The following is a 93330-nucleotide window of genomic DNA, read 5'->3' as shown; positions in this document are numbered from 1 at the left end:
CAAGATTAAATTCCAGAACCCCTGTTTGCTTATGCAGACAGGGGTTTTGTTTTGGGCGGTCGGAAAGGGTCAAGTGGCTCGCCCCCCTCGGTACTCGATAAAATTGCGCAGTTATTTCTGAACCAGACCACTAGAATAGGTACCTAACCTTTTTTTAGCGTCCGAGCCCTATCTATGCCCGATCCGGTTGATGCCCCCAAGGTGTCGGATTTACCCCTGGACGACCTGGTGGCATGTCATGAGTGCGATTTATTGATGCGCAAACCTGTGCTCGCCCTCGGCGAAAAAGCCCAGTGCCCGCGCTGCGGTTACGAGCTGTACGCGCATCGCCACAACGTCGTCGAACGAAGCCTCGCCTTAGTCTTGGCAGCGCTATTGCTGTATATCCCCGCGAACTTTTTGCCCATCATGCAGCTCAATCTACTCGGGCAGTCCTCGGAGGACACCGTGTGGACCGGCGTCGTCGGCCTGTTCGACACCGGCATGCGTGGCGTCGCCGCCGTCGTGTTCCTGTGCAGCATGGGTATTCCCCTGCTCAAGTTGCTCTGCCAATTGGCGGTGTTGCTCAGCATCCGCTGGAACATCGGTCGCAGTTACGGGCTGCTGCTCTACCGCATTTACCATCACCTAAGAGATTGGGGGATGTTGGAGGTGTACCTGATGGGCGTCCTGGTGGCGATCGTAAAGCTCGCCGACATGGCCTCCATCACGATTGGCCTGGGTCTGGTCTGCTTCGTCAGCCTATTAATGGTTCAGGTTCTGCTTGAGGTGGTGATGTCGCCCCACCAGATCTGGCAAGCACTGTCAGGAGAGGATGATCATGCGGGCGATTGATGCAGGCATTCTGATTTGTACCGAATGCCACGAATTGAACAAGCAAGAACCGGACACCGACGAGCAAACCTGCACCCGTTGCGGTGCGCTGGTCCATGCCCGTCGCCCCAACAGCCTGACGCGCACCTGGGCCTTGCTGATCACCGCTGCGATTCTCTATATCCCGGCCAACCTGTTACCGATTATGACCATCAATTCCCTCGGCCAGGGCGATCCCAGTACCATCATGTCCGGCGTGATCCAACTGGTGCAGCACGGCATGTTCCCCATCGCCGCCGTGGTGTTCATCGCCAGCATCCTGGTGCCGACGTTCAAGCTTGTAGGTATTGGTCTGCTACTGTTCTCGGTGCAGCGTCACCAACCGCTGTCCGCGCAACAACGGATTATCATGTACCGCTTTATCGAATTCATTGGACGCTGGTCCATGCTGGATATCTTCGTGATCGCCATCCTGGTGGCGGTTGTAAACTTTGGACGGCTTGCCAGTGTCGAGGCCAACCTCGGCGCGGCGGCGTTCGCCAGTGTGGTGATCCTGACGATGCTTGCCGCAGTAACTTTTGATCCCCGACTGATTTGGGATAACACGGAGTCGGACGACGACCATGAGTGATTTGCCTAAAGCTAAAACCCGCCCGGCCTCCAACTGGTCGGCTATTTGGGTACTGCCCCTGATCGCTCTGATCATCGGCGGTTGGTTGGGCTGGCGTGCCTATTCTCAGCAAGGCATCGAGATCCAGGTACGCTTCGAAAGCGGCGAAGGCATCCAGGTCAACAAGACCGAAGTCGTCTACAAAGGCATGCCCGTGGGCAAGGTCAAGACCCTGGCCCTGGACGACGAAGGCAACAATCGCGGGGTGATTGCCACCATCGAGATGAACAAGGACGTCGAGCAATACCTCAAGACCAACACGCGCTTCTGGCTGGTCAAACCCAGCGTCAGCCTCGCCGGCATCACCGGCCTGGAGACCCTCGTGTCGGGGAATTACATCGCCGCCAGCCCCGGCGACGGTGAGCCCACGCGCAAATTCAAGGCGCTGTCCGAAGAACCGCCCTTGTCCGACGCCAAGCCAGGCCTGCACCTGACCATCAAGGCCGACCGCCTTGGCTCGCTCAACCGCGGCAGCCCGGTGTTCTACAAGCAGATCCAGGTCGGCCAGGTCAAAAGCTACCTGTTGTCCGAGGACCAGAGCACCGTCGAGATCAAGGTCTACATCGAACCGACCTACGCCAGCCTGGTGCGCAAACACACGCGTTTCTGGAACGCCAGCGGCATCAGCATCGACGCCAACCTCTCCGGCGTGAAGGTGCGCAGCGAATCGCTCTCCAGCATCGTCGCCGGCGGTATCGCCTTCGCCACCCCGGAGAATCGCAAGGACAGCCCGCCGACCGACCCGAGCCTGCCCTTTCGCCTGTATGAAGACTTCGACGCCGCCGCCGCCGGCATCAAGGTCAAGGTCAAACTCACCGACTTCGAAGGCCTGCAGGCCGGGCGCACCCCAGTGATGTACAAAGGCATCCAGGTCGGCAGCCTGAAAACCCTGAAGATCGACCCGGACCTGTCCAGCGCCAACGCCGAACTGACCCTCGACCCATTGGCCGAAGACTACCTGGTACAGGACACCCAGTTCTGGGTGGTCAAGCCGTCGATTTCCCTGGCCGGTATCACTGGGCTCGAGGCGTTGGTCAAAGGTAACTACATCGCGATTCGTCCCGGTGACAAAGGCACGCCACCTCAACGGGAATACGTGGCTCGGGCCAAGGCGCCGCCCTTGGACCTGCGTTCCCCTGGCCTGCACATGGTGCTGTTCACCGACAGCCTCGGCTCACTGGATGTCGGCAGCCCGATCCTCTACAAGCAGGTCAAGGTCGGCTCGGTGCAGAGCTACCAGTTCTCGCGCAAAAACAAGCAACTGGTGATCGGTGTCCATATCGAGAAGGAGTACGCCAACCTGGTCAATGGTTCGACGCGTTTCTGGAACGCCAGCGGCGTGACACTGACCGGCGGCCTCACCGGCGGTATCCAGGTGAAAAGCGAATCCCTGGCCAGCCTGATGTCCGGCGGTATCGCCTTTGAAACGCCGGAACCGAACGTGCCGCTGAAAAAACGTATCCCACGTTTCCGCCTGTTCGCCGATCGTGAAACGGCCAATCAGAGTGGCACCCTGGTGACTATCAAAGTCGACCGCGCCGACGGCCTGCGCCCCGGCACCCCGGTGCGTTTCAAAGGCCTGGACGTCGGTAAGATCGAGAGCGTCGACCTCAGCGCCGATCTGCAATCGGTGCTGCTCGGTGCGCGCATCACCCAGGTCGTGGATCGCATCGCACGCGTCGGCAGCCAGTTCTGGGTGGTCAAGCCGGAACTGGGCCTGATGAAAACCTCGAACCTGGAAACCCTGGTCACCGGCCAATACATCGAAGTGCTGCCCGCGCTGAAAAACGCCGGGCCGCAGAAGAGCTTCGTCGCGTTGGACCAGCCGCCCGAAGCCGTCCACCAGGAGGCTGGCCTGAGCCTGGTACTGAGTGCCGCACGCCGTGGTTCGCTCAAAGAAGGCGTGCCCGTCACTTACCGCGAAGTCACCGTGGGCAAAGTCACCGGCTACGAATTGGGCCAGACCGCCGACCGCGTGCTGATCCACATCCTGATCGAGCCCAAGTACGCGGCGTTGGTGCGCAGCGGCAGCCGCTTCTGGAACAGCAGCGGCTTCGGTCTCGACTTCGGCCTGTTCAAAGGTGCGACGGTACGCACCGAATCCCTGGAAACCCTGGTTGCCGGCGGCATCGCCTTCGCCACGCCCGATGGCGAACGCATGGGCAGCGCCGCGCGGCCGCAGCAAACCTTCCCGCTGTTCGACAAGTTTGAGGATGAGTGGCTGACCTGGGCGCCTAAGATTCCGCTGGGCAAGTAGGCCGAGGCGCGGCTATCGCGGGCAAGCCCCCTCCCACAAGTGACCGCGTTTATCCTGTAGGAATGCGCTCACCTGTGGGAGGGGGCTTGCCCGCGATGAGGCCCTCAAAAACACCACCAAACCCCAGCCCACAAAAAAGGCCGCGATCCATAAGATCGCGGCCTTTTGGCATTTCACCGCCGAACGTCAGACCTCATCCAACTCCGGCTCATCCGCCTGCACCGTCACCGTTGCCTTCACCGCATCATGGCGCCGGATGTACTTCCAGTCCGCCTCATCGATGTAGATCCCGTTCGGCCCGCTGCCGCCTTCCAGGTCGATCGCCACCTGGGCCGACACCTGCGGCTTCACGCTCGCCAGGATCGGCACGAAGCCCAGTTGCAGGCTGGTTTCCAACAGCGCCGCCTGGTTCTTCTCATCGATGTCGGCCGCTTCGTCGAGGTAGTACGGTAAGCGCACGCGCCCGGCCTGGTCGCGGTCCATCAAGTGCAGCAACAAATACATGTTGGTCAGCGCCTTGATGGTCATGGTGGTGCCGTTGGACGCCGCGCCATCGATGTCGGTGTGAATCACCGGCTGGCCATGCACCTTGGTGATCTCGAACGCCAGTTCGAACAAGTCCTTGAGGCCCAACTGGTTGTGGTTGGCCGCCACCAGGCGCGCCAGGTATTCCTTGGCCTCTTCGTTCTTGTTGTCCTGCTCGGCGCTCTGGCTCAAGTCGAACACCGACAGGGTTTCGCCTTCTTCGTACTGACCGGCGCTGTGGATGATCTGGTCGATATGCTTGAGCGCTTCCTTGTTCGGTGCCAGCACGATGCGGAAACTCTGCAGGTTCGACACCTGGCGCTTGTTGATCTCGCGGTTGAACAAGGCCAGTTGGTGTTCCAGGCTGTCGTAGTCGCTGCGGATATTGCGCAAGGTCCGCGCGATATCGGTGACCGCCGCACGCCGTGCCTTGCCCAGGGTCAGGGCTTCGTCGGTACGGTGAGCATAGGCGTTGATCAGCAGTTGCAGGCGCCGCTCCACGTCATCCTCGCTGTCGAACTTGGCCACGCCCTTGAGGCGAACCTGGGCGTACAGCGCTTCGATCTGGCCATCAGCGCGCAGCAAGCCTTGCCAGCTGTCCTGATAGTCATTGAGCAGCGGCAGCAGGTTGTCCATGGAGTCGTCGACCGGGTCCATGAACGGCGTGCCGAACGGCAAGTCCGCTGGCAGCAACTGGCGACGGCGCAAAGCGTCATCCAGGGTGCGTTGCTTGGCTTCCATATCGCCGATCTGGCGACCGACCAGTTGCAGCTTGGCCGACAGTTGCTGGACACGTTCGGTGAACGCATCGCTGGAGCGTTTCAATTCATCCTGGGCGGCTTCCATCTGCGCCAGCTGTTCCAGCTTCTCGCCTTCTTCGGCGCTCAGGGTTTGCGCACGGCGGAAATCTTCCAGGGCCTTTTGCGCATCCAGCACTTGCTGGTACAGCGCTTCGGTCTGGGTTTTGCTCGCGGCGCGGTCAGAGGCCACCGCCTGCTGCGTCTTGAGTTGCTTGAGTTCTTTTTCCAGACGCTCTTTCTGGTCGCGCAACGCCGCACGATCCGCCAAGGCCTGCAAGGCGGGCGGCTCGATGTGGGAGATGTCGATCGACAGCCCCGGCACTTCAAAGCGCTCACCCTTGAAACCATCGAGGATCAGCTCCAGGGATTTGACCCACTGGCCGTCCTCATCCAGCGTGATGCCATGTTCACCCAGCGGCAGGCTGAACAGCGAACTGTTGAACAGACGCATCAGACGCTCGACATCTTGCTGTGAGAATTCTTCGCGCAGCTTGGCGTAGCTGTTGTTGTCTGCGTGATCGAGCTGTTGCTTGACCGACTTCAGGCGTTTTTCCAGCTCGCGCAGGCGCTCGTCCAAGTCCTCGGCGCTGAACTGCCGCGACTGCGCCAGGGCGCCGGCGAGTTCATCGTGGGCATCCTTGGCTGCCAGCAGTTGCTGTTCCAGCACCCTGACATCATCGACCAGCGCAAAGCGATGCTTGAGCACCGACAGCTCGCCCAGCCAACGCTGGATACCGCTGATTTCGCGCTCCAGGCGCATCAGCTCCTGGGTACCGCCACGTTGGTCGTGCTGCAGCGCGTCCTGCTCGTTGCGGTAGTGCTCGGCCTGGATGGTCAGCTCTTCCTTGCGCGCACTGGCGTAGTCCGACCAGGTGCCCAGCAGCGAGTCCAACAGCGGCGACAGGCGATGCAATTTGCCGCGCAGGATGTCGCGTTGTTTCACGCCATTGGCCAGGGCCTCGACCAGCGGGCCGGCGGCGACCAGGGAGTTGTAGTCCTGCTCCATGCGTCGCACGTCGCGGAAGGCTTCTTCACACGCGGCGATGTAATCGACACTGCCGGAGCGCAGGCTGTGCTCGAACGCATCGAGGAACAATTGCTTGAGCTTGGCTGCGGTGATTTCGCGCATGTGCAGCAGGTTGATAAACAGCGCGCGGAAGGTCTTCAGGCTCTGTTCGCTGGTGGAACGCAGCGGGATCAGCGTCAGGTCCAGCGGGATCGACGTGTGGCCGCCGACCAGCAAACGACGTAGTTCATCGGGCTTGAGTTCGTAGGCTTTCAGGCCCTCGCGCTCCAGGTTGGTGAACAGCTCTTTCTGGCGCAGGCAGGTGTCGTTTTTCTGGTAGTGGGCCAGGTCGAGCTTGCCGGCGTAGGCAAAGAACTGGTGACCGAAACCACCGCCCGGGCCGCGCCCGACCACGCCGATCACATGCGGGCCGTGGGGCAGGGAGACTTCCACGAGGATGTAGCTGGTGTCGGTGGCGAAGTAGAAGCGCCGCGATTGTTCCAGCGTGTACTTGCCGAAACTCATGTCCGACATGCGCGCCAGGATCGGGAACTGCAAGGCGTTGATCGATGCGGATTTACCCAGGTTGTTCGCGCCGTACACCGACAGCGGCTCTTCGAGCGGGAACAAACCGAGGCTGTAGCCGGCGGTATTCAATAGGGCGAAGCGGCGGATGCCGTAGCGTTCCTTGCTCATGCGTCGGTCTCCTGTTCTTCGGCAATGGCGCGGGCCAGGGCGTCTTCTTCGCTTTCGTCGGCAAAGTCGCTCAAGTCCAGCGGGTCATCGGTCTTCAGCAGTTTTTCATCGCTGTCTTCGTCGATGATCACCGGTGTCGGCAATGGCAGCACGCTGTGGATGCTGGCCGCGAGGTCGCGGTCCTGTTGCACCGACAGGCACACATCGAGGAAGCGGTGCATCGGCGGCAGGAAGCGATAGATGCCGTTTTCTTCGCTGGCAAAACCCAGTTGGGTCATGCGGCGCATGATTTTCTCTTCGAGCTCTTCCTGGGTTTGCACTTCGGCCTGGATAAACAGGTCGCGGTATTTTTCCAGCAGCGACGGCAGTTCATCGCGGCCGAGGCTGCCGCCGTCGAGCACGGCAATCGGGTCGCGGCCCTGGTCGGCCAGGTGCTCGACGATGATAAAGGTGAACAGCGCCAGGCGCTGCGCGGTCTTGTTCACCTGCGCGCTGGCGATGGCCGAATCCGGCACGAAGTAATAGAAACCACGGGTATCGCACACCAGTTCAAAGCCCAGGGCCTTGAACAGCGTGCGGTACTGGTCCTGGAAATTCGACAGTTGCGCGTACAGCTCCGGGTCGCGGCGGCTGACGTGGTAACCCTTGAACAGCTCGCGAAAGATCGGCGCCAGCTGGGACAGTTCGGATAGATCAAGATGCATAAGGGGTGCTCGCAGAATTCTCGGCGGCGTCGGGCGTGGCCGGGAGCAGGGCGAATGAGCGCAGGCTGACCTGATGCTCGTGTGTGTGGTAATCGCGGCGTTCCAGGCGCTCGCGCTTGAAGCGTTTTTCGCGGGACAGGCGCGAGAACCAGTAGAGCAATTCGTCGGTGGCGCCGTCCGGTTCCTGTTCCAGCAGCCAGGTCATCAGGTCCGGCATCGGCAGCGCGTCTTCGCAGCGTTCGAGCATTTCCTTGACCGTGCGCGGTGCGCGCTGGGCTTCGCCTTTATGAGACTTGTGCGCCTTGGGGAAGCGCGCCGGTTTCGGCTCGAAGTTCGCCAGGGCGTACACGTAGGCCTCGACCTGGCTCGCACTGCCGAGGAAGGTGCTTTGCGGCCGGGTGAACATCGGCATCGCGGCCTGCGGCACCGCGTCCAGGCCTTTACGGCGAATGGCCGACAGCGCCAGCGCGGCGCCACGGGTCACGGCGTTGTGCCGACGCGCTTCTTCACGCAGCGGCAGCAGCAGCTCGCGGGCGTGACGCAGGGTCAACTGGGCGCTGGTCTGCATTTCGAGGATGCGCGCGTGGGTGCGCAACAGCATGTCGTCGTCGACCAGATGGCCGAGGCGCTGCTGCTCGGTGAGCAGGCGCAGCAGCACGTTTTCGACCTTGCGCACGCCTTGTTCGAAGGCGCCGTCGGCGTTCACCAGTTGGATCATCGGTTCGACGTATTCGTCCCAGGTCGCCAGCACTTCGGCGTAGCGCTGACGCAACGGGATCTGCCGGTCGCTGGTCTTGGCGCGGTCGGCCACGGCGGCGAGGGCTTGTTCGTCGTTGGCGAGTTTTTTCAGCACGTCGCGCACGCGCATGTCGAGCAGGCGCAGTTGCCGGGCCAGGTCGTGGCCGTCACGGATGTCGAAGGCGTCCTGGATATACCCGGCCAGGCGCTCGAGGTGGCGCAGGTAGGCTTCGATTTCCAGGCACAGGCCAAGCCGGTGCTCCTTGCGAAGATAGGCGAGGAAGTCGTGGATCTGCGCATTGAGCTCGAAACGGTTCGGGCTCTTGGCGACAGGCACCAGGATATCCAGGCGAATCCACACGTCCAGCAGGCTGGTGATGTCCTGGGGCGTGCTGTCCAGTTGTTGGGCGGCCAGTTGTGCGCGCAGCTCGCCGAGGCTCAGGGTGCCTTGGTCGAAGTGTTCGCACAGTGGCTCAAGTAAGGCCCAGTGTTCGGCGAGGGCGCGCAGGACGCGCTTGGGTTCGATCATGGGAATGGCCGGCTGGTTGGCGATTAAAAGTCGCGATTGTACTGCATCAGGCGCGGGATTTATCCACAGCCGGTCAGTGCGCAGTGGGCGATTGTTACCGAACAGCGGTAGAATCCCCGCTCTTTACTTATCCACAAGTGGCCGAGCTGTGCTTATCGAGTCCCGACGTCGCGCTTACTTGACCGCCATGCAGGTGGTCAACTGGCTGCCCCGCACCGAACTGCCGTTTGCCGCCCCGTCGCGGCCCGAGCTGCTGCAGGCGCTCGAGCCCGATGACGGATTGGAAACGTCGGGCGAGGAGGCGGCTGCGCCCGTGGCGGTGGTCAAGCCTGAGCCGCCGACGCGGCCGGTGGTCGAACGCGCCAAGGTCGAGGTGCCACGCCCGTCGCCGATGGCCAAGCCGGCGGTGGCTGAAGAGGCGGCCCCGGTGGTCAAGGCGCCTGTCGTCCCACCGCCGCGGTTTGCCCTGCAATTGCTGCGGGCCGGGCGTTGCCTGTTGCTGGTCGAACTGCCTACCGGCGAGCGCTTCCAGACCCGCGACCCGGCCTACATGCTGCTCAAGGACATGCTGCGCGCTGCCGGCCTGCCCGACAGCCCGCAAATCGTCGGCGACCCGGTGCGCTGGCCGTTGCTGGTGCGCGGCACCATGGACCAGGGCCCGGACGCCGCGCGGGATTTTGTGCAAGGTTTTGTGTCGGCACGCCTGGAAGACGAACCCTGCGTGTGCCTGTGGCTGATCGGCCTGCCCGCCGTGCGGTTTGCAGGCGAAGCCGATGCCGAAGTCTGGTACCGCGAGCTGCAGGTCGAAGGCCTGGGCTCGGTATGGGCCCTGCCGGGCCTGGAATTATTAATGGAAGAGCCACAGCGTAAGGCTGATGTCTGGCAAGCCATGCGCCGGCTGATGGCGCGCTGGAAAACAATCGATGAGTGAGGCTTTATCCTTCCGCCCGATGACCGAGGCCGACCTCGACGCCGTGCTGAAAATCGAATATGCGGCATACAGCCACCCCTGGACCCGCGGGATCTTTCTCGACGGGCTGGGCAAGTACCAGATCTGGCTGATGTTCGAAGGTGAGCAGCAAGTGGGCCACGGGGTGGTGCAGATCATCCTTGATGAAGCGCATTTGCTGAACATCACCGTCAAACCGGAAAACCAGGGCCGCGGCCTCGGCCTGGCGCTGCTCGAGCACCTGATGTCCCGCGCCTATGCCGCCAGCGCACGGGAATGTTTCCTCGAAGTGCGTGACAGCAACGCTGGCGCGTTCCGGCTGTATGAACGCTATGGCTTCAATGAAATCGGCCGTCGGCGCGATTACTACCCAGCCGTCGGCGGTCGCGAAGATGCGGTCGTGATGGCCTGCACCCTGGTCGACTGAACACGCAACCCATGTGGGAGGGGGCTTGCCCCCGATGGCAGTGTGTCAGTCAACACATGTATTGTTGACAGTGTGCTATCGGGGGCAAGCCCCCTCCCACATTTGGATCTACGGTGTGTCAGCGGTTGCCGTTGACAGGCTCGCGCTCGGCCAGTTCGGCTTCATCCAAGCCATTGCCGCCGCCAATTTCATCCTCGTCGACGATGCTCAGGTCCCAATCGGCCTGTTCGCCTTCGCCTTCTTCCTGTGCATCCCGTGCGCCGTCCTCGCGGATCAGGTTCTCCGGGCTCATCTCGTCATCGGTCGTCTCGGCCTCGCCCACCCGTTCGTCGCGCATCCGGCGTTTGCGCTCGACAAGCGGCAGTTCATCGCCGATTCCCGCCTTCGGCTCTTGATCGTCAAAGTCCAGCTCGCGCACCGAGCCCATGCGATCCTCATTGTCATCAATCGGTTCCGGCTGTGTAGCGCCGTATGGACGTCGTGATTCAGTCATGGCCAATCCTCATACTGTGGGGCTTATAGTGTGTGGACAGGCCTGGCGCACCAAGATTCAAGTCATCGCCTGCCGTCTATCTTTATTCCGGGCGTGACCCGGACGGGCGGTCGTCTGTCAAAGCTGCGCATCATTCCTGAGGCTTTCCCTGATGAACGAACTACAAGAGCTGCTTGATAACAACGAACGCTGGGCGGATGCGATCAAACAGGAAGATCCCGAATTCTTCGCCAAGCTGGCCCGCCAGCAAGCACCGGAATACCTGTGGATCGGCTGTTCCGACGCCCGCGTACCGGCCAACGAAATCGTCGGCATGCTGCCGGGTGATCTGTTCGTACACCGTAATGTGGCCAACGTGGTGCTGCACACCGACCTCAACTGCCTGTCGGTGATTCAGTACGCCGTCGATGTGCTCAAGGTCAAACATATCCTGGTCACCGGCCACTATGGCTGCGGCGGTGTGCGGGCGTCGATGCAGGACCGTCAGTTCGGCCTGATCGACGGCTGGCTGCGCACCATTCGCGACCTCTACTACGAAAACCGCGATCTGCTGGCCAAGTTGCCGACTGAGGAAGAGCGCGTCGACCGCCTCTGCGAATTGAACGTGGTTCAGCAGGTGGCCAACGTCGGTCATACCAGCATTGTGCAAAACGCCTGGCACCGGGGGCAGAGCCTGTCGATCCACGGTTGCATCTACGGCATCAAGGATGGCCGCTGGAAGAGCTTGAACACCACCATCACTGGTTTTGAGCAGTTGCCGCCGCAGTATCGCTTGCGCCCGCTGGGTGAAGCCTAAGGGCGCTTGCGCTCGCGCCACAGGGTCATGAACGTCTGCCCTTCGGCGTTCAGCGGCTCCTGGCTGCCGGTGATCCAGCCCCGGCAGTTCAGCTCGCCGCATTGGCACGCGAACTGCCGGAACAGCGCGTCCTCGGTGCTGGCGTAATCCAGGGTCAACAGGGCGCCGGCCGCGATGGGCTGCACGGTCCAGAGCTCCAGGTAGGTGGTGTCCAAAAATACATTCGGGTTGCAGGAGTGGCGCAGCAGGCCGCAGAACCAACAGTCGTACAAGTGGATGCGCGGCGACAGTTGCAAGGTGTGCGGGCGTCGCTCGTTCACCGCGTAGCCGGAGACCTTGGCAATGCGTATGCGACTCTCAAAGGCGATGCGCGCCTTGACCCTGGCCCCGGCGCCGTCCCTGGCGTGGCTGACCTGGAAGTGTTTGGACGAAGGGTAGCCCTGCCCGACGAACAGTGTCTTGAACGGGTAAAGGCAGTCATTCATAGGGTTTACAGCCTTATCCATGGCGCGAGTTTTCATAACTCTCCTGGGTTGGGCTGCATCGACTTGCGGGTGATGTCTGACTGGCAGTCTTGCAGCGGAAGGGCCCGGATCAAGACTCGCTGAACATAACGCCGATTTCTACTGTCAACTTTGACAGTAGAAATCGGCGTTTTTTTGCGCTTTTACAGCGCCGGGGCGCTGATCGTCGGGGTGGGCGCGGCGTCTTTCAGCTGTTTGAGCTGGGCTTTGATCGCGGACGTGGCGCATTTGGCGTTGGCCTGTTCCGGGGTCAGGTTGCGCACCGAGGTGTAGAACAATTCGCAGGTCTGTTCTTTACGCGTGACCTGCCAAGTGTTCATGCACGCCTTGAGCAGCACATTCGCATCGCTCGCCGGTTTCTGGCCCATTCCGGCTTGCCAGCAGGCGGCGCTCAAATCCTGGCCCATCACTTTCAAACCGGCCTCGTCGGCCTTCTGCTCGTTACCGTCATACGTGTCGGGGCTTGCCGCATACCAGATGTAACTGGGGTGGTTGGCGCCCAGGACCGAGACGGTTTTGCCGGGGATCGGGCTGATTTGCGCCAGGCCCAGCACACCCACGGTTTGCCCGTATTGTTGCTTGATCCAACTGCGCACCGGTGCGCCGAACGCGACCATCGGCAACGCACCTTTGGGCGGCAGGCTCAGTTCCTTGACCATGCGTGTCTGGTAGTCGGTGAAGTAGCTGTAGACGTTTTCCAGGTCTTTCCCGGCGTTGGACGGCGCGGCGATCGGGGCGATGTCGATGATGGTCTGGTAGGCCGGGGTTTCGCTGGCCGGAATGCCATTGTCGACGAGCAGGGCGGCCCAGCGGTCGGTGGTGGCCGATTCCAGGTAATCCTGGGCCTGGGTCAGCGAGTAATCCGGCGGAAAGTGCAGCAGCTCGATGCTTTTGCGGTTTTCCAGGGCCATGCCCAGCGGCAGGAACAAGTACCAGTTGTAAGCCCACTTGCCATCGCTATTGAGCCGGCTCGCGCCCTGGTAGGCCAGGTCGGCGGTAGCGAGCAAGCTCGTCAGCGGCTGGCCATAGTTGTCGGGCACGCCGCTGAAGGTCGCCGCGACCTGGCCGTCATGCTTTCTGACGCTGACCTTGGCGCGGCTGTAACCGTCGCGCTGCAGGCTCTGGTTGAGGTAGTGCTCGACGGTCTGCTCCAGCGTCCACGGCCGGAAGCAGATCACGTTGCAGTTATTGGGGTAAGCGAACAACTGGGTAACCCGTTGCGTGCTGCCCAGCGGTACGTCGATGTCGGCCTGTACGACCGCACTCGCGATCAGTGCGGCCAAGGTGAAGGACAACCTGGTCGGTTTAAACATAGATGATTCCTTGTCAGCGAGAGCCCGTCTGCGCGGGGTGAAAGCCCACCTCCACACAGTAGCGGCTGACCAGGAAAACCGCGTGCAAAATCGCCGGGCGTGTCGCTATTGGATAAGCCGTCCTACACCTCGAACTGCAACGCATTGCTCAAGTCGCCCATCGGTTTCTGGCCGCGGGCGATCATGGCGTCGTCGCGCCGCTTGAGCCCGTCCAGTGTCTCCAACTGGAAGACGCGGGTGATCAGGCGCAGGATCGACGCGGTGTCGTACACCGTATGGTCCACCGTGCCTTTGCGCGCGAACGGCGACACCACCAGGGTCGGAACCCGTGTGCCAGGGCCCCAGCGGTCGCCCTTGGGCGGTGCCACGTGGTCCCACCAGCCGCCGTTTTCATCGACGGTCACCACCACCACCATGTTTTTCCACTGCGGGCTTTCCTGCAGCACCTTCAGGGCGCGGGTGATATGGCGGTCACCCGAGGCCACGTCGGCATAACCGGCGTGCATGTTGAGGTTGCCCTGGGGTTTGTAGAAGGTTACGGCGGGCAGCTTGCCCGCCTGCGCGTCGGCAAAGAACTTGTTGGTGCTCGACTCATCGCCCAGGCCCGCGTCGCGCAGGCGCTTGTCACGCTCCGCGCGGTTTTCCGGGCCCTGTTGCTTGAAGTAGTTGAACGGCTGGTGGTGATACTGGAAGTTGGGGATCTTCGGAATGCCGCCCGAGTCCTTGAACTGTTCCAGCGTCGCTTGCCAGGCCCCGGCGTACCAGGCCCAGTCGATGTTCTTTTTCGACAGCTTGTCGCCGATGTGTTCGTGGGTTTGCGGCACCAGCACGTTGGGCAGGTCGGGCTTGGCGTAGTCCGGGTTTTGCGGGTCGCGAATCCAGGTCGGCCAGTAGGGCGGGGCCAGGGTGTTCACGGCGTAACCGTCCGGGGTCAGCGCGCTCGGGCCGAACTGCGGCGGGCCGCTCATGGCGCTGGCCGGGGATTTGTCCAGGGGCTTGAGGCGTGGGTCGGTGGGATCGTCGCTTTGCAGCGTGGCGATCTGCGCCTTGGCCACCGACTGCGCGGCGTTCGGATAAACCGGCGCGGTCGCGCTGATCAGGTATTGGTGGTTGAGGAACGAGCCGCCAAATGCGCCCTGGAAGAAGTTATCGCAGAGCACAAACTCCTTGGCCACGTCCCACAGGCGCAGGGAATAACGGCTCTGGGCATAATGCCCCATCACCAGGCCGCCGGAATCGGCCCAGGCGACGAAATTGTCGTTCTTGCCGCCGTTGATCTGCATCTGGTTCTGGTAGAACACGTGCCACAAATCCCGGGTGACCAGGCTCAAGGGCAGGTCTTCGGCGTTCGGGCCCTTGAGGGCGAACGGGGCGTTGGGCAGGTTTTCCTGGAATTGCACTTCGCTGGGGTAGGTCACCCCGTCGACGCTTTGCGAGCCGACTTGCAACACACCACCCCACACCGGGGGAAGGGTGGTCAATACGCTGGCGTCGCGGTCGCGCTGCTGATAGTCGGTGGGAGACAGCGCCGACAGCGGTTTCTCCAGCCCGGGGAAATCGGCAAACAGGTTGTTGAAGCTGCGGTTTTCGGCGTAGATCACCACAACGGTTTTCACTTGGTCGTGTAATGCCTTATCCAACTCTTGCGGCGTGAGCGGCCGAGGCAGCGGTTTGCCCGGCGCGTCGCCGGGATTGCCGCAGGCACTCAAGGTCGCGCCCACCCCCAGCACCGCTGCGCCGCCGAGGAAGCGCCGCCGGCTGGTGTCTACCGGCGGTTGATCGATGGAATCGGGGGCCGGGCGGTCTTCGTGCTCGTCACTCATTGCGGGAGTCCTTGCTGGCGGTTTGTTGCAAGATATTTCGCCAGGACGGTAGCAGTGGAATGTGACGCAGGGAAGACAGCTTGAAGTTACACGCTTTAAGCGGAAAGCCTGGAGCTACAAACCTCAAGCTTGCCGCTGCGTTTAAGGCATCACCGGCGGCAAATACTTCAACGTCGTCCCCAACGCCCACAACAAAAACAACACCAACGGCGCGTGTACCAGCAACTGCACGAACGAAAACCCGATCAGATCCCGCGCCTTCAGCCCCAACACGCCCAGCAACGGCAGCATATAAAACGGGTTGATCAAATTCGGCAGCGCCTCGGCCGCGTTGTAGATCTGCACGGCCCAGCCCAGGTGGTATTGCAGGTCAGTGGCCACTTGCATCACGTAGGGCGCTTCGATGATCCACTTGCCGCCGCCCGACGGGATGAAGAAACCCAGCACCGCCGAGTACACGCCCATCAACAGGGCATAGGTGTCGTGGGAGGCCATGGAGGTGAAGAAGGTCGAGATATGGTGAGCCAGGGTCTGGCCGTCGCCGCCCTTGACCACCGTCATCAGCGCGGCAATCGAGCCGTACAGCGGGAACTGGATCAGCACGCCGGTGGTGGTCGGCACCGCGCGGGCGACCGCGTCCAGAAAACTGCGCGGGCGCCAGTGCAGCAGCGCACCGACCATGATGAACAGGAAGTTATAGGTGTTCAGCCCGGAAATCGCGCTGATCGCCGGTTTGGTCGAGAACTCGTGGAACAACCAACCTGCCGCCAGCACCGCCAGCAGGATCGTCAGCACCGGGCTGTGTTCCAGCCATTCGCCCGGGCGTGTCGGGGCCTGCGGCGTGGGCAGGTTGAAGGCCGGGTCGACCCCGCAGGCCTTGGCGTCACGGGCGCTGTTCGGGCCGGGCGCGGTGGCGTAGGCGATGATCAGCGAGACCACGATCAGCGCCAGCAGCAGTACGCCGGATTGCCACAGGAAGATGGTGTCGGTGAACGGGATCACCCCGGTGATCGACAGGATCGACGGCGGCAGACTGGCCGGGTTGGCCTGCAACTGCGCGGCCGACGACGACAGCCCGAGCGCCCATACCGCGCCGAGCCCCAGGTAGGCCGCGGCACCGGCAGCGCGGTAGTCCATGCGCAAGTCCGTGCGCCGCGCCAATGCGCGCACCAGCAAACCGCCGAACACCAGGGACAGGCCCCAGTTGAGCAACGAGGCAACCATGGAAATCAACGCCACCCAGGCCACGGCCGAGCGGCCGTTCTTCGGGATGCGCGCCAGGCGGTCGATCAGTTTCACCGCTGGTGGCGAACTGGCGACCACGTAACCGCCGATCACCACGAAGGCCATCTGCATGGTGAACGGGATCAGGCTCCAGAACCCATCGCCAAACGCCTTGGCGGCTTCGGTCGGCGCGGCGCCCATGCCCAGGGTCGCCACGGCGACAATGATCACGGCGAGGGCGGCAAACACCCAGGAGTCGGGAAACCAGCGTTCGGCGAAATTGGAGCAGCGCAGGGCAAATCGGGCATAGCGGCTTTCTTCGATAGCATCGGCCACGAGTCATTCCTCTTGTAATTGTTATGGTTTTGGCAGTTTTACGGCATGTTCCGCTACGGCCATTGATATGGGAATGCAGTTATCTTCATCGATCATTGAGGAAAACAAATATATCCGCCGCGATTGCCATCATCCGGCGCAGCTCATAACCTGCACGCCATTTTGTTTGTCTGCCGAGCCTCAACATGACTGCCACCTCGCTTGCCCAGGCGCAGCGTTTTTCCCGCTCCGACTACAAAACCCTGGGTCTGGCCGCCCTCGGCGGTGCCCTGGAAATCTACGACTTCATCATTTTCGTGTTTTTCGCGCTGACCCTCAGCCAACTGTTCTTCCCGCCGGAAATGCCCGAGTGGCTGCGCCTGCTGCAAAGTTTCGGGATCTTCGTCACCGGCTACCTCGCGCGCCCGCTGGGCGGCATCCTGATGGCGCACTTCGCCGATCACCTAGGGCGCAAGCGCGTGTTCAGCCTGAGCATCCTGATGATGGCCTTGCCCTGCCTGCTGATCGGGATCATGCCGACCTACGCGCAAATCGGCTATTTCGCACCGCTGATCCTGCTGGTGCTGCGCGTGCTGCAAGGTGCGGCGGTGGGCGGTGAAGTGCCCAGCGCCTGGACCTTTGTTGCTGAGCACGCGCCGCCCCATCACCGCGGTTACGCCTTGGGCTTTTTGCAGGCCGGCCTGACCTTCGGCTACCTGCTCGGCGCACTGACCGCCACGCTGCTGGCGCAAATCTTCACCCCGGCGGAGATCCTCGACTACGCCTGGCGCTTCCCCTTCCTGCTCGGCGGCGTCTTCGGCGTGATCGGCGTGTGGCTGCGCCGCTGGCTCAACGAAACCCCGGTATTCCTCGACATGCAGGCGCGCCGCCAAGCCGCCGCCGAACTGCCGCTGCGCACCGTATTGCGCGACCATCGCCGCGTGTTGCTGCCGGCGATGATCCTCACCTGCGTGCTTACCTCCGCCGTGGTGGTGCTGGTGGTCATCACCCCGACCATGATGCAGAAAACCTTCGGCATGACGCCCAGCCACACCTTCGCCCTGAGCGCGCTGGGCATTGTGTTCCTGAACATCGGTTGCGTACTCGCCGGCCTGCTGGTGGACCGCATCGGCGCCTGGCGCGCGGTGCTGGTCTACAGCCTGTTGCTGCCACTGGGGATCGCGGTGTTATACGCCAGCCTGATCGCCGGTGGCGTCTGGCTCGGCGCGGCATATGCCGTGGCAGGCTTGAGCTGCGGCGTGGTCGGCGCAGTGCCGTCGGTGATGGTCGGACTGTTCCCGGCGCCGGTGCGGGTGTCAGGCATTTCCTTCACCTACAACATTGCCTACGCGCTGTGGGCGAGCACCACGCCCTTGATGCTGATCGCACTGATGCCGACCAGCCCGTGGATTTGCGTGGGTTATTGCGTGGTGATGGGCGCGGTGGGGGTGGTGAGCGTGGTGCTGTTCAGCAAGCGCCATACGTTGGCGGCCTGAGGAAGTGCCGACCCCATCCGAATCTTCTGCTAGGGCGCTATGATTCATCCAACCACACCCCACGAGGATGTTTCATGAGCGCAGGACACAACCACGCCCAGGTACGCGCCGGCCACGAACGGCAGTTGTGGATGGCCCTCGGGCTGACCAGCAGTTTCATGATTGCCGAGGTGATCGGTGCCTTTATCACCGGCAGCCTGGCGCTGTTGTCCGATGCCGCGCACATGATGACCGATGCCCTGGCCATGGCGATTTCCCTGGTGGCGATCCAGATCGCCAAGCGCCCCGCCGACCGCAAGCGCACGTTCGGCTATGCCCGCTTTGAAATCCTGGCGGCGGCGTTCAATGCCTTGCTGCTGTTTGCGGTGGCGTTCTACATCCTTTATGAGGCCTATCAACGCCTGCAGGCACCCGCCGAAATCCAGTCGACCGGCATGCTGGTGATCGCCGTGCTGGGGCTGCTCGTCAACCTGATCTCCATGCGCCTGCTCGGCGCCGGCAGCGGCGAAAGCCTGAATGTCAAAGGCGCGTACCTGGAGGTCTGGAGCGACATGCTCGGCTCTATCGGTGTGATCATCGCGGCCGTCGTGATCATGTTGACCGGCTGGGCTTGGGTCGACTCCGTGGTGGCGGCGGCGATTGGTTTCTGGGTGTTGCCGCGCACCTGGGTGCTGCTCAAGGACAGCATGAATGTGCTGCTGCAAGGCGTGCCCGACGGCGTCGATATCGACAGCGTGGAGCAGGCCATGCGTGGCGTGCCCGGCGTGAAGGACGTACACGACCTGCATATCTGGGCGCTCACCAGTGGCAAGAACGTGCTGAGCAGCCATCTGGTGGCGGATGCGATGCCGGGCACCGAACAGCAGGTCCTCGCTCAAGTGACGCAATTGCTGCATGAACAATTCGATATTTCCCACGTCACGCTGCAGGTCGAGGGCGAGGGTTTTCATCGTGACGGGCCCGAAGACGCCCATGCTTGAGCCTTGCTAACGGATTTGTAATGTTCGCCCCACCGCCCTGATAAGTACCGAAAGTTACAGTGCCCCGGCTTGGATTTATCCGCCATTTCATGGGCCTGGAACTCTCGTTATGCCAACTCGTGCAAGAACTCTACTGTGCTCGATCATCGTGTTGCTGGCGACAGCACAAGGGGTCGGCGCTCAAACCCTGACCCTCGACGCCGCCCTGCAAACCGCCTTCGCCAACAACCCCGACCTGGCCGCCGCGCAATGGGAGATCGACATCGCCAGCGGCGGCCGCCAGCAGGCGGGGCTGATCCCCAACCCGGTGGCCTCGTGGGATGCCGAAGACACCCGCCGCGACACCCGCACCACCACGCTCAAGTTAAGCCAGACCCTGGAACTGGGCGGCAAGCGCGGCGCGCGCATCGAGCTGGCCACGCGCGGCCAGGACGTCGCGGCGCTGACCCTCGAACAGCGCCGCAACGGCTTGCGCGCCGAGGTGATCGACAGTTATTACGGCGCCCTTCGCGCCCAGGAGCGCCTCGACCTGGCGCAACGCTCCCTGGCGTTGGCCGAGCGCGGCCTGGTGATCGCCAATGGCCGCGTCAACGCCGGTAAATCGTCGCCAGTGGAAGCCACCCGCGCCCAGGTGCAGTTGTCGGAAATCCGCCTGGAACTCAACCGCGCCCAGATGGGTGTCAGCGATGCCTATCGCCGCCTGGCTGCCAGCACCGGCAGCGCCGCGCCCGACTTCGCCGCCGTCGCCACGCCAAGCAGCGTCCCGGCGACGTTGCCGCCCGCCGCGCAACTGCTGGCGCGTCTTGAGCAGACCGCCGAGCTGCGCCTGGCCGAACTGCAAATCCTGCAGAACGAAGCCAGCGTGGGCCTGGAAAAAGCCCAGCGCATCCCCAACCTCGATGTGTCGATTGGCAGCCAGTACGACGCCAGCGTGCGCGAGCGCGTGAATCTGGTGGGCGTGTCGATGCCGATCCCGCTGTTCAACCGCAACCAGGGCAACGTGCTCGCGGCCACCCGCCGCGCCGACCAGGCCCGTGACCTGCGCAACGCCGCCGAACTGCGCCTGCGCACCGAAACCCGCCAGGCCCTGGACCTGTGGCAAACCGCGAACACCGAAGTGCGCGCGTTCAACCAGCAGATCCTGCCCGCCGCGCAGAGCGCGGTGGACAGCGCCACCCGTGGCTTCGAAATGGGCAAGTTCAACTTCCTCGACGTCCTCGACGCCCAGCGCACCTTGATCGCGGCCCGCAGCCAATACCTCACGGCGACCGCCCAGGCCACCGACGCCTGGGTACGCATCGAACGGATCTACGGCGACCTCGCCCGTTTCTGATTTTTTTTGGAGTCCTCTATGCAGACTAAACATGGCGTGGCGCTAGCCCTCGTCCTGGGCCTGATGCTGTCCGGCCTGGCAAACGCCGAGGAAGAAGAAGGCACACTCGAACTCACCGAGCAGCAGATCGAGGCCGCCGGTATTCAACTGGCCCAGGCCCAGCCGCGGCCGATCAGCACGGTGCTGTCGTTGCCGGGTGAAGTGCGCTTCGATGAAGACCGCACGTCGCACATCGTGCCGCGTGCGGCGGGGGTGGTGGAGGCAGTGAAGGTCAACCTCGGCCAGGCGGTCAAGCAAGGCGAGTTGCTGGCGGTGATCGCCAGCCAGCAGATTTCCGATCAGCGCAGCGAGCTGGCCGCCAGCCAGCGCCGCCTCGAACTGGCGCGCACCACCTTCCAGCGCGAGCGCCAACTGTGGCAGGACAAGATCTCCGCCGAGCAGGATTACCTGCTGGCGCGCCAGGCCTTGCAGGAAGCCGAAATCGCCCTGAACAACGCCCGCCAGAAGATGACCGCCCTCAGCGGCAGCGCCGTGCCGGCCGGCGGCAATCGCTATGAATTGCGCGCACCGTTCGCCGGCGTGGTGGTGGAGAAACACCTGGGCGTCGGCGAGGTGGTCAGCGAGACCAGCAACGCCTTCACCTTGTCGGACCTGTCGCAGGTGTGGGTCACGTTCGGCGTCTTTCCCAAGGACTTGAACAAGGTCCGCGTCGGCAAGCCGGTGAAAGTCAGCTCCACCGAAATGGGCACCGAAGTACTCGGTACCGTGGCCTATGTGGGCAACTTGCTGGGCGAGCAGACGCGCACCGCCACCGTGCGCGTGACCGTGCCCAACCCCGATGACGCCTGGCGCCCGGGGTTGTTCGTCGCCGTACAGATCGCCACCGACACCTACCAGGCCAAGGTCACCGTGCCCGAGGCCGCGATCCAGACCGTCGAGGACAAGCCCTCGGTGTTCGTTCGCACGGCGGACGGGTTCGTCACCCGCCATCTGGAACTGGGCGTCAGCGAAAACGGCTACGTCGAAGTGCGCCGGGGCCTCGACGCCGGGGCACAGGTGGCCACGGTCGGCAGCTTCATCCTCAAGTCCGAACTGGGCAAAGGCTCGGCCGAACACGCCCATTGATCCAGCGAGTGATTTCCCATGTTTGAGCGCCTTATCCAATTCGCCATCGAGCAGCGCATCATCGTGCTGTTGGCGGTGCTGTTGATGGCCGGTGTCGGCGTCGCCAGCTATCAGAAACTGCCCATCGACGCGGTGCCCGACATCACCAATGTGCAGGTGCAGATCAACTCGGCGGCGCCCGGTTTTTCGCCGCTGGAAACCGAACAGCGCATCACCTTTCCCATTGAAACCGCGATGGCCGGGTTGCCGGGGTTGCAGCAGACCCGTTCGCTGTCGCGCTCCGGTTTGTCCCAGGTCACGGTGATCTTCAAGGACGGCACCGACCTGTTCTTTGCCCGCCAATTGGTCAACGAACGCCTGCAAGTCGCCCGTGAACAACTGCCCGTCGGCATCGAAACGGCGATGGGGCCGATTTCCACCGGTCTTGGGGAAATTTTCCTATGGACCGTGGAAGCCGAAGAGGGCGCGCGCAAGGACGACGGCACGCCCTACACGCCGACCGACCTGCGCGTGATCCAGGACTGGATCATCAAGCCGCAACTGCGCAACGTGCCCGGCGTGGCCGAGATCAACACCATCGGTGGTTTTGCCAAGGAATACCAGATCGCCCCCGACCCCAAGCGCCTGGCGGCCTATAACCTGACCTTGAGCGATCTGGTCACCGCGCTGGAACGCAACAACGCCAACGTCGGTGCCGGCTACATCGAGCGCAGCGGCGAGCAATTGCTGATCCGCGCACCGGGGCAAGTGGCGTCGATCGACGATATCGCCAACATCGTCATCACCACCTCGGACGGCACGCCGATCCGCGTGCGCAATGTGGCCCAGGTCGAGATCGGCCGTGAGCTGCGTACCGGCGCCGCCACCGAAAACGGCCGTGAAGTGGTGCTGGGCACGGTGTTCATGTTGATCGGCGAAAACAGCCGCACCGTGTCCCAGGCCGTGGCTGCGCGACTCGAACAGATCAACCGCTCGCTGCCCGAGGGCGTGGTCGCCGTTACCGTCTACGACCGCACCAACCTCGTCGAAAAAGCCATCTCCACGGTGAAGAAAAACCTCTTCGAAGGCGCGCTACTGGTGGTCGCGGTGTTGTTCCTGTTCCTCGGCAACATCCGCGCGGCGCTGATCACCGCGATGGTGATCCCGCTGGCGATGCTGTTCACCTTTACCGGCATGTTCACCAACAAAGTCAGCGCCAACCTGATGAGCCTCGGCGCGCTGGACTTCGGCATCATCGTCGACGGCGCGGTGGTGATCGTCGAGAACGCGATCCGTCGCCTGGCCCATGCGCAACAGCGACACGGCCGCCTGTTGACCCGCAGCGAGCGCCTGCACGAAGTGTTCGCGGCGGCCAAGGAGGCGCGGCGCGCGCTGATCTTCGGGCAACTGATCATCATGGTGGTGTACCTGCCGATCTTCGCCCTCACCGGCGTGGCCGGGAAAATGTTCCACCCCATGGCCTTCACCGTGGTGATCGCCCTGTTCGGCGCGATGATCCTCTCGGTGACCTTTGTGCCGGCGGCGATTGCGCTGTTTGTCACCGGCAAGGTCAAGGAAGAAGAAAACCTGGTGATGCGCAGTGCGCGCCGGGTCTATGCGCCGGTGCTCGATGGGGTGATGGCGCGGCGCCCGCTGGTGTTCGGTTTGGCGCTGTTGACCATCGTCGCCTCGGGGCTGGTGGCCAGCCGCATGGGCAGCGAATTCATCCCCAGCCTCAGCGAAGGCGACTTCGCCCAGCAAGCCCTGCGCGTGCCCGGCACCAGCCTGACGCAGTCGGTGCAGATGCAACAGCAGTTGGAAAAAACCTTGATGGCCCAGGTGCCGGAAATCGAACGGGTCTTCGCCCGCACCGGCACCGCGGAGATCGCCTCCGACCCGATGCCACCGAACATTTCCGACAGCTACGTGATGCTCAAGCCCAAGGATCAGTGGCCTGATCCGCAGAAGTCCCGCGAAACGCTGATCGCCGATATCCAGCGCGCCAGTGCGATTGTGCCGGGCAGTGCGTATGAACTATCGCAACCGATCCAGCTGCGCTTCAACGAGCTGATTTCCGGGGTGCGCAGCGACGTGGCAGTGAAGGTATTCGGCGACGACATGGCGGTGCTCAACGCCACCGCCGGGGAAATTGCCGAGACCTTGCAAGGCCTGAACGGCGCCTCGGAAGTGAAGGTCGAACAGACCTCCGGCCTGCCGGTACTGACCATCAATATCGACCGCGACAAGGCCGCGCGGTTTGGCCTGAACGTCGGCGATGTGCAGGACACGATTGCCGTCGCAGTCGGTGGGCGCCAGGCCGGAACGTTGTACGAAGGTGACCGACGTTTCGACATGGTCGTGCGTTTGTCCGACGCATTGCGCACCGATATCGACGGCTTGTCGCGGCTGCTGATCCCGGTGCCGGCGCTGACCGGTAACGCCTCCGGGCAACTGGGTTTTATCGCCTTGTCCCAGGTCGCCAGCCTCGACCTGGTGCTGGGCCCGAACCAGATCAGCCGCGAGAACGGCAAGCGCCTGGTGATTGTCAGCGCCAACGTGCGGGGGCGCGATATCGGCTCGTTTGTCCAAGAGGCCGAAGCCGCCATCGGCGCCCAGGTCAAAGTGCCGGTTGGCTACTGGACTACCTGGGGCGGGCAGTTCGAACAGTTGAAGGAGGCCTCCGACCGCCTGCGCATCGTGGTGCCGGTGGCGCTGCTGCTGGTGTTCGGGCTGTTGTTCATGATGTTCAACAACCTCAAGGACGGGCTGTTGGTGTTCACCGGGATTCCGTTCGCCTTGACCGGTGGGATCATGGCGCTGTGGCTGCGCGATATTCCGTTGTCGATCTCGGCCGGGGTGGGCTTTATCGCCTTGTCCGGCGTGGCGGTGCTCAACGGCCTGGTGATGATCGCGTTTATCCGCAACCTGCGCGAGGAAGGGCGCTCGCTGTCGATGGCCATCAACGAAGGCGCGCTGACCCGGCTGCGCCCGGTGTTGATGACGGCGCTGGTGGCCTCCCTCGGGTTTATCCCCATGGCCCTGGCCACCGGCACCGGCGCCGAGGTGCAGCGGCCGCTGGCGACGGTGGTGATCGGCGGGATCATTTCCTCTACGTTGCTGACCTTGCTGGTGCTGCCGGCGTTGTATCACTGGGCGCATCGCAAGGACGAGGAAACACCAGGCTGAAGCGCGTAAAACGCCCCGGCTGGCTGCTGACATCGGCGTGACCCTGATGCAGGTGCATGATCGACTGCACGATGGCCAGCCCCAGGCCGGTGCCGCCCTCGGCGCGGGTACGGCTGCTGTCGGCGCGGTAGAAGCGTTCGAACAAGTGCGGCAGGTGGTGCGCTTCGATGCCGCGCCCGGTGTTGCCGACCGACAGCGATACACGCTGGCCGTAGGTTTCCACCAGCAACAACACGGTAGACGCGGTTGGCGTGTGGCGGATGGCATTGGACAGCAAGTTGGAGATGGCCCGCTGGATCATCAGGCGATCGCCCATCACCCAGGCGTCGCCGCGCAGGTTCAGGGTCACCTGTTTGTCCTCGGCGCTCAAGGCAAACAGCTCCATCACCCGCTGCGCTTCGTCACCCAACGACACCCGGGCAAACCCGGCCCGCGCCGCCGGATGGCTGACCTGGGCCAGAAACAGCATGTCGGAGACGATGCGCGACAGGCGTTCCATTTCCTCGACGCAGGATTCCAGGCCCGCTTGGTATTCCTGCGAAGGCCGCTCGCGGGACAATGTCACCTGCGCCTTGCCCATCAGGTTGGTCAACGGCGCGCGCAGTTCGTGGGCCAGGTCATCGGAGAACTGCGACAGTTGCCGCACACCGTCGTCCAGGCGGTGCAGCATGAAGTTGATGCCCTGGGCCAACTCGCCCAGCTCCTTGGGCAGGTTGTCCAGCGCCAGGCGATGGGTCAGGTCCTGGGTGCTGACCTGCGCCGCCACACGGCTGAACTGCTGCAACGGCGCCAGCCCGCGCTGCACCAGCCACCAGGCGCCCATGCCGATCAGGATCAGCAGCAGCGGCAGGGCGATCACCGTGGAGCGCAGGTAGGCACTGAGCAACGCTTCATCGTCGGAGCGGTCCAGCGACAGCAGCACGCGCACGTTCTCGCCATTGCGCAGCGCCACCATGCGCGAGGCGCTGAGGATGCGGTTGCCGTGCCCGTCCACCCAGTTCAGGTAGGCCAGGGTCTTGCCGGCCGGTACGTCGAGCAACAACGGCTGCTGGGGTTTTGCGCCCACGCTGAGGAGCACCGGCGTATCGGCCTGGGTGCTCATGATGGTCAGGTAGATATTGTCGTGGCCCATCACCAGGTCCAGCAGCGAGTGGGGGCGGCTGCTGATGTCGCGGGGGGCGAGGCTCTGGCTCAGGCTGTGTTCCAACTGCTCCAGCTTGTTTTCCAGGCCCTTGCGCGCGAGTTTGTCCAGCTCGTGGGTCAAGGCCAGGTAAGCCAGGGTCGCCAGCAGCACGACCAGTCCGGCGCCCATCAGGCTGACCGTCAGGCCCAGGCGCATCGACAGGCTGCTGGTCCTCATTGACGCGCCTCCAGCACGTAACCGACGCCGCGAATGGTGTGGATCAGCTTGACCTCGCTCTGGTCGTCGACCTTGCCGCGCAGGCGGCTGATGGAGACTTCGACGACGTTGGTGTCGCAGTCGAAGTTCATGTCCCACACCAGCGAGATGATTTGCGTGCGGGTCATCACCTCGCCGGCCTGGCGCATTAATACGTGCAGCAGGGCGAACTCCTTGGTGGTCAGGTCGATGCGTCGTGTGCCGCGGTAGGCGCGGTGGCGGCGTGGGTCCAGCTCCAGGTCGGCGACGCGCAACACGTCCGGCAACGGAATGTGCTCGCTGCGGCGCAACAGCGTGCGCACGCGAGCCAGCAGTTCGGGGAATTCGAAGGGTTTGACCAGGTAATCATCGGCGCCCATGTCCAGGCCCTTGATCTTGTCGGTCAGCCGGCCGCGGGCGGTCAGCATCATCACCCGCTGGTTGCCGTCGCGGCGCAGGTGTTCCAGCACTTCCCAACCGTCGGTGTTGGGCAGGTTCACATCGAGGATCACCAGTTCATAGGTGTGTTGCCGGGCCAGGTGCAGGCCGTCGACGCCACTGGCGGCGCAATCGACGACATAGCCGCTTTCGGTCAGGCCCTGCTGCAAGTAATCGGCGGTTTTCTGCTCGTCCTCAACCACAAGGATACGCATGGGGATTTACCTTCAAAGGAAACGGAGAGGGGGCATGGCCTCATAGAGGCGCTGAATTTGGCTGTAGGAAAACTCTGAGCCGTGAAGTCGCTATAGGGTCAAGCCACGTCAGGTAGCTGCGACGATTCGCCGCTGTGCGAGTGAACAAAAAAACGCCCCAAGCGGGGCGTAAAAAGTTCATCTCCGTTCCAAAGGAGCTACACAAAAGCCGCAGAGATGAATAGTGCTCGATGCGCAGTATAAAAACTGCAACTTAACGCGAAGGTGAGGCCGATATTACAGTTCTGACAGATTTGAACCTGTGAAGAGATGTACTTCATCGACAAGTAAATGTAAGCGTTGCTTAGAGCACCGCCAGTGGATATTCGATAATGACCCTTACTTCTTCCAGGTCCGACTCAAATGCACTTGAGCGCACGCTCGCCTGGCGCAGGCGCAGGGATAAGTCCTTCAGCGTGCCGGCCTGCACCACGTACTTGGCTTCGATATTGCGTTCCCAGCGGCGCTGATCGGTGAGCGGATTACCGGCGGCATCGCGGCGCATATACACCGCGTTGGCGTTGCTGTAGTCGGCCCCGCTGCCTTTGGCGTAGCGGGTCATGAACGTCAGGCCGGGAATGCCGAAGGCCTGCATGTCCAGGTCGTAGCGCACCATCCATGAGCGTTCCTTGGGCGAGTTGAAGTCGCTGTACTGGATCGAGTTGTTGAGGAAGATCGAGTCCGACTGGCGCAGGTAATCGAAGTCGTCGTCGCCATTGTTGCGCTGGTGCGACACGGCAACGCTGTGGGCGCCGACTTTTACCCCGAGCCGGGCGCTCCAGATGTTGTTGTCGAATGTGCCCAGGCGCTTTTTGCCCTCGTCCACGGCCTTGTAGTAATTGACGTCGCCGAACAGCGAAACGTCTTCGGTGAGCGGGTAACTGGCGGTGCTGCCGACGTAGTATTGGTCCCAGGCGTCTTTCAGGCGGCTGCTGTACAGGCTGAAACCGAGGTGCTTGTTGAGTTGATAGTCACCGCCGAAATAGCCGATCCAGGGCGAGTCGACCGGGCCCGCATAAAACGTCGCGAAGCCTTTGTTCATGCCGCTTTCATTGGGCTGGCTCATGCCGCTCAAGCGTCCGCCCTGCAGGCTCAGGCCGGCGAGGCTGGTGTTTTGCACGGTGACGCCACGGAAACTTTCCGGCAATACACGGGAGTCGCCGTAGGCCACCACCGGCGTCAGCGGGAACACGTCGCCGGCCTTGATCACTGTGTCCAGCACGCGCAATTTTGCGGCGCCGCCGACCTTGCTGTAGCTGTCTTCGGGGCGGTTGTCGCGGTCCACCGGCAACATGCCGAACGAGCCCTTGCCGCCGCTGCGGCCGGTGCCCGAATCGAGTTTCACGCCGACCATGGCAAACGCATCCAGGCCAAAACCCACGGTGCCCTGGGTGAAGCCGGATTCGAACTTGCCGATCAACCCCTGCGCCCAGGCTTCTGAATAGCCGTTGCCGGTCGGGCTGGATTGGCCTTTGCGATCATCGCGGTTGAAGTAAAAATTACGTGCCAGCACGTTCAGGCGGCTGCCTTCGATAAAACCGTCGGACTGGTCTTCCACGGCCAGCGCTGCCAGGGGCAAAGCGGCGATGAGTGAGAGGGGGAGGGTGTAATAACGGATATGCATGTTTCGCTCCTCGGTATTGGCAGTGATCAGCTTCTTATGGAAGCGGGCGTTCTTATTGATTTGGCCCGGGCTGATAGTTGCAAACCGTGGATAACGGCTGTGTTGCGTGAACATTACAATTCTGGAACCTTAGTGCCACCTAACAAATACGTAATCTTCTGGTGAACATCGCGTCAGGGTTGTTTGGTTAGTCTCGACACTGAACTTTCAGTCGAGGAATGAACAATGAACTTTTATAAAACCAGCCTGGGTATATTGACGGCCATCCTGTCCTTCGGCGCATTGGCCGAAGGCGGCGGCGATCGCACGTTTGCGCTGACGATGGAGCGCAATGAACAAGCCATGACCGAGTACGCGGCCAGAGAGGGCAAAGCGGCCCCGGTGGTGCAGACCTATCGCTATGGCATGACCCTGGACATCGCCAAGGTGGTCAACGTGACACCACCGATCCGCTCATGCAGCCCCGTGCCCTCGCGCATGACCTACGAAGACACCAGCGGCAAGCTCAATACCCTGGAATATCAAGTGATGGGTATCTGCCGGAACAATGGCAGCTGACCGCTGTAAAAAGAGTGACGCCGGGCATTGAAGCGCTCTTCAGAAAACGCCGGCCACACCGATGAAGGCCGGGTGGAATGGTCGAATGCCAACTTCCTGCAGGAGCTGGCTTACTCGATGTCGCAACTGCAGGCGCGCGGCGAACACGTTGCCGATGCGGTGCGCCTGATGAGCGACGGCCGCCAGCAAGCCGAGCAGGGCCTGGCCCTGGCGGCCGAAGCCGGCACGGTGATCGTGGACATCCAGGACGGCGCACAAAAGGTCGTCAGCGCAGTCGGGCAGTTCGCCAACCAGCTCTCGAGCTGACCCGTAGGGCTTGTGCTTGAGGTATCGTAGGTTTTTTCACGATTGAAGAGCCGATCCTCCATGAGCCCCGACCACTGCCGCCCCGTTCCGCTGTCCAAGGCCTACCGCTTGCTCAACCACGGCCCGACCGTGCTGGTCAGCGCCGCGCATGACGGTCAGCGCAATATCATGGCTGCCGCCTGGGCCATGCCGTTGGATTTCGAACCGCCGAAAGTCGCCGTCGTGCTGGACAAGGCCACCTGGACCCGGCAACTGCTGGAACGCGCCGGCACCTTCGTGCTGCAGGTGCCCTGCGCGGCCCAGGCCGATCTCGTCCAGACGGTGGGCACTACCAGCGGCGCGGAACTCGACAAATTCGCCGCCTATGGCCTGCGCACCTTCAACGGTGAACACACTGAGGCGCCTTTGCTCGAAGGCTGCGTCGCCTGGTTGGAATGCCGCCTGTTGCCTGAGCCGCACACCCAGCAGACCTACGACCTGTTCCTCGGCGAAGTGGTCGCGGCGTATGCCGACGAGCGCGTGTTCAGCGAAGGGCACTGGCACTTCGAAGGCTTTGATCAACTGCGCACCTTGCACCATGTGGCGGGCGGGCATTTCCTCACGATCGGCCAGCCGATTGACGGGCAGCAGCTGACGCCCGCCGGTTGAGCGCGTTCAGCGCCCGAGCATCTTCACCCAGCGCGCCGGCGGCATGCCGTAGGTGCTGTGAAATTGCCGGGTCATGTGGCTCTGGTCGGTGAAGCCGGCGATCATCGCTGCGTCCACCAGCGTTTTGCCCTGGGCCAGCAGGCTGCGTACCAGATCCAGCCGGCGCATGGTCAGGTAGCGGTAAGGGCTGGTGCCGAACAACAAACGAAAATCCCGCGACAAGGCCCAGCGGTCGCGGCCGGCGTGTTCGGCGATTTCATCCAGGGTGATGCTGCGGCCCAGGGCGCTGTGGATAAATTCCCGGGCGCGTTCGGCGGCGACGTAATCGAAGGTCTTGCGGGTGGTGATCGCTCCCGAGGCGTTGTTCAAGGCTTGGGCCAGGTCGAACAGGGCGTCCTGCTCCTGCAGCCGGTCGATCGGGCAGTCCAGGCTTTGCAGCAACACTTCGCTGGCGCGAAACAGCCACGGGTCGGTGGACACCCCGCCGGGGATAAACGGCAACGGCTTGCCGCCGAGGATCTGTTGGACCAGCGCCGGCTCCACATAGATCATGCGGTACTTGAAGCCTTCCTCGCTGCCAGCGCGGCCGTCATGGGTCTCGTCGGGATGAATCACCATGGTGGTGCCGGGCAGGCCATGGGTCATGCCGCCGCGATAATGAAAACTCTGCACGCCGAACAAGGTGCGACCGATGGCATAGGTGTCATGGCGATGCAGGTCGAACGCGATGCCGGCGAAGTACGCCTCGATACGGTCCAGGCCACTGGCATGCGGCGCGCGGTGGACCCAGTCGAGGGTGGGGGTGGGTTTACCCATGGTGACTTGTCACAAGAAGAGGTGGAAACACGTTAACCGAGTCTGAGGCCCTTGTCTGCCGGGGTCTTGTACGATTGTGCAGGGAGGCAGGCGAGGCCTATGATCGCTGTTCGTGCCCTGTGCTGATGGAGTTGCCCGCCATGGATTTGCTCAACCCCGCCTACGTGACGCCCCTGATCTCGCTGGCCCTGCTGTGGACGGTGGCGGTGGTCACGCCCGGGCCCAATTTCTTCAACACCGCGCAACTGGCCGCCAGCTGTTCGCGCCGCCATGGCGTGGTGGCCTCGGCGGGTGTCGCGACTGGGACGATCCTGTGGGGGCTGGCCGGTGGGCTGGGCATAAAGTCGCTGTTTACCGCCGCTCCCATGCTGTACCTGGCGTTCAAGATCATCGGTGGCTGCTACCTGATCTACCTGGGGTTGAAGCTGTTCAAACGCTCGGCGCCGGCGATGGGGCAGAGCCGCTTGCCGGGCGGGCCCCGGCGCTCGTTGTTTTCCGCCTGGCGCCTGGGGTTGCTGGGCAATCTGTCCAATCCCAAGGCCGCGCTGTTCGTCGCCACCATCTTCGCGTCCACCATGCCGCCGTCGCCATCGCCGATGCTGTTGACCCTGGCGGTGATCATCATGGCCACCTTGTCGTTCAGCTGGTATTCCAGCGTGGCCCTGGTGTTTTCCAGTGCGCGCATGGCCGACCTCTACAGCCGCTCGCGTAAGTGGCTCGACCGTTTTGCCGGGAGTTGCTACATGCTGTTCGGTGTACATCTGGTAGCGAATCGCTGACCGCTCATGGTAAGAAGCCTTACTTTCAACAGTGAGGTCGGGTCATGAGCAAGGTGCGCGTAGGGATTATTTTTGGTGGCCGTTCGGCCGAGCACGAAGTCTCGCTGCAATCGGCGCGCAATATTGTCGATGCCCTCGACCGCTCGCGCTTCGAGCCGGTGCTGATCGGCATCGACAAGGCCGGTCACTGGCACCTTAACGACACCTCGAACTTCCTGATCAACCAGGAAAACCCGGCGCTGATCGCCCTCAACCAGTCCAACCGCGAACTGGCGGTGGTGCCGGGCAAGGCCAGCCAGCAAGTGGTGGAAACCGCCGGCAGCGGCCTGCTCGCGCACATCGATGTGATCTTCCCCATCGTCCACGGCACCCTCGGCGAGGACGGTTGCCTGCAAGGCCTGCTGCGCATGGCCGACCTGCCTTTCGTCGGCTCCGACGTGCTCGGCTCGGCGGTGTGCATGGACAAAGACATCAGCAAACGCTTGCTGCGCGACGCCGGCATTGCCGTCACGCCGTTTATCACCCTCAACCGCAACAACGCCGCGCGCACGTCGTTCGACATGGCGGTGGGCAAGCTCGGCCTGCCGATGTTCGTCAAACCCGCCAACCAAGGCTCTTCGGTGGGCGTGAGCAAAGTGAACGACGAGGCCGAATACCACGCCGCCGTCGAACTGGCCCTGGGCTTTGACGAGAAAGTGCTGGTGGAGTCCGCCGTCCACGGCCGCGAAATCGAATGCGCCGTGCTGGGCAACGAACATCCCATCGCCAGCGGTTGCGGCGAGATCGTGGTGAGCAGCGGCTTCTATTCCTACGACAGCAAGTACATCGACGACCAGGCGGCCCAAGTGGTGGTGCCGGCCGATATCAGCGTGCAAGCCAGCGAGCGGATTCGCCGCCTGGCCGTCGAAGCGTTCGAGGTGTTGGGGTGCGCAGGGCTGGCGCGGGTCGATGTGTTCCTCACCGAGGACGGCGAAGTGCTGATCAACGAAATCAACTCGTTGCCGGGTTTTACCCGGATCAGCATGTACCCCAAGCTGTGGCAGGCGGCGGGGATGAGCTACAGCGAGTTGGTCAGCCGCTTGATTGAACTGGCGTTGGAGCGGCATGCGGGGCGCAAGGGGTTGAAGATCAGCCGGTAGTCATCGCCCGGCGCGTCAGTAACGCCATCAGGCGTTACTGAGGACTTCCCGGAAAACGTCCGGTCTTATAGCCGCAATATGCAGCAGCGAACGTGCTGCGCCGGAGGGGGAGCGACGCCCTTGTTCCCACTCTTGAAGGGTTCTTATCGACACCCCCAACAGCTCGGCAAATTTGGCTTGCGACAACCCAGTCTTACTTCTTGCGTCCGCGGCTTGAGTGATTTCAACCTGGTGGACTGCGCCGTAAAGCCCCGCTTTGACATCCTGAATGGCTGCCAGTAATTCTTCGCCGATAGTGCGCTTGGCGTCACGTTCCTTCAGCTGTTTCTCAGTGAGTGGCATGGTTCATGTCCTTCGCGATTTTGTACAGGATATGCGCTGGAATAGGCTCGGTAGCGCCCTTGCCGTAAATCAGCAGGGCTACTACTGCTCCACACGACAATTGTGTGGTGTAGATGATCCGCACTGATCCACTTTTACCTCGGCCTTCCAGGCTCCAGCGTACTTTGCGGCAGCCACCCGAGCCGGGAATAGCGGTTCCGGCGTCTGACGTAGCTTCTGGCAAGAAAGGGCGGGCCAGAAAATCGCAGTAGTGGAGCCGCTGTTCAAGGGCGTTTTTATCGCAAAAAATGACATGGCACTTTGCGTTTTGTCTCAGGGAGCATAGGTATCCACACAACTTTGGCGTGGTCCTGAACCTGTGGTGAGGGAGCTTGCTCCCGTGACGGCTCGGGAGCCGACGACTATCTAACTGATGCCCCGCGACCTAAATGTGGGAGGGGTGGTGCGACGATTCGACTTGCCCCCGATGGCGGCCTGACAGCCGACCAAGATGTTGGATCAGACTGAGTACATATCCGTTGCTGCGGTAACGGCGGCTATTGGTTCCGCTCTTACAGCGGCTCACTTTTGGAAAGGCCGGAATGCCGGCCCAGCCAAAAGTAAGCAAAAGGCCTTCGCCCCACCACTCGGCACCTCGCCTAGGCTCGGTGTGCCCGTAATCCGACATTGATTTGGGGGGCCGCCGCCACGCGCCATCCATGGCGCGGGGCGGCTAAACCGGCATCCCTGCCGGTTTACCCCCCAAATCAATATCGAATTCCGGCCAGCGTGGTTTAACGGGGCGCCTGAGATCAAAAGCAAAATCAAGAGCGGCTCGCTTCGCATCGTGGTTACCGTTGGCTGCTACAAAGTTGTGTAGATACCTATGCTCGGGGAGAGGACATTCAAAAGAGGGCTGTAGGCCTTTGTTAATCAGCTTGTACGAGCAATCCACGAATACAACAACGTCTTCGCCTCTTGCGGTTGATGCGTGCGTCGGCGGTAGCTGGCAAACGTCGGTGATGTGCAATAGGTACACACCTCACTCACTTCAATCTGCTCGCGCCGAATGCCTGCCGCTTGCAGCAGCATCAGCCCATACCCGCTCAAGTCAAACCATGCGCTGCCCGCTTGTCTCGCCTGGGGCGGTGCAATTTCCGGCGTCAGCAGCGGTGCCGGTTGCTCAGCGCTCCATGGCGCCTGGCGGTGTGGCCACAGGTGCCCTTGGTCCGACTGGAACTCGGCAATAAACGCCGCGCTCACCTCATAACAACAGGGCTTGATCGACGGCCCGATTGCCACCTGCAATTGATCGACAGCCACTCCTTCAGCGGCAAAGCGCTGCACGGCGCTGGCGATGATCCCGCGTTGCAGGCCCTTCCAGCCACCATGCACAGCGGCCACCCAGTCACCGTTGTTCGAGGCGAACAGAATGGGCAGGCAGTCGGCGGTGATCACCGCGATCGGGTGGTGATGGCGCGTCAACACGCCATCGGCTTCGACCGTATTGGCCACCCGATCTGCCTGCCATTCCATCACCGACGCACTGTGTATCTGCTTGCAGATGAACAGCTCTTCCGGCCGCTGCGGGTCATTGATCGAACAAAAACCGTGGTCGACACCAGGAACGGAACCGAGATTGTTTGCCTTGCGCACTGTGCTGTTCTCCGTGCATTAACGATCAATCGCCCAACGCCTCCCCCTCCCGCCGAGGGTCGGCACCACCGCTCAGCAGCACCTTGCCCTGCGCATCCCGCGTGCGAACGATGGCTTGGATGCCACTGGTCATCTCGATCTCGCTCAGCGCATGGCCCTTGTCCCTGAGCGCCTGTTTCAACGCCGGGCTGAACAGGCCGGTTTCCAGTTCGGTAGCGCCATTGCGGCTGCCGAAGTTGGGCAGGCTGATCGCGGCTTGCGGGTCGAGTTGCCAGTCGAGCATCGCCACCAGGGACTTGCTCACGTATTCGATGATCTGCGAGCCGCCCGGCGAACCCAGGGTGGCCAGCAACTCACCGCTGTGGCGGTCGAACACCAGGGTCGGCGCCATGGCCGAGCGCGGGCGTTTGCCGGGTTGCACGCGGTTGGCCACCGGCTGGCCGTTTTCTTCGGGAATGAACGAGAAGTCGGTCATCTGGTTGTTGAGCACAAAGCCCTGGACCATCAGGTGCGAGCCAAATGCGGACTCCACCGTGGTGGTCATCGACACGGCGCCACCCTGGTCATCCACCGCCACCACTTGTGAGGTGGAGATGCGCAGCGGCGAGCGGTCCGGGGCATACGCCACTTGAATGCCCGCCGGTTGGCCCGGCTGCGCGATGCCCAGGCTGCGTTCACCGATCAGCGCGGCGCGTCGGGCCAGGTAATCCGGGGCGACCAGGCCGGCGACCGGCACCGGCACAAAGTCGGCATCGGCTACATACAGGGCGCGGTCGGCAAAGGCCAGGCGCCCGGCTTCGGCGATCAGGTGAACCGCCTCGGGCGTGGGCTCAAGGCCGGCGGGGGAGGCGCTCTTGAGCGGCGTCATGGGCGCGATGGCCAGGCGTGGGTCGCGGGCTTGCAGGGCCTGCAACGTGCCGAGGATCTGCGCGATGGCAATCCCGCCCGACGACGGCGGCGGCATGCCACAGATTTTCCAGCGCTTGTAATCGGTACACAGCGGCGCGCGTTCCTTGGCCGCGTAGCCTGCAAGGTCGGCCTCGGACAGGCTGCCCGCGTTGCGGTGGCCCTGCACCTTGCGCGCAATCTCATCGGCGATCGGGCCGTGGTACAGCGCGTCCGGGCCTTCCTCGGCGATGCGCTTGAACACGGCGGCCAGCGCCGGGTTTTTCAATAGGGTGCCGGTGGCTTTGGGCGTGCCATCGGCGTTCAGAAAGTAGGCCGCCATCTCCGGCGACTGTGGGATAAAACGGTCAGCGGCAATCAGGCTGTGCAAGCGCGGCGAGATGGCGAAGCCGTGTTCCGACAGCCGGATCGCCGGCTCGAACAACCGGGCCCAGGGCAGATGCCCGGTCTTTTTGTGCGCCAGCTCCAGCGCTCGCAACACCCCCGGCGTGCCCACCGAACGCCCGCCGATCTGCGCTGCGGTAAACGCCATCGGCTGCCCGTCGGGCTTGAGGAACAAGCGCTCGGTCGCCCCGGCCGGTGCGGTTTCCCGGCCGTCATACGCCTGCACGCGGTTCCCGTCCCACAGCATGATGAATGCGCCGCCGCCAATCCCCGACGACTGCGGCTCCACCAGCGTCAACACCGCCTGCATGGCAATCGCCGCGTCGATTGCCGAACCGCCCTGGCGCAACATCTCGCGCCCGGCTTCGGCCGCCAGCGGGTTGGCCGCCGCCGCCATATGCTGCGCGGCGTGGCGCGGGCTGAGGTCGGCGCGATAGCCCGAGCCCAACTCCGGCGCCGCTGGCGGTTCGTTGACCGGGGAGTGGCAGGCTACCAGGGCCAGGGCTGCGGCAATGACCGTCAGGTGACGGCGGGCAATCGAAAACACGCGTTGAACTCCGTTCATTTTGCGAATGATCTGTCGTTCTTGGGGAGTGCGTTTTACAGGTAGATCGAGCCCTGCATATACAGCACAGCCTTGCCGGAAATAATCACCCGGTCGCCCTTGAGGGCACAGCGCAACTGGCCCTTGCGCGTGCCGCCCTGCTCGGCGCTCAGGCTTGTCTTGCCCAGGCGCTCGGCCCAGAACGGCGCCAGCGAGGTGTGCGCCGAACCGGTGACAGGGTCTTCATTGACCCCCACATTCGGGCCGAACCAACGGGAAATGAAATCGAACCGCGCACTCTTGGCCGTCACCGCAATCCCGCGTTTGGGCAGGCCCTTGAGCCGGGCGAAATCCGGGGTGAGCGCGGCGACCTGGGCTTCGTCGTCGAGCAACACGATGTAGTCATCGGTGCCGAACACCTCGGCGCGTTCAATCCCCAGCGCGCTCAACATTCCGGCAGGCGGCTCGCACGCCTGTGGCGCTTTCGCCGGGAAATCCATCGCCAGTTCATCGCCCTCGCGGGTTACCCGGAGCTCGCCGCTGCGCGTTGCAAACCGCAGCACGTCAGGCGCATCCGCCAACGCATTGATCAACACCCACGCCGCTGCAAGCGTGGCATGGCCGCACAGGTCGACTTCGACGGTCGGGGTGAACCAGCGCAACTCATAAAAATCGTCACGGGGTACGAAGTAGGCGGTTTCGGACAGGTTGTTTTCGGCGGCGATGTTTTGCAGTTGCGCGTCGCTCAGCCACTCGGTCAGCGGGCACACCGCAGCGGGGTTGCCGCCGAAAGGGTGTTGGCTGAAGGCGTCGACTTGGTAGATGTCCAGTTTCACCGTGGTGTACTCCATGTGCGAGGGGGAGGCTGGACACTAACAGCGGGCTGCGGGGAGCGTCAAAATACAGATGGGCTGTTTTTTTGCGCGCATGCAGGATGCCGCGAGGGAGGCGGCAGGGCTTTTTCGATGTTGCGGAAAAAAATGCCCCGGCAGGCTGGGGCATTTTCAGCTCGCGGTGTTACATGCTCCGAGGTTATTTCTCCGCGCGGTTTTGCTGGCCGCCTGCCCCGCCCCGACCAGGACGGCCAGCAGGGTCAGCTGGTAAAACGCACGTCGGCACCGGTGTCGTCCTGTTGGGCGTACAGGTCGATCCAGCCGGCGAACAGGCTGCCGGTGCTGTAGTACTTGGTGCCGTTGGCGACCCATTGCTCGCCCTGGCGGCTGATGCGGGTAATCACCTGGCCGATCTTCACGTCACCGACTTCGGTCCAGGTATTACCGACCAGTTCCCCGGCCACAAACCGCTTGAACCAGGCATTCTGTGGGCTGAATGCCTGGGCGTTGAGGCGGTGTTCGGGTCAGATACGGAAACTGCCCACCAGATGCTTCAAGCGTGCCGCCTGCTGTTCCAGGTCGGCGCAGGCGCGCAGGGTCGATTGCAGGTTTTCCACGCCTTCCTGATTGAGCGTGTTGATCTCGGTGATGTCCATGTTGATCGACTCCACCACCGAGGTCTGCTCCTCGGTGGCAGTGGCGACTGACTGGTTCATCCCATCGATCTCGCCGATGCGCTGGGTCACGCTGTTCAAGCGTTCGCCGACCTGGTTGGCGATCTCTACGCTGTCGAGGCTGTGGCGCTGGCTTTCGCCCATGGTGTTGACCGAATCCCGGGCGCCGACTTGCAGCTCCTCGATCATCGTTTGCACCTGTTGCGCCGACTCCTGGGTGCGGTGCGCCAGGTTGCGCACTTCATCGGCCACCACGGCAAACCCACGCCCGGCGTCACCCGCCCGGGCGGCTTCGATGGCTGCGTTGAGCGCCAGCAGGTTGGTTTGCTGGGAAATGCTGGTGATTACTTCGAGGATCTGCCCGATATTCACCGTTTTGCTGTTCAGCGACTCGATATTCGTACTCGACGCGCTGAGCATTTCCGACAGCTGATTCATTGCACCGATGTTGCGTTCCACCACTTGCTGACCCTGCTCGGCCATCCCGCGCGCGTCGCTGGCCTGGTGCGAGGCCTCAGCCGCATTACGGGCTATTTCCTGAGCCGCGGCCCCCAGTTCGTTGATGGCGGCGGCCACACTGTTGGTTCGGCTAGCCTGTTCGTCGGAGTTGAGCATGGATGAGTTGGAGGCGCTGACCACGCGCATTGCCACTTCGTTGACGTGCTCGGTCGCCGACGAGACCTCTCGGATCGAGGTGTGGATGCGTTCGACAAAACGGTTGAACGCATTGCCCAGCATGCCGAACTCGTCATGCGTGTGGATGACCAGGCGTTTGGTGAGGTCACCTTCGCCTTGGGCAATGTCCTCCATGGCGCGGGTCATCGCGTGCAGCGGTTGGAGCAATACGCGGATCAGCAGACTCAGCAGGACGATGATGATGACCACCGCAACGATGGTGGCAATCACCGCCGAATAGCGGAACTTGCTCAGCGTCGCGTAAGCCTTGTCTTTATCGATAGACAGGCCGATGTACCAGTTGGCCGAAGGGAGACCTTTGATCGGTGCGAAGGTCAGCAAGCGGGCTTGCCCGTTGACCTGGACCTCGGTCAGCTCGCCGGAAAGTTTCGGGGTGTGTGTAGGGTACAAATCCGAAAGCGACTTCATGACCAGCGCTTTGTCCGGATGGACCAGGATCTTGCCCTGATCGTTGACCAGGAAGGCATACCCCATGCCGCCAAAGTTCAACGAGTTGATGATTTCCACCAGGCCATCCAACGCCAGATCGCCGCCGACCACGCCGATGTTGCTGGAAACCTTGCTGATGACACCAATGACCATCTTGTTGGTGGCCATATCGATATAAGGCTCAGTCAGCATGGCGCCGCTGGCGTTCATACCGTCCTTGTACCAAGCCCGGGAGCGCGGGTCATAGCCATCGGGCATCTTGGTGTCCGGACGAATACTGAAGCTGCCGTCGACCTTGCCTAGGTAGTCGGTAAGAAAACTTGAGGTCAGGACGCTTTCATCCATCAGCGTCTCGGCATTGGCAGGCTCCCTGGCAATGTTCTGCGCCAGGTTCGTCACCAGATTGATCCGCCCCTCCAGCAGGTTGCGAATATTGGTGGAGGTCGACTCACCCATTTCAGCCAAATAGTTTTCCAGGCTGGTGCGGGTGGCATTGCGCTGTAGATAGTCGTTGTACAGCGTGAACAGGGTGAAGGCGAGCATCACTATCAGCGACACGGCCAAAAGAATTTTATGACTGAAACGAAGGCTTTTATTCATGGCGTATTGAGTTCGCTAGGTCTTTTGCAGGGACTGTGGAAGCGTATCGGCTGGAGCCTGGTAAACCTTGAGATGCGAAGAGCCTGTTTACTGCGACGGAGGAAGGTAAAGGGGGCAAGGAGCGACCGCCAGAAACAACGAAGCCCGCAGGAGGCGGGCTTCTTGAGGGGAGTCATAGACTGCTGCACAGCGGCGGGCGATTTCCGCTCATTCGGTCTTTAATCGATGCTCAGGGTCTTTCCAGCGGCTCAGGTATGAAGCCTTGCTCCCTGAGGGACTTGATTACACCTCGAATGAGATAGTTGTTGGAAAAACCGATCGTGTACTGCCTCGCGCCTGCGTTCAGCGGTAGAAGCATCCCTTGGTCCACCAGCTTTTTGATCAGGTAAGTCCGTTGATTGCTCGACTGCTGTGGGAGTACGGCTGCTACATCTGCCGATTTTACGACCTTCAGTTTTATTGCGGCCAACAGCACCGCTTCCTCTACCTCCGTGATCCATTTTCGTTCCCGTGCGAAGGCCACGGCAGGCACGAGTATGCATTTGCTCAGGTATGCGTAGTCTGTGAGGCGATCGACTTTCTCCAGCTCCTCACGAACCCCTTCCAGCACGTAGGTACACCACGCCTCCAGTCCGTCCTTTGTTCCTTTGTCGGCGGTGGCAAGCATTGCGTAATAGCGCTCACGATCGTTGCAGAATACCGCCGTAGGATTCAGGACACGGCCGCCGGCGTTGACGTTGAAACCATACTTGATCAGGAGTGCGTAGGTTAGCAGCCTGACCACGCGGCCATTGCCATTGCCGAATGGATGTATCCATCCAAATCTATGGTGAGCGAGCGCAACCTTCATGAGGTCGTATTTCGGGGGTGCTTCGTGATTCACGAATGCGACAAGTTCCTGCATATACGCTTGAACGTGGATGAAGTCAGGAGGCTGGTGATCAGACTGAGATATTCTGACCCCTCCACTGCGATAGGCTCCGGGCGTTTTGTCGCCCTCACGCACCAGATCGTCGACGGTCATCGCGTGCAGCTCTCGAATCATCTGCTCGGTCAGCGCTGCGCCGGGCGCCATGATCCGCTCAATGTAGTCCATCGCCTTTTCAATATTGGCCACCTCGCGCAACGGGTCCGTGTCCTGGGCCTTACCTTCGACCTTGCTGTCTATATAGTCCGCCAACGTCGTGTGGTTGCCTTCTATGCGGGCAGAACCGAGGCTTTCCAGTGCATGGAAAAGCGATTTGAGTTGGTAGAACACCTGCGGCGGCGTATCACCTTCAAGCCTTAGGCGACGCAGATGCTCCAGTTCGCTCAGTACATCGACAAGGTCCGAGTCAAAGGATGGATTGAGAAGCTCAAGGTCGTGATGGATAAATGTAGGCATATGGAAAGATATCTCAAACCGGCCGAAAGGTTATCTTGAAAAAAATCAGGTAAGCTGCCGTAATTAAAGGTGTTTTGTTGGCATATGATAAATATTATCTTGAATTCAGGCTTAAGCTAACTCAAAAATGAGCAATGATTAAGTGAGAAATCTCGATGGTTAGCGGAGGGCATGGCGAGGATGTGCTTTCGGCAGGTCTGAATGATGGGGCCTTTGAGCGTCATGAATCGCCGCCAGGCCTTCAAGGTCAGCAGCAAGGGCTGACCTTGGTATTGCAGGTGCTGGAAACTGCTACGGAAATAGCCGTTAGTTTGACGATGGCGGGAAGTCGATATCGGTAGCGGCGATGTTGTTCAAATAGTTGGTCAGGGTTAACAGCGTGATCTGTGCCACCACCTCCACGATCTTGCTATCGGTAAGACCGGCGTTGTGCGCTGCGGTGATCTGGGCATCACTCAATTGTCCGCGGCTTTCGGTGATTTGATGCGCCAGAGCCGCGACCGCGCTGAGTGTGCCCATGCGTGCTTTGCCAACGGCCTCCTCGCTCAAGCCAGCCTTGGCCCCAAAGAATGCATGTGCGGCCACGCAGTAGTCGCAACCGTTGACCTCTGACGCAGCGAGGGCAACGACCTCACGCTCAACGGCACTCAGTGAGGTTTTACCCAAGGCCTGAGCGAGGCTCTGGTAACCACTCAATGCGGCCGGGGAGTGAGCCAGGGTTTTAAATACGTTGGGAATAAACCCAAGACCTTTTTGGATACCTTCAAGAGCAGCGCGCGAGCCAGCAGGGGCTTGGTCCAGCGAGAGAGCAGCGATACGAGTCATGGTAATTCTCCAGTAGATTGATTAGCCGGCTTGTCGATCAAGCCTGGTGTCAATATTAGGGAGGCAGACTTTCCTTTCGGATTCAGATCGTCGAACTTATGCAACAGATCGTCTAAATTTGAGCGAGCCATGGACCGATTATCGACACTGCTTAAACACTTCAATCTGCACGCGTCCACGTTTCACCAGGGTGGTTTTTGCGGAACAACCAACCTCTATGGGCAGGGTAGTTTCGGACACGCACATTTACTGCGTTCGGGACGCCTGGCCCTAAGGGACAAGCGCGGCCAGCTCATTGAGTTGACGGAACCCAGCCTGATTCTGGCGGTGCGCCCGCAGGAGCATCAGTTGCTGGCGATCGAAGCAGATGAAGCGGAGTTGGTCTGTGCAACCTTGCAATTTGATGGCGGGGCGAACAATCCCCTGACTCTGGCTTTACCGGATTTCATCATCAAGCCACTTCGTGAATTGCAGGGGCTGAGTGGCACCCTCGACTGGCTATTTGAAGAAGCCTTCGGCGACGAGTGTGGCCGTGATGTCATCCTCAACCGTCTGTTCGAGCTGATGGTGATTCAGCTGCTTCGCCACCTCATCGCCAGTCGTAGCATTGCGTCAGGGATGATGGCCGGATTGGCTAATGCTCAGCTGTCCCGCGCGCTTGTAGGCATCCACAACGAACCACAGCGCAATTGGTCCGTGGCGGAGTTGGCGGATCGCTCAGGTATGTCACGCGCCAGCTTTGCTGCGCACTTTCGCGAGACGGTGGGTAGTACCCCTGCAGATTATCTGGCGAACTGGCGAATCAGCTTGACGCAGAAGCGCCTGCGTGAAGGGCGCCCCATCGCGTTGATTGCCGATGAGGTTGGCTATGAAAGTCCGTCTGCGTTAGCCCGTACTTTTCGGCGCAAAGTTGGTGCAAGCCCGAAGGAATGGCTCCAGCACACTAGGGGATGACGTCTAACCGATTGGTGGCGCAATCGCAGGAATGATCACGGTCCTGGGCTCAGTGTGGAAACCCTCACAGGTGTGCCCGGAGAAAATCGATGAACGCCATCGTCCGCGCTGAATGTCGCCGCTCACGACTGAACACGGCACTTACAGGCAGCGCGGTGTTCTGATAATCGTTGAGCACACTACGAACGTTGCCTTGTTCGACGTCAGCTGCGAACAGCCATTCTGGAGAAAGAGAAATGCCCAGGCCGCAGAGGACCATTTCACGGATGGCATCGCTGCTGTTGCTGGTGACGTTGCCTTTGATAGCCACATCGAACTCTCCTGCACCGTGCTTGAAGTGCCAGGTGTCATAGTGCTCCAGCAACGTGAAACCGATGCAGTTGTGGCCTGTCAGGTCATCGGGCTCGCGTGGCAGACCGTGTAGATCCAGATAGGCGGGCGCGGCATAGACCCGCCGCGTGCTGGTACCCAGAGACATTGCCACCAATCCCTCGCTCTTGACCGTCCCGATCCGGATCGCAAGGTCGATGTTTTCCTTGAGCAGGTCTTCATTGTAATCGCTCAGCCGCAGGTCAATCCGGACCTCGGGATAGCGCTGCAGAAAAGTCCCTACCAGCGGCGCTATGCACAACCTCCCGTAACTGACCGGTGCCGTTACTCTCAGGGGACCTGCGATCTGCTCCTGGCCGCAGGCAAAGCTAAGCGTGGCGGTTTCGAGGTGGCCGAGAATTTCTTGGCAGTGGCTGTAGAAGCGTTGGCCCTGGTCGGTCAGGGCCAGGTGCCGGGTGCTGCGGGCGAACAATGGCCCGCCCAGATACTGCTCCAGTGCGCGGACTTGCTTGCTCACTGCCGGCTGCCCCATGTTCAGCTCTCGAGCTACCGCAGAAAACGACCCGCGCTCCACGACGCGTACAAAGATGTGCATGTTGTCGAACAGGTCCATCGGCAATTAGGCCTCTTTGTGGAATAAGTCATATGCAAATTCAGTTTCTTATCGGAACAATGAAAGCGCGGCAACCTGTAAGCGTCCACTCAATCATAGGGTTTGCGTCATGAATCACACCATGCTTGCCGCTATCGCCGAATCTGCCCAGGTCCCTCTGACCGTCCGCCACATCGCTCGCCCTGTTCCAGGTAAAGGGCAGGTCCTGATCAGGGTTCACGCCGCGGGGGTCAATCCTCTCGATACCAAGATCGCGATCGGCGCAGGCGCCCACGCCCGTCAGGCGCTGCCGGCAGTACTCGGCCTGGACCTGGCTGGAACGGTCATCGAACTGGGCGAGGCGGTTGAAGGCTTCACCCCTGGCCAGGAAGTCTTCGGTATGGCCGGCGGGATCGGCGGCGCCCAGGGCACCATGGCCGAGTACATTGCCGTGGATGCACGTCTGATCGCGTTAAAGCCGCACAGACTCGACATGCGTGAGGCGGCCGCATTGCCTTTGGTATTCATTACTGCGTGGGAAGGGTTGGTGGATCGCGCCAATGTCCGTGCAGGTCAACGTGTGCTGATTCATGGCGGCGCAGGCGGGGTCGGCCAAGTGGCTGTGCAACTGGCAAAGGCTCGCGGTGCCGAAGTCTATGCCACCGGTTCGGCGGCGAGTCTCGACTTCATTCGCTCACTGGGTGCAAGGGCTATTGACTACCGTGCGCAGAGCGTAGATGACTATGTCGAGCAGCATACGGCGGGGGAAGGTTTCGACATCGTCTACGACACGGTGGGAGGCAGCACCCTGGATGCGGCGTTCAAGGCAGTGAAGCCTTATACCGGGCACGTACTGAGCTGCCTGGGTTGGGGGCAGCACAGCCTCGCGCCGCTGTCGTTTAAAAGCGCAACCTACTCGGGCGTATTTACTCTGACGCCGTTGCTCACAGGCAAGGGGCGCGAAAACCACGGGGCTATCCTGCGCGAGGCCGCCGCGCTGGCAAATGCCGGGCAACTGACGATCCGGATAGATCAGCAGCCATTTGGACTGAATGAAGTCAACGAAGCGTTTCGCCAGGTCGCGGAAGGCCGCGGCAAGGGCAAGACGGTAATCCATTTGGTGAGCGAATAGTCCCCAACGACTTCAACGGTGTGCAGCCCTCCGTGAATGGTTCATACCGCATTACGCACTCACATTTGCCGGTCTTAAAAATGCCTTTATTTTGTCATGTTCCTGCAATCAACCCATGCGAGTTTGGTCGCCGGAAAATAGGACGCAACCGAGTGTTTCAGTGCGCTAATACGCTGTTTTAAATATGGAAAATTGATTTTAATGTCGATGTTTTGTCAGAGCATGGATAAGTCTGAGAGTGGTGGGGGCGGGTGCAAAATCCCATCCAATGTATTGACGAAGATTCTGTCGCAAACAGCCGCGGCCACGCTGCGCATTTCCATCGACGAAGAACCGTGTCAATTGGCGTATGAGCGGTTTCTGGAGGGGATCGCCCAAGCGCTGAAGCGGCCTTCGACTGTCTCGACAACTCACGCTGTGGCCCACGTGTCATGAAGGTGGTGACCTCAGGCTCGGCCTACCTGGACATCGACGCGTATGCCTGTTGCATTGCGTACGCCGAGCTGTTGAATCTCCAGGGCGTTGATGCTCGGGCCGTCAGTAGCGCCCCGCTCAATGCCAGCATCTCCAAGACCGTGCTCGGATGGCAATCATCTCTGGACGATTATCTGCCGAGGGCGGGTGATGAGTTCGTGTTGGTGGATGTCTCCGACTACCAACATTTCGACCCGGCGGTGGTGCTTGAACAGGTGGTGGAGGTCATTGACCATCACCCAGGCTTTGAAAACTATTGGGCACAGAAGCTCGGATCTGCGGCAGACATCCTGCCGATCGGCGCAGCGGCGACTCTGATTTTTCAGCGTTGGGAGTCGACAGAGCTGTTGCCGCTGATCAGCAAAAAGAGTGCGGTGTTGCTGGCCACGGCGATTCTGGACAACACCCTGAATTTCACCGGGCAGTTGACCACCCAATCGGATATTCGGGCTTATGAAGCCCTCGCACAGCGGGCGAAACTGGAAGCGGACTGGCCTGAGCGGTATTTCGCCGAGTGCCAAGCCACTATCGAGTCAGACCTGATTAGCGCATTGGCGGTGGATATGAAGCGGCTGAAAGCCGATAGCAACCTGCCGCAGGTTTTTGCGCAGATGGCGGTGTGGGATGCCAGTGCGCTGATCCGAACGCATCGTTCAACGATCGGTCACTGGTTGGCGGCGCAGGGGGGCGACTGGCTGTTGAACGTCATCAGCATCCGCGAGTGCAGAAGCTACTTTCTGGCTGAGCCCTTGGTCAGTCAACAAAAGTTGAGCCAATTGCTGTCGATCGAATGGCATGCCGGAATGGCTGTGCTTGAGCGCGCGCTGCTACGTAAGGAACTGTTGAAGTTGGGGTTGGAGCGCATCTCGGTTATGAGTAAACCCCCTCTGGTTTTGTAGCCACGTCGAAGGGTTGTTTCTGGCTGTTTTCTGCCTGTCGTAACTGATTGAATCTACAGCCAAAAGACGTCATTCAAAGGTGTCTGGGAACTAGGCGCTATTAGAGGAGGGGGACGGAAGGAGCCACGCTCCTTCCGCGGGTTCAGCTAATCAGTTCGTACCAATGTAGGGGTCCCATTGGATGAAACGTGTCGATGGCCGAAGCCCTCCAGAGGTCACCTTGACCTGGATCTGGTAGGTGGTCTGAGACGATGCGTTGCGAGCCAGGCCCACCCAATAGTTACCCGCGGCACCGACTTGCATCGGGTAGCCATCGCTGCCGAACACACTGCCCTGGGAAATTTGGAAGCCGGTGATGGACACCGTGTCGCCAGCGTTCGGATCGATCGGAACCACCTCGAAGCCGAGGTAGTCCCCGATGTTGCAGTGGGTGCGCAGTTCCAGCGTTCCTTCGCCGCTGCTGTCATTGCTCAGACGATTGTCGAACATGTACACACCGGTGGAAATGTCCCCGCCACCAGTGCCGAGTACATATGCGGTATCGATGGCAATGGTGATTGCGGTTTGCGGATTGGCGATGCCGGCTAGCACCTGCGAATCAGCAGTCCACACCTGGGCAGTACTTTTTTGGCCACTCATTGTCGTGCTCCTTCCTTAGGCAGAGACAGTCACGCTGGGGTTGAGCTTCACGGTGATACCGGAGCCGCCCGCCACCTGTACGTTGAGGGATACCGGGTAGGACGCGGTACCTGCGTTCTGCACGGTGCCGGTGTACGCGCTCGCGTTATCCGAAGCGGTTTGCGGCTGGCCACTGAAGCCCCAGGCGCTCGAGTTACCGAAGGCGGCAATGGAGACCTGCGAGGTCGACTTGGGATTGATCAGGAACACTTGCCAGCAGACATTGCTGCCTTTGGACGCAGCAGTATTCAGGTTGGCGGTGCCTTCGTGGGTGGTGCCAGCAGAGATACGGTTATCGACCAGATAGACCCCCGCGGTGGAGCCATTGGTCACTGCATTTTCATCGACCCAGATTTGCACCTGGACGTCACAACTGGTGGTAGGAATTGCCATGAGAGAACTCCTTGTAAGGTTTCGACGCAAGCGTCGGGCGTGCCCTATGTCGACCCCACACGCTTACCTGCAGGCGTGGTGCCGAACCACCTTGAGCCTTGTGGTCGCGAGGACCTTGGCAAAGCATCTCGGTCAGGCGAGTGGGAGGATAGACAAAGCAAATAAAGGCAACTTGCCATTACGCTATTAGCAGTAGAGCCATTCGAAATAACTGCCGCGACAGCAGCCTCAAATCGCCTTGGGACGGCTTGGCGAAACCGCGGAATACAAGGTTCTCGAGATTGCAGGCATGGCAACCTCAATGCCGAAACGGCTGGCGATGACCTTGCACCCGCTCCTCGGCAGGTCAGTGCATGGCTGTCTAGGTTCTGGGTTAGTCACTGGGGATTGATGGCTAACTTCTGTCGGTCGCGACAGGTAGAAATCGGCCGATTGTGTTGAAAAAGACGGTTTTCCCAAAACACTCGAATATTGATGGATGAAACACCTCTGTTGCACGCTGCTACGCGAAATTCGAGTCCTGAACCTTCTGCCAAAAGTTCAGATTTCAATCTCAGGCGCGTACCTTTCTGGCGTGGAATTCGAAGCCGTCTTTTTCAACAGAATCGGTCGAAAGCGGTCACTTGCAAGCGTTCGCTTCTGGCCCAGAGTGTGTAAAAACGCTTCGCCAAAATTGAAGTGTCCGCATCTACGTTAAATCTAAAATTTATCGGCACGTCAGCAGATGTGGATTTCGCGTAGAAGCGCGACTTTCAGTCCGGTTTTGAGCACCTGACGCGCTCAAAACCGTTTTTACACAGCCTCGGCCAGAAGCAGACGCTGAAAGGCGCTGCGTTCGACCAGTACTGCCTTTACTTCGAGCTGCAAATTGGGCGTCGCTTTGCGAGCACGGGCGTAGCGCGGTGAAACTAGAACCCACGGACCGCCCGTAATAAAGCGCCCGTAAGTGGCTCAGCGCGCCCAACTTCGTGAGTCGATTCAGCTTCCCCCTTTACCCATGCCGCCACCCATACCACCGCCTGCGCCGCCGCCCATGCCGCCGCCCATGCCGCGCGCGGGTGGATCTTCCGGCAACGTCACACCCCGTTCTTTGGCTCGCTCACGCATCTGTTCATGGTGCTGGACGCGAATCTGCTCACGCTCTTGTTGAGTGGTGGCTTGGCGCATGCGGTTGCGGTATTCCAGGCGTTCTTGCTGGGTCATGATCTGCGAGCCGAAGACCTGCTCGCTGTTACCGGCCGCGCCCTGGACGTCGGAGGACTGCGCCAACGCTGCACCGGATAGTAGGGCCATTGAAAGGCCGATGGCGAATTTGATGCTTTTCATAGGTATCTCCTCGTCTGAATATTACCGGCGACGCATCAACGCTCGTGCTCTTCGTCGTCGGGGTGGTGCGATGATTCCTCATCGCTGGGCTGGTCGCCCATGTACTTCGGTCCCTTACCGCAGCTAGCGAACTCAGGTTGTGCTTGCGATCAGCATTGTCGATGCGACCGCCGGCGAGGGTGCGAGCGTTGTAGTAGTCGTCGCTGTCGTAGGACGCAGGCGGCCGATCTCGCTGGCACCCCCCAGGTATGCTTCATCGTGCTCGTAGCGGGTGGGCTCGCGTTGCAACTCCGGCCCGGCAGCGCCGGGGACATAGCGATCCTCATGATCGCGGGTGTGGCGTACGCCCCCGAATACTTGCGTTTGCTCGGTCAACTCGCGGGTACCGTCGAGGCCTAACCAGAAGTCCTCCACGTCTTCGGAATCGGCGTCCTGATAGCGGTCGAGGTCGGCGCCGAGATCCACGCTCAGTTCGTGCCGTTCCCAGTCCGATTGCAGTAGCAGCGACGGTGACAGGGTGAAGATGGTGTCTTCGGTTTCATCGGTACGCTGGGCGTAGATGTTGTCGTCGCGGGTCGCTGAAAGCACGACCTGAGGAAGTGCGACGAAAGTGCCGATAGGCAGGCCAGGAAATTCGCGCGTGTCGGCCTTCTTCAGCGTGGCGCTGATAGGAGCCGCGCTGGCTGGCGTGATCGAACCTAAGCCGAGCACAGCCATCGCAAGTACAAGTTCACGGTCCATCGAGCACGCTCCCAATCCATACGACAAATAGATGGTTTCGCACGATGAGCAACCATCGCCGACGCTCCACAGGAGCTGGTACATCGCTTAACGTCGATTACCGTTATCTGCAACGTACTCGTAATTGCTGTAATAAGATTGATGTACATCATGCGCGACACACTGCCTGGGTTAGCTGTTGGTCAGCGCAGCGACTAATAGCGTCCGCCTAGTGGTGGCAGTGCGGTTGGATTTGGTTTCTCTACGGGGCGGAACCGTTGCGTCCGCCGCGTCCGCACATGGCCGGTTAGCGACGGCTTGGCTTCGACCGTCGCTATGCATGGTCAAACCTCGGTCTGTTCCGCCATCTCCAGAGCGTCATCAACCTCAATCCCTAGATATCGAGCGGTGCTCTCCTGCTTCGTATGGCCGAGCAACAGTTGAACCGCCCGCAGGTTCTTCATCCTGCGATAGATCAGTGATGCCTTCGTACGTCTCATTGTGTGAGTGCCATACATGGCTGGATCAAGGCCTACGGCTTTTACCCAGCCTTTGACGATACGAGCGTATTGACGAGTGGATAGATGGTCGGAGGCATGCAACCGGCTCGGAAAAAGGCAGTCCTCGTTGCGGAGTTGGGCTTGATGTATCCAGGCCGCGAGAGCAGACCGTGTTTGCTCAGTGATCTCAAACTGCACTGGCCGCTGCGTTTTCTGCTGCATCACCATGGCTCGTGATGACACATGCTCGCCATGTGTAACGTCGCGCACACGGAGCTTGGTTAAGTCGCAGGCTCGAAGCTTGCTGTCGATAGCCAGATCGACGAGAGCCAGATCCCGGGTTCTTTCTGCAATTTGAAGTCTTACTCGGATGGCCCAGATATCTCTGAGTCTGAGCGGGGTTTTCTGTCCTACCAATTTTCCTTTGTTCCAGGGTTTACGGCTGCAGGTAGCGATGGTGTTCATGGCAAGTCCTCCGCGTGTGGGAGGATAAGGATGGCTAGCAAGAGCAGTGGTCGCTAACGACCGAGAGTGAGTAAAAACGCATACGGACTCGCGGTGACGGTTATGCATCCGGTTCGAAGACACCTGCATCCACGAGCATCTCAACTAACGCCTCTGGCCATACCGTTTCTCCAGTAGATCTCAGCTCGGGAGCGGACCACCAGTGATGATCTGCCATGACCTGAGTCTCGTGTAAGGTCCATTCGGAGCTAGAAAGTATCTGGCTTTCCGCGTGCACAACGAAATACTGCTCAACTGCGAATACTGTCTCGCCGCTGGGCAGGAGCATTGAAAACCTCCGATCTGCCACAGGCCCCACAACGGTGTTGATCTGAATGCCGGTCTCCTCACGCAGTTCACGTATTGCAGCGGCGTGGAATGTTTCTCCGTCCTCAAGACCACCGCCAGGGGTGGCCCAGTAATTTCTACCGGCTAAGACACCGTCTTTATGGAGAAACTTGAAAAGTAGGACATCTCGGGAGGGGCTAATAACTAGTAATCGAGCTGCCTTTCGCTCACGCATTTGACGTATATCTTCCCTGAAATTTTGAGATGTGGAGTGCAGCCCTGATTAGTCGGAGGTCATCCACATGGCTCGTAGCGTTACGATGGGGTAATGATACTTCAGCAGGGCGGCCCATGAAGCGCTGCATCCAAGGTGAGCAATTGGTTCCCGAGAGCCTCGACCAATACCGGCCAGTCGGTTACCGGCAGAGTCGACAGAAGGACGAGCCACCAAGACCTGTGTTGACTACGCCCGATCTATTCGCCCGGAGTAGCAACCCTGCTTGGCATTGTGAACGTGAATGTAACTAACCTCTGGATTGGCAAACATCCGAGTGACTACAGGTTCTATTGCTATTCCATCCGCTACGTCGGCGTCGAGCATCATCCCATCATCAGTGAACGCGCGAAGTGATAGCAGGCGGATTCGCATAGACTCAGGTACCTGATCGACTGCGTCATAAGCTTGCGTCGCCCATTCCCGTATGAAGATCGCGTGTGAGGCGCGGTATGGCGTTTTGGCTGGCTGACAGACATGGTTGAGTAAAAGCACGCTCTGACCTAGCTCCGCATCTTTCATTTCGATACGGTCAGGAAACCCTGGGTTGCTGTCGACGATGTAACGCTTCATCCCAAGAGATGCCAGCTCTTGGTCGGGCAATCCAAACAGTGACTGGAATGGCTCGGGGGAAAGGCCAGTTATACGGAACGCCATGGTCGAACTCCTATTGGTTTGGAGTCGTATCAGACTGGAAGTCGTACAGTACTTACTATCCGATTCTTGCTGCTTTATTCAAGCTGCCGCGACCGGCTGCTTCGGGCAGATTTCTGCTTTTTGGCAGCGCTAGCGACCGGTCAAAACCTGTCATCGAGCGCGCACCAGAACCTCACAAAACCTGACATCTGATCGATGTGCGCGGGCCTGGCGCGATGTTGAAACATTTGACGTCGGACGGACTTGGGGTCTTTAAACCGGTCGGTTTAGAAAGACCAAGCGTGCTGCCAGAGCCGCCATTACCGCAGCGAAGCCATAAGCGCCCAGGCGTTTGGAGACCAAGCCTTTGCGCAGGCGCGCATGAAGCCGTCCGGCGCAAAATCCGAGCAGGGAATGAAACACCAAAGCGATCAGCGCAAGCAGCACACCTAAGAACATCAATTGCAACGTGATGCTGCTGCTGCCTACGGTGACGAATTGCGGTAGGAATACCATGAAGAACAACAGCGCTTTTGGGTTTAACAGGCTATTGAGCGTGGCTCGGGTAAAGATTTTCCGCAATGAAGCCTGCGTAGGTTGAGTGTCAGTATCCGAAGGGGGAGCCTTCAATGCTTGCAAAGCCAGCCACATCAGATAGCAAGCACCTGCCCACCGCAGCAAGTCGAACGCCGGTGCCCAACTCATCACCAGCGCCCCTAGACCCGCGCTAACCAGGACGGTCATCAGCAAATCGGCCAGGGTTATTCCGAGTGCTGCCGCGAGGCCAGCTCGCCAGCCGTGGGCAACTGCGTGGCTGGTGACGATTGCCATGTTAGGGCCCGGCACAATAAGCAGCAGCAAGGCGGCAACAATGAACAGGTAGAGATTAGTAGCGTCTGGCATCGCGTAATACCTCCTTGGATGAGGAGCCATGCTAACCGGCAATGTTCAGGTAGAAGCAGATACAGCGGGGGGGTATTTGGGCGCTACAGTCTGGTGCACTACGCCCTGAATACTGATTGATACATCACCGAATACATTATCATCAGCCCGCTGTTTGGCAGCCCCAAGCCCCGGAATGGTCAGGGTACCTAATGAAATCAGGGAGAGATGGATGTACCTCAATCAAAAGTCCAGTCGCTGTATCTTACTGGCGGGCGCGTTGGTAATTAGCGGTTGCACTTCGTTTTTGCAGGGCAAGCAGTATGTCGTTCCCGGCCCCGATGAGCCCTCCGCAACGGTTCGCCTCAAGGCTGGAAATGGTGCGAGACTGGATGCCATGACGTTCAGCGACAATGGATGCTATGCGGGTTACACCATCTTGCCCTCTAACGGCGGCTACATCGAATCTCGGGTCGCCGTGAATAAGGAGCTGATCCTGACCTATGCGCAGTTCGCAGGAAGCAGCGTTTGTCAGATACCGTTCTCCTTCACGCCACAGAACGGTGCCAGCTATACCTTAATCCAAGGCTCCTGGAGTAAGCCCAAGTCAGGCATTCTTCCGATCTTCAACCACGACGAACATTTCTGCGGCGTAGGCGTCATCAAGAAAGTCGGCGACCAGGAGAGCATCGAACCCATTCAACAGCTGAAAATCAAGACTGGGTTCGCATGCCTGAAGTTCGTTAAGTAGAGATACCGCACGGCATCCGCTGCGAGTTGGTTGAACCATGTCGAGCGGATACCGCCCTTCCCGGACAACGATACCGATGACCGACTACTGTGCTGAAAGGTCAGCTTTCGGCCGATTGTGTTGAAAAAGTCGGCTTCGGTTTCCACGGCAGAAAAGTGCGCGTCTGAGATTGAAATCTGTGTTTAGCGCAGAAGGTTCAGGACTCAGATTTGACGTAGCGGCGTGCAAAAAAGGCGCTTTCACCGCTCAATGCATGGGTCACCAGGCCGGGTCGACTTTTTCAACACAATCGGCCAAAAGCTGCCCGTGATGATCGGTAGCTTTCTACGAAAAAGGTCCGATCGAATCAAATCACTTTTTAACCGCTGTATCCCAGCATTCGGGATTAAGCGAGCATACGTTGTATTGCCGATCCATCAACGCCATGCGGTTGAGATGGGCATCAGTGGCGGCGTTCAGTGATTGCTCACTGGTGACCATGTAGCGCGCGGCTCTATCGCTCATGCGTGCACTCCATTGGCGCCGAATCTTTTCATCCAAGGCTTTTGGTGACGTGGTCATGGCTTGAAGTGTACCGTCGTCTACTCGGCTCAACTCGTCGCGGTAGGTTTCGATGTACTGGGTTCGTGCAGCGTCGTGCTGGTGATTTAGGTCGTACTGGAGCGCTTCCAAGTTTTGCTTGTAGAGGGTCCAGTAACCGTCAGGTAGCACGCCACCGTCTTTCTTTCGTAGCGCGGCAATACGCCCATCGTTGTCGTTATTGGCTCTGAGTACCGGCTTGAGCGACGAAATGATAACGGGGTCATTGCTGATAATTTGGTTCATCAACACAGTGCGTAAACTAGTCTGAGGCAGACTCTGGCCCAGGGGCTCCACGTGGATCGGCTCCGCAGGTTTCAGGGGAACAGGTTGGCTCACGCAACCTGTAACCAACAAGGCCAAAAAGAGGATCGACGAGAGAGGATGACGTAAAAACATAAGCTACCCATGAGCATGGCTGGTTAGAAAATCGAGCATAACACCCGCCAACCGATAGTGTCATTTTGACATCCATTGAGCCCTGTCAACACTTCCTGTTACCGGAGTGCGAGCCCGACTCCACTTATACTGCCTGCCGCCGCAAAGTCAGGATGTCAGCCCGGGTCGGCTTCTGCCCGTCATGATAGACGTCTGTCGGCCAGAAGCTGCCCTTGGAGGCGAACCGCATTTGGCTCTTCATCCACCACTGATATGGAGGAACTATCCTTGGAAAACCGTTCAGGGTGACTCTCCGTATGCTCCAGATTTATTAGCCTGCTGTTCTTCCTGTTTTCACCGTCGCGTGAAAAACTGCGCGCTCTTTGCCGCTCACTTTTTGTCTGTTTTGATGGAACTGCCGATGGACATCATGGATACCAAGCAAGAAAACACCCTTGAAAAATCACTCAGGCTGGCGGCGGATGAACCGGCCCATCGACCTGACTTTTTCAAGACGCTGTTGAATTCCACTATCTACGTCCTTGGCACTGCCGGCACTGGCGAAGGGCAAGTCAACCTCGATGCTGGTAGCAACATCAGCATCGCGCATTGGCAAAAGCCTGACGGCTCCGCTGTCATCCCGTTTTTTTCTTCGTTGCAAACACTACAAATTTCCATAGATAGCGAAGAGTCCTACGTAGAGATCCCGGCCAGATCGCTGTTTGAAATCACACTGGGTACCCCTCTTTTCCTCAATCCAAAGTCTCCTTACGGGAAAGAGTTTTTCCCGGAGGAAGTGCGCCATCTGCTCTCCGACGAGATCGGCCAAAAGCCGATGCAGCGCACGGTCGAAAAAGACACCAAAGTGCTGCTCGGACAGCCGTCGCAATATCCGTCGAAGATGGTCAACTCGCTCACACAATTACTCGCCAAACATCGCAACGTAAAACGTGCATTTCTGGCGTTGATGCATGACGCATCGTCTGATCAAAAGCCTCATCTGATCATTGGTATCGAAGCGGACGGAGATATTGAACTGGTCATGCGCGAAGCCGGTAACGTTGCCGGGGATACCGCTCCGGATGGCGACCCCGTTGACCTCTATCGCGTTCACGAAGGGGAATCAGGCCTTAACGATTACTTCCTCAAACAAACCACACCCTTCTATGAACGAAAGTCGGCAGGCTGGCTGCGTTCATTGTTCGGCTTGGGCAAAGCGCGACAGAGATCAACGCCGTGCTAACCGCCGAGCAGGCCTGCGAAATCGTGCTTGGCCTGTTTGACGGCGTCATGAGAGATGGCAGACCTGAGCGTTTTGTCATTCAGTCATGTGAGCTTTCCGCCAACGGTGATTACTGGGTTATTCGCAGCAACAGTGAGGATTACGTCGTCCACGGAATGACGGAGTTCTGCTACGTCGGTGTTAACGCGCACTTGATCAACGTCATGACGGGCGAGCGTGAGACAGTCGTCAGTTGTATGAGTGTCGATGAGTATCTGCAAGACAAATACGATCTGGAGGCAGTGTCGGGCAACCAGTATGTACTGACCCCGGCAATTGACCGAGGCGACAAACCGGCGCTGGTCAATTTGCGTCGAAAACTGCAGTGCACCTATCCGCAAACCCTTGCGTTGCTGACGGGCAAACAACGACTTTGGCTCACAGGTAAACGCAGGCTTCTTGAAGACGCGCAGCGACTGCTTCTCGAACAAGGCATAACCACCCAAATCGAGTTAGTGCTTGATGCCGGCGAAGCAGTCGCCATCGGCGTCGAAACCTGGCACATCGAAGCGGTGTTGAGGGCTGTGCGCGAGAGGTTGTGCTGAGCCGACGCCAAGGAGCAGTCATATAAAATGCAGTAACCCACCATCAATAGATACGGCCGACGCCATGCCCCAGCACACAAATCACCTATTTGCTTATGTAAGGAAAATCAGCAATTTCCGACCTGACGTTACCGCTATCGTGCTTTTCGGCCTGAAGGCCGAAGACGATGACCTGGTGTATCTGGAGATACGCTTTAAGGACTACGGAGAACTCCAAATTGAAGGCGACCACTTGATGCTTGGATTGGATGAGGCACTGGAAAGCGCCGAGTTCGAGTACGGTATTTTGCCAAATGATTGGCGAGTAATGAGCGAGGCGGAAACTCAGCGAATCCCATTCTTTGTCGGTGGAACATGCGTTTAGTGAGTTGACTGCTTTGGGTCGATGTCGGTCAATCATAACCGGCACAAATCGGCCAGAAGCGGACGACAACCTCATAAATAAACAAGGTAATCCCCCGGCTAGGCCGGTGCACTTCTTGAGATTTGATCGTGTGATGCTGTCATCGGGAACCTTCTGTCTCTACTAAGAGATAGGGTAAACCCAATCGAGCCTTGCTCACACGAAGTGGGACAATAAGTGTCACGTCGTCTTCATTCCGAAGAGGCGCAATAAGGCGAGTTGGCGAGGCAACGGGAATGGTCAAGATATAGGCGGAGAACTGAAATAAGTCCTAAATATGGAGCTTGTTTTTATAGCCAGAAGATACAAATCTTTAATTTTTACTTCAATGCCTCTGTTGGAATGGCGGCGCATCGCGCCGCGCTTTGTAACAAACCAGCTAACTTTGCGACAAGACAAATGTAGTGCCGTCAAGCCTTGTATTTTTCGTACTCTTCTAGATATAGCCGATCGGACTCGTCGCGAAATTGATTTCGCCTCCGATGCAAATCCATTAACTTGCTGCTAATGCTTCTGTAAATTATCTGGTGAGCTTGGTTTTTTAGATATTCTTCATTGTACTCATCAATTTCAAAATCGTCGGTAAGAGCTAGGTTGACGAGTGCTAATAAGACAGCTTTATCAATTTTATCAATGGTTTCGTAATTTCCTTCGATGTCTCGATAGTATCCTTGGCTTTTTTCAATTTTTAATATTTTCATATCCTGTCTTCCTTTCCATGTAGGCGGATTCGCCTGCTTCCAGAGAGTCCATGGTGACTTTAAAATTATTAATTTTTTTACCGTCGGTTGAGATTAATTCTCTGCTTGAAGGATGTCCAGAATATCTTCTGTATGTTATCTTTTCTTCTTCAAGTTCTTTGGCAGTATAAATTATGTAGTCGGCTTTGATGGACGCGCCTACGACGCTATTGTGCGTTACAATAACTACTGGCATGCTTTTGGATATTTCTTTGAGCATTTGATTGACTTCACTCTTTAGGAAGAGATTGTCAAATGAAGACTCTGGCTCGTCTATAAGCAGATAGTCAAAGTTTTGAGCATCCTTGATTTCTTGCAATAGTCTAAATTCAGAACGCTCTCCGCCAGAAACCTTGAAGCCATCCTTGTTCAAAATTTCATACTCAATGCATGCAAAGTATTTATAAAATTCTGAAGGAGTGAATGCTTCGTTTGCTTTCAGGCTGGAAAGGTATTTGGCCGGATGTGCGTAATCTCTGAATGCATCACTAAAAGCAACCTTTTGGCCGCTAACATTTTTGATTTCACCTGCACCTTGAAACGCACGTTGTTTACAGACGATCTTAAACCCTTGAAAGCTTTCTTGGTATATTGTTTTCTCTTCCTGAAGCAGCTTGGTGATTTCGTTAAACTTCAGAAGTTTCTTGTGCTCGAACATGACTCGATAAAGGTCAACATCTTTGATCTGAGTTGCTGAGGTCTTTAGTTGGAGCTTGCTTTTAACCTCGCGAACAATGTCATTTACCAAGCTTTTCTTTTTTCTCTCGTAGGCTTTGGACCACAAGATGACTATTAATTCGCAGGCGAGTGCCTTTAGGGCGCTTGTATCGATATACTTGTCTATGACGTCTCTAAATTCAATATTTTCTATCAGCTGCCTTACTGAGCCGACAAGTTCGGTGAGCGATGCGTGCTCATCTAAGTCGAATAAGGTTTCATTGAATAATGAAGCCCTGGAAAATGAATCAAATTTCTGTGCCTCTTCAGCCGACTTCATTAGAGTATCTAAGTAATCTGCGACTCGTCGTTTATTGGCTTCAGTGTCGATACTCAATACATCGTCTAATACGGTTTTGAAGGGAGCTAGGTGCTTGTCTGAAAAAATACTTTTCTTGCGCGTTACATCTGCATTGAATTCTTTTTCGTAGTTGGCATCGTCTCTTTGTACAAGAGAGAATTGAGGGATGTATTTTACATTTTCGCAGCTATTGTTTATCTGGGTTAAGGTTTCGGTTTTTCCCGAAGATCTAGCGCCAAGAATTACATTTAGGCCAGTTGAGAGGCATTGCCCATCCTCAAATACTTGGAAAATTGAATTTCCATCAAGCTCGGAAAGAGACACTTTGTTCCTGTCGCGCAAGGCAAACTTCAACGACTTTAATGATGTATCTCCGCAATCTATGTAAGTCTGCCTTGTTGGAAATTTAGTCATCCCCACGTAAAATCGCATGTCGCTGAAGATTACTGGTGTAAGTTCGGTCTCATCTTTTGACATGCGAACAAATTTTTTAGGACTGTCGACCTCACCTGCAGAAATAACATCCTTAAGTCTTTTAATAGTTTCTGCGTGAAGGCTTGGCTTCTTTTCGTAATGGGGGATTAGCAAATAATTGTTAAGATCACCAAAAATTCGCATCAAATCATCGACATTGATTGAGTCGCCGATTGCTACCACTTTCTTAGCTACTTCATTCGCCTTAAGTTGAAAGCCTTCAAGGTCATGGTTTTCTGAAATTAGAAGGAGGTGCCCGGCGTCTAAGTTTATCTCAATGCCGGGAAAGACAACGCAGTTTAGTGCCTCACAAATTTCATTAAACTGAGCAAGGTCAAAAATGTCATGATTCGTTATGGCGATAGCATCTAACTCTGCTAGCTCAACATATTCTTTAAGTTTCTCTAGTGAGAATTCGAAGTGTGAGTCGCTGATTGTGGAGATGGTATGCATATGGAGGTCAATTTTCTTCAATCTTCGCTCCTTAAATACAAAAAAATAAGCCAGCTTGGTTGAAATGCCTCAACCATCTAAAATTGAGGCACTTAATTCGATTGATTAAATAGCCTTGCAGCAAGTTTTGTTTTTTTTGGCAAAAAGCCACTACCTAGAAGCTAGGTGGGTGAGTGCTGGTTGTCTAGTAAAATTTTGAAAAAACGAATAATGCGTGAAGGGTGCGAATTCACTTTTGCCATGGATAAGGTGATTGGATGAAGCCAGATCTAAGTGACAGGCCTTCGAGAGTTCATTGCAAGGCTAGGAATATCGTTACCTGGGGAGGGGCGATGCTCGTCGGGGCAGGAATAACCGTCGGTGGCTACATCACGTAGCTGAGCAGATGGAGTCAAATCAATGCGTCGATGCCCGGACGGCTAAGCTCGATACCGAGGCGCTGCGTAAACACGACGAGCAGGTGCGACTAGGCAGTTTGCTAACCGTTCGAGCGTCGATGTCGAAACAGCGATAAGGGCACAGATTTATTTAATGTGTTCGCAAAGTCCGCTTCTGGCCGATTGTGTTGAAAAAGTCGACCCGGCCTGGTGACCCATGCATTGAGCGGTGAAAGCGCCTTTTTTGCACGCCGCTACGTCAAATCTGAGTCCTGAACCTTCTGCGCTAAACACAGATTTCAATCTCAGACGCGCACTTTTCTGCCGTGGAAACCGAAGCCGACTTTTTCAACACAATCGGCCGATTTCTGCCGGTCATGCCCACGAGTCGTGCTGGTCAAATCCGATGCAAATGACTGGTCCGGTCGAATGCAAATGGGTGGGCAAGTCCGTGCAATTACCCAACTCAGCAATGATCGCAGTTATTTTTGCAGCATGGCCGGATAGGCATAGACAGAGCTGAACAGCCAGAAACAAGAAAGCCCGCACGAGGCGGGCTTCTTGAGGTGATTCATAGACTGCTGTAGACGTCTATGGATCGGTACTTGGTGGCTACACAGGGACTTGAACCCCGGACCCCAGCATTATGAATGCTATGCTCTAACCAACTGAGCTATGTAGCCAAGTGGCGCGCATTATTCGCGGAGAACGACAAAGCGTCAAGCGTTTTTATTGAATTTTTATCTACGCTTTCAATTGTTTAACGAAAAGCCCTGGCTGGGCCGACGGGTGGCAGGGGGATTTGCAGGTCTTTATGGCACGCCCCGGTCTCCCACATTTGATCGGCGTTGGCTGTCAGGACGTGCGGGGCATGCAGTCGATGGAGCGGTCGACCACGGTCTTGGCCATTTCCAGCAGGTGCCACACGGCGTGGATTTTGGCGCGGTCGTGGGGGGGCAGGTGGTCGCCGCAGTCCAGCACGGTGGCCGAGGCGCTGTGGATCAGGTGGGCGATGTAGAGCTGGGCGTCTTCGAAGCTGAGGTGTTCGTTGACGGCGAGGCAGTCGACCGGGGGATCGGGGAGTGCTTTGGTCATGGTGTAGCTCCTATTGAACGAGAGAGCGACCCCCCACGCTGCTAAACGAGGGGTGGTAGCTGTACGCGGGTTAGCAGACCGGTCAATAGGAAAACCAGCGCACCCGAAGGCGCCCCACGCACAGCCACCATAAGCGGTGACATGAACCATGCGTCTATTGAAACGGGCTGCTAAACCCGATCACTGATTCCAGTGACGGATCGAAGACTAGCCAGCGGTTTCCACAGGCACAAGGCGCCGGGGATTGTCTAGGAAACATCCTTCAAATTAAAGCGATCCACCCTGCTGGCCTTTTACAAAGCGTGACCGCTACAGTCGTTAGCTCCCTAACGGGATAGCCTTGCCATGGGCAAAAGTGGCACATTGTCGCACCTGCACCTGTGCATTCCCCCGCTGTACGGAACCCTCTTATGGCTCTTAGCAATTCCCCCGCCGCCGGGCAGACCAGCCCGCTGGTCATGCGGATCATCGGCGCGGTGGCGCTGGCGCATTTGATCAATGACTTGATCCAGTCGGTGCTGCCCTCGATCTACCCGATGCTCAAGGCCAGCTATGGCCTGACGTTCACCCAGGTCGGACTGATTACCCTGACGTTCCAGCTCACCGCGTCGCTGTTGCAGCCGTGGGTGGGTTATTACACCGACCGGCATCCCCAGCCGTTTCTGTTGCCGTGCGGGATGGTCTGCACCCTGGTGGGGATTGTGATGATGTCCCAGGTCGGCAGCTTCCCGCTGATTTTGCTGGCGGCGGCGTTGATCGGGATCGGTTCGTCGACCTTTCACCCCGAGGCGTCCCGCGTGGCGCGGCTGGCGTCGGGCGGGCGCTATGGCCTGGCGCAGTCGACGTTCCAGGTCGGCGGCAACGCGGGTTCGGCGTTCGGCCCGTTGTTGGCGGCGGCGATCATCATTCCGTTCGGCCAGGGCAATGTGGCCTGGTTCGGCCTGTTCGCGGTTTTTGCGTTGGTGCTGCTGTATGCGATCAGCCGCTGGTATCGCACGCACTTGAACCTGTTCAAGCTCAAGGCCGGTCAGGCGGCGACGCATGGCTTGTCGAAACGGCGCGTGATGGCGGCGCTGGTGGTGCTCGGGCTGCTGGTGTTTTCCAAGTATTTCTACATGGCGAGCATCACCAGTTACTTCACGTTTTACCTGATCGAGAAGTTCGACCTGTCGGTGGCCAGCTCGCAGTTGCACCTGTTTCTGTTCCTCGGCGCGGTGGCGGCGGGCACGTTCTTTGGCGGGCCGATTGGCGACCGCATCGGGCGCAAGGCGGTGATCTGGTTTTCGATCCTCGGCGCGGCGCCGTTCACGTTGTTGATGCCCCATGTGGACCTGTTCTGGACCAGCGTGCTCAGCGTGATCATCGGCTTTGTACTGGCCTCGGCGTTCTCGGCGATTGTGGTGTACGCGCAGGAGTTGGTGCCGGGCAATGTGGGGATGATCGCCGGGGTGTTCTTCGGGCTGATGTTCGGGTTTGGCGGGATCGGGGCGGCGCTGCTGGGGCACCTGGCGGACAGTCACGGCATCGAGTACGTGTACCGTTTATGCGCGTTCTTGCCGTTGTTCGGGCTGCTGGCGATCTTGCTGCCGCGCACGAAAAAGGTCTGATACGGTTGGGCAGATATCCCTCTCGCCCAACGGTTGCCAGCTAGGCTGGACTACGGTTGCAACGGGTTGCGGGTGGCGCGCTTGAGGTGTTCGCGGGCCCGGGACAGGCGTGAACGCACGGTGCCGATGGGGATGTCCAGGGCGTCGGCGGTGTCCTGATAGCTGCCGTCGGTTTCCAGCGAGGCGTACAGGGTTTTGCGCATCTCGGTGGGCAGGTCCTTGATGGCGACCAGGGTTTTTTCCAGGCGGCGGTTGACCTCGAACTCCCAATCCAGGTTCTGGCTGTCTTCCTGGCCGTGCCACAGCGCTTCATCGAATTCGCAATGCACCGGTTTGGCGTACATGCGCCGGAAGTGGTTGCGGATCAGGTTCTGCGCAATGCCGCACATCCAGGTGCTAAGGGTTGCCTGGCCGCTGAAACGCTCCCTGCTGCGCCAGGCCTCCAGGTACGTCAACTGCAGAATATCGTCCGCATCTTCCGGGTTGAGTACGCGCTTGTGGATGAAGCGCCGGAGTTTTTTTTGCTGGTCGTCCGTCAGGTGGAGCATGAATTGAGGCGAGTCGCCAACAAAGTGAGCTAAAGCACCAATAGGGATATCCATGATTTTTTCCTCAGGGTGGGCGCGATCGAAATGGTTTCGATGGGAACCCCTTTAGCACCGGCTGTGCCAAACAGAAAAAAATCGCAAGGTGTTGATTTATATAAATAAATATTTTTTGTCCGGAGGGTTTTGTGCGGTTTCTTGCAAAAGCCCAGGCGGGTTTGTGCCGGTAATTTCAAAACACCGCAGAGGGGAAATTTGTTGGAACCGTAAAGCCAGCGTTTGCCACATAGGGACACAATCTCTTTGTCCTGGCCTGCCCCATGAAAGTCGAATCGATCAACGATGTGCAACCGCTCCAACGCGTGGACCCACCCCGCGTCAGCCCTGAAAAAACAGCGGCCGTGGCGACGGGTTTCGATGAGGTTGCGCAGGTTTTCAATCAGGAAGTCGCGCTCAACAATCAAGCGTTGAACCGGCGCTCGATGGGCCTGGCGGTGCCTGCCGTCGAGCAGCTCGTGCGGCTCTATGATCAGCTTGGCCATCCGGCCCAGGAGACCATCGCGTCCATGGCGCGCCGGGTGCGTTCGCAACTGGCGCACAACGTCAGCGCGGACAAGTGGCTGGCGCTGACCGGCGGCGACCCGGCGCGGGCGTTCGTGGTGCTCAAGTATGTGGCCGCGCAAGCCGAAGCCCGCGCCGCCGACGTGGCCTTGGCGCAAGAGGCGATCGATCGGTTGCAGGTGCGCTACAGGGGCGAGATCCAGGCCGGCCTGAACATTGCCGCCGTGCTGGAGCAGGCCGCCGGCGACCCACAAGAGCGCCAGGCCGTGCGTGGGCTGTATTACGCCAGTGTGGTCACGCGCCAATCCCTGACCTCGATGATGCAATCGTTGTTGGGGCTGTTCGGCGGGGACCGCTTCGCAGACGGCCTCAACGTGATGCGCCGGGCCCTGGCCGATGACATCGCCGCCCACTCGCCTTCGGTGCCCACGGCGCAGTTGCGCACGCTGCTGTTGGGGTTGCAAAGCTGCGCTCAGTTGGGCGGGGCGTTAGCCAATTGCCAGGCATTGCTGCAGCGCTTGAGCACCGATCAGGACTCGGTAAGTCTGTTGCAGCGCCTGTTGGGGTATACCGCCACGGGTGTCGATTCGGGCGAGGTATTGCGCCTGGCCGAAGACCTCGGTGGCGAGCTGGCGAGCGGCCAACTGGTGTCCCTCAACGCCCTGTACCCGGTGATCCAGCGCCTGCCGCAGACCTTGTGGCGTGACAGCCGGGGGCGCCAGGAGGCGCTGCACAAATTCTTGTTGGTGATGGACGAGTTCGCGCGCGTGGAGCGGGGCAGCCCCCGCATTGCCGGCGAGTCGAGGGGGAACGCATGACGGTGCTGGCGACCATCAACGCTGCGTTGCTCAAGGTGGCGCGGCGTGCCGAAGTCTTGGGCGCGGTGGTGGTCATGGCCATTGTGTTCATCTTCATCGTGCCGTTGCCGACCTGGCTGGTGGATATTCTGATCGCGCTGAATATCTGTATTTCCTGCCTGTTGATCGTGCTGGCGCTGTACCTGCCCGGGCCGTTGGCGTTCTCTTCCTTTCCCTCGATTCTGCTGTTGACCACCATGTTTCGCCTGGCGCTGTCGATTGCCACCACGCGCTTGATCCTGTTGGAGCAGGACGCGGGCGATATCGTGGAAGCGTTCGGCAACTTTGTGGTGGGCGGCAACCTGGCGGTGGGGCTGGTGATTTTCATGATCCTCACGCTCGTCAACTTCCTGGTGATTACCAAGGGCTCGGAACGGGTGGCCGAAGTGGCGGCGCGCTTCAGCCTCGACGCGATGCCGGGCAAGCAGATGTCCATCGACAGCGATCTGCGCGCCGGCTTGATCGACGGCGGCCAGGCCCGCGACAAGCGTGAACAACTGGGCCGCGAGAGCCAGTTGTTCGGCGCAATGGACGGCGCCATGAAGTTCGTCAAGGGCGATGCGATTGCCGGGCTGGTCATCGTGGTGATCAACCTGTTGGGCGGGTTTTCCACCGGCATGTTCCAGCACGGCATGAGCGCCGGCGATTCGATGGCGCTGTATTCGGTGCTGACCATCGGTGACGGCCTGATTGCGCAGATCCCCGCGCTGCTGATCTCCCTGACCGCCGGCATGATCATCACCCGTGCGGCGCCGGATGGGCGCAAGGGTGCCAATAACATGGGCGCGGAAATTGCCCGGCAGATGACCAGCGAGCCCAAGAGCTGGATGATCGCGTCGGTGGGCATGCTGGCTTTCGCCGCCTTGCCTGGCATGCCGACCGTGGTGTTCATCCTCATTTCGCTGATGACCGGCGCCCTCGGTTATTACCTGATGCGCCAACGCCAACGCGAGGAACAGCCCGAAGCCGAAGCCACCGAGGCGGTGCGCCCCGAGGACAACGGCGACGAGGATTTGCGCGGGTTCGATCCGTCGCGGCCGTACCTGTTGCAGTTCTCCCCGGTTCTGCAAGGCTCGCCCGAGGTCACGGAACTGATCCACGGGATCCGTCAGGCGCGTAACGCGATGGTGGCCCATATCGGTCTGACGCTGCCGCCGTTCGAGGTCGAACTCGATGCCTCGCTGGCCGACGATGAGATGCGTTTTTGCGTTCACGAAGTGCCGATGATCAAGGCGTCGGTGGTCACGCTCGTCGCGGTGGAGCGCAAGGCGCTGGCGTCCGAGCCGGCCCACGCGGTGCCGGGGTTGCCCGAGCGCGACGAGCAGGACTGGCTCTGGCTGCCGCCCGACGATCCGCTGCTGGATGACCCGCAGTTGGAACGCTTCAGCGCCACCAGCCTGATCATCGACCGCATGAAGCAGGCCATGATGCTCAGCGGCCCTCAGTTTCTCGGGATTCAGGAGAGCAAGGCGATCCTCGGCTGGCTTGAGCACAACCAGCCGGAGCTGGTGCAGGAGCTGCAACGGATCATGCCGCTGTCGCGCTTCTCGGCGGTGCTGCAGCGCCTCGCGGGGGAAGGCGTGCCGTTGCGTGCCGTGCGCCTGATCGTCGAGTCGCTGATCGAGTACGGCCAGCATGAACGTGAGCCGGACGCCTTGGCGGACTACGCGCGCATCGCCCTTAAATCGCAGATTTTCCACCAGTACAGCGAGGCGGACGGCCTGCATGCCTGGCTGTTGTCGCCGCAGACCGAAAACGTGCTGCGCGAGGCACTGCGCCAGACCCAGACCGGGGTGTTCTTCGCCCTCGATAACGACAGCAGCGCTTCGCTGATCAACCTGCTTAATCAAGCGTTTGCCGTGCGGCCCAAAAGCAAGCGCGTGATGTTGGTCGCCCAGGATCTGCGCAGCCCCTTGCGGACCTTGCTGTTGGAAGAGTTCAGCCATGTGCCGGTGCTGTCGTTTGCTGAGCTGGGAAGTGCATCGAAGGTCAAGGTGCTGGGGCGCTTTGACCTGGGCCAGGACGAACTGATGCGAGGAGCGGCAGCATGAGTGCAACGTACAAACCCACGCCAGGGAGGGCTTGCTGATGTTTGAACTGCGCGTGTTGGAGGGGTTGAATCAGGGCGCTGCGTTGCCGTTGTTTGGCGAGCAGTGGAGCCTGGGTTGTCACACGGACGCCGACCTGCTGCTGACCGACGCTGGGGTGGTTGAGCATCATGCGCGGCTGCGGTTGATCGACGGGTTCTGGTCGGTGCAGGCGGAAGCCGGGCTGTTGCAAAGCAGCACCGGGCAGGCGCTGGCACAGATCGCCGACCTGGCGCTCAATACGCCTTTTTCGCTGGGCAGCATTCGCCTGTGCGTCGCCTTGGCCGACCAGCCTTGGCCCCGGGCGGCGGTCGCGCAGGTCACGCCAGCCGCCGAGCCGCGCCAGGAGGCGCCGCCCGCGCTGGTGCTGTCGTCCATCCCGCCGTTTCAGCAGAAGCGCCTGATCAGCCTGGTGCTGGTGTGTGCGGTGATTATCGTGGCGGTCGGCATGGCGTCCACCGGCGAGCATGAGGCCCAGGCGTCGTTGATGCCCGTCGAGCCGCAAAAGCCCAACCTCGGTTCACCGCTCGAGGTGCGTCAGCAGTTGCTCAAGATGCTCGGCGAGCGCGAGCTGGACCATCGCGTCGGCTTGCAGGTGATCAATGGGCAGATCGCCCTCAATGGCGATGTGTCCCAGGAAGAGGTCGAACTCGTGGCGCGCATGCTCAGCCGCTTTGCTGAACAGTTCGATACCGCCGTGCCGGTGATCAGTCGTGTGCGGGTACGTGACAACATCCTGCCGTTCAAGATCTTGCAGATCGTCGGCGGGCCGAGCGGTCATGTGGTGTTGGAACACGGCGACCGTTTGTTTGTCGGCGATGAGGTGGATGGCCTGCGGCTGGTGCTGATCGACAACAGCAAGGTGGTGTTCGACGGCGCGCAACGCTATGAGGTGCGCTGGTGAGCGGCACGGTGCAGGAGCGTCTCGACGCGTGGCAATTGATTCAGTCCCAGGGCCTGGCCCGTTTCGCGCCGGTGTCGATGCGCGGGCGTATCCAGCGTGTCAACGGCATGCTGTTGCAGTGCCGGCTGCCCCAGGCGCGTATCGGTGATCTGTGCCAGGTCGAAAAAAAGCCTGGCGATTACATGCTGGCCGAAATCATCGGGTTCGATCAGCAGGATGCGGTGCTCAGTGCCCTGGGCAATCTGGAGGGGGTGCGCGTCGGCGCCGCGGTGGAGCGCCTGGGGGTGCCGCACCGGGTGCGGGTCAGCGACGAGCTGTTGGGCCAGGTGCTGGATGGTTTTGGTCGGCCGATTGCCGGCGAGGGCCCCAGTGCGTTCGTCGAGGCGGATACGCCCGACGCGACCACGGTGTTGTGCGAGGCGCCATTGCCCACGGAGCGCCCGCGCATCAGTCGTGCGTTGGCCACCGGCGTGCGCTCGATCGATGGCTTGCTGACGTTGGGCGAGGGCCAGCGTGTCGGGCTGTTCGCCGGCGCCGGTTGTGGCAAAACCACGTTGTTGGCCGAGATCGCCCGTAACGTGGAATGCGATGTGATTGTGTTCGGCCTGATCGGTGAACGGGGCCGCGAATTGCGCGAGTTCCTCGATCACGAACTGGATGACCAGTTGCGTGCCAAGGCCGTGCTGGTGTGTGCCACGTCCGACCGCTCCAGCATGGAGCGCGCGCGTGCCGCGTTCACGGCGACGGCGCTGGCCGAAGGTTTCCGGCGCAAGGGCAAGCGGGTGTTGTTGCTGATCGACTCGTTGACCCGTTTCGCCAGGGCCCAGCGTGAAATCGGCCTGGCCGCCGGCGAACCGTTGGGCCGCGGTGGTTTGCCGCCGTCGGTGTACAGCTTGTTGCCGCGCTTGGTGGAGCGCGCCGGGTTGACGCGCGAAGGCGTGATCACCGCGATCTACACCGTGCTGATCGAGCAGGACTCGATGAGCGATCCGGTGGCCGATGAAGTTCGCTCGCTGCTCGACGGCCATATCGTGCTGTCTCGCAAGCTGGCCGAGCGGGGCCACTACCCGGCAGTGGATGTGCTGGCCAGCCTTTCACGAATTTTGAGCAACGTTGCCGAGCCTGGGCACATCCAGTCGGGCACGGCGTTGCGCCGCCTGTTGTCGGCTTACCAGCAGATCGAGTTGATGCTCAAGTTGGGCGAGTACCAGCCCGGCAACGATGCGCTGACCGATCTGGCCGTGGACAGCCGCCAGGCGGTGGATGACTTCCTGCGCCAGGACCTGCGTGAACCCTCGCCCATCGCCTCGACCCTGGATCACCTGATGGAGCTGACTGCCTATGTCCCTTTCTGACGTATTGCCGAGTGACATCGACACCTTGCGGCGCTTGCGTCGATACCGCGCAGACCGCGCCGAGCGGGCGCTGCGGGAGGCCAAGCGGGCGCACCAAACGCTGGTGGTGCATATCCAGCAGGCCCAGGAGACGCTGGAGCAAACGCGCCAGGAAGAGGCCCGGCAATCCGCGCAACTGTTGAGTGAACACCAGGGCCAGGTGGTGACCTTCAAGGCGCTGAAAACCTGGAGCGCCAAGGAGCAGCACTTGTCGGCCGGCACCCGCCGCGAAGAAAGCCAGTTGAAGACCCTGCAAGGGCAACGCGAAGAGCAGGCGGTGCAGGTCGGCAGTGCGCAAAAGCACGTGACCTTGTGTCTGCGTCAGGTGGAAAAAATCCAAGAACTCTCCCATTTACTCGCGCAGGAACCGCTATGAACCACGTTTCAGTCAACCCGTCTGAGCGCCAGTACCCGCTTGAGTTCTGGGGCGACCGTGTGCCGGCAATCGACGCGCTGGCGCCTTGGGAGCCACGGCTGTTTGCCCAGTTGTTGAATGATGACAGCGACGACGCGAGCCAATGGCAGTTCCTGGCCGGAATCAAGGCTTCGGGGGAAACCGCCAGGGTCGATGCGTTGAGCGAGCAATTGGTTTCGCGGATGGACGGCGTGTCGCAGTGGCCGCTGACGGCGGTCTTGTATTTGCCGCACCTGGGGCGGATCGACAGCAGCATCGGCCGAGAGCAGGGCGCCTGGAGGGTCGAGTTGCGCGCCGAGCGAGAGGGCACGACGCGCTGGCTCAGCGGGGTACGGCAACAGTTCGAGCAAAGGCTCGCCGCGAGCCTGGCACGGCCGGTCAGCGTGCATTTGGCACATACGGCGCTGGCATGATGATGCCCTCCCTGGCGTTACCCACGGTCAAGGGCGATGTGGCGGCGGCCCGGCGACGGTTGGGGCGCGGATTGCGCATGTCGTACCAGGTTGGCGAGCTGCGCGGAGAGTTGCGGCTGGAGCCCGGGGCGGCCCCCATGGGCGTCCAGCCGCTCTGTTTCGAAACAGCCTGCGGCGTATTGGGGTTCAGTGAACCGGGGCCGCAATTCAGCTTGCTGGGCGAATGCCCGGTGACGTTGGCGCAGGCGGGCAACGATCCGGACTCCTGGTTCTGGGCCCTGTTTCAACATCATTTGAGTGCCCAGGTGCGGGCGCTGTTGGGGCATCTGCGGCTATTGCCCTCTGCCCGGCCATTGAACTTCGGTTGCCGGTTGTGCGTGACGCTCGGCGCTTCCCACGTGGTGGGCTATCTGTGGCTGTCGACCGAGAGCTTTCTGGCGTTGTGCGAGGCCGGGCCGTGGCGCCGCATGGCCAGCCCGATGCCGACGCGTTTTCAGTTGGCGCTGCCCGTGACGATCGGGCGCCTGCGCGTGCCCCTCAGCCAATTGCGCGGCCTGCGCGCCGGCGATGTGCTGATGTTCGAGCAGGTGTATTTCCAAGCCCATGGCAACGGCCATGTGCAGGTCGGCAGGCAGCGCCTGTGCGTGTTTATTGATGATGAATCCGGGCCTGTCTGCCTGACCCTTACTTCGATCGAGGAAGCGCCTTTGGAAGAGGATTTCGCAACACCGCCCTATGCAGGGCATGAAGACGACACGCCGGTGGTGGATGTCTTCGGGCATGAACCGTTCGACGAACTGAGCATGGCGCTCAATGTGCGATGCGGCACGCTCAACCTGACCCTCGGCGAGCTGCGCAACCTGGCGCCCGGCGCGGTGCTGGGCATTTCCGGGTATGCGCCGGGCATGGCCGGGTTGTATTACGGCGACCGCCCGCTGGGCGTGGGGCAATTGGTGGAGGTGGACGGTCGCCTGGGGTTGCAGATGTCTCGTGTGATTTTTTCCCGATGAGTTTTCAAGGCGTAGACCCGATTGTCCTGGCCGTGTTCGTGGGGGCCTTGTCGTTGATGCCCATGCTGTTGATCGTCTGCACCGCGTTCTTGAAGATCGTGATTGTGCTGATGATCACCCGCAACGCGATCGGTGTGCAGCAGGTGCCGCCCAGCATGGCCATCAACGGCATCGCATTGGCGGCGACCCTGTTCATCATGGCGCCGGTGGGCTATGAGATCGCGGAGGTCGTCAAGGTATCGCCCCTGGACTTGAGCAACGTGAGCACGCTGCAACAGACCGGGCTTGAGGCGGTGCAGCCGTTGCGGACGTTCATGGTGCGCAACAGTGACCCGGACATCCTCACCCACCTGCTGGAAAACACCGCGCGCATGTGGCCGCCGGCCATGGCGCAGGAGGTCCAGCGCGAAGACCTGATCCTGCTGATCCCGGCGTATGTGTTGTCGCAGTTGCAGGCGGGGTTCGAGATCGGCTTCTTGATCTACATCCCCTTTATCGTGATCGACCTGATTGTCTCCAACCTGCTGCTGGCGCTGGGGATGCAAATGGTCTCGCCCATGACCATTTCCCTGCCGCTCAAATTACTGCTGTTTGTGATGGTGTCCGGCTGGTCGCGGCTGCTGGACAGCCTGTTCCTTTCCTATCTCTGAGCTGCCTATGGAACCGATCGTACTGTTCAAACAGGGCATGCTGCTGGTGGTGGTGCTGACGGCGCCGCCGCTGATTGTCGCGGTGATCGTGGGCGTCCTGACGTCACTGATCCAGGCGCTGATGCAGATACAAGACCAGACGCTGCCTTTCGGCGTCAAGCTGGTCGCCGTTGGCGTCACGTTGGTGGTGACCGGGCGTTGGATTGGCCTGGAGTTGGTCCAGTTGATGAACCTGACGTTCGACATGATCGCCCGTTCGGCCTTGAATTGAGGCGTGCCCATGCTGCTCTATCTTGATTTACTGCCAAGCCTGCTGATTGGCATGGCACGCATCTACCCCTGCGCTTTTCTGGTCGCGGCGTTCTGTTTCCAGCACATCCGCGGCATGCCCAGGCACGCCGTGGTGATGGTCATGGCGTTGATGCCCGCGCCGGGTATTCATGCGGCGCTGATGGGGCAGGAACTCTCCGCGATGATGTTGGGCGCGCTGGTGCTCAAAGAGGCGATCCTGGGCGTTTTGCTGGGGGTGTTGCTGTCGATGCCGTTCTGGATGTTCGAGTCGGTCGGGGCGCTGCTGGACAACCAGCGCGGGGCTTTGGCCGGCGGTCAACTCAACCCGTCGCTGGGCCCCGACGCCACGCCGATCGGGCATTTGTTCAAGCAACTGGCGATTTTTTTATTGATGGCCAGCCTGGGTCTTGGCGCGCTGACCCAGGTGATCTGGGACAGCTACCTGATCTGGCCGCCGACCGTGTGGTTTCCGTTGCCGGCGGCCAATGGCCTCAGTGTGTTTGTCGAGTTGGTCGGCGACACCTTCACTCACATGATGCTGTACGCCGCGCCCTTTATCGCCGTACTGCTGTTGCTCGAGTTCGGCGTGGCACTGTTGGGGATCTACAGCCCGCAACTGCAGGTGAGTACGCTGGCCCCGCCGATCAAATGCCTGGCCGGCATCGGTATTCTGCTGCTGTATTTCGCCCTGCTGCAGGACTTGATCGTCGGGCGCATGGCGCTGCTGAGTGACCTCAAGCATTCCCTGGGCCTGCTGTTCAAGGGGCCTTTTACATGAGTGACTCAGGGGAAAAGAAACACCCCGCCAGTGCCAAGAAACTGCGTGACCAGCGCAAGAAAGGCCAAGTCGCGCAGAGCCAGGACGTGGGTAAGTTGTTGGTGCTGACGGCCTTGAGCGAGATCGCCTTGTTCACGGCCGACACCAGCATGCAGCGCTTCCAGCAGATGATCGCACTGCCGCTGGCGCGCATAGGGCAACCCTTTGCGCGCGCCCTGGAAGAAGTGCTGACGGAGGCGCTGGTGTTGTTTTTCTCCTTCGGCCTGCTGATGGTCGGGGTCGCGATCGGGGTGAAGCTGATCAGCAGCTGGATGCAGTTCGGCTTGCTGTTCGCCCCCGAATCCCTGAAGTTGGACTTCAACCGGTTGAACCCGCTCACCCAGCTCAAGCAGATGTTCTCCGCCCAATCCCTCATGAACTTGTTGATGGGCATCGGCAAGTCATTGCTCCTGGGCTTGATACTGTACGTGGTGATTGGCCCGTCGCTGGGGGCCCTGATCAACCTTGCCAACAGCGATCTGCAAAGCTACATCCTCGCGCTGATCACACTCTTTCGGCACTTGTTGCATGCGTGTCTGGGGGTGCTGCTGGTGCTGGCGCTTATTGACCTGACGTTGCAGAAGTACTTTTTTGCCAAGCGCATGCGTATGACTCAGGTCGAGGTGGTCAAAGAGTACAAAGACATGGAGGGCGATCCCCACGTCAAGGGCCAGCGGCGCTCGTTGGCTTATCAGTTGGCCCAGGAAGAACCCAAGGTCAAGCTGCCCAAGCTGGAGGAGTCGGACATGCTGGTGGTCAACCCGACGCACTTTGCCGTCGCGTTGTATTACCGCCCCGGCCAAACGCCGCTGCCAAAATTGGTGGCCAAGGGCACGGACGCGAATGCGCGTAAGCTGATTGATCGAGCCAAGGCGGCGGATGTCCCGGTGATTCAATGCGTATGGTTGGCGCGCACGCTGTACGAGGCAAAACTGGGGGCGGGCATTCCGCGCGAGACCTTGCACGCGGTGGCGTTGATCTACCGTACCTTGCGCGACCTCGACGATGAGGCCAAGCGTGAAACCCTCGAGTTGCCGGAGCTGGAGCAGCGCTGATCAGCGGTTGGCGAAACCATCCAAGGCGTCGAGGTCGGCCAGCGACAGCATTCGGCTGAGGACTTGATCCACGGCCTGAAGCTCGGCGGGCAGGGCGTGCCAGATCACCAGTGCGCCCTGGGCATCGAGGTAGATATAGCAGCCATCAAATACCACTGCCTGATCGAAGCGGCGTTCCAGCACGCGTTGCAGTTGCCCGGCTTGCAAGGCCGCCTGGCTGATGTGCAATGCCAACCCCGGGCGGGCGTTGGCGTGCCGTGTGTGCAGGGCGATGCCCAGGCACAACGGCAGGTGAGCGGCATCGCCGCTCACCAGGCTATCGAAGAATGCCTGCCGATGCCGCTCATCGTCCGGCACCCTCCCGGCGTTCATCGTTCCAGCGACACCGTTTGATAGTCCGAACGCTCCCCGGCCGGGCCGGGTTCGACGCGCATGTGCGGCGGCCACCAGATCACCAGCTTATCGCTGGTCGATTGTGGGCGTGAGCAGGAGTCCCCTTTGCAGGTCGGGGTGCAACCGCTGATGAACAACGCGGTAATCATCAGAGTGGCGCACAACAGTCTTGGCTTCATGGCGTGGTCTTCCGGGTTGGCGTGAGCAGGGACGGGCGCGGCACACTCAGGTGTTCATCCTTCACCACCGGGCGCATGGCGATGAACACTTCGGCTTCTTCGCCCGGCTTGAGCCAGGCGCGTGGCCAGACGGTGACCGCCAGGGTCTCGGAGTTGCTGCATTCTTTTTCATCGATGCGGACATTGCGCTTGTACTGATTGCGCAGCACCACCACAGCCACGTTGAACTGCGGGCCGGCATACCACTGGCTGCGCTCGGTATTGAGCGCCAACAACTTGCGAGGGGTACACAACGTATTCAACGCCAGCGGCATTGGTGCGGCCTTGAAGGCTTTGGGCACTTGCCCGCTGACCAGATGCGCCAGGATGCTGGTGATGTCGCTGCGGTTGATCACCGGCTGATGTGGGGCCAAGCGCCGTGCCAGGGGTTTGAGGGCAGCCTGCAACTCGCTCTGGTCGGCCTGCGGCAAGTAACGTGATGGGTCGGACTGATCGCCGATCACGCGCGGGGTGAGAATGAACAAACGTTCGCGCCGGTTGTTCTGGCGTTCCGTCGAAGAGAACAGCGCTTTGCCCAGCAACGGAATGTCCCCCAGCAAGGGGATCTTGTTTTGCTTGTCCGCGCTGTTCGTTACATGGAAACCGCCCACCACCAGGGAGCGTTTTTCCGCCATGACGGCCTGGGTGCTGACCTTGCCCCGACGCACATCGGGGCCGATGCGTTCGGGGTTGGACTCGTCGAAGTTACCGTCTTCGATATCCACCGCCAGGTGGATCTGATGGCCACCGCGGCTGGTGATGACGCGAGGCACGACCTGGAAACTGGTGCCGACGGTGATCGGCAGGATGGTCGCGTTCTCGTTGCCGGCCGTCAGGTACTGGGTGCGGTTGAAGTCGATCACCGCCGGTTGGTTTTCCAGGGTGAGCACCGATGGGTTGGAGACCATGGTTGCCAGCCCGCGCGCTTCCAGGGCGCGCACGTCGGCGTAAAAGCGGTCGCGGTTTTCGATCGACAATTGTGATGAGGTGCCGGGCGCCATGTTGACCCCGCCGCGGAAGCGACTGTTTTGAAAGCCCCAGTTGACGCCGAACTCACGTAATTGGGTGCGTTCGATGTCGAGGATGATGGCGTCGATTTCCACCAGTTTGCGCGCCACGTCGAGCTGACTGATCAGCTCGCGGTACATCCCCTGACGCTCCGGCAGGTCATAGATCAGAATCGCGTTGTTGCGCACATCGGCCTCGACGCGGATTCGGCTGGGGTTGACCGGCGCCCGCGACGTCAGCGCTATGCCGGCGTCCACCGGCCCGGTTGGCGCGGGTGTGCCGAGCATCTGCCCCAGCAGCGGGTTGCTCAGGCGCGGGAACGCCGGCGTCAGGGGCGCGGGCTGGGACTGCGCGGGGGAGCGCTGAGTCATGCCGGTGAGCATCGCGGGATTGCGTGGGTCGAGCAGCCCGCGCAGCATGGTGGCTACGCCTGGGATGGTGATTCTTTCGTTGCGGTATTCCATTTGGCGGTCCGCGGCGTTGGCGAACTTGAGCGGATAGCTCAACACGCTCTGCTTTTCGTCCGGTGAACGGCGCTGGCTGCTGAACTGCTTGATCTGTTCGATATAGCGCCGGGGGCCGGAGACCAGGACGACACCGTCCTCCGGCAATTCGCCCCAGCCGAAACGACTGTCGAGCAGGCCGATATCGGTCAGCGCCTGCTTGAGGTCGGCAATGGTTTCGGACGACACCTCCAGGCGTGCGGACTCTTGCTGATCAAGGGTGCTGATGTGCAGGGTGTTGTTGTAGAGATACCACTGGAAGCGGTGTTCAACGCCCAGCCTGTCGAGCAGCGACTGCGGGGTATTGGCGCGTATCTTGCCGTTGACGTTGCCCTCCAGCAGGCCCTCGATCTGGAGTTGGGTACCGAAGGTCTGGGCAAAATCTTCCAGGACTTCACGTAACGGCTTGTGCTGGGCTTCATAGGCGTATGCCGTGTTCTTCCATTCGGCGGGGATGGCGGCGAGGGCGCCTGGCGCCGGGGCCAGCAAGCAGGTCAGGGCGATCAGGCACCGCCAATCGGCGCGTCTGGATGAAGTTTCGGGCGGGTCAATGCGCAAGCTGTCGCGCTTGTGGATCTTGTTATGCATAGAAGCTTCTCTGATTAGTACAGCAACGAACGTAGGGAGGAGGGGTTGCGTCGAGGCGCCGGTCTGTGGAGGCGCGCGACGGTGGCGCGCCAGGTATCGCGTTGGTTGAGCAGGGACTCGAGGCAGAGCTGCAGCTGCTGTTCGTCGTGCTTGTCATGCAGGCAATGCATCAGCCAGAGCGCGCCACTGGCCGGCGCCTGGGCGAGAGCGCCTGGAAAGTGTTCCAGGCTGACCTCGCCCAGTCGCAGCCAGCTCAGCAGCAATGATTTGTCCGGGCGAAGTGGCGTCAACTGGACACTGAGCAACAGGCTGTTCGAACAATGACGCAGGATAATTTCGTCATTGTTTTCGAATAACCTCAATTCTCCGGAGCCGCGTTTCAAACACTCGGCCAGCAGCGCGTTCAAGTTACTGACCGCTATCCAGGCCTGACTTCAGGAGCATATGTTTGACGCGGGCATGCTCATTGAAGACGTATTCGGAAGTTCGATGCTTGGCGACAAGATCGAAAAAAAAGGCAAGGTCTTCTTCAGACCCTGAATTGGTTTCTGCGGCGAGGTTGAGGTCACGTTTAACCTCCCTTGCGTCGTTTAAAAGCCGATTGCTGTAACCGTCGTAATAGTTCATGGATTCACTCCGTTGGGATGTTCTCCTTTTTGGTTTGTATTTCGAATTGGTTCCATGTGCGGCAATTTTTATTTCATGAAGTGTGTTTAAAACCCGTTGTCTGAAGGGCTGTCATCGGGCTTCATGAAAATATTGATCAAGGACGTCCAGTCAATCCGGAAGTCCCCTTCTTCGGTGGTCAATATGAGCGATTGCAGTTTGATCGTATCGTCGGCGCGCAGTGTCCAGTGCGTGCTGCCGCGGTTGGTCAGGCATGCCCGCACCGCCTCCAATTCGAGCGGGTGGCAAACCAGTGTTGCCTTCACCGCTGGCACATGGCTCGCCAGTAATTGCTTGATCAGGGCGGCCATGCGTTGGGGGGCGGGGGTGTCTTCTAGCAGCAGGTGAATAGCCTGGTTGGCGATCGAGGTGGCGTATTGTTCAAGGCTGTCGCACAGGGCCTGACGCTCGATTTCCCAGCGTTTGAGTTGTGCATTGGCACGTTGCCATACTTCAACGCTGACTTTTTCCAGCAGCGCTTCACGTTGGGCGTGTGCCGTCTTCAGCAACTGCCTGGCCTCGGCTTTTGCCTGGTCCACCACATTGCTGGCCTGGGTATAGCTCGCCAGTGTTTCGCAAGAGATCAGGCTCCCCGGCAAGGGTGGCGCGCCCCCGGGCGAGCTGATTTTATATCGGCATAACATCGTTAATCTCCGTGCCCCTCTGAGGCGGCAGCGCTACTGTTCCTGTTCATCGCGCCAATGCGCCACGCCACCGCATGCCAAAGGGTATCGAGGCGGCTATGGGAGTCGCCGAGCGACAGGGCTTTTTCGTCCAGATCCAAAATGCGCCGGCGCGCAAAACGCAACCGGATGCGCTGCCAGGTGGCCGGCGTGACCCAGGCGCGGAGCAATTGCAGCGGGTCATTATCGGGTTGCACCATATCCAGGGGCAGGGCCTTGGCCAGCCTGTTGCACCACTGTCGATGGTTGTCATCGAGTGCGGTGGCATAGGCGGGACGGCAGATGCCGTCAATCAGGGCGAGCCCCAGGTCGAGTTGATCCGTGGGGGCGAGTGCCAGTTGCAGGAGTGCGGGGTCGGGCATTGGCGGCAGGCAAGGGGCAACGCCATAAGGCGTGCCCGTGACGACCTGCCGGCTGCGGTGCAGCTCATTCAGCGCGGCGTGTTGAACGGGGGCTTTCCAGTCTTCGTGGGCACACAACCAGGGCGCGGACCACCATTGGGCCCATGAGAGATTACTCATTGCGGGCCTGGACAGGCGCATCCGGGGATGGGCCGTCTGACAGCGCGTCTGCGGCTCTTTGTGTGCGTTTATGCCAGAACATGCCCGCCGCGATCATCAGCGCCAGGGCGATCAGCCCGAATGTCACACTGGCCCGCCAAAAACCGATGTCATCTCCCGGAACCAGGAACGGCCCGAAGTAAGCCAACCGTTGCTGCTCTAAGTAAGCGGTTGCCGGCACGAAGACGACCGTCAGTTTTTGCGGGTTTTCCACCGCGGCGGTCATCCCCGGAATACTGCTTGCAACCATCCTGCGCACCCGGGCCCTGATATTGTCGGGGTCGAGTCGCGGGTCATGCTTGATGAACACCGAGGCGGAGGCGGGTTGTACCGGTTCCCCCGGAGCGACGCGCTCGGGCAGCACCACGTGTACGCGAGCCACGATGACGCCATCGATGTTCGACAGCGTGGTCTCCAGCTCCTGGGACAGGGCATAGATGTAGCGTGCTCGTTCTTCAAGCGGGGTGGAAATAACCCCCTCTTTGCGAAAGGTGTCGCCCAGCGTCGCGCGCGCGACCCGCGGGAGGCCGGCGGCCTCCAGCGTTCGCACAGCGCGGCCGATATCAGTTGAGTTGACCACCACCACAACGCCATCTTTCGCGGGAACCTTGGTGGCGCGGATATGTTTGTCCGCCAGTTCCGCAACGACCTCATTGGCCTCTTGTTCGGTTAACTGACGATGAAGTTCGACACGGTCACTGCAGGCATTGAGCAAGAATGAGAGCGACAGGATTACTAGGATAAGCCGCGGGCGAGTCATGTTGGCCTACTGGAGGTTGCTGATTTTATCGATGCACTGCGCGGTTTTACCGACGCTCTTCGACAACATGTGCGTCAGCAGGAGTGCGTCGGAAAGTTGCCCCGGATATTTTCGCGCCTCTTCCAGTTTGTTCTTGCTGCTTAATGCACGCAGGCTTTTGGTCATACGCTCAGTCATGGAATTGAGCTTGCCTGCGGCTTCGGAAAGCATATTCGGTGGCAGCGCATGATCGACCGCGGTATTCGCAATTGGGGAAGGCATGAGCGTTGAGTTGAAAAAGCTGACATCGGTGGCCGAGTGGGAGGCCTCCTGTATGCCTGAGGTGCCAGGGAGTTGATTGATTTCAGTCGTGCGGATGCTGCCTATCATCATGTTGCCCTGTCAGATAAGGGTTAGAAGATGAGCGTGTATATGACAACGCTCGTGGCGATGTGGCCTTCCCGGCATCGACTGTCGAGAAGGCCAGCAAGCGTTCAGCTATTACAGGCGGAGCATGTCAGCGGCTGCTTTAATACCGTTGGTATTAGCGTTCTCTGCTGCTTTATATGCGTTTTTTACACCATCTTTGCGCTTCTTGGATTCTACAGCCTCCATCCCAGCATCTGCTTCATCAGCAGACATATTGTTGGCGTCACCGCCACCATAGGAGGCGCCAGAATACGAGCCAATCGAACCGATAGTCATGTTGTTTTCTCCGTGCTTAACGTTAGTTTCACTGGAGTCAGCGATACATCAAAAGACGCTGTTGCACACCTGTATCGCTGTTCCATGACTTATGTGGCTAAACGGATTCATGCGTTCCATATGTTGCGGGAAGGTATGTTTCAAAAGATGTTATTGCGTTAACAGGGGGCGGCACCCTGTTTCAGTTAAGTGATATTCCCAAATGCTTTATTCGGTGGTACAGCGTTCGCTTGGCGACGCCTAAAGCGATTGCCACACTGTCCACACAGTGGTCGTGTTGACGAAGCGATTCTTCAATCAGCGATTTCTCCATCTGTTGCAATCGTGTCTTCAGGTTCAATTCAAGTTCATGTCGGTTGATCACCGCGGTGGATAACGGCGGCAGGCCCAACACGAAGCGCTTGGCCGTCGAGCGCAGTTCGCGCACGTTACCCTTCCACGGGTGGCACAGCAGTTGTTGCAATAACTGCTTGCTGGGGGGCGATGGCGCGGCGAGCCGGAAGTGATCGGCCTCTTGCTCAATCATGTCCAGGAACAAGGGAATGATCCGCTCTCGCCGATCCCGTAAGGCTGGTAGGTGGATATTGACCACATTCAGACGGAAGTAGAGGTCGCGTCGGAAAGTGCCTTGCTCGACCATTTCGTGCAAGGCGTGCTGGGCCGAGGCGATCACACGCATGTCTACCGGGATAAATCGTGTAGACCCCAGGCGTTCGACCCCGCGCGATTCCAGTACACGTAACAGCTTGGCTTGCAGCGACAGCGGCATGCTGTCGATTTCGTCGAGGTATAGGGTGCCCAGATGGGCGGCTTCGACAAACCCCGCGCGAGATTGCATGGCGCCCGTGTAGGCGCCGCTGTTGACACCGAACAGTTGGCTTTCGGCCAGGGTTTCCGGGATGGCGGCACAGTTAACTGCAACGAAGTTTCCTTTGCGACGAGACAGCTGATGGATGCGTTGCGCCAACGTATCTTTACCTGTGCCGGTTTCTCCCAAGAGGAGAATATCGATATCGAGAACGGCCGTATTGTTCACGGTCGTTTCGATGGCCGGGCAATCGCTAAAGGTCATGTCCGTTATAAGAACGTTTTCGCAGAGCGTCGACATCGTGTTGTGCTCCGATACTGTTGCCACGTCAGGAGGGCAATTAACCTATGGGTCGACGTGCAGTTAAACAGGAAAGCTTAGTGTTGTCATGATGCGCTGCCGGCGTTAAAAGTGGTACCGGGTATAGGGAGGGCAAGTGCTCTGAAGTTGCAAGCGCTAGTTGAGATGGTTATCCGTGGTCGGCGTAAGATTATTCTTAGAGTGGTGAAGAATAGTTGGGAAGTTTTAATGCTTCGCAGATATGTTGCGGTGTGTGTTCTAAAGTCCTCTTATTTATAATGTATGGCAATGTTTCGCTCTCATGAGTCTTTCACCCACAAAAAAGCCGATGCAGGGCATCGGCTTCTTTATATCGCGACGTCTGCCGCGATCAATGTTTACACGTTGAAACGGAAGTGCATCACATCGCCGTCCTTGACGATATATTCCTTACCTTCCAGGCGCCATTTACCGGCTTCCTTGGCACCGGCTTCACCCTTGTACTGGATGAAGTCGTTGTAGGCGATCACTTCGGCGCGGATAAAGCCTTTTTCGAAGTCGGTGTGGATCACGCCGGCGGCCTGTGGCGCGGTGGCGCCGACCTTGACGGTCCAGGCGCGGACTTCTTCGACACCGGCGGTGAAGTAGGTCTGCAGGTTGAGCATTTCGTAACCGGCGCGGATCACGCGATTCAGGCCGGGCTCTTCCAGGCCCAGGGCCTCGAGGAACATGTCTTTTTCTTCGCCGTCATCGAGCTCGGCGATTTCCGCTTCGATCTTGTTGCACACCGGAACCACGATCGCGCCTTCTTCGTCGGCGATGGCCTTGACCACGTCGAGCAGCGGGTTGTTCTCGAAGCCGTCTTCGGCGACGTTGGCGATGTACATCACCGGCTTGGTGGTCAGCAGGTGGAAGCCCTTGACCGCGGCCTTCTCGTCAGCACCCATGGTCTTCATCAGGCTGCGTGCCGGCTTGCCCAGGGTGAAGTGGGCGATCAGTTGCTCCAGCAGGCCTTTCTGGACCACGGCGTCCTTGTCGCCACCCTTGGCGTTACGCGCGACTTTCTGCAGTTGCTTCTCGCAACTGTCGAGGTCGGCGAAGATCAGTTCCAGGTCGATGATCTCGATGTCGCGTTTCGGGTCGACGCTGTTGGAGACGTGAATCACGTTCTCGTCTTCAAAGCAGCGGACCACATGGGCGATGGCATCGGTTTCGCGGATGTTGGCCAGGAACTTGTTGCCCAGGCCTTCACCTTTCGACGCACCGGCCACCAGGCCGGCGATGTCGACGAATTCCATGGTGGTCGGCAGGATGCGCTTGGGGTTGACGATCACCGCCAGGGCGTCCAGGCGCGGGTCCGGCATCGGCACGATACCGCTGTTGGGTTCGATGGTGCAGAAGGGGAAGTTCTCCGCCGCAATACCGGACTTGGTCAGCGCGTTGAACAGGGTGGATTTGCCGACGTTGGGCAGGCCGACGATGCCGCAATTGAATCCCATGGTGTTTCCCCTCGGAAAAGAGTCAGGCCTTCTGGCTGTGCAGGTTTTTCATCGCGCGGTTCCATTCCCCGGCGAGGATATCCGGCAGCACGCCGAGGGCAAAGTCGATGCAGGCATCGAGTTTTTCCTGTTCGGCGCGTGGCGCACGACCCAGGACGAAATTTGAAACCATACTGGCAACGCCTGGGTGGCCAATGCCGAGCCGCAGACGGTAAAAGGTATTCTGATTGCCCAGCTGCGCGATGATGTCGCGCAGGCCATTGTGCCCGCCATGCCCGCCGCCTTGCTTGAGCTTGGCAACGCCGGGAGGCAGGTCCAGTTCGTCATGGGCCACCAGGATTTCTTCGGGTTTGATCCGGAAGAACCCCGCAAGCGCCGCGACAGCCTGGCCGCTGCGGTTCATGTAGGTGGTGGGAATCAACAGACGAACATCCTGACCCTGATGCGAAAAGCGTCCGGTCAGGCCGAAATACTTGCGATCGGCCACCAGGTTTACACCTTGGGCGTGGGCGATGCGCTCAACAAAAAGGGCCCCCGCGTTATGCCGGGTCTGTTCGTATTCTGCGCCTGGATTTCCCAGGCCAACGATCAGTTTAATGGCAGTCACGACAGGGGCCCTTCCTTTGGAGTTGTGGATAACAATGCCGACCTGAGTGCGGCGAAAGTGGACGACAAGGGATCATTTACTCAAGAGTAAACGTCGCGTTATCGCCCGCTTTCTCGCTACGTTTCGGTCCGCGATGTTTCCTCAAGCTCCGGCAATACAGAGTGAATTACTCTGCAGCGCCTTCTTCAGCTTCTGGAGCAACGCGTGGAGCGTGAACGTTGGCAACCGCTTTGTCATCACCGTGAACCAGTGCGACAAACTCAACGCCTTTAGGGGCTTTGAGGTCGGACAGGTGCAGGATTTCGCCGATTTCCAGAGCCGACAGGTCGACTTCGATGAACTCAGGCAGGTCTTTCGGCAGGCAGGTCACTTCGATCTCGGCAACAACGTGCGAAACTTCGCCGCCTTTTTTGATCGGAGCTTCTTCACCAACAAAGTGTACCGGCACGACGGCGGTCAGTTTCTGGCCGGCAACGACGCGAACGAAGTCAGCGTGCAGCACGTGGCCTTTAGCTGGGTGACGTTGCAGGGCCTTGATGATGACGTTCTGCTTGGTGCCGCCGACGTTCAGCGAAATGATGTGGCTGTAGGCCGCATCGTTTTCCAGCAGTTTGGCAACTTCTTTGGCCAGCATGCTGATGGATTCAGGGGCTTTGTCGCCACCGTAAACTACAGCTGGAACCAGGCTTGCGAGACGACGCAGGCGGCGGCTCGCACCTTTCCCCAGGTCGGAACGCACTTCAGCATTCAGAATAAATTCGTTCATGTTGTATCTCCAAAATAACCACATTCGCCCCAGCGTTTGCGACCAGCGCTAAAGGCGATATGGGCAAAAAAGCCCCGCCCCGACAATATGCCGGGGCGGGGCGCTTTTCGTCAGTGAGGTGATCCGAAGGTTTGACCCTTAACGGAACATCGCGCTGATCGATTCTTCGTTGCTGATGCGGCGAACCGCTTCGGCAACTACCGGTGCGATATCCAGTTGGCGGATACGCGGACAGGCTTGAGCTGCAGCGGACAACGGGATGGTGTTGGTCACCACCAGTTCGTCCAGCATTGAGTTCTCGATGTTCTCGATCGCTCGGCCCGACAGCACAGGGTGTGTGCAGTAGGCGAAGACTTTTGCCGCACCGTGCTCTTTCAAGGCTTTCGCCGCGTGGCACAGGGTGCCGGCGGTGTCGACCATGTCATCAACCAGAATACAGGTACGCCCTTCGACATCACCGATGATATGCATCACTTCAGAGTGATTGGCTTTCTCGCGGCGTTTGTCGATGATCCCGAGATCAACGCCCAGGGATTTGGCGACAGCCCGTGCACGCACGACGCCACCAATGTCCGGGGACACGATCATCAGGTTTTCAAAGCGCTGGTCTTCGATGTCATCCACCAATACGGGGGAGCCGTAGATGTTATCTACCGGAATATCGAAGAACCCCTGGATTTGGTCAGCGTGCAGGTCAACCGTGAGAACACGGTCGATGCCTACCACGGTGAGCATGTCAGCCACGACTTTCGCGCTGATAGCTACACGTGCGGAACGCGGACGGCGATCCTGACGGGCATAACCAAAGTAAGGGATTACAGCTGTGATTCGAGTCGCTGAGGAGCGGCGGAAGGCATCAGCCATCACGACGAGTTCCATCAGGTTATCGTTGGTCGGAGCGCAGGTCGGCTGGATAATGAAGACGTCTTTACCGCGGACGTTTTCATTGATCTCGGCGGTAATTTCGCCGTCGGAGAATTTACCGACAGAGATGTCACCGAGAGGGATATGCAGCTGACGAACAACACGTCGAGCCAGATCGGGGTTGGCGTTCCCCGTAAAGACCATCATCTTGGACACGCGCAGTACCTAGAGGCTGAGGGTAACCTGGATGAGTAAAGGAAAATGGCAGGGGCGGCTGGATTCGAACCAACGCATGGCAGGATCAAAACCTGCTGCCTTACCGCTTGGCGACGCCCCTGTATCTGTTGCAACGAGTACCCAGTACTCGGTTCCTTTTAGAGCAGACTTTGCAGCTTGCGATGCAACATCGAAACGTTGCTTCCTTTCGCTACAAACCCTGTAAGGGTCTCTGTAAGAAGGGCCGAGACTTTATCAGCTTCAGCTTTGTTTGGGAAGCCCCCAAACACACAACTTCCAGTGCCGGTTAATTTTGCTTCGGTAAATTTACCTAACAAATTCAAAGCGTTACGTACTTCTGGATAACGCCTTGCTACAACCGGTAAGCAGTCATTTCGACTGTTTCCCTTGGGAACGGGGCGCACTTTAATGGGAGGAGAGTTACGTGTCAACAGTGGATCTGAAAAAATTTCTGCTGTACTTACAGATACTTGCGGGACAAGCACGACATACCAAGGCTCTTCGGGGTTTTCCGGGGTGAGTTTTTCTCCCACGCCCTCGGCAAAAGCCGCGTGCCCACGCACGAAAACCGGGACGTCGGCGCCCAGTGTCAGGCCCAGCGTGGCCAGGCGATCGAGGTCCCAGCCGAGCTTCCACAAGTGGTTCAGGCCCAGCAGTGTGGTCGCGGCATTCGAGCTGCCGCCACCGATGCCGCCGCCCATGGGCAGGATTTTATCGATCCAGATGTCGATGCCCAGGGCGCAACCGGATTGCGCCTGAAGTTTTTTCGCGGCCTTCACGATCAGGTTGCTGTCGTGGGGCACCCCTTCGAATTCGGTGTGCAGTCGGATCACGCCATCGTCACGCACGGCGAACGTCAGTTCATCGCCGTAGTCGAGAAATTGAAACAGCGTCTGCAACTCGTGGTAGCCGTCTTCGCGGCGCCCCAGGATGTGCAGCATCAGATTGAGTTTGGCCGGGGAGGGCAGGGTCAGTTTTTCTACGGTCACGTTATTGCCCCAGCTTGCGTGGTTGCCAGTCCTTGATCACCAGCGTGATATCAAGGTCGGTGCCGTGCAGTTTGATCCGCTCGGGCAGCCAATAACCGCTCTGTTGCACGTAGCTCAGGTATTCGACCTGCCAGCCGTCCTGCTCCAGGGAGGCCAGGCGGCTGTCGCCATTGAGGCTCAGGCGGCTTTTGCTGTCGGGGGCGGGCAAGCCGCGTACCCACCAGACCAGGTGCGACACCGGCAGTTTCCAGCCGATCTGCTCTTCCAGCAGCGCCTCCGGGGAGACGGCTTCGTAGCGACCCTGGTTGGCCACTTCGAGGCTGACTTGCCCCGGTCGGCCGGTCAGGCGGGCGGCGCCGCGCCCCAATGGGCCGGACAGGCGGATATCGTAGTAGTCCTGGCGTTGCAGCCAGAACAAGGTGCCGCTGCCGGAATCTTTCGGCGCGCGTACCCCGACTTTTCCTTCGATCTGCCAGCCATCGATGCTGCTGAGCTGGGCCTTGTGCTGTTTCCATTGCGCCGGGTTGCCCTGGCCCTCAACGGACTCGCGGGCACCGAAGCCCGCGCAACCGGCGAGCAAGGCGATGAAGCTGAAAACGATAAAGTGGCGCAAGAACATAAACTTAAAGGGTCTCGGAACCGGTCAGGCGCTTGATGGTGCCGCGCAGGATGGGGCTTTCGGGTTGTTCCTTGAGGAACTTCTCCCAGATTTGCCGGGCTTCGCGCTGTTTGCCATTGGCCCAGAGCACTTCGCCCAGGTGGGCGGCGACTTCCTGGTCGGGGAAGCGCTCCAGCGCCTGGCGCAGCAGGCGCTCAGCCTCGTCCAGGTTGCCCAGGCGGTAGTTCACCCAGCCCAGGCTGTCGAGTACGGCCGGGTCTTCCGGGTTGAGCTTGTGGGCCTGTTCGATCAGCACCTTGGCTTCGGCGTAGCGCGTGGTGCGGTCGGACAGGGTGTAGCCCAGGGCATTGAGCGCCATGGCGTTGTCCGGGTCGCGCTTGATGATCAGGCGCAGGTCTTTTTCCATCTGCGCCAGGTCATTGCGTTTTTCCGCCTGCATCGCACGGGTGTAGAGCAGGTTCAGGTCGTCAGGGTATTGCAGCAAGGCTTGTTGCAAGACTTTCCAGGCGCGCTCGGCCTGATTGTTGGCCGACAAGGTTTCGGCCTGGATCAGGTACAGCTGGATCGCGTAGTCCGGTTCCGCCTCGCGCGCCGCGACCAGACGTTTTTCCGCCTCGTCGGTGCGCCCGTTGCTCATCAGGATGTCGGCCTGGCGCAACTGGGCGGGCAGGTAGTCGTTGCCGGGGCCGACCTTGGCGTATTCGAGCAGGGCGGCCTGGGGGTCGTTGTTTTCTTCGGCGATGCGGCCGAGGTTCAGGTGCGCCGAGTCCACATGGCTTTCGCGCTCGATCAACTCTTCCAGATAGCCCTTGGCCTCGTCCCAGGCCTTGGCTTCCAGGCACACCAGCGCCAGGGAGTAGCGCAATTCGTCATCGTCCGGGTATTGCTGGACCAGGTTGGCGAACTGCACTTTGGCGTCCTCCATGCGGTCCTGCTCCACCAGCGTGCGCGCGTAAGTCAGGCGCAGGCGCTTGTCTTCCGGGTACTTCTTGATGCTTTTTTCCAGCAGCGGAATCGCTTCCTTGCCGCGATTGAGGTTCTGCAACAGGCGTGCGCGCAGCAGGATCGGCGCGATCTCGCCTTCTTCCGGCGGGTTCTGTTCCAGCAGCTTCAGCGCGGCTTCGGCTTCGTCGTCCTGTTGCAGCAGCAAGGCCTTGCCGAACACGAGCTGGCTGTTCTTCGGGTGTTTTTGCAGCAGGCGGTCGAAACTCTTCATCAGCCCGTTGCGCGTGTCCTGGTCGGTATCGGCCGCCGACAGCGCAAGAAAGTCGAAATGCGTGTCGCCCTTGCCCTGCAGGACTTTCTCCATATAGGTCATGGAGTCGTCGTAGCGCCCCGAGCGCGCCAATTGAATGGCTGCCGCCCGTTGTGCTTCCAGGTCGTGCGGCGCGTTTTTCGCCCAGATCAGCGAGGTGTCCAGCGCAGCCTGGTCGGCCCCCAGGTACTCGGCGATGCGAAACGCCCGCTCCGAGATGCCCGGATCTTGCGTATTGATGGCCTGGGTCACGTAATTATCCAGCGCAATATCGAAACGATTGCGCTGGCCGGCCAGTTCTGCGGTCAGCAGGCTGTACACCGTATCTTCAGTGAACGAGGAGTAAACCTTGGGCTTTTCAGGGGCTGGGGTGCTCTCTTCCACCGGCGGTGTACCGTCGGTCGACACGGGGGCCATGGCCTGGCAGCCGTTGAGGAAGACAAAAGCGAGGAGCAACGCGGAGGATCTATTCATATAGGAAGAGGACGACTAACCTGCGGTCGGATCATCATGACACAAGCCTTCGGCCAAACATAACCGAGTCTCAGTGGATGCCTTTATAGGCACAACGTATAGGGACAATAGACGACGGTGGTTGTTCTGAATCTATCGAAGTAGGACAATTGTCGGCTTCCCGACATCATCAGCGATATTGAATGGCCTTCCTCGCACTCGGTATTAACCACAAGACTGCCTCCGTAGACGTGCGCGAGCGCGTGGCGTTTACGCCTGAGCAGTTGGTTGAGGCCTTGCAGCAGCTCTGCCGACTCACCGACAGCCGCGAAGCTGCGATCCTTTCCACCTGCAATCGCAGCGAGCTTTATATAGAGCAGGAGCATCTTTCAGCGGATGTCGTGCTGCGCTGGCTGGCCGATTACCACCATTTGGACTTCAATGACCTGCGCGCGAGCGCTTATGTGCATGAGGACGATGCGGCAGTTCGTCACATGATGCGTGTGGCGTCCGGTCTCGATTCGCTGGTCTTGGGCGAGCCGCAGATCCTCGGCCAGATGAAATCCGCCTACGCCGTGGCGCGTGAGGCTGGCACCGTGGGGCCGCTGCTGGGGCGCCTGTTCCAGGCTACGTTCAATTCCGCCAAGCAGGTACGCACCGACACCGCCATCGGGGAAAACCCGGTGTCCGTGGCGTTTGCCGCCGTCAGCCTGGCCAAACAGATTTTCAGCGACTTGCAGCGCAGCCAGGCCTTGCTGATCGGTGCCGGCGAGACCATCACCCTGGTCGCCCGTCACCTGCACGACCTCGGCGTGAAGCGTATCGTGGTGGCCAACCGCACCCTGGAGCGTGCCAGCATCCTCGCCGAACAGTTCGGCGCCCACGCCGTGCTGCTGGCCGATATCCCGGCCGAGCTGGTGCGCAGCGACATCGTCATCAGTTCCACCGCCAGCCAGTTGCCGATCCTGGGTAAAGGCGCGGTAGAAAGCGCGCTGAAGCTGCGCAAGCACAAGCCGATCTTCATGGTGGATATTGCCGTTCCCCGGGATATCGAGCCTGAAGTCGGCGAGTTGGACGACGTTTACCTGTATAGCGTCGACGATCTGCACGAAGTGGTCGCCGAAAACCTCAAGAGCCGTCAGGGCGCAGCCCAGGCCGCCGAGGAAATGGTCAGCGTCGGCGCCGAAGACTTCATGGTGCGCCTGCGCGAACTGGCGGCGGTGGACGTGCTCAAGGCGTATCGTCAGCAGGGCGAACGCCTGCGCGATGAGGAGTTGAGCAAGGCCCAGCGCTTATTGGCCAATGGCGGCAACGCCGAAGACGTGCTGATGCAACTGGCCCGCGGCTTGACCAACAAGTTGCTGCACGCTCCCAGCGTACAACTGAAAAAACTCACTGCCGAAGGCCGCCTCGATGCGCTGGCCATGGCGCAGGAACTCTTTGCCCTCGGTGAGGGCGCGTCAGATAGCTCTTCGGATAAAAAACCGTAATGAAAGCGTCACTGCTCAACAAACTGGACGTGCTCCAGGACCGTTTCGAAGAACTGACTGCGTTGCTCGGCGACGGCGAGGTCATCTCCGATCAGGCCAAGTTCCGCGCTTATTCCAAGGAATACGCCGAAGTTGAGCCTATTGTGCTCACCTATCAGAACCTGTTGAAAGTACAGGCCGACCTGGAGGGCGCCCAGGCCCTGCTCAAGGACAGCGACCCGGACATGCGTGAAATGGCCGTGGAAGAAGTCCGTGAAGCCAAAGACAAACTGGCCGAGCTCGAAGGCGACCTGCAACGCATGCTACTGCCCAAGGACCCCAACGACGGGCGCAACGTCTTCCTCGAAATCCGCGCCGGCACCGGCGGCGACGAGGCGGCGATTTTCTCCGGCGACCTGTTCCGCATGTACTCGCGTTATGCCGAGCGGCGTGGCTGGCGCGTCGAGATCCTGTCCGAGAACGAAGGCGAACACGGCGGTTATAAAGAAGTCATCGCCCGCGTCGAAGGCGACAACGTGTACGGCAAGCTGAAATTCGAGTCCGGCGCGCACCGCGTGCAACGGGTGCCGGCCACCGAATCCCAAGGCCGTATCCACACCTCGGCGTGTACCGTGGCGGTGTTGCCCGAGCCGGACGAGCAGGAAGCCATCGAGATCAACCCGGCGGACCTGCGCGTCGACACCTACCGTTCATCCGGTGCCGGTGGTCAGCACATCAACAAGACCGACTCGGCGATCCGCATCACGCACTTGCCGTCGGGCATCGTGGTTGAATGCCAGGAAGAGCGTTCGCAGCACAAGAACCGGGCGCGGGCCATGTCCTGGCTGTCGGCCAAGCTGAATGACCAGCAGACCAGCGCCGCCGCCAACGCGATTGCCAGTGAACGCAAACTGCTGGTGGGCTCGGGCGACCGTTCCGAGCGCATCCGCACCTACAACTTTGCCCAGGGCCGGGTCACCGACCACCGGGTCAACCTCACGCTCTACTCCCTGGACGAGATTCTCGCCGGTGGCATCGACGCGGTGATCGAGCCGTTGCTCGTCGAATACCAGGCCGACCAATTGGCGGCGATAGGTGAATAAATGACCATCATCGCCAGCCTGCTGCGCGCCGCCGACCTGCCCGACTCGCCCACCGCACGCCTGGACGTGGAGCTGTTGCTCGCGGCTGCCCTGGGCAAGTCCCGCAGCTACCTGCACACCTGGCCGGAAAAAATCGTCAGCAGCGAAGCCGCGCTGACCTTCGCCGATTACCTGCAACGCCGCCGCGCCGGTGAGCCGGTGGCCTACATCCTCGGCCAGCAAGGTTTCTGGAAGCTGGACCTGGAAGTCGCGCCCCACACGCTGATCCCGCGCCCGGACACCGAACTGCTGGTCGAGGCGGCCCTGGAATTGTTGCCCGCCACGCCGGCCAAGGTGCTCGACCTCGGCACTGGCAGCGGCGCCATCGCCCTGGCCCTGGCCAGCGAGCGCCCGGCCTGGCACGTCACCGCCGTCGACCGCGTGCTCGAAGCCGTGGCCCTGGCCGAACGCAATCGCCAGCGCCTGAACCTGCACAATGCCACTGTGCTCAACAGTCATTGGTTCAGCGCGTTGCAAGGCCACACCTACGACCTGATCATCAGCAACCCGCCCTACATCGCCGCCAACGATCCGCACCTGGCGGCCGGCGACGTGCGCTTTGAGCCGGCCAGCGCGCTGGTGGCGGGCCATGATGGGTTGGACGATCTGCGGCTGATCATCGCCGAGGCGCCGGCCCACCTCAACGCGGGCGGTTGGTTGTTGCTGGAACACGGTTACGACCAGGCCGCGGCGGTGCGTGACCTGCTGCTGAGCCAGGGCTTTGAAGGCGTCCACAGCCGCATCGACCTCGGCGGCCACGAACGCATCAGCCTGGGGCGCCGGCCATGCTGAGCGACCAGGAGCTGTTGCGCTATAGCCGACAGATTCTGTTGAAACAGGTCGACATCGACGGCCAATTGCGCCTGAAAAACGGTCGCGCCTTGATCGTCGGCCTCGGCGGCCTGGGCGCGCCGGTGGCGCTGTACCTGGCGGCGGCCGGGGTCGGCGAGTTGCATCTGGCGGATTTCGACACCGTCGACCTGACCAACCTGCAACGCCAGATCATCCATGACACGGACAGTGTCGGCCTGAGCAAGGTCGATTCGGCCATCCGCCGTCTGACCGCGCTCAACCCCGAGGTCAAACTGCTCACCCATCGCACTGCGCTGGATGCCGACTCCCTGGCCGCGGCAGTGGCGGCGGTGGATGTGGTGCTCGACTGCAGCGACAATTTTTCCACCCGCGAAGCGGTCAACGCCGCCTGCGTGGCCGCCGGCAAGCCGTTGGTCAGCGGCGCGGCGATCCGCCTGGACGGGCAACTGTCGGTATTCGACCCGCGGCGCGCCGACAGCCCGTGCTACCACTGTTTATACGGGCACGGCAGCGACACCGAACTGACCTGCAGCGAAGCCGGCGTGGTCGGCCCGCTGGTCGGTCTGGTCGGCAGCCTGCAGGCCCTGGAAGCATTGAAGTTGCTCGCCGGTTTCGGTGAGCCCCTGGTCGGACGCTTGTTGCTGATCGATGCCTTGACCACGCGTTTCCGTGAGTTGCGCGTCAAGCGCGATCCCGGTTGCAGTGTGTGTGGGACGCAGCATGGTTAAGGATGCACCGATCGGTGTGTTCGACTCCGGTATCGGCGGGTTGACGGTGCTCGAGGAAATCCAGCAACTGTTGCCCCATGAGTCGCTGCTGTACGTCGCCGATTGCGGGTACATCCCCTACGGCGAGAAAACGCCGGCCTTTATTTGCGAGCGTTTACACCGGGTTGCAGAGTTTTTCCGCGAGCGCGGCGCCAAAGCCTTGGTGATTGCCTGCAACACGGCGACCGTTGCTGCCGTGGCCGACTTGCGCAAGAGCTACCCCGACTGGCCGCTGGTGGGGATGGAACCCGCCGTCAAACCCGCTACCGCTGCGACCCGCAGTGGTGTGGTCGGCGTACTCGCCACCACCGGCACCCTGCAAAGCGCCAAGTTCGCCGCGTTGCTCGACCGTTTCGCCACCGATGTGCGGGTGATCACCCGGCCGTGCCCAGGCCTGGTGGAACTGATTGAAACCGGCGACCTGGGCAGCCCGGCCCTGCGCCAGTTGTTGCAAAGCTATGTCGAACCGTTGCTCAGCGCCGGCTGCGACACCATCATCCTCGGTTGCACCCACTACCCCTTCCTCAAGCCGCTCCTGGCGCAGATGCTGCCCCCCGGCATCAGCCTGATCGACACCGGCGCCGCCGTGGCCCGCCAGCTCAAGCGCCTGCTCGGCGAACGCGATCTGCTGGCCGCCGGCACTCCGGGCCCTGCCCAGTTCTGGACCAGCGGCGATGTGTATCATCTAAGAAATATCCTACCGACACTATGGAAACATCCCGGAGTTGTGAGAAGCTTCGGCTCGTGAAAATTTCGTCAAAATTCGCCGTTAGACGCTGAATTTCTGGCAGTAAGTCGGCTTCTATAAGCGAGATTTCCCTGTGTAAAAACCTATAACTTCGTTCGGAAAGGATGTTTCTTATGAAGCGCTTGTTCTGTTTGGCCGCGATTGCGGCCGTTGTGGTGGGACACTCTTTTTCGGCGCAAGCCGCCGGCCTTGAGTTTGGCCTGGGGACCACCGGTGATTCGACGCTCACCTATCGATTGGGGCTGACGTCGGATTGGGATAAGAGCTGGATGCAGAGCGACGTCGGTCGCCTGACTGGCTATTGGAGTGGTGCATACACCTATTGGGAAGGTGATCACCGTGCAGGCGCGAGCAGCCTGTCGTTCTCCCCGGTATTTGTGTATGAGTTCGCCGGGGAATCGGTAAAGCCTTACATCGAGGCCGGGATCGGGGTGGCGGCATTCTCCCGCACGCGGTTGGAAGACAACAACCTCGGCCAGGCCTTCCAGTTCGAAGACCGCCTGGGCTTCGGTTTGCGCTTTAACGGCGGGCATGAAGTGGGCATTCGTGCCATGCACTACTCCAACGCCGGGCTCAGCGACCATAACGACGGCATCGAAAACTACTCGTTGCACTACACGATGCCGCTGTAACTTCAGAACCCTGCAAAACCCTGTGGGAGGGGGCAAACCCCCTCCCACATTGAGATATTCATCGGCCTGAGATCAGCGGTAAGCGGTCGCGAATCCCTTCGCGTTCGGTGGCATCGAAAACTACTCGTTGCACTACACGATGCG

At 59.9% G+C, this 93330-nt stretch carries 92 protein-coding genes, 2 tRNA genes and 3 pseudogenes; 41 read left to right on the top strand and 56 right to left on the bottom strand.

Features of this window, described 5'->3' with window-relative positions:
* Positions 1-174: 174 nt before the first annotated feature.
* From AC07W0_RS03455 to AC07W0_RS03445, 3 genes are read left to right on the top strand one after another with little or no spacing between them, the layout of a single operon-like run.
* Positions 175-834, top strand: coding sequence for a paraquat-inducible protein A (locus AC07W0_RS03455; RefSeq protein WP_017844516.1), 660 nt, complete (start codon positions 175-177; stop codon positions 832-834).
* Positions 821-1444, top strand: coding sequence for a paraquat-inducible protein A (locus AC07W0_RS03450; RefSeq protein WP_017844515.1), 624 nt, complete (start codon positions 821-823; stop codon positions 1442-1444). The genes AC07W0_RS03455 and AC07W0_RS03450 overlap by 14 nt, the downstream gene beginning before the upstream one ends.
* Positions 1437-3740 carry a PqiB family protein gene (locus tag AC07W0_RS03445; RefSeq protein WP_046487496.1) on the top strand — a complete coding sequence of 768 codons (2304 nt, stop codon included), beginning with the start codon at positions 1437-1439 and terminating at the stop codon, positions 3738-3740. The genes AC07W0_RS03450 and AC07W0_RS03445 overlap by 8 nt, the downstream gene beginning before the upstream one ends.
* A 186-nt stretch (positions 3741-3926) precedes the next feature.
* Here AC07W0_RS03445 and mksF read toward each other — a convergent pair whose 3' ends face one another.
* The 3 genes from mksF to mksB are packed head-to-tail and all read right to left on the bottom strand — an operon-like array spanning position 3927 to position 8738.
* Positions 3927-6767: an Mks condensin complex protein MksF gene (gene mksF, locus AC07W0_RS03440; protein ID WP_017844513.1), complete on the bottom strand. Its 2841-nt coding sequence runs from the start codon at positions 6765-6767 to the stop codon at positions 3927-3929.
* On the bottom strand, positions 6764-7471 hold the full coding sequence (mksE, locus tag AC07W0_RS03435) for an Mks condensin complex protein MksE (protein WP_017844512.1): 708 nt from the start codon (positions 7469-7471) through the stop codon (positions 6764-6766). Before mksE ends, mksF begins: the two co-directional genes overlap by 4 nt.
* Complete coding sequence (gene mksB, locus AC07W0_RS03430) at positions 7461-8738, bottom strand: Mks condensin complex protein MksB (protein WP_017844511.1); 1278 nt, start codon at positions 8736-8738, stop codon at positions 7461-7463. The genes mksE and mksB overlap by 11 nt, the downstream gene beginning before the upstream one ends.
* Before the next feature lie 187 nt (positions 8739-8925).
* On the opposite strand from mksB, the gene AC07W0_RS03425 reads away from it, so the two are divergent.
* Together AC07W0_RS03425 and rimI are read left to right on the top strand one after the other, a co-directional pair.
* Positions 8926-9669 (top strand): hypothetical protein, encoded by a 744-nt coding sequence (locus AC07W0_RS03425; RefSeq protein ID WP_017844510.1) that lies wholly within the window; start codon positions 8926-8928, stop codon positions 9667-9669.
* Positions 9662-10114: a ribosomal protein S18-alanine N-acetyltransferase gene (gene rimI, locus AC07W0_RS03420; RefSeq protein WP_046384825.1), complete on the top strand. Its 453-nt coding sequence runs from the start codon at positions 9662-9664 to the stop codon at positions 10112-10114. Before AC07W0_RS03425 ends, rimI begins: the two co-directional genes overlap by 8 nt.
* A 118-nt stretch (positions 10115-10232) precedes the next feature.
* On the opposite strand, the gene AC07W0_RS03415 is transcribed toward rimI, so the two are convergent.
* Positions 10233-10607, bottom strand: a complete 375-nt coding sequence (locus AC07W0_RS03415) for a serine kinase/phosphatase (RefSeq protein ID WP_102618032.1) — start codon at positions 10605-10607, stop codon at positions 10233-10235.
* Between the two features lie 151 nt (positions 10608-10758).
* Between AC07W0_RS03415 and can the strand changes: the two genes are divergently transcribed.
* Complete coding sequence (gene can, locus AC07W0_RS03410; RefSeq protein WP_017844507.1) at positions 10759-11403, top strand: carbonate dehydratase; 645 nt, start codon at positions 10759-10761, stop codon at positions 11401-11403.
* Here the strand turns inward: can and AC07W0_RS03405 are convergent.
* The 4 genes from AC07W0_RS03405 to AC07W0_RS03390 all read right to left on the bottom strand — a co-directional run bounded on the left by AC07W0_RS03405 (position 11400) and on the right by AC07W0_RS03390 (position 16623).
* Positions 11400-11924, bottom strand: a complete 525-nt coding sequence (locus AC07W0_RS03405; RefSeq protein ID WP_102618033.1) for an SET domain-containing protein — start codon at positions 11922-11924, stop codon at positions 11400-11402. The two genes, can and AC07W0_RS03405, sit on opposite strands and share 4 nt — an antisense overlap.
* Before the next feature lie 146 nt (positions 11925-12070).
* Positions 12071-13240 (bottom strand): hypothetical protein, encoded by a 1170-nt coding sequence (locus AC07W0_RS03400; RefSeq protein WP_046384822.1) that lies wholly within the window; start codon positions 13238-13240, stop codon positions 12071-12073.
* A gap of 122 nt (positions 13241-13362) precedes the next feature.
* A complete protein-coding gene (locus AC07W0_RS03395) occupies positions 13363-15063 on the bottom strand; it encodes an acid phosphatase (RefSeq protein WP_102618034.1) in 1701 nt (566 codons plus the stop codon).
* 141 nt (positions 15064-15204) lie between these two features.
* The gene (locus tag AC07W0_RS03390) at positions 15205-16623 is read right to left on the bottom strand and encodes a short-chain fatty acid transporter (RefSeq protein WP_102618035.1); all 1419 of its coding nucleotides are present in this window, start codon (positions 16621-16623) and stop codon (positions 15205-15207) included.
* 185 nt (positions 16624-16808) lie between these two features.
* Here AC07W0_RS03390 and AC07W0_RS03385 point away from each other — a divergent pair, with 185 nt between their 5' ends.
* The 5 genes from AC07W0_RS03385 to AC07W0_RS03365 all read left to right on the top strand — a co-directional run bounded on the left by AC07W0_RS03385 (position 16809) and on the right by AC07W0_RS03365 (position 24701).
* Complete coding sequence (locus tag AC07W0_RS03385) at positions 16809-18098, top strand: MFS transporter (protein WP_046487479.1); 1290 nt, start codon at positions 16809-16811, stop codon at positions 18096-18098.
* Positions 18099-18172: 74 nt separating this feature from the next.
* The gene (locus AC07W0_RS03380; RefSeq protein WP_102618036.1) at positions 18173-19078 is read left to right on the top strand and encodes a cation diffusion facilitator family transporter; all 906 of its coding nucleotides are present in this window, start codon (positions 18173-18175) and stop codon (positions 19076-19078) included.
* A 109-nt stretch (positions 19079-19187) separates the two neighbouring features.
* Positions 19188-20411 (top strand): TolC family protein, encoded by a 1224-nt coding sequence (locus AC07W0_RS03375; protein WP_146013181.1) that lies wholly within the window; start codon positions 19188-19190, stop codon positions 20409-20411.
* A gap of 18 nt (positions 20412-20429) precedes the next feature.
* Positions 20430-21536 carry an efflux RND transporter periplasmic adaptor subunit gene (locus AC07W0_RS03370; protein ID WP_046384817.1) on the top strand — a complete coding sequence of 369 codons (1107 nt, stop codon included), beginning with the start codon at positions 20430-20432 and terminating at the stop codon, positions 21534-21536.
* 18 nt (positions 21537-21554) lie between these two features.
* Positions 21555-24701, top strand: a complete 3147-nt coding sequence (locus AC07W0_RS03365) for a CusA/CzcA family heavy metal efflux RND transporter (RefSeq protein ID WP_102618038.1) — start codon at positions 21555-21557, stop codon at positions 24699-24701.
* Here the strand turns inward: AC07W0_RS03365 and AC07W0_RS03360 are convergent.
* The 3 genes from AC07W0_RS03360 to AC07W0_RS03350 form a co-directional block, all read right to left on the bottom strand.
* Entirely contained in the window at positions 24625-26061 is a 1437-nt protein-coding gene (locus tag AC07W0_RS03360) for a heavy metal sensor histidine kinase (RefSeq protein WP_102618039.1), read from the bottom strand. The genes AC07W0_RS03365 and AC07W0_RS03360 overlap by 77 nt on opposite strands.
* Complete coding sequence (locus AC07W0_RS03355) at positions 26058-26732, bottom strand: heavy metal response regulator transcription factor (protein ID WP_017844493.1); 675 nt, start codon at positions 26730-26732, stop codon at positions 26058-26060. Before AC07W0_RS03355 ends, AC07W0_RS03360 begins: the two co-directional genes overlap by 4 nt.
* A gap of 343 nt (positions 26733-27075) precedes the next feature.
* On the bottom strand, positions 27076-28395 hold the full coding sequence (locus AC07W0_RS03350) for an OprD family porin (RefSeq protein ID WP_102618067.1): 1320 nt from the start codon (positions 28393-28395) through the stop codon (positions 27076-27078).
* Between the two features lie 225 nt (positions 28396-28620).
* On the opposite strand from AC07W0_RS03350, the gene AC07W0_RS03345 reads away from it, so the two are divergent.
* The 3 genes and pseudogenes from AC07W0_RS03345 to AC07W0_RS03335 all read left to right on the top strand — a co-directional run bounded on the left by AC07W0_RS03345 (position 28621) and on the right by AC07W0_RS03335 (position 29907).
* Positions 28621-28953, top strand: a complete 333-nt coding sequence (locus AC07W0_RS03345) for a DUF2790 domain-containing protein (RefSeq protein WP_102618040.1) — start codon at positions 28621-28623, stop codon at positions 28951-28953.
* 153 nt (positions 28954-29106) lie between these two features.
* A pseudogene (locus AC07W0_RS03340) lies at positions 29107-29259 on the top strand (chemotaxis protein); the annotation flags it as partial.
* Between the two features lie 60 nt (positions 29260-29319).
* Positions 29320-29907 (top strand): flavin reductase family protein, encoded by a 588-nt coding sequence (locus tag AC07W0_RS03335; RefSeq protein WP_046384811.1) that lies wholly within the window; start codon positions 29320-29322, stop codon positions 29905-29907.
* Positions 29908-29913: 6 nt separating this feature from the next.
* Here AC07W0_RS03335 and AC07W0_RS03330 read toward each other — a convergent pair whose 3' ends face one another.
* On the bottom strand, positions 29914-30723 hold the full coding sequence (locus tag AC07W0_RS03330) for an AraC family transcriptional regulator (protein ID WP_102618041.1): 810 nt from the start codon (positions 30721-30723) through the stop codon (positions 29914-29916).
* A gap of 140 nt (positions 30724-30863) precedes the next feature.
* On the opposite strand from AC07W0_RS03330, the gene AC07W0_RS03325 reads away from it, so the two are divergent.
* Complete coding sequence (locus AC07W0_RS03325) at positions 30864-31502, top strand: LysE family transporter (RefSeq protein WP_102618042.1); 639 nt, start codon at positions 30864-30866, stop codon at positions 31500-31502.
* Positions 31503-31546: 44 nt separating this feature from the next.
* On the top strand, positions 31547-32641 hold the full coding sequence (ddlA, locus tag AC07W0_RS03320) for a D-alanine--D-alanine ligase (protein WP_017844486.1): 1095 nt from the start codon (positions 31547-31549) through the stop codon (positions 32639-32641).
* 27 nt (positions 32642-32668) lie between these two features.
* Here the strand turns inward: ddlA and AC07W0_RS03315 are convergent, their stop codons facing one another.
* The 9 genes and pseudogenes from AC07W0_RS03315 to AC07W0_RS03275 all read right to left on the bottom strand — a co-directional run bounded on the left by AC07W0_RS03315 (position 32669) and on the right by AC07W0_RS03275 (position 41893).
* On the bottom strand, positions 32669-32983 hold the full coding sequence (locus AC07W0_RS03315; protein WP_046487461.1) for a helix-turn-helix domain-containing protein: 315 nt from the start codon (positions 32981-32983) through the stop codon (positions 32669-32671).
* Positions 32984-33895: 912 nt separating this feature from the next.
* Positions 33896-34618, bottom strand: a complete 723-nt coding sequence (gene pgeF / locus AC07W0_RS03310; protein ID WP_046487459.1) for a peptidoglycan editing factor PgeF — start codon at positions 34616-34618, stop codon at positions 33896-33898.
* A 25-nt stretch (positions 34619-34643) separates the two neighbouring features.
* The gene (gene ggt / locus AC07W0_RS03305; RefSeq protein WP_102618044.1) at positions 34644-36473 is read right to left on the bottom strand and encodes a gamma-glutamyltransferase; all 1830 of its coding nucleotides are present in this window, start codon (positions 36471-36473) and stop codon (positions 34644-34646) included.
* A 35-nt stretch (positions 36474-36508) separates the two neighbouring features.
* Complete coding sequence (locus AC07W0_RS03300; protein ID WP_017844482.1) at positions 36509-37288, bottom strand: PhzF family phenazine biosynthesis protein; 780 nt, start codon at positions 37286-37288, stop codon at positions 36509-36511.
* Positions 37289-37560: 272 nt separating this feature from the next.
* Positions 37561-37806, bottom strand: a pseudogene (locus AC07W0_RS03295) (acyl-CoA dehydrogenase family protein); the annotation flags it as partial.
* A 3-nt stretch (positions 37807-37809) separates the two neighbouring features.
* Complete coding sequence (locus AC07W0_RS03290) at positions 37810-38574, bottom strand: methyl-accepting chemotaxis protein (protein WP_371920077.1); 765 nt, start codon at positions 38572-38574, stop codon at positions 37810-37812.
* 93 nt (positions 38575-38667) lie between these two features.
* Positions 38668-39627: pseudogene (locus AC07W0_RS03285) on the bottom strand (HAMP domain-containing protein); the annotation flags it as partial.
* Between the two features lie 286 nt (positions 39628-39913).
* Positions 39914-41068: a Fic family protein gene (locus AC07W0_RS03280; RefSeq protein ID WP_102618046.1), complete on the bottom strand. Its 1155-nt coding sequence runs from the start codon at positions 41066-41068 to the stop codon at positions 39914-39916.
* A gap of 306 nt (positions 41069-41374) precedes the next feature.
* A complete protein-coding gene (locus AC07W0_RS03275; protein ID WP_017844477.1) occupies positions 41375-41893 on the bottom strand; it encodes a carboxymuconolactone decarboxylase family protein in 519 nt (172 codons plus the stop codon).
* Positions 41894-42022: 129 nt separating this feature from the next.
* On the opposite strand from AC07W0_RS03275, the gene AC07W0_RS03270 reads away from it, so the two are divergent.
* The gene (locus tag AC07W0_RS03270) at positions 42023-42847 is read left to right on the top strand and encodes an AraC family transcriptional regulator (RefSeq protein ID WP_102618047.1); all 825 of its coding nucleotides are present in this window, start codon (positions 42023-42025) and stop codon (positions 42845-42847) included.
* 64 nt (positions 42848-42911) lie between these two features.
* Here AC07W0_RS03270 and AC07W0_RS03265 read toward each other — a convergent pair whose 3' ends face one another.
* On the bottom strand, positions 42912-43790 hold the full coding sequence (locus AC07W0_RS03265) for a LysR family transcriptional regulator (RefSeq protein ID WP_102618048.1): 879 nt from the start codon (positions 43788-43790) through the stop codon (positions 42912-42914).
* Positions 43791-43899: 109 nt separating this feature from the next.
* Between AC07W0_RS03265 and AC07W0_RS03260 the strand changes: the two genes are divergently transcribed.
* Together AC07W0_RS03260 and AC07W0_RS03255 are read left to right on the top strand one after the other, a co-directional pair.
* Positions 43900-44901, top strand: a complete 1002-nt coding sequence (locus AC07W0_RS03260) for a zinc-dependent alcohol dehydrogenase family protein (protein ID WP_102618049.1) — start codon at positions 43900-43902, stop codon at positions 44899-44901.
* A gap of 431 nt (positions 44902-45332) precedes the next feature.
* Positions 45333-46274: a DHH family phosphoesterase gene (locus tag AC07W0_RS03255; RefSeq protein WP_102618050.1), complete on the top strand. Its 942-nt coding sequence runs from the start codon at positions 45333-45335 to the stop codon at positions 46272-46274.
* Positions 46275-46424: 150 nt separating this feature from the next.
* On the opposite strand, the gene AC07W0_RS03250 is transcribed toward AC07W0_RS03255, so the two are convergent.
* The 8 genes from AC07W0_RS03250 to AC07W0_RS03215 form a co-directional block, all read right to left on the bottom strand.
* Positions 46425-46913, bottom strand: a complete 489-nt coding sequence (locus AC07W0_RS03250) for a DUF8788 domain-containing protein (RefSeq protein WP_102618051.1) — start codon at positions 46911-46913, stop codon at positions 46425-46427.
* Between the two features lie 15 nt (positions 46914-46928).
* The gene (locus AC07W0_RS03245) at positions 46929-47345 is read right to left on the bottom strand and encodes a DUF8788 domain-containing protein (RefSeq protein WP_057005658.1); all 417 of its coding nucleotides are present in this window, start codon (positions 47343-47345) and stop codon (positions 46929-46931) included.
* Positions 47346-48323: 978 nt separating this feature from the next.
* Positions 48324-48671, bottom strand: a complete 348-nt coding sequence (locus AC07W0_RS03240) for a hypothetical protein (RefSeq protein WP_017844468.1) — start codon at positions 48669-48671, stop codon at positions 48324-48326.
* A 132-nt stretch (positions 48672-48803) separates the two neighbouring features.
* Positions 48804-49412: an outer membrane beta-barrel protein gene (locus tag AC07W0_RS03235; RefSeq protein ID WP_158243618.1), complete on the bottom strand. Its 609-nt coding sequence runs from the start codon at positions 49410-49412 to the stop codon at positions 48804-48806.
* Between the two features lie 323 nt (positions 49413-49735).
* Positions 49736-50356: a tyrosine-type recombinase/integrase gene (locus AC07W0_RS03230; protein ID WP_102618053.1), complete on the bottom strand. Its 621-nt coding sequence runs from the start codon at positions 50354-50356 to the stop codon at positions 49736-49738.
* A gap of 100 nt (positions 50357-50456) precedes the next feature.
* On the bottom strand, positions 50457-50918 hold the full coding sequence (locus AC07W0_RS03225) for an NUDIX hydrolase (RefSeq protein ID WP_102618054.1): 462 nt from the start codon (positions 50916-50918) through the stop codon (positions 50457-50459).
* A 228-nt stretch (positions 50919-51146) separates the two neighbouring features.
* Positions 51147-51614, bottom strand: coding sequence for a DUF1203 domain-containing protein (locus AC07W0_RS03220; RefSeq protein ID WP_057005668.1), 468 nt, complete (start codon positions 51612-51614; stop codon positions 51147-51149).
* A 252-nt stretch (positions 51615-51866) separates the two neighbouring features.
* The gene (locus AC07W0_RS03215; RefSeq protein WP_102618055.1) at positions 51867-52496 is read right to left on the bottom strand and encodes a LysE family translocator; all 630 of its coding nucleotides are present in this window, start codon (positions 52494-52496) and stop codon (positions 51867-51869) included.
* A gap of 211 nt (positions 52497-52707) precedes the next feature.
* Here AC07W0_RS03215 and AC07W0_RS03210 point away from each other — a divergent pair, with 211 nt between their 5' ends.
* Positions 52708-53226 carry a hypothetical protein gene (locus tag AC07W0_RS03210; RefSeq protein ID WP_102618056.1) on the top strand — a complete coding sequence of 173 codons (519 nt, stop codon included), beginning with the start codon at positions 52708-52710 and terminating at the stop codon, positions 53224-53226.
* Positions 53227-53577: 351 nt separating this feature from the next.
* Here AC07W0_RS03210 and AC07W0_RS03205 read toward each other — a convergent pair whose 3' ends face one another.
* A complete protein-coding gene (locus AC07W0_RS03205; RefSeq protein ID WP_256580889.1) occupies positions 53578-54051 on the bottom strand; it encodes a hypothetical protein in 474 nt (157 codons plus the stop codon).
* 553 nt (positions 54052-54604) lie between these two features.
* On the opposite strand from AC07W0_RS03205, the gene sseB reads away from it, so the two are divergent.
* The 3 genes from sseB to AC07W0_RS03190 all read left to right on the top strand — a co-directional run bounded on the left by sseB (position 54605) and on the right by AC07W0_RS03190 (position 56374).
* Positions 54605-55426 carry an enhanced serine sensitivity protein SseB gene (gene sseB / locus AC07W0_RS03200; protein WP_102618057.1) on the top strand — a complete coding sequence of 274 codons (822 nt, stop codon included), beginning with the start codon at positions 54605-54607 and terminating at the stop codon, positions 55424-55426.
* Positions 55420-56010, top strand: a complete 591-nt coding sequence (locus tag AC07W0_RS03195; RefSeq protein WP_256580890.1) for a hypothetical protein — start codon at positions 55420-55422, stop codon at positions 56008-56010. Before sseB ends, AC07W0_RS03195 begins: the two co-directional genes overlap by 7 nt.
* A gap of 64 nt (positions 56011-56074) precedes the next feature.
* Positions 56075-56374 (top strand): hypothetical protein, encoded by a 300-nt coding sequence (locus AC07W0_RS03190; RefSeq protein WP_079442801.1) that lies wholly within the window; start codon positions 56075-56077, stop codon positions 56372-56374.
* Positions 56375-56823: 449 nt separating this feature from the next.
* Here the strand turns inward: AC07W0_RS03190 and AC07W0_RS03185 are convergent, their stop codons facing one another.
* From AC07W0_RS03185 to AC07W0_RS03170, 4 genes are all read right to left on the bottom strand, one after another.
* On the bottom strand, positions 56824-57114 hold the full coding sequence (locus AC07W0_RS03185; protein ID WP_079442802.1) for a hypothetical protein: 291 nt from the start codon (positions 57112-57114) through the stop codon (positions 56824-56826).
* Positions 57095-59119, bottom strand: coding sequence for a phosphotransferase (locus AC07W0_RS03180; RefSeq protein ID WP_102618059.1), 2025 nt, complete (start codon positions 59117-59119; stop codon positions 57095-57097). The genes AC07W0_RS03185 and AC07W0_RS03180 overlap by 20 nt, the downstream gene beginning before the upstream one ends.
* Positions 59120-60081: 962 nt before the next feature.
* Positions 60082-60158, bottom strand: a tRNA-Met gene (locus AC07W0_RS03175).
* A gap of 172 nt (positions 60159-60330) precedes the next feature.
* The gene (locus tag AC07W0_RS03170; RefSeq protein WP_017844433.1) at positions 60331-60570 is read right to left on the bottom strand and encodes a hypothetical protein; all 240 of its coding nucleotides are present in this window, start codon (positions 60568-60570) and stop codon (positions 60331-60333) included.
* Between the two features lie 410 nt (positions 60571-60980).
* Here AC07W0_RS03170 and AC07W0_RS03165 point away from each other — a divergent pair, with 410 nt between their 5' ends.
* On the top strand, positions 60981-62177 hold the full coding sequence (locus tag AC07W0_RS03165; protein WP_046384781.1) for an MFS transporter: 1197 nt from the start codon (positions 60981-60983) through the stop codon (positions 62175-62177).
* A gap of 50 nt (positions 62178-62227) precedes the next feature.
* On the opposite strand, the gene AC07W0_RS03160 is transcribed toward AC07W0_RS03165, so the two are convergent.
* Positions 62228-62779 carry an RNA polymerase sigma factor gene (locus AC07W0_RS03160; RefSeq protein ID WP_026139726.1) on the bottom strand — a complete coding sequence of 184 codons (552 nt, stop codon included), beginning with the start codon at positions 62777-62779 and terminating at the stop codon, positions 62228-62230.
* Positions 62755-63264: a hypothetical protein gene (locus AC07W0_RS03155; RefSeq protein ID WP_256580891.1), complete on the bottom strand. Its 510-nt coding sequence runs from the start codon at positions 63262-63264 to the stop codon at positions 62755-62757. Before AC07W0_RS03155 ends, AC07W0_RS03160 begins: the two co-directional genes overlap by 25 nt.
* Between AC07W0_RS03155 and AC07W0_RS03150 the strand changes: the two genes are divergently transcribed.
* From AC07W0_RS03150 to sctU, 11 genes are read left to right on the top strand one after another with little or no spacing between them, the layout of a single operon-like run.
* Entirely contained in the window at positions 63238-64101 is an 864-nt protein-coding gene (locus AC07W0_RS03150) for a TyeA family type III secretion system gatekeeper subunit (RefSeq protein ID WP_232591228.1), read from the top strand. The genes AC07W0_RS03155 and AC07W0_RS03150 overlap by 27 nt on opposite strands.
* Positions 64098-66191, top strand: coding sequence for a type III secretion system export apparatus subunit SctV (sctV, locus tag AC07W0_RS03145; RefSeq protein ID WP_017844429.1), 2094 nt, complete (start codon positions 64098-64100; stop codon positions 66189-66191). Before AC07W0_RS03150 ends, sctV begins: the two co-directional genes overlap by 4 nt.
* A 37-nt stretch (positions 66192-66228) precedes the next feature.
* Positions 66229-67131: an FHA domain-containing protein gene (locus AC07W0_RS03140; RefSeq protein ID WP_102618061.1), complete on the top strand. Its 903-nt coding sequence runs from the start codon at positions 66229-66231 to the stop codon at positions 67129-67131.
* Entirely contained in the window at positions 67128-68486 is a 1359-nt protein-coding gene (locus AC07W0_RS03135) for a FliI/YscN family ATPase (RefSeq protein ID WP_046384778.1), read from the top strand. Before AC07W0_RS03140 ends, AC07W0_RS03135 begins: the two co-directional genes overlap by 4 nt.
* The gene (gene sctO / locus AC07W0_RS03130; RefSeq protein WP_102618062.1) at positions 68473-68901 is read left to right on the top strand and encodes a type III secretion system stalk subunit SctO; all 429 of its coding nucleotides are present in this window, start codon (positions 68473-68475) and stop codon (positions 68899-68901) included. The genes AC07W0_RS03135 and sctO overlap by 14 nt, the downstream gene beginning before the upstream one ends.
* Positions 68898-69353 (top strand): type III secretion system HrpP C-terminal domain-containing protein, encoded by a 456-nt coding sequence (locus AC07W0_RS03125; protein WP_017844425.1) that lies wholly within the window; start codon positions 68898-68900, stop codon positions 69351-69353. Before sctO ends, AC07W0_RS03125 begins: the two co-directional genes overlap by 4 nt.
* Positions 69350-70363: a FliM/FliN family flagellar motor switch protein gene (locus tag AC07W0_RS03120; protein WP_046488026.1), complete on the top strand. Its 1014-nt coding sequence runs from the start codon at positions 69350-69352 to the stop codon at positions 70361-70363. The genes AC07W0_RS03125 and AC07W0_RS03120 overlap by 4 nt, the downstream gene beginning before the upstream one ends.
* Positions 70360-71013, top strand: a complete 654-nt coding sequence (gene sctR, locus AC07W0_RS03115) for a type III secretion system export apparatus subunit SctR (RefSeq protein WP_046384774.1) — start codon at positions 70360-70362, stop codon at positions 71011-71013. Before AC07W0_RS03120 ends, sctR begins: the two co-directional genes overlap by 4 nt.
* Positions 71014-71020: 7 nt before the next feature.
* Positions 71021-71284 (top strand): type III secretion system export apparatus subunit SctS, encoded by a 264-nt coding sequence (gene sctS / locus AC07W0_RS03110; RefSeq protein WP_102618063.1) that lies wholly within the window; start codon positions 71021-71023, stop codon positions 71282-71284.
* 9 nt (positions 71285-71293) lie between these two features.
* On the top strand, positions 71294-72082 hold the full coding sequence (sctT, locus tag AC07W0_RS03105; RefSeq protein ID WP_017844421.1) for a type III secretion system export apparatus subunit SctT: 789 nt from the start codon (positions 71294-71296) through the stop codon (positions 72080-72082).
* Positions 72079-73176, top strand: a complete 1098-nt coding sequence (gene sctU / locus AC07W0_RS03100) for a type III secretion system export apparatus subunit SctU (RefSeq protein WP_017844420.1) — start codon at positions 72079-72081, stop codon at positions 73174-73176. The genes sctT and sctU overlap by 4 nt, the downstream gene beginning before the upstream one ends.
* On the opposite strand, the gene AC07W0_RS03095 is transcribed toward sctU, so the two are convergent.
* The 19 genes from AC07W0_RS03095 to AC07W0_RS03005 form a co-directional block, all read right to left on the bottom strand.
* A complete protein-coding gene (locus AC07W0_RS03095) occupies positions 73177-73548 on the bottom strand; it encodes a hypothetical protein (RefSeq protein WP_017844419.1) in 372 nt (123 codons plus the stop codon). It lies immediately after the preceding gene.
* Positions 73545-73748: an HrpT family type III secretion system protein gene (gene hrpT, locus AC07W0_RS03090; protein WP_057005746.1), complete on the bottom strand. Its 204-nt coding sequence runs from the start codon at positions 73746-73748 to the stop codon at positions 73545-73547. Before hrpT ends, AC07W0_RS03095 begins: the two co-directional genes overlap by 4 nt.
* Positions 73745-75886, bottom strand: a complete 2142-nt coding sequence (gene sctC, locus AC07W0_RS03085) for a type III secretion system outer membrane ring subunit SctC (RefSeq protein ID WP_102618064.1) — start codon at positions 75884-75886, stop codon at positions 73745-73747. The genes hrpT and sctC overlap by 4 nt, the downstream gene beginning before the upstream one ends.
* 14 nt (positions 75887-75900) lie before the next feature.
* The gene (locus AC07W0_RS03080; RefSeq protein WP_102618065.1) at positions 75901-76293 is read right to left on the bottom strand and encodes a type III secretion protein; all 393 of its coding nucleotides are present in this window, start codon (positions 76291-76293) and stop codon (positions 75901-75903) included.
* A 1-nt stretch (position 76294) separates the two neighbouring features.
* The gene (locus AC07W0_RS03075) at positions 76295-76513 is read right to left on the bottom strand and encodes a hypothetical protein (protein WP_026139725.1); all 219 of its coding nucleotides are present in this window, start codon (positions 76511-76513) and stop codon (positions 76295-76297) included.
* An 86-nt stretch (positions 76514-76599) separates the two neighbouring features.
* Positions 76600-77196 carry a type III secretion system stator protein SctL gene (sctL, locus tag AC07W0_RS03070; protein ID WP_017844414.1) on the bottom strand — a complete coding sequence of 199 codons (597 nt, stop codon included), beginning with the start codon at positions 77194-77196 and terminating at the stop codon, positions 76600-76602.
* Positions 77197-77198: 2 nt separating this feature from the next.
* The gene (locus AC07W0_RS03065) at positions 77199-77756 is read right to left on the bottom strand and encodes a hypothetical protein (protein WP_046488039.1); all 558 of its coding nucleotides are present in this window, start codon (positions 77754-77756) and stop codon (positions 77199-77201) included.
* Positions 77749-78555 (bottom strand): type III secretion system inner membrane ring lipoprotein SctJ, encoded by an 807-nt coding sequence (sctJ, locus tag AC07W0_RS03060; protein ID WP_026139723.1) that lies wholly within the window; start codon positions 78553-78555, stop codon positions 77749-77751. Before sctJ ends, AC07W0_RS03065 begins: the two co-directional genes overlap by 8 nt.
* A 6-nt stretch (positions 78556-78561) precedes the next feature.
* Positions 78562-78924: a hypothetical protein gene (locus tag AC07W0_RS03055; RefSeq protein ID WP_256580898.1), complete on the bottom strand. Its 363-nt coding sequence runs from the start codon at positions 78922-78924 to the stop codon at positions 78562-78564.
* 111 nt (positions 78925-79035) lie between these two features.
* Positions 79036-79239, bottom strand: a complete 204-nt coding sequence (locus tag AC07W0_RS03050) for a hypothetical protein (protein WP_017844410.1) — start codon at positions 79237-79239, stop codon at positions 79036-79038.
* Between the two features lie 181 nt (positions 79240-79420).
* On the bottom strand, positions 79421-80347 hold the full coding sequence (locus tag AC07W0_RS03045; RefSeq protein WP_017844409.1) for a sigma 54-interacting transcriptional regulator: 927 nt from the start codon (positions 80345-80347) through the stop codon (positions 79421-79423).
* A 377-nt stretch (positions 80348-80724) separates the two neighbouring features.
* Positions 80725-81825 (bottom strand): redox-regulated ATPase YchF, encoded by a 1101-nt coding sequence (gene ychF, locus AC07W0_RS03040; RefSeq protein WP_046384760.1) that lies wholly within the window; start codon positions 81823-81825, stop codon positions 80725-80727.
* Positions 81826-81847: 22 nt separating this feature from the next.
* The gene (gene pth, locus AC07W0_RS03035; RefSeq protein WP_017844407.1) at positions 81848-82432 is read right to left on the bottom strand and encodes an aminoacyl-tRNA hydrolase; all 585 of its coding nucleotides are present in this window, start codon (positions 82430-82432) and stop codon (positions 81848-81850) included.
* Between the two features lie 166 nt (positions 82433-82598).
* Positions 82599-83198 carry a 50S ribosomal protein L25/general stress protein Ctc gene (locus tag AC07W0_RS03030; protein ID WP_017844406.1) on the bottom strand — a complete coding sequence of 200 codons (600 nt, stop codon included), beginning with the start codon at positions 83196-83198 and terminating at the stop codon, positions 82599-82601.
* Between the two features lie 138 nt (positions 83199-83336).
* Complete coding sequence (locus tag AC07W0_RS03025; RefSeq protein WP_017844405.1) at positions 83337-84278, bottom strand: ribose-phosphate pyrophosphokinase; 942 nt, start codon at positions 84276-84278, stop codon at positions 83337-83339.
* Positions 84279-84324: 46 nt separating this feature from the next.
* Positions 84325-84399 (bottom strand) — tRNA-Gln (locus AC07W0_RS03020).
* A gap of 37 nt (positions 84400-84436) precedes the next feature.
* Positions 84437-85240 (bottom strand): 4-(cytidine 5'-diphospho)-2-C-methyl-D-erythritol kinase, encoded by an 804-nt coding sequence (ispE, locus tag AC07W0_RS03015; RefSeq protein ID WP_186352149.1) that lies wholly within the window; start codon positions 85238-85240, stop codon positions 84437-84439.
* Between the two features lie 49 nt (positions 85241-85289).
* Complete coding sequence (gene lolB, locus AC07W0_RS03010; protein WP_046488043.1) at positions 85290-85907, bottom strand: lipoprotein insertase outer membrane protein LolB; 618 nt, start codon at positions 85905-85907, stop codon at positions 85290-85292.
* Positions 85908-85911: 4 nt separating this feature from the next.
* Complete coding sequence (locus tag AC07W0_RS03005; RefSeq protein ID WP_079442819.1) at positions 85912-87636, bottom strand: tetratricopeptide repeat protein; 1725 nt, start codon at positions 87634-87636, stop codon at positions 85912-85914.
* Positions 87637-87818: 182 nt separating this feature from the next.
* Here AC07W0_RS03005 and hemA point away from each other — a divergent pair, with 182 nt between their 5' ends.
* From hemA to AC07W0_RS02975, 6 genes are all read left to right on the top strand, one after another.
* Entirely contained in the window at positions 87819-89105 is a 1287-nt protein-coding gene (gene hemA / locus AC07W0_RS03000; RefSeq protein ID WP_017844401.1) for a glutamyl-tRNA reductase, read from the top strand.
* Complete coding sequence (gene prfA / locus AC07W0_RS02995) at positions 89105-90187, top strand: peptide chain release factor 1 (RefSeq protein ID WP_017844400.1); 1083 nt, start codon at positions 89105-89107, stop codon at positions 90185-90187. Before hemA ends, prfA begins: the two co-directional genes overlap by 1 nt.
* Positions 90188-91018, top strand: a complete 831-nt coding sequence (prmC, locus tag AC07W0_RS02990; protein WP_017844399.1) for a peptide chain release factor N(5)-glutamine methyltransferase — start codon at positions 90188-90190, stop codon at positions 91016-91018. It abuts the gene before it with no gap.
* Entirely contained in the window at positions 91012-91767 is a 756-nt protein-coding gene (locus AC07W0_RS02985; RefSeq protein WP_017844398.1) for a molybdopterin-synthase adenylyltransferase MoeB, read from the top strand. Before prmC ends, AC07W0_RS02985 begins: the two co-directional genes overlap by 7 nt.
* On the top strand, positions 91760-92554 hold the full coding sequence (gene murI, locus AC07W0_RS02980; protein ID WP_017844397.1) for a glutamate racemase: 795 nt from the start codon (positions 91760-91762) through the stop codon (positions 92552-92554). Before AC07W0_RS02985 ends, murI begins: the two co-directional genes overlap by 8 nt.
* Positions 92555-92667: 113 nt before the next feature.
* Positions 92668-93186, top strand: coding sequence for an acyloxyacyl hydrolase (locus AC07W0_RS02975; protein ID WP_017844396.1), 519 nt, complete (start codon positions 92668-92670; stop codon positions 93184-93186).
* The last annotated feature ends 144 nt before the right edge of the window (positions 93187-93330 follow it).

The organism is Pseudomonas sp. GW704-F2, assembly GCF_059423025.1.
Note: the sequence above shows the minus strand (reverse complement) of the source record. Positions and strands in the feature narration are given on the sequence as shown.

What these genes read in the sequence shown, in the direction of transcription:
- AC07W0_RS03455 (WP_017844516.1), top strand. Translation starts at nt 175, where the DNA reads ATGCCCGATCCGGTTGATGCCCCCAAGGTGTCGGATTTACCCCTGGAC.
- AC07W0_RS03450 (WP_017844515.1), top strand. Translation starts at nt 821, where the DNA reads ATGCGGGCGATTGATGCAGGCATTCTGATTTGTACCGAATGCCACGAA.
- AC07W0_RS03445 (WP_046487496.1), top strand. Translation starts at nt 1,437, where the DNA reads ATGAGTGATTTGCCTAAAGCTAAAACCCGCCCGGCCTCCAACTGGTCG.
- mksF (WP_017844513.1), bottom strand. Translation starts at nt 6,767, where the DNA reads ATGAGCAAGGAACGCTACGGCATCCGCCGCTTCGCCCTATTGAATACC.
- mksE (WP_017844512.1), bottom strand. Translation starts at nt 7,471, where the DNA reads ATGCATCTTGATCTATCCGAACTGTCCCAGCTGGCGCCGATCTTTCGC.
- mksB (WP_017844511.1), bottom strand. Translation starts at nt 8,738, where the DNA reads ATGATCGAACCCAAGCGCGTCCTGCGCGCCCTCGCCGAACACTGGGCC.
- AC07W0_RS03425 (WP_017844510.1), top strand. Translation starts at nt 8,926, where the DNA reads ATGCAGGTGGTCAACTGGCTGCCCCGCACCGAACTGCCGTTTGCCGCC.
- rimI (WP_046384825.1), top strand. Translation starts at nt 9,662, where the DNA reads ATGAGTGAGGCTTTATCCTTCCGCCCGATGACCGAGGCCGACCTCGAC.
- AC07W0_RS03415 (WP_102618032.1), bottom strand. Translation starts at nt 10,607, where the DNA reads ATGACTGAATCACGACGTCCATACGGCGCTACACAGCCGGAACCGATT.
- can (WP_017844507.1), top strand. Translation starts at nt 10,759, where the DNA reads ATGAACGAACTACAAGAGCTGCTTGATAACAACGAACGCTGGGCGGAT.
- AC07W0_RS03405 (WP_102618033.1), bottom strand. Translation starts at nt 11,924, where the DNA reads ATGAAAACTCGCGCCATGGATAAGGCTGTAAACCCTATGAATGACTGC.
- AC07W0_RS03400 (WP_046384822.1), bottom strand. Translation starts at nt 13,240, where the DNA reads ATGTTTAAACCGACCAGGTTGTCCTTCACCTTGGCCGCACTGATCGCG.
- AC07W0_RS03395 (WP_102618034.1), bottom strand. Translation starts at nt 15,063, where the DNA reads ATGAGTGACGAGCACGAAGACCGCCCGGCCCCCGATTCCATCGATCAA.
- AC07W0_RS03385 (WP_046487479.1), top strand. Translation starts at nt 16,809, where the DNA reads ATGACTGCCACCTCGCTTGCCCAGGCGCAGCGTTTTTCCCGCTCCGAC.
- AC07W0_RS03380 (WP_102618036.1), top strand. Translation starts at nt 18,173, where the DNA reads ATGAGCGCAGGACACAACCACGCCCAGGTACGCGCCGGCCACGAACGG.
- AC07W0_RS03375 (WP_146013181.1), top strand. Translation starts at nt 19,188, where the DNA reads ATGCCAACTCGTGCAAGAACTCTACTGTGCTCGATCATCGTGTTGCTG.
- AC07W0_RS03370 (WP_046384817.1), top strand. Translation starts at nt 20,430, where the DNA reads ATGCAGACTAAACATGGCGTGGCGCTAGCCCTCGTCCTGGGCCTGATG.
- AC07W0_RS03365 (WP_102618038.1), top strand. Translation starts at nt 21,555, where the DNA reads ATGTTTGAGCGCCTTATCCAATTCGCCATCGAGCAGCGCATCATCGTG.
- AC07W0_RS03360 (WP_102618039.1), bottom strand. Translation starts at nt 26,061, where the DNA reads ATGAGGACCAGCAGCCTGTCGATGCGCCTGGGCCTGACGGTCAGCCTG.
- AC07W0_RS03355 (WP_017844493.1), bottom strand. Translation starts at nt 26,732, where the DNA reads ATGCGTATCCTTGTGGTTGAGGACGAGCAGAAAACCGCCGATTACTTG.
- AC07W0_RS03350 (WP_102618067.1), bottom strand. Translation starts at nt 28,395, where the DNA reads ATGCATATCCGTTATTACACCCTCCCCCTCTCACTCATCGCCGCTTTG.
- AC07W0_RS03345 (WP_102618040.1), top strand. Translation starts at nt 28,621, where the DNA reads ATGAACTTTTATAAAACCAGCCTGGGTATATTGACGGCCATCCTGTCC.
- AC07W0_RS03335 (WP_046384811.1), top strand. Translation starts at nt 29,320, where the DNA reads ATGAGCCCCGACCACTGCCGCCCCGTTCCGCTGTCCAAGGCCTACCGC.
- AC07W0_RS03330 (WP_102618041.1), bottom strand. Translation starts at nt 30,723, where the DNA reads ATGGGTAAACCCACCCCCACCCTCGACTGGGTCCACCGCGCGCCGCAT.
- AC07W0_RS03325 (WP_102618042.1), top strand. Translation starts at nt 30,864, where the DNA reads ATGGATTTGCTCAACCCCGCCTACGTGACGCCCCTGATCTCGCTGGCC.
- ddlA (WP_017844486.1), top strand. Translation starts at nt 31,547, where the DNA reads ATGAGCAAGGTGCGCGTAGGGATTATTTTTGGTGGCCGTTCGGCCGAG.
- AC07W0_RS03315 (WP_046487461.1), bottom strand. Translation starts at nt 32,983, where the DNA reads ATGCCACTCACTGAGAAACAGCTGAAGGAACGTGACGCCAAGCGCACT.
- ggt (WP_102618044.1), bottom strand. Translation starts at nt 36,473, where the DNA reads ATGAACGGAGTTCAACGCGTGTTTTCGATTGCCCGCCGTCACCTGACG.
- AC07W0_RS03290 (WP_371920077.1), bottom strand. Translation starts at nt 38,574, where the DNA reads ATGCTCAACTCCGACGAACAGGCTAGCCGAACCAACAGTGTGGCCGCC.
- AC07W0_RS03280 (WP_102618046.1), bottom strand. Translation starts at nt 41,068, where the DNA reads ATGCCTACATTTATCCATCACGACCTTGAGCTTCTCAATCCATCCTTT.
- AC07W0_RS03275 (WP_017844477.1), bottom strand. Translation starts at nt 41,893, where the DNA reads ATGACTCGTATCGCTGCTCTCTCGCTGGACCAAGCCCCTGCTGGCTCG.
- AC07W0_RS03270 (WP_102618047.1), top strand. Translation starts at nt 42,023, where the DNA reads ATGGACCGATTATCGACACTGCTTAAACACTTCAATCTGCACGCGTCC.
- AC07W0_RS03265 (WP_102618048.1), bottom strand. Translation starts at nt 43,790, where the DNA reads ATGGACCTGTTCGACAACATGCACATCTTTGTACGCGTCGTGGAGCGC.
- AC07W0_RS03260 (WP_102618049.1), top strand. Translation starts at nt 43,900, where the DNA reads ATGAATCACACCATGCTTGCCGCTATCGCCGAATCTGCCCAGGTCCCT.
- AC07W0_RS03255 (WP_102618050.1), top strand. Translation starts at nt 45,333, where the DNA reads ATGAAGGTGGTGACCTCAGGCTCGGCCTACCTGGACATCGACGCGTAT.
- AC07W0_RS03250 (WP_102618051.1), bottom strand. Translation starts at nt 46,913, where the DNA reads ATGAGTGGCCAAAAAAGTACTGCCCAGGTGTGGACTGCTGATTCGCAG.
- AC07W0_RS03245 (WP_057005658.1), bottom strand. Translation starts at nt 47,345, where the DNA reads ATGGCAATTCCTACCACCAGTTGTGACGTCCAGGTGCAAATCTGGGTC.
- AC07W0_RS03240 (WP_017844468.1), bottom strand. Translation starts at nt 48,671, where the DNA reads ATGAAAAGCATCAAATTCGCCATCGGCCTTTCAATGGCCCTACTATCC.
- AC07W0_RS03235 (WP_158243618.1), bottom strand. Translation starts at nt 49,412, where the DNA reads ATGGACCGTGAACTTGTACTTGCGATGGCTGTGCTCGGCTTAGGTTCG.
- AC07W0_RS03230 (WP_102618053.1), bottom strand. Translation starts at nt 50,356, where the DNA reads ATGAACACCATCGCTACCTGCAGCCGTAAACCCTGGAACAAAGGAAAA.
- AC07W0_RS03225 (WP_102618054.1), bottom strand. Translation starts at nt 50,918, where the DNA reads ATGCGTGAGCGAAAGGCAGCTCGATTACTAGTTATTAGCCCCTCCCGA.
- AC07W0_RS03220 (WP_057005668.1), bottom strand. Translation starts at nt 51,614, where the DNA reads ATGGCGTTCCGTATAACTGGCCTTTCCCCCGAGCCATTCCAGTCACTG.
- AC07W0_RS03215 (WP_102618055.1), bottom strand. Translation starts at nt 52,496, where the DNA reads ATGCCAGACGCTACTAATCTCTACCTGTTCATTGTTGCCGCCTTGCTG.
- AC07W0_RS03210 (WP_102618056.1), top strand. Translation starts at nt 52,708, where the DNA reads ATGTACCTCAATCAAAAGTCCAGTCGCTGTATCTTACTGGCGGGCGCG.
- AC07W0_RS03205 (WP_256580889.1), bottom strand. Translation starts at nt 54,051, where the DNA reads ATGAACCAAATTATCAGCAATGACCCCGTTATCATTTCGTCGCTCAAG.
- sseB (WP_102618057.1), top strand. Translation starts at nt 54,605, where the DNA reads ATGGACATCATGGATACCAAGCAAGAAAACACCCTTGAAAAATCACTC.
- AC07W0_RS03190 (WP_079442801.1), top strand. Translation starts at nt 56,075, where the DNA reads ATGCCCCAGCACACAAATCACCTATTTGCTTATGTAAGGAAAATCAGC.
- AC07W0_RS03185 (WP_079442802.1), bottom strand. Translation starts at nt 57,114, where the DNA reads ATGAAAATATTAAAAATTGAAAAAAGCCAAGGATACTATCGAGACATC.
- AC07W0_RS03170 (WP_017844433.1), bottom strand. Translation starts at nt 60,570, where the DNA reads ATGACCAAAGCACTCCCCGATCCCCCGGTCGACTGCCTCGCCGTCAAC.
- AC07W0_RS03165 (WP_046384781.1), top strand. Translation starts at nt 60,981, where the DNA reads ATGGCTCTTAGCAATTCCCCCGCCGCCGGGCAGACCAGCCCGCTGGTC.
- AC07W0_RS03160 (WP_026139726.1), bottom strand. Translation starts at nt 62,779, where the DNA reads ATGGATATCCCTATTGGTGCTTTAGCTCACTTTGTTGGCGACTCGCCT.
- AC07W0_RS03155 (WP_256580891.1), bottom strand. Translation starts at nt 63,264, where the DNA reads ATGGCCAAGCTGATCATAGAGCCGCACGAGCTGCTCGACGGCAGGCAC.
- sctV (WP_017844429.1), top strand. Translation starts at nt 64,098, where the DNA reads ATGACGGTGCTGGCGACCATCAACGCTGCGTTGCTCAAGGTGGCGCGG.
- AC07W0_RS03140 (WP_102618061.1), top strand. Translation starts at nt 66,229, where the DNA reads ATGTTTGAACTGCGCGTGTTGGAGGGGTTGAATCAGGGCGCTGCGTTG.
- sctO (WP_102618062.1), top strand. Translation starts at nt 68,473, where the DNA reads ATGTCCCTTTCTGACGTATTGCCGAGTGACATCGACACCTTGCGGCGC.
- AC07W0_RS03125 (WP_017844425.1), top strand. Translation starts at nt 68,898, where the DNA reads ATGAACCACGTTTCAGTCAACCCGTCTGAGCGCCAGTACCCGCTTGAG.
- AC07W0_RS03120 (WP_046488026.1), top strand. Translation starts at nt 69,350, where the DNA reads ATGATGATGCCCTCCCTGGCGTTACCCACGGTCAAGGGCGATGTGGCG.
- sctR (WP_046384774.1), top strand. Translation starts at nt 70,360, where the DNA reads ATGAGTTTTCAAGGCGTAGACCCGATTGTCCTGGCCGTGTTCGTGGGG.
- sctS (WP_102618063.1), top strand. Translation starts at nt 71,021, where the DNA reads ATGGAACCGATCGTACTGTTCAAACAGGGCATGCTGCTGGTGGTGGTG.
- sctT (WP_017844421.1), top strand. Translation starts at nt 71,294, where the DNA reads ATGCTGCTCTATCTTGATTTACTGCCAAGCCTGCTGATTGGCATGGCA.
- sctU (WP_017844420.1), top strand. Translation starts at nt 72,079, where the DNA reads ATGAGTGACTCAGGGGAAAAGAAACACCCCGCCAGTGCCAAGAAACTG.
- AC07W0_RS03095 (WP_017844419.1), bottom strand. Translation starts at nt 73,548, where the DNA reads ATGAACGCCGGGAGGGTGCCGGACGATGAGCGGCATCGGCAGGCATTC.
- hrpT (WP_057005746.1), bottom strand. Translation starts at nt 73,748, where the DNA reads ATGAAGCCAAGACTGTTGTGCGCCACTCTGATGATTACCGCGTTGTTC.
- sctC (WP_102618064.1), bottom strand. Translation starts at nt 75,886, where the DNA reads ATGCATAACAAGATCCACAAGCGCGACAGCTTGCGCATTGACCCGCCC.
- AC07W0_RS03075 (WP_026139725.1), bottom strand. Translation starts at nt 76,513, where the DNA reads ATGAACTATTACGACGGTTACAGCAATCGGCTTTTAAACGACGCAAGG.
- sctL (WP_017844414.1), bottom strand. Translation starts at nt 77,196, where the DNA reads ATGTTATGCCGATATAAAATCAGCTCGCCCGGGGGCGCGCCACCCTTG.
- AC07W0_RS03065 (WP_046488039.1), bottom strand. Translation starts at nt 77,756, where the DNA reads ATGAGTAATCTCTCATGGGCCCAATGGTGGTCCGCGCCCTGGTTGTGT.
- sctJ (WP_026139723.1), bottom strand. Translation starts at nt 78,555, where the DNA reads ATGACTCGCCCGCGGCTTATCCTAGTAATCCTGTCGCTCTCATTCTTG.
- AC07W0_RS03055 (WP_256580898.1), bottom strand. Translation starts at nt 78,924, where the DNA reads ATGATAGGCAGCATCCGCACGACTGAAATCAATCAACTCCCTGGCACC.
- AC07W0_RS03050 (WP_017844410.1), bottom strand. Translation starts at nt 79,239, where the DNA reads ATGACTATCGGTTCGATTGGCTCGTATTCTGGCGCCTCCTATGGTGGC.
- AC07W0_RS03045 (WP_017844409.1), bottom strand. Translation starts at nt 80,347, where the DNA reads ATGTCGACGCTCTGCGAAAACGTTCTTATAACGGACATGACCTTTAGC.
- ychF (WP_046384760.1), bottom strand. Translation starts at nt 81,825, where the DNA reads ATGGGATTCAATTGCGGCATCGTCGGCCTGCCCAACGTCGGCAAATCC.
- AC07W0_RS03030 (WP_017844406.1), bottom strand. Translation starts at nt 83,198, where the DNA reads ATGAACGAATTTATTCTGAATGCTGAAGTGCGTTCCGACCTGGGGAAA.
- ispE (WP_186352149.1), bottom strand. Translation starts at nt 85,240, where the DNA reads ATGCTGCACATCCTGGGGCGCCGCGAAGACGGCTACCACGAGTTGCAG.
- lolB (WP_046488043.1), bottom strand. Translation starts at nt 85,907, where the DNA reads ATGTTCTTGCGCCACTTTATCGTTTTCAGCTTCATCGCCTTGCTCGCC.
- AC07W0_RS03005 (WP_079442819.1), bottom strand. Translation starts at nt 87,636, where the DNA reads ATGAATAGATCCTCCGCGTTGCTCCTCGCTTTTGTCTTCCTCAACGGC.
- hemA (WP_017844401.1), top strand. Translation starts at nt 87,819, where the DNA reads ATGGCCTTCCTCGCACTCGGTATTAACCACAAGACTGCCTCCGTAGAC.
- prfA (WP_017844400.1), top strand. Translation starts at nt 89,105, where the DNA reads ATGAAAGCGTCACTGCTCAACAAACTGGACGTGCTCCAGGACCGTTTC.
- prmC (WP_017844399.1), top strand. Translation starts at nt 90,188, where the DNA reads ATGACCATCATCGCCAGCCTGCTGCGCGCCGCCGACCTGCCCGACTCG.
- AC07W0_RS02985 (WP_017844398.1), top strand. Translation starts at nt 91,012, where the DNA reads ATGCTGAGCGACCAGGAGCTGTTGCGCTATAGCCGACAGATTCTGTTG.
- murI (WP_017844397.1), top strand. Translation starts at nt 91,760, where the DNA reads ATGGTTAAGGATGCACCGATCGGTGTGTTCGACTCCGGTATCGGCGGG.
- AC07W0_RS02975 (WP_017844396.1), top strand. Translation starts at nt 92,668, where the DNA reads ATGAAGCGCTTGTTCTGTTTGGCCGCGATTGCGGCCGTTGTGGTGGGA.